The organism is Streptomyces sp. NPDC020747 (genome assembly GCF_044334695.1).
Lineage (GTDB): Bacteria > Actinomycetota > Actinomycetes > Streptomycetales > Streptomycetaceae > Streptomyces.
Map to the genome: position 1 here is coordinate 343203 of NZ_JBIRTJ010000002.1, position 115343 is coordinate 458545.

103 protein-coding genes and 1 pseudogene (2 of these 104 cut by a window edge) are annotated in these 115343 nt (G+C 69.8%); 58 read left to right on the forward strand and 46 right to left on the reverse strand.

Annotation, left to right across the window (positions count from 1 at the left end; all coding sequences use genetic code 11):
* Positions 1–2118, forward strand: the 3' portion of a protein-coding gene (locus ACH4YP_RS06600) for a S8 family peptidase (protein ID WP_398490022.1). It extends 1146 nt beyond the left edge of the window; the window shows 2118 of its 3264 coding nt (coding positions 1147–3264); the start codon falls outside the window, past its left edge; the stop codon is at positions 2116–2118.
* Between the two features lie 138 nt (positions 2119–2256).
* Positions 2257–3027 carry a group II truncated hemoglobin gene (locus ACH4YP_RS06605; protein WP_398489660.1) on the forward strand — a complete coding sequence of 257 codons (771 nt, stop codon included), beginning with the start codon at positions 2257–2259 and terminating at the stop codon, positions 3025–3027.
* A 125-nt stretch (positions 3028–3152) separates the two neighbouring features.
* Here ACH4YP_RS06605 and ACH4YP_RS06610 read toward each other — a convergent pair whose 3' ends face one another.
* Complete coding sequence (locus tag ACH4YP_RS06610) at positions 3153–4091, reverse strand: helix-turn-helix domain-containing protein (protein WP_398489661.1); 939 nt, start codon at positions 4089–4091, stop codon at positions 3153–3155.
* Positions 4092–4265: 174 nt separating this feature from the next.
* Here ACH4YP_RS06610 and ACH4YP_RS06615 point away from each other — a divergent pair, with 174 nt between their 5' ends.
* Entirely contained in the window at positions 4266–5306 is a 1041-nt protein-coding gene (locus tag ACH4YP_RS06615; protein WP_361071965.1) for an NAD(P)-dependent alcohol dehydrogenase, read from the forward strand.
* Positions 5307–5423: 117 nt separating this feature from the next.
* Here ACH4YP_RS06615 and ACH4YP_RS06620 read toward each other — a convergent pair whose 3' ends face one another.
* From ACH4YP_RS06620 to ACH4YP_RS06630, 3 genes are all read right to left on the reverse strand, one after another.
* Positions 5424–6536: a FecCD family ABC transporter permease gene (locus ACH4YP_RS06620; RefSeq protein ID WP_398489663.1), complete on the reverse strand. Its 1113-nt coding sequence runs from the start codon at positions 6534–6536 to the stop codon at positions 5424–5426.
* Complete coding sequence (locus ACH4YP_RS06625) at positions 6533–7501, reverse strand: iron ABC transporter permease (RefSeq protein ID WP_361071992.1); 969 nt, start codon at positions 7499–7501, stop codon at positions 6533–6535. The genes ACH4YP_RS06620 and ACH4YP_RS06625 overlap by 4 nt, the downstream gene beginning before the upstream one ends.
* 90 nt (positions 7502–7591) lie before the next feature.
* A complete protein-coding gene (locus ACH4YP_RS06630; RefSeq protein ID WP_398490024.1) occupies positions 7592–8590 on the reverse strand; it encodes an ABC transporter substrate-binding protein in 999 nt (332 codons plus the stop codon).
* Between the two features lie 178 nt (positions 8591–8768).
* On the opposite strand from ACH4YP_RS06630, the gene ACH4YP_RS06635 reads away from it, so the two are divergent.
* Positions 8769–8939, forward strand: coding sequence for a hypothetical protein (locus ACH4YP_RS06635; RefSeq protein ID WP_398489664.1), 171 nt, complete (start codon positions 8769–8771; stop codon positions 8937–8939).
* Here the strand turns inward: ACH4YP_RS06635 and ACH4YP_RS06640 are convergent.
* The gene (locus ACH4YP_RS06640; RefSeq protein ID WP_398489665.1) at positions 8936–10534 is read right to left on the reverse strand and encodes a protein kinase; all 1599 of its coding nucleotides are present in this window, start codon (positions 10532–10534) and stop codon (positions 8936–8938) included. The genes ACH4YP_RS06635 and ACH4YP_RS06640 overlap by 4 nt on opposite strands.
* Positions 10535–11072: 538 nt before the next feature.
* Here ACH4YP_RS06640 and ACH4YP_RS06645 point away from each other — a divergent pair.
* A complete protein-coding gene (locus ACH4YP_RS06645) occupies positions 11073–12260 on the forward strand; it encodes an FAD-dependent monooxygenase (protein WP_398489666.1) in 1188 nt (395 codons plus the stop codon).
* Between the two features lie 53 nt (positions 12261–12313).
* Here the strand turns inward: ACH4YP_RS06645 and ACH4YP_RS06650 are convergent, their stop codons facing one another.
* Together ACH4YP_RS06650 and ACH4YP_RS06655 are read right to left on the reverse strand one after the other, a co-directional pair.
* On the reverse strand, positions 12314–13303 hold the full coding sequence (locus tag ACH4YP_RS06650; RefSeq protein ID WP_398489667.1) for an LLM class flavin-dependent oxidoreductase: 990 nt from the start codon (positions 13301–13303) through the stop codon (positions 12314–12316).
* 166 nt (positions 13304–13469) lie between these two features.
* Positions 13470–14405, reverse strand: coding sequence for an SDR family oxidoreductase (locus tag ACH4YP_RS06655; protein WP_398489668.1), 936 nt, complete (start codon positions 14403–14405; stop codon positions 13470–13472).
* 201 nt (positions 14406–14606) lie between these two features.
* On the opposite strand from ACH4YP_RS06655, the gene ACH4YP_RS06660 reads away from it, so the two are divergent.
* Positions 14607–15173 carry a TetR/AcrR family transcriptional regulator gene (locus ACH4YP_RS06660; RefSeq protein ID WP_398489669.1) on the forward strand — a complete coding sequence of 189 codons (567 nt, stop codon included), beginning with the start codon at positions 14607–14609 and terminating at the stop codon, positions 15171–15173.
* Between the two features lie 130 nt (positions 15174–15303).
* Here ACH4YP_RS06660 and ACH4YP_RS06665 read toward each other — a convergent pair whose 3' ends face one another.
* The 3 genes from ACH4YP_RS06665 to ACH4YP_RS06675 form a co-directional block, all read right to left on the reverse strand.
* Positions 15304–16227, reverse strand: coding sequence for a DUF5829 family protein (locus ACH4YP_RS06665; RefSeq protein WP_361068661.1), 924 nt, complete (start codon positions 16225–16227; stop codon positions 15304–15306).
* Positions 16228–16444: 217 nt separating this feature from the next.
* The gene (locus tag ACH4YP_RS06670) at positions 16445–17017 is read right to left on the reverse strand and encodes a DUF4291 domain-containing protein (RefSeq protein WP_398489670.1); all 573 of its coding nucleotides are present in this window, start codon (positions 17015–17017) and stop codon (positions 16445–16447) included.
* Entirely contained in the window at positions 16989–17630 is a 642-nt protein-coding gene (locus tag ACH4YP_RS06675) for a hypothetical protein (RefSeq protein WP_398489671.1), read from the reverse strand. Before ACH4YP_RS06675 ends, ACH4YP_RS06670 begins: the two co-directional genes overlap by 29 nt.
* Before the next feature lie 66 nt (positions 17631–17696).
* Here ACH4YP_RS06675 and ACH4YP_RS06680 point away from each other — a divergent pair, with 66 nt between their 5' ends.
* The 3 genes from ACH4YP_RS06680 (at position 17697) to ACH4YP_RS06690 (ending at position 19806) form a co-directional block, all read left to right on the forward strand.
* A complete protein-coding gene (locus ACH4YP_RS06680; RefSeq protein ID WP_398489672.1) occupies positions 17697–18371 on the forward strand; it encodes a hypothetical protein in 675 nt (224 codons plus the stop codon).
* A 114-nt stretch (positions 18372–18485) separates the two neighbouring features.
* Positions 18486–18872: a hypothetical protein gene (locus ACH4YP_RS06685; protein ID WP_398489673.1), complete on the forward strand. Its 387-nt coding sequence runs from the start codon at positions 18486–18488 to the stop codon at positions 18870–18872.
* Between the two features lie 310 nt (positions 18873–19182).
* Positions 19183–19806 (forward strand): hypothetical protein, encoded by a 624-nt coding sequence (locus ACH4YP_RS06690; RefSeq protein ID WP_398490054.1) that lies wholly within the window; start codon positions 19183–19185, stop codon positions 19804–19806.
* Between the two features lie 59 nt (positions 19807–19865).
* On the opposite strand, the pseudogene ACH4YP_RS06695 reads toward ACH4YP_RS06690, so the two are convergent.
* A pseudogene (locus ACH4YP_RS06695) lies at positions 19866–20012 on the reverse strand (DUF4291 family protein); the annotation flags it as partial.
* Positions 20013–20920: 908 nt separating this feature from the next.
* Here ACH4YP_RS06695 and msrA point away from each other — a divergent pair.
* Positions 20921–21433 (forward strand): peptide-methionine (S)-S-oxide reductase MsrA, encoded by a 513-nt coding sequence (gene msrA / locus ACH4YP_RS06700; RefSeq protein WP_361068611.1) that lies wholly within the window; start codon positions 20921–20923, stop codon positions 21431–21433.
* Positions 21434–21527: 94 nt separating this feature from the next.
* On the opposite strand, the gene ACH4YP_RS06705 is transcribed toward msrA, so the two are convergent.
* Positions 21528–22649, reverse strand: coding sequence for a hypothetical protein (locus ACH4YP_RS06705; RefSeq protein ID WP_361068614.1), 1122 nt, complete (start codon positions 22647–22649; stop codon positions 21528–21530).
* Positions 22650–22855: 206 nt separating this feature from the next.
* On the opposite strand from ACH4YP_RS06705, the gene ACH4YP_RS06710 reads away from it, so the two are divergent.
* Positions 22856–24010 (forward strand): cystathionine gamma-synthase, encoded by a 1155-nt coding sequence (locus ACH4YP_RS06710; protein WP_361068617.1) that lies wholly within the window; start codon positions 22856–22858, stop codon positions 24008–24010.
* A 12-nt stretch (positions 24011–24022) separates the two neighbouring features.
* Here the strand turns inward: ACH4YP_RS06710 and ACH4YP_RS06715 are convergent, their stop codons facing one another.
* The 3 genes from ACH4YP_RS06715 to ACH4YP_RS06725 all read right to left on the reverse strand — a co-directional run bounded on the left by ACH4YP_RS06715 (position 24023) and on the right by ACH4YP_RS06725 (position 25421).
* Positions 24023–24274 carry a hypothetical protein gene (locus tag ACH4YP_RS06715; RefSeq protein WP_398489675.1) on the reverse strand — a complete coding sequence of 84 codons (252 nt, stop codon included), beginning with the start codon at positions 24272–24274 and terminating at the stop codon, positions 24023–24025.
* Positions 24271–24780, reverse strand: coding sequence for a sigma factor-like helix-turn-helix DNA-binding protein (locus tag ACH4YP_RS06720; RefSeq protein ID WP_361068620.1), 510 nt, complete (start codon positions 24778–24780; stop codon positions 24271–24273). The genes ACH4YP_RS06715 and ACH4YP_RS06720 overlap by 4 nt, the downstream gene beginning before the upstream one ends.
* A gap of 140 nt (positions 24781–24920) precedes the next feature.
* Entirely contained in the window at positions 24921–25421 is a 501-nt protein-coding gene (locus tag ACH4YP_RS06725) for a MarR family winged helix-turn-helix transcriptional regulator (RefSeq protein ID WP_398490026.1), read from the reverse strand.
* 162 nt (positions 25422–25583) lie between these two features.
* On the opposite strand from ACH4YP_RS06725, the gene ilvA reads away from it, so the two are divergent.
* From ilvA to ACH4YP_RS06740, 3 genes are all read left to right on the forward strand, one after another.
* The gene (gene ilvA / locus ACH4YP_RS06730; RefSeq protein ID WP_361068623.1) at positions 25584–26813 is read left to right on the forward strand and encodes a threonine ammonia-lyase; all 1230 of its coding nucleotides are present in this window, start codon (positions 25584–25586) and stop codon (positions 26811–26813) included.
* A 175-nt stretch (positions 26814–26988) separates the two neighbouring features.
* The gene (locus ACH4YP_RS06735; protein ID WP_361068630.1) at positions 26989–28017 is read left to right on the forward strand and encodes an ATP-binding cassette domain-containing protein; all 1029 of its coding nucleotides are present in this window, start codon (positions 26989–26991) and stop codon (positions 28015–28017) included.
* Positions 28014–28871: an ABC transporter permease gene (locus ACH4YP_RS06740; protein WP_143636790.1), complete on the forward strand. Its 858-nt coding sequence runs from the start codon at positions 28014–28016 to the stop codon at positions 28869–28871. The genes ACH4YP_RS06735 and ACH4YP_RS06740 overlap by 4 nt, the downstream gene beginning before the upstream one ends.
* A 117-nt stretch (positions 28872–28988) precedes the next feature.
* Here ACH4YP_RS06740 and greA read toward each other — a convergent pair whose 3' ends face one another.
* Positions 28989–29486, reverse strand: a complete 498-nt coding sequence (greA, locus tag ACH4YP_RS06745) for a transcription elongation factor GreA (protein ID WP_361068634.1) — start codon at positions 29484–29486, stop codon at positions 28989–28991.
* Between the two features lie 190 nt (positions 29487–29676).
* Complete coding sequence (locus ACH4YP_RS06750) at positions 29677–30069, reverse strand: DUF4307 domain-containing protein (RefSeq protein WP_361068636.1); 393 nt, start codon at positions 30067–30069, stop codon at positions 29677–29679.
* 125 nt (positions 30070–30194) lie between these two features.
* Between ACH4YP_RS06750 and mca the strand changes: the two genes are divergently transcribed.
* Positions 30195–31076, forward strand: coding sequence for a mycothiol conjugate amidase Mca (gene mca, locus ACH4YP_RS06755; RefSeq protein WP_398489676.1), 882 nt, complete (start codon positions 30195–30197; stop codon positions 31074–31076).
* Positions 31069–31335, forward strand: a complete 267-nt coding sequence (locus tag ACH4YP_RS06760; RefSeq protein WP_361068643.1) for a hypothetical protein — start codon at positions 31069–31071, stop codon at positions 31333–31335. The genes mca and ACH4YP_RS06760 overlap by 8 nt, the downstream gene beginning before the upstream one ends.
* 143 nt (positions 31336–31478) lie before the next feature.
* Here ACH4YP_RS06760 and ACH4YP_RS06765 read toward each other — a convergent pair whose 3' ends face one another.
* Complete coding sequence (locus ACH4YP_RS06765) at positions 31479–34682, reverse strand: tetratricopeptide repeat protein (protein ID WP_398489677.1); 3204 nt, start codon at positions 34680–34682, stop codon at positions 31479–31481.
* 183 nt (positions 34683–34865) lie between these two features.
* On the opposite strand from ACH4YP_RS06765, the gene ACH4YP_RS06770 reads away from it, so the two are divergent.
* The 5 genes from ACH4YP_RS06770 (at position 34866) to ACH4YP_RS06790 (ending at position 43843) form a co-directional block, all read left to right on the forward strand.
* Positions 34866–36896, forward strand: coding sequence for a thioredoxin domain-containing protein (locus ACH4YP_RS06770; protein ID WP_398489678.1), 2031 nt, complete (start codon positions 34866–34868; stop codon positions 36894–36896).
* Between the two features lie 197 nt (positions 36897–37093).
* Positions 37094–38419: a glycosyltransferase gene (locus ACH4YP_RS06775; protein WP_361068652.1), complete on the forward strand. Its 1326-nt coding sequence runs from the start codon at positions 37094–37096 to the stop codon at positions 38417–38419.
* Positions 38416–40125, forward strand: coding sequence for an ArnT family glycosyltransferase (locus tag ACH4YP_RS06780; protein WP_398489679.1), 1710 nt, complete (start codon positions 38416–38418; stop codon positions 40123–40125). Before ACH4YP_RS06775 ends, ACH4YP_RS06780 begins: the two co-directional genes overlap by 4 nt.
* Complete coding sequence (locus ACH4YP_RS06785; RefSeq protein ID WP_398489680.1) at positions 40122–41357, forward strand: glycosyltransferase; 1236 nt, start codon at positions 40122–40124, stop codon at positions 41355–41357. The genes ACH4YP_RS06780 and ACH4YP_RS06785 overlap by 4 nt, the downstream gene beginning before the upstream one ends.
* Complete coding sequence (locus ACH4YP_RS06790) at positions 41357–43843, forward strand: galactose oxidase-like domain-containing protein (protein ID WP_398489681.1); 2487 nt, start codon at positions 41357–41359, stop codon at positions 43841–43843. Before ACH4YP_RS06785 ends, ACH4YP_RS06790 begins: the two co-directional genes overlap by 1 nt.
* 131 nt (positions 43844–43974) lie before the next feature.
* Here the strand turns inward: ACH4YP_RS06790 and ACH4YP_RS06795 are convergent, their stop codons facing one another.
* The 3 genes from ACH4YP_RS06795 to ACH4YP_RS06805 form a co-directional block, all read right to left on the reverse strand.
* Entirely contained in the window at positions 43975–44613 is a 639-nt protein-coding gene (locus ACH4YP_RS06795) for a TetR/AcrR family transcriptional regulator (protein ID WP_398489682.1), read from the reverse strand.
* The gene (locus ACH4YP_RS06800) at positions 44610–46223 is read right to left on the reverse strand and encodes a DHA2 family efflux MFS transporter permease subunit (RefSeq protein ID WP_398489683.1); all 1614 of its coding nucleotides are present in this window, start codon (positions 46221–46223) and stop codon (positions 44610–44612) included. The genes ACH4YP_RS06795 and ACH4YP_RS06800 overlap by 4 nt, the downstream gene beginning before the upstream one ends.
* 125 nt (positions 46224–46348) lie before the next feature.
* Positions 46349–47062, reverse strand: coding sequence for a hemolysin III family protein (locus ACH4YP_RS06805; protein WP_359729480.1), 714 nt, complete (start codon positions 47060–47062; stop codon positions 46349–46351).
* A gap of 337 nt (positions 47063–47399) precedes the next feature.
* Here ACH4YP_RS06805 and ACH4YP_RS06810 point away from each other — a divergent pair, with 337 nt between their 5' ends.
* The 5 genes from ACH4YP_RS06810 to ACH4YP_RS06830 all read left to right on the forward strand — a co-directional run bounded on the left by ACH4YP_RS06810 (position 47400) and on the right by ACH4YP_RS06830 (position 52408).
* On the forward strand, positions 47400–49244 hold the full coding sequence (locus ACH4YP_RS06810) for a phosphoenolpyruvate carboxykinase (GTP) (protein ID WP_361073058.1): 1845 nt from the start codon (positions 47400–47402) through the stop codon (positions 49242–49244).
* A gap of 339 nt (positions 49245–49583) precedes the next feature.
* Positions 49584–50066: a hypothetical protein gene (locus tag ACH4YP_RS06815; protein WP_398489685.1), complete on the forward strand. Its 483-nt coding sequence runs from the start codon at positions 49584–49586 to the stop codon at positions 50064–50066.
* Between the two features lie 238 nt (positions 50067–50304).
* A complete protein-coding gene (locus ACH4YP_RS06820; protein WP_398489686.1) occupies positions 50305–51009 on the forward strand; it encodes a SigE family RNA polymerase sigma factor in 705 nt (234 codons plus the stop codon).
* Positions 51010–51079: 70 nt separating this feature from the next.
* On the forward strand, positions 51080–51457 hold the full coding sequence (locus ACH4YP_RS06825) for a hypothetical protein (protein ID WP_361069446.1): 378 nt from the start codon (positions 51080–51082) through the stop codon (positions 51455–51457).
* Between the two features lie 78 nt (positions 51458–51535).
* A complete protein-coding gene (locus tag ACH4YP_RS06830; protein WP_398489687.1) occupies positions 51536–52408 on the forward strand; it encodes a lysostaphin resistance A-like protein in 873 nt (290 codons plus the stop codon).
* Between the two features lie 404 nt (positions 52409–52812).
* Here ACH4YP_RS06830 and ACH4YP_RS06835 read toward each other — a convergent pair whose 3' ends face one another.
* The 3 genes from ACH4YP_RS06835 to ACH4YP_RS06845 form a co-directional block, all read right to left on the reverse strand.
* Positions 52813–53856 (reverse strand): CU044_5270 family protein, encoded by a 1044-nt coding sequence (locus ACH4YP_RS06835; protein WP_398489688.1) that lies wholly within the window; start codon positions 53854–53856, stop codon positions 52813–52815.
* Positions 53853–54626 (reverse strand): RNA polymerase sigma factor, encoded by a 774-nt coding sequence (locus ACH4YP_RS06840; RefSeq protein WP_398489689.1) that lies wholly within the window; start codon positions 54624–54626, stop codon positions 53853–53855. Before ACH4YP_RS06840 ends, ACH4YP_RS06835 begins: the two co-directional genes overlap by 4 nt.
* A gap of 380 nt (positions 54627–55006) precedes the next feature.
* Positions 55007–55219, reverse strand: coding sequence for a hypothetical protein (locus ACH4YP_RS06845; RefSeq protein ID WP_398489690.1), 213 nt, complete (start codon positions 55217–55219; stop codon positions 55007–55009).
* An 836-nt stretch (positions 55220–56055) separates the two neighbouring features.
* On the opposite strand from ACH4YP_RS06845, the gene ACH4YP_RS06850 reads away from it, so the two are divergent.
* A complete protein-coding gene (locus ACH4YP_RS06850) occupies positions 56056–56448 on the forward strand; it encodes a hypothetical protein (protein ID WP_398489691.1) in 393 nt (130 codons plus the stop codon).
* Positions 56449–56575: 127 nt separating this feature from the next.
* On the forward strand, positions 56576–57016 hold the full coding sequence (locus ACH4YP_RS06855; RefSeq protein WP_398489692.1) for a Fic family protein: 441 nt from the start codon (positions 56576–56578) through the stop codon (positions 57014–57016).
* 42 nt (positions 57017–57058) lie between these two features.
* Here ACH4YP_RS06855 and ACH4YP_RS06860 read toward each other — a convergent pair whose 3' ends face one another.
* The 6 genes from ACH4YP_RS06860 to ACH4YP_RS06885 all read right to left on the reverse strand — a co-directional run bounded on the left by ACH4YP_RS06860 (position 57059) and on the right by ACH4YP_RS06885 (position 63512).
* On the reverse strand, positions 57059–57670 hold the full coding sequence (locus ACH4YP_RS06860) for a hypothetical protein (RefSeq protein WP_398489693.1): 612 nt from the start codon (positions 57668–57670) through the stop codon (positions 57059–57061).
* A complete protein-coding gene (locus ACH4YP_RS06865) occupies positions 57657–59228 on the reverse strand; it encodes a substrate-binding domain-containing protein (protein WP_398489695.1) in 1572 nt (523 codons plus the stop codon). The genes ACH4YP_RS06860 and ACH4YP_RS06865 overlap by 14 nt, the downstream gene beginning before the upstream one ends.
* Positions 59225–60412 carry a toxic anion resistance protein gene (locus ACH4YP_RS06870; protein WP_361069474.1) on the reverse strand — a complete coding sequence of 396 codons (1188 nt, stop codon included), beginning with the start codon at positions 60410–60412 and terminating at the stop codon, positions 59225–59227. Before ACH4YP_RS06870 ends, ACH4YP_RS06865 begins: the two co-directional genes overlap by 4 nt.
* A gap of 12 nt (positions 60413–60424) precedes the next feature.
* Positions 60425–61501 (reverse strand): hypothetical protein, encoded by a 1077-nt coding sequence (locus tag ACH4YP_RS06875; RefSeq protein ID WP_398489697.1) that lies wholly within the window; start codon positions 61499–61501, stop codon positions 60425–60427.
* Positions 61502–61758: 257 nt separating this feature from the next.
* The gene (locus ACH4YP_RS06880; RefSeq protein ID WP_361069480.1) at positions 61759–62187 is read right to left on the reverse strand and encodes a hypothetical protein; all 429 of its coding nucleotides are present in this window, start codon (positions 62185–62187) and stop codon (positions 61759–61761) included.
* A gap of 113 nt (positions 62188–62300) precedes the next feature.
* On the reverse strand, positions 62301–63512 hold the full coding sequence (locus tag ACH4YP_RS06885) for a pyridoxal phosphate-dependent aminotransferase (protein WP_361069483.1): 1212 nt from the start codon (positions 63510–63512) through the stop codon (positions 62301–62303).
* 522 nt (positions 63513–64034) lie between these two features.
* Between ACH4YP_RS06885 and ACH4YP_RS06890 the strand changes: the two genes are divergently transcribed.
* Positions 64035–64946 (forward strand): serine protease, encoded by a 912-nt coding sequence (locus ACH4YP_RS06890; RefSeq protein WP_361069486.1) that lies wholly within the window; start codon positions 64035–64037, stop codon positions 64944–64946.
* 15 nt (positions 64947–64961) lie between these two features.
* Here ACH4YP_RS06890 and ACH4YP_RS06895 read toward each other — a convergent pair whose 3' ends face one another.
* Positions 64962–66587 (reverse strand): amidohydrolase family protein, encoded by a 1626-nt coding sequence (locus ACH4YP_RS06895; protein WP_398489698.1) that lies wholly within the window; start codon positions 66585–66587, stop codon positions 64962–64964.
* Between the two features lie 9 nt (positions 66588–66596).
* Positions 66597–67886 (reverse strand): amino acid deaminase, encoded by a 1290-nt coding sequence (locus tag ACH4YP_RS06900; protein WP_398489699.1) that lies wholly within the window; start codon positions 67884–67886, stop codon positions 66597–66599.
* Positions 67887–68100: 214 nt separating this feature from the next.
* Here ACH4YP_RS06900 and ACH4YP_RS06905 point away from each other — a divergent pair, with 214 nt between their 5' ends.
* From ACH4YP_RS06905 to ACH4YP_RS06925, 5 genes are all read left to right on the forward strand, one after another.
* Positions 68101–69369: a PfkB family carbohydrate kinase gene (locus ACH4YP_RS06905; protein WP_398490028.1), complete on the forward strand. Its 1269-nt coding sequence runs from the start codon at positions 68101–68103 to the stop codon at positions 69367–69369.
* Positions 69366–70130, forward strand: coding sequence for an IclR family transcriptional regulator (locus ACH4YP_RS06910; protein WP_055618584.1), 765 nt, complete (start codon positions 69366–69368; stop codon positions 70128–70130). Before ACH4YP_RS06905 ends, ACH4YP_RS06910 begins: the two co-directional genes overlap by 4 nt.
* Positions 70127–70537, forward strand: coding sequence for a RidA family protein (locus tag ACH4YP_RS06915; RefSeq protein WP_361069495.1), 411 nt, complete (start codon positions 70127–70129; stop codon positions 70535–70537). Before ACH4YP_RS06910 ends, ACH4YP_RS06915 begins: the two co-directional genes overlap by 4 nt.
* Positions 70538–70687: 150 nt before the next feature.
* The gene (locus ACH4YP_RS06920; protein ID WP_398489702.1) at positions 70688–72280 is read left to right on the forward strand and encodes a GntP family permease; all 1593 of its coding nucleotides are present in this window, start codon (positions 70688–70690) and stop codon (positions 72278–72280) included.
* A 58-nt stretch (positions 72281–72338) separates the two neighbouring features.
* Positions 72339–72995 carry a hypothetical protein gene (locus ACH4YP_RS06925; RefSeq protein ID WP_398489703.1) on the forward strand — a complete coding sequence of 219 codons (657 nt, stop codon included), beginning with the start codon at positions 72339–72341 and terminating at the stop codon, positions 72993–72995.
* A 69-nt stretch (positions 72996–73064) separates the two neighbouring features.
* On the opposite strand, the gene ACH4YP_RS06930 is transcribed toward ACH4YP_RS06925, so the two are convergent.
* Positions 73065–74450: a M14 family metallopeptidase gene (locus ACH4YP_RS06930; protein WP_361066457.1), complete on the reverse strand. Its 1386-nt coding sequence runs from the start codon at positions 74448–74450 to the stop codon at positions 73065–73067.
* A 355-nt stretch (positions 74451–74805) separates the two neighbouring features.
* Here ACH4YP_RS06930 and ACH4YP_RS06935 point away from each other — a divergent pair, with 355 nt between their 5' ends.
* A complete protein-coding gene (locus ACH4YP_RS06935) occupies positions 74806–76239 on the forward strand; it encodes an Nramp family divalent metal transporter (protein WP_398489705.1) in 1434 nt (477 codons plus the stop codon).
* A gap of 49 nt (positions 76240–76288) precedes the next feature.
* Here the strand turns inward: ACH4YP_RS06935 and ACH4YP_RS06940 are convergent, their stop codons facing one another.
* Positions 76289–77977: a chitinase gene (locus tag ACH4YP_RS06940; protein ID WP_398489706.1), complete on the reverse strand. Its 1689-nt coding sequence runs from the start codon at positions 77975–77977 to the stop codon at positions 76289–76291.
* A 386-nt stretch (positions 77978–78363) separates the two neighbouring features.
* On the opposite strand from ACH4YP_RS06940, the gene ACH4YP_RS06945 reads away from it, so the two are divergent.
* The 13 genes from ACH4YP_RS06945 to ACH4YP_RS07005 all read left to right on the forward strand — a co-directional run bounded on the left by ACH4YP_RS06945 (position 78364) and on the right by ACH4YP_RS07005 (position 89957).
* Positions 78364–79239, forward strand: a complete 876-nt coding sequence (locus tag ACH4YP_RS06945) for a hypothetical protein (protein WP_398489707.1) — start codon at positions 78364–78366, stop codon at positions 79237–79239.
* 225 nt (positions 79240–79464) lie between these two features.
* A complete protein-coding gene (gene cpaB, locus ACH4YP_RS06950) occupies positions 79465–80178 on the forward strand; it encodes a Flp pilus assembly protein CpaB (RefSeq protein ID WP_398489709.1) in 714 nt (237 codons plus the stop codon).
* A gap of 77 nt (positions 80179–80255) precedes the next feature.
* Positions 80256–81875, forward strand: a complete 1620-nt coding sequence (locus ACH4YP_RS06955; protein WP_398489711.1) for a CpaE family protein — start codon at positions 80256–80258, stop codon at positions 81873–81875.
* A 44-nt stretch (positions 81876–81919) separates the two neighbouring features.
* Positions 81920–82270, forward strand: a complete 351-nt coding sequence (locus ACH4YP_RS06960) for a TadE/TadG family type IV pilus assembly protein (RefSeq protein WP_398489713.1) — start codon at positions 81920–81922, stop codon at positions 82268–82270.
* Between the two features lie 42 nt (positions 82271–82312).
* Positions 82313–83653, forward strand: coding sequence for a CpaF family protein (locus tag ACH4YP_RS06965; protein ID WP_359847235.1), 1341 nt, complete (start codon positions 82313–82315; stop codon positions 83651–83653).
* Positions 83654–83720: 67 nt separating this feature from the next.
* Positions 83721–84662, forward strand: coding sequence for a type II secretion system F family protein (locus tag ACH4YP_RS06970; RefSeq protein WP_361066477.1), 942 nt, complete (start codon positions 83721–83723; stop codon positions 84660–84662).
* 16 nt (positions 84663–84678) lie between these two features.
* Positions 84679–85569: a DUF5936 domain-containing protein gene (locus tag ACH4YP_RS06975; protein ID WP_398489714.1), complete on the forward strand. Its 891-nt coding sequence runs from the start codon at positions 84679–84681 to the stop codon at positions 85567–85569.
* Positions 85570–85572: 3 nt separating this feature from the next.
* Positions 85573–87015 (forward strand): sensor histidine kinase, encoded by a 1443-nt coding sequence (locus tag ACH4YP_RS06980; RefSeq protein WP_398489715.1) that lies wholly within the window; start codon positions 85573–85575, stop codon positions 87013–87015.
* Positions 87008–87769 carry a response regulator gene (locus tag ACH4YP_RS06985; protein ID WP_398489716.1) on the forward strand — a complete coding sequence of 254 codons (762 nt, stop codon included), beginning with the start codon at positions 87008–87010 and terminating at the stop codon, positions 87767–87769. Before ACH4YP_RS06980 ends, ACH4YP_RS06985 begins: the two co-directional genes overlap by 8 nt.
* Before the next feature lie 135 nt (positions 87770–87904).
* On the forward strand, positions 87905–88114 hold the full coding sequence (locus tag ACH4YP_RS06990; protein WP_398489717.1) for a hypothetical protein: 210 nt from the start codon (positions 87905–87907) through the stop codon (positions 88112–88114).
* Positions 88115–88155: 41 nt separating this feature from the next.
* Positions 88156–88719, forward strand: coding sequence for a pilus assembly protein TadG-related protein (locus tag ACH4YP_RS06995; RefSeq protein ID WP_398490030.1), 564 nt, complete (start codon positions 88156–88158; stop codon positions 88717–88719).
* A gap of 15 nt (positions 88720–88734) precedes the next feature.
* A complete protein-coding gene (locus ACH4YP_RS07000; protein ID WP_398489719.1) occupies positions 88735–89331 on the forward strand; it encodes a hypothetical protein in 597 nt (198 codons plus the stop codon).
* A 2-nt stretch (positions 89332–89333) separates the two neighbouring features.
* Positions 89334–89957 (forward strand): OmpA family protein, encoded by a 624-nt coding sequence (locus ACH4YP_RS07005; protein ID WP_361066492.1) that lies wholly within the window; start codon positions 89334–89336, stop codon positions 89955–89957.
* Here the strand turns inward: ACH4YP_RS07005 and ACH4YP_RS07010 are convergent.
* On the reverse strand, positions 89954–90343 hold the full coding sequence (locus tag ACH4YP_RS07010; RefSeq protein WP_398489721.1) for a hypothetical protein: 390 nt from the start codon (positions 90341–90343) through the stop codon (positions 89954–89956). The genes ACH4YP_RS07005 and ACH4YP_RS07010 overlap by 4 nt on opposite strands.
* On the opposite strand from ACH4YP_RS07010, the gene ACH4YP_RS07015 reads away from it, so the two are divergent.
* The gene (locus ACH4YP_RS07015; RefSeq protein ID WP_398489723.1) at positions 90308–91132 is read left to right on the forward strand and encodes a Scr1 family TA system antitoxin-like transcriptional regulator; all 825 of its coding nucleotides are present in this window, start codon (positions 90308–90310) and stop codon (positions 91130–91132) included. The two genes, ACH4YP_RS07010 and ACH4YP_RS07015, sit on opposite strands and share 36 nt — an antisense overlap.
* Before the next feature lie 11 nt (positions 91133–91143).
* Entirely contained in the window at positions 91144–91335 is a 192-nt protein-coding gene (locus ACH4YP_RS07020) for a hypothetical protein (protein ID WP_361066497.1), read from the forward strand.
* Here ACH4YP_RS07020 and ACH4YP_RS07025 read toward each other — a convergent pair.
* A complete protein-coding gene (locus ACH4YP_RS07025) occupies positions 91304–92116 on the reverse strand; it encodes a hypothetical protein (RefSeq protein WP_398489725.1) in 813 nt (270 codons plus the stop codon). The genes ACH4YP_RS07020 and ACH4YP_RS07025 overlap by 32 nt on opposite strands.
* A gap of 412 nt (positions 92117–92528) precedes the next feature.
* Here ACH4YP_RS07025 and ACH4YP_RS07030 point away from each other — a divergent pair, with 412 nt between their 5' ends.
* The 7 genes from ACH4YP_RS07030 (at position 92529) to ACH4YP_RS07060 (ending at position 101111) form a co-directional block, all read left to right on the forward strand.
* Complete coding sequence (locus ACH4YP_RS07030) at positions 92529–93401, forward strand: LLM class flavin-dependent oxidoreductase (RefSeq protein WP_398489726.1); 873 nt, start codon at positions 92529–92531, stop codon at positions 93399–93401.
* 281 nt (positions 93402–93682) lie between these two features.
* A complete protein-coding gene (locus ACH4YP_RS07035) occupies positions 93683–94489 on the forward strand; it encodes a class I SAM-dependent methyltransferase (RefSeq protein WP_398489728.1) in 807 nt (268 codons plus the stop codon).
* A gap of 218 nt (positions 94490–94707) precedes the next feature.
* Positions 94708–95130 carry a winged helix-turn-helix transcriptional regulator gene (locus ACH4YP_RS07040; protein WP_398489730.1) on the forward strand — a complete coding sequence of 141 codons (423 nt, stop codon included), beginning with the start codon at positions 94708–94710 and terminating at the stop codon, positions 95128–95130.
* A gap of 812 nt (positions 95131–95942) precedes the next feature.
* On the forward strand, positions 95943–96716 hold the full coding sequence (locus tag ACH4YP_RS07045; protein WP_361066535.1) for an isoprenyl transferase: 774 nt from the start codon (positions 95943–95945) through the stop codon (positions 96714–96716).
* A gap of 379 nt (positions 96717–97095) precedes the next feature.
* The gene (locus ACH4YP_RS07050) at positions 97096–98421 is read left to right on the forward strand and encodes a PhoH family protein (RefSeq protein WP_361066511.1); all 1326 of its coding nucleotides are present in this window, start codon (positions 97096–97098) and stop codon (positions 98419–98421) included.
* Positions 98422–98840: 419 nt separating this feature from the next.
* Positions 98841–99557, forward strand: a complete 717-nt coding sequence (locus ACH4YP_RS07055; RefSeq protein WP_361066514.1) for a transglycosylase SLT domain-containing protein — start codon at positions 98841–98843, stop codon at positions 99555–99557.
* Positions 99558–99692: 135 nt separating this feature from the next.
* Complete coding sequence (locus tag ACH4YP_RS07060) at positions 99693–101111, forward strand: AI-2E family transporter (RefSeq protein ID WP_361066517.1); 1419 nt, start codon at positions 99693–99695, stop codon at positions 101109–101111.
* Positions 101112–101272: 161 nt separating this feature from the next.
* On the opposite strand, the gene ACH4YP_RS07065 is transcribed toward ACH4YP_RS07060, so the two are convergent.
* The 6 genes from ACH4YP_RS07065 to ACH4YP_RS07090 all read right to left on the reverse strand — a co-directional run bounded on the left by ACH4YP_RS07065 (position 101273) and on the right by ACH4YP_RS07090 (position 107152).
* Positions 101273–101806, reverse strand: coding sequence for an alkyl hydroperoxide reductase (locus tag ACH4YP_RS07065; protein ID WP_361066520.1), 534 nt, complete (start codon positions 101804–101806; stop codon positions 101273–101275).
* A gap of 302 nt (positions 101807–102108) precedes the next feature.
* Complete coding sequence (locus ACH4YP_RS07070) at positions 102109–104442, reverse strand: ABC transporter permease (protein WP_398489732.1); 2334 nt, start codon at positions 104440–104442, stop codon at positions 102109–102111.
* Complete coding sequence (locus ACH4YP_RS07075) at positions 104439–105125, reverse strand: ABC transporter ATP-binding protein (RefSeq protein ID WP_398489734.1); 687 nt, start codon at positions 105123–105125, stop codon at positions 104439–104441. The genes ACH4YP_RS07070 and ACH4YP_RS07075 overlap by 4 nt, the downstream gene beginning before the upstream one ends.
* Positions 105122–105646, reverse strand: a complete 525-nt coding sequence (locus tag ACH4YP_RS07080; RefSeq protein ID WP_398489736.1) for a PadR family transcriptional regulator — start codon at positions 105644–105646, stop codon at positions 105122–105124. The genes ACH4YP_RS07075 and ACH4YP_RS07080 overlap by 4 nt, the downstream gene beginning before the upstream one ends.
* 310 nt (positions 105647–105956) lie before the next feature.
* Positions 105957–106217, reverse strand: a complete 261-nt coding sequence (locus ACH4YP_RS07085; protein ID WP_398489737.1) for a hypothetical protein — start codon at positions 106215–106217, stop codon at positions 105957–105959.
* Positions 106214–107152: an SPFH domain-containing protein gene (locus ACH4YP_RS07090; protein WP_398489739.1), complete on the reverse strand. Its 939-nt coding sequence runs from the start codon at positions 107150–107152 to the stop codon at positions 106214–106216. Before ACH4YP_RS07090 ends, ACH4YP_RS07085 begins: the two co-directional genes overlap by 4 nt.
* A 271-nt stretch (positions 107153–107423) precedes the next feature.
* Between ACH4YP_RS07090 and ACH4YP_RS07095 the strand changes: the two genes are divergently transcribed.
* Positions 107424–109778 carry a transglycosylase domain-containing protein gene (locus ACH4YP_RS07095; RefSeq protein ID WP_398489740.1) on the forward strand — a complete coding sequence of 785 codons (2355 nt, stop codon included), beginning with the start codon at positions 107424–107426 and terminating at the stop codon, positions 109776–109778.
* A 127-nt stretch (positions 109779–109905) separates the two neighbouring features.
* Here the strand turns inward: ACH4YP_RS07095 and ACH4YP_RS07100 are convergent, their stop codons facing one another.
* The 4 genes from ACH4YP_RS07100 to ACH4YP_RS07115 form a co-directional block, all read right to left on the reverse strand.
* Positions 109906–111369, reverse strand: coding sequence for a catalase (locus ACH4YP_RS07100; RefSeq protein WP_361072936.1), 1464 nt, complete (start codon positions 111367–111369; stop codon positions 109906–109908).
* Positions 111370–111563: 194 nt separating this feature from the next.
* Positions 111564–113786 carry a SpoIIE family protein phosphatase gene (locus ACH4YP_RS07105; protein WP_361072933.1) on the reverse strand — a complete coding sequence of 741 codons (2223 nt, stop codon included), beginning with the start codon at positions 113784–113786 and terminating at the stop codon, positions 111564–111566.
* A 366-nt stretch (positions 113787–114152) separates the two neighbouring features.
* Positions 114153–114845, reverse strand: a complete 693-nt coding sequence (locus ACH4YP_RS07110) for a DUF402 domain-containing protein (protein ID WP_361072930.1) — start codon at positions 114843–114845, stop codon at positions 114153–114155.
* Positions 114846–114918: 73 nt separating this feature from the next.
* On the reverse strand, positions 114919–115343 hold the 3' portion of the coding sequence (locus tag ACH4YP_RS07115; RefSeq protein ID WP_398489742.1) for a class II fumarate hydratase. The gene runs 961 nt beyond the window's last position; only the last 425 of its 1386 coding nucleotides appear in the window; the start codon falls outside the window, past its right edge; the stop codon is at positions 114919–114921.

Genomic DNA, 115343 nt, shown 5'->3' on the forward strand with positions numbered 1-115343 from the left:
AAGCCCGACGTGACCGCACCCGGCGTGGACACCACCGCCGCCTCGGCCAAGGGCAGCCTCATCGCCCAGGAGGTCGGCGAGAAGCCCGCCGGCTACGTCACCATCTCGGGTACGTCGATGGCGACCCCGCATGTCGCGGGCGCCGCCGCGATCCTCAAGCAGCAGCACCCGGACTGGACGTACACCGAGCTCAAGGCCGCGCTGACCGGCTCCACCAAGGGCGGCAAGTACACGCCGTTCCAGCAGGGTTCGGGCCGCATCCAGGTCGACAAGGCCATCAAGCAGACCGTGATCGCCGACCCGTCGTCCGTGAGCTTCGGCATCCAGCAGTGGCCGCACACCGATGACACCCCGGTCACCGACAAGGTCACGTACAAGAACCTCGGGACGACCGACGTCACGCTGAGTCTCGCGGTGACGGCCACCGACCCGAAGGGCCAGGCCGCTCCGGCCGGCTTCTTCACCCTCGGCGCCAAGACGCTGACCGTCCCGGCGGGCGGCACGGCCTCCGCCGACCTCACGGTCAACACCAAGCTGGGCGGCACGCTCGACGGCGGCTACTCCGCGTACGTGACCGCGACCGGCGGCGGCCAGAGCGTCCGCACGGCGGCGGCGGTGCAGCGGGAGGTCGAGTCGTACGACGTCACGCTCAAGTTCATCGACCGTGACGGCAACCCGGCCAAGTACTACGACACCAGCCTGACCGGTGTCTCCGGTCTGGCCACGGACAAGAGGTACTCGCCCTACGACGAGTCCGGCACCGTCAAGGTCCGTGCCCCCAAGGGTGGTTACATCCTCGACTCGTCGCTCTACGTCGACCCGGAGGACTCCACCAAGGGCATCGACTGGGTGGCCCAGCCGAAGCTGAACATCACCAAGAACACCACGATCACGGTGGACGCGCGGACCGCGAAGCCGGTGGACATCACCGTGCCCGACACGGCCGTCAAGTCGGAGTTCGCGATGCCGGACTACATGGTGGAAGTGGGCAACAACGCCTACGGGTACGTCTGGTGGCTGGACTCGTACGCCAACTTCCGTACCGCGCACGCCGGTCCGGAGATCACCGACGGTTCGCTGTTCCAGCAGTGGGGCGGTCACTGGGCCAAGCCCGGTGAGGAGTACAACACCGTCGCGGGCGGCAAGGTGAAGAAGCTCGCCACCGGCTACACCAAGCACTACAAGGCGAGCGAACTGGCCACCCTGAAGGTCGGCCTGGGCGCCTCGACGAGCGGCAAGAAGGGCGCGGTCAACACCACCGGCTGGCTGCCCGGAAGCTTCAGCGCCTCCTCGATCGGTGTCCCGCAGAACCTGCCCAGCACGCGGAAGATCCACGTGTCCACCGCGAACGGCGTGAAGTGGGAACAGGACTTCCAGCAGGAGGGCGGGCTCGACCCGGACGGCTTCCCGATCATCGAGGCCTATTACACGCTCGGCAGCGCCCAGACCTTCAAGGCGGGCAAGAGCTACGAGAAGATCTACAACACGGCGGTCTTCGGTCCGCGCGTCGGCTCCGGTTACGGCATCCAGCGCGAGGGCAACGAGATCTACGGCTACGTGCCGCTGTTCGCCGACGGCAAGACCCACGCCGGCTCCTCGCTCTTCTCATCGGTCACCACGACGCTCTACCGCAACGGCACCAAGGTCGGCTCGAACGCGGACCCGCTGTTCGGCGAGGGAGTCTTCAAGGTCCCGGCCGGCGACGCCTCGTACAAGCTGACCACCTCGGTCAAGCGGAGCGTCAAGGTCGCGGCGGCCTCCACCCGTATCGACGCGAGCTGGACCTTCCGCTCCAAGAAGGTCACCAGCGCCGCGCTGCCCACCTCCTCCGTCCGCTTCAACGCGGCCGTCGGACTGGACAGCAAGGTCCCGGCCGGCAAGAAGGTCTCCGTCCCGGTGACCGTCCAGGGCTCGGCCGCCGGCAAGAACCTCAAGTCGCTGTCGGTGTACGTGTCGTACGACTACGGCAAGACCTGGAAGAAGGTCACCGTCAAGAACGGCAAGATCGGCGTGACGAACCCGGCCAAGGGCAAGGGCATCTCGTTCCACGCGAAGATCACCGACAAGAAGAACAACAAGTCGACGATCTCGATCTACAACGCGTACTACGGGAAGTGAGCCGGCGGGGTCGGCCTCCGGGCCGATCCGCTGGGTTGATCCTCATGGGGTCGGTCCTGTGGTTCGCTGAACGCTGACTGATGCGGACGGCCCGACGGAAGCGCAGCTTCCGCGGGCCGTCCGTGTTTGTGTGGGGGCATGACAGCGCACACCGTTGAGTACATCCGGTACCGCATTCCCGAGCAGCAGTCGGCGGGGTTCCTCGCCGCCTACACCCGGGCCGCCGCCCAGCTCGCCGCGGCCCCGCAGTGCGTCGACTACGAACTGGCGCGCTGCGAGGAGGACTTCGAGCACTTCGTGCTCCGCGTCACCTGGACCTCCACCGAGGACCACGTCGAGGGCTTCCGCGAGTCCGAGCTCTTCGACGACTTCCTCGCCGAGATCCGGCCCTACATCAGCTCCATCGAGGAGATGCGGCACTACAAACCGACGACGGTACGGGGTACGGGGGCGTCCGTGCCGACGCTGTACGTCTGGGCGGGGGGCGCCGAGGCCTTCGACCGGCTCACCGAGGTCTTCTACGACAAGGTCCTCAAGGACGACGTCCTGGCGCCGGTCTTCGAGGGCCTCGCTCCCGAGCACGCGTCCCATGTCGCGCTGTGGCTCGGGGAGGTGTTCGGGGGGCCGGCCGGGTACTCCGAGACGCAGGGCGGGCACGGGCACATGGTCGCGAAGCATCTCGGGAAGGGGATCACCGAGGTGCAGCGGCGGCGGTGGGTGAACCTTCTCCAGGACGCGGCGGACGACGCGGGGCTTCCTTCCGACGCCGAGTTCCGCTCCGCGTTCGTGGCGTACGCGGAGTGGGGGACTCGGCTTGCCGTCCACTTCTCCGGCCCCGACGCGGTGCCTCCGGCGGAGCAGCCGGTTCCGAAGTGGACGTGGGGATCGGCTCCGCCGTATCAGGGGTGACGTCGCCTGGGCCGGGAGTTCCTCGCCCCCGCCGCCCCTACCCGTCTCGGGGGCCAGCCCCCGAACCCCCGCTCCTCAAACGCCGGAGGGGCTGAATTTCAGTGGGTGTCGGCCCTCCAGGGGGACTACGCCCGCGGCGTCGACGCGCCCGCGCGGGTTGCGTCCGTGCCCCAGCTGGCCAGGAGGCGTAGGGCCTCGGCGGAGGGGGAACCCGGCTCGGCGTGATACGTGGCCAGCGACTGTTCGTCGTCGTCGATGAGCCGGAAGGACTCGAAGGAGAGGGTCAGCTCGCCGACGAGCGGATGGTGCAGCCGCTTGACGCCATGGCTCTTCTCCTTGACGTCGTGCGTCGCCCAGAGCCGACGGAACTCCTCGCTCTTCACGGAGAGCTCGCCCACCAGCGCGGACAGACGCGGATCGTCAGGGTGGCAGCCCGCGTCCATCCGCAGAAAGCTCACCATGTCGGACGCCTTCTGCTCCCAATCCACGAACAGCTCGCGGTACTCGGGCCTGAGAAACACCATCCGCGCCCAGTTCCGCTCCTGCGGCGGCACCTCCGACCAGTCGCCGAAGACGGCCGCGGCCATCCGGTTCCAGACGAGGATCTCCGACCGCCGCCCCACGACATACGCGGGCACACTGTCGAACGTGTCGATCAGCTCCCGCAGAGCGACCCGCACCTGCTGCGGCCGGACCGACGGCTTCCTCTTGTGCTGCTTCGGCTTCGCGAGATGTGTGAGATGCGCGTGCTCGGCCCCCGTCAGCCGCAGAGCGCGCGCGATCGAGTCGAGCACCTCCGCGGACACGTTCCGCCCGTTGCCCTGCTCAAGGCGGGTGTAGTACGCCACGGACACCCCGGCCAGCTGCGCCAGCTCCTCGCGGCGCAGCCCGGGCACCCGGCGATGCCGCCCGAAGTCCGGCAGCCCCACGTCCTCGGGCTTCAGCCGGGCCCTGCGCGTGCGCAGGAACTCGCTGAGCTCGGCACGCCGGTCCAGCGGCCGGCTAGGCTCTCGCGCCGCCTGTCCCGACCGCCCCGCGGACTCCTGAGAGGGCTGTTCATCCATACGTCCAGTATTCACGGTCGTACGCATACGAGCCTGCCCCCGTCAGTAGTAGGACCAGTGGACGTACGCAAAGCCGTGGTCTGGGTGACTGCGGGGGAGGAGGAGCAGACTGGGGGCTGCGCCCGGCCGGAAGGCAGGCCGGGCGCAGCCCCCCTCCTGAGGAGAACCCCCGGCATGACCACTGTCGCCGCATACGCCGCTCCCGCCGCCAAGGCTCCGCTGGAGCGCACGACCATCGAGCGTCGCCCGGTCGGCGAGCACGACGTTCTGATCGAGATCAAGTTCGCCGGCATCTGTCACTCCGACATCCACCAGGCCCGTGAGGGCTGGGGAGAGGCCATCTTCCCGATGGTCCCCGGCCACGAGATCGCCGGCATCGTCACCGAGGTCGGCTCCGGCGTCGCCAAGTTCGCGGTCGGCGACCGCGTGGGCGTGGGCTGCATGGTCGACTCCTGCCGTGAGTGCGAGAACTGCGAGGCGGGCCTGGAGCAGTACTGCACCCAGGGCAACGTCGGCACGTACAACGCCGTCGGCAAGGACGGCGAGGTCACCTACGGCGGCTACTCGACCCACATCGTGGTCGACGAGGCCTTCACCGTCCGTATCCCCGAGGGCCTGGCCCTCGACGAGGCCGCGCCGCTGCTGTGTGCCGGCATCACCACGTACTCCCCGCTCAAGCACTGGAACGCCGGTCCCGGCAAGAAGGTCGCCGTCCTCGGTATGGGCGGTCTCGGCCACATGGGCGTCAAGATCGCGCACGCGCTCGGTGCCGAGGTGACCGTTCTCTCGCAGTCGCTGCGCAAGAAGGACGACGGGCTGAAGCTGGGCGCCGACCACTACTACGCGACCAGCGACCCGGAGACCTTCAAGGAACTTCGCGGTTCCTTCGACCTGATCCTTTCGACGGTGTCCGCCCCGCTGAACCTCGACACCTTCCTGTCCCTCCTCAAGACGGACGGCGCCTTCGTGAACGTGGGCGCGCCCGAGGAGCCGGTCTCCCTCAACCTCTTCTCGGTGATCGGCGGCCGCAAGACCCTTGCCGGATCCGGGATCGGTGGCATCCAGGAGACCCAGGAAATGCTGGACTTCTGCGCCGAGCACGGGTTCGGCGCGGAGATCGAGCTGATCAGCGCGGGCGAGATCAACGAGGCGTACGAGCGGGTGCTGAACAGCGATGTGCGGTACCGGTTCGTGATCGACACCGCGACGATCTAGCTCCGCTGGGGTGCGCGTACTTGGTGCGGGTTCGCTGTAGCTGGACGCGCCCACGCGGCGTAGCCGCACAATGTCGCAGCCCCGCGCCCCTAAAGGACGGGGCTGCGCCCCTGTCTCCTAGAGCGCACGGTTGCGGCCCTTTCCGCCGGCCAGCAGCCATAGCAAGTACGGGCCGCCCACCAAGGCCGTGAGTGCCCCCACTGGGATTTCCAGTGGGGGCATCAGCGTGCGGGCCGCCAGGTCGGCTGTGACGAGTACGACCGCTCCTGTCAACGCCGAGGTCGCCAGCGGTAGTTGGGGTGTGCGGGTCAGGCGGCGGGCCAGTTGGGGGGCCGTGAGGGCGACGAAGCCGATCGGGCCCGCCGCTCCCGTGGCGGTCGCCGCGAGGATCACGCCCAGGACGGTCAGGGCGAGCTGGGTCCGGTGTACGCGGACGCCCAGCGCGGCGGCCGTGTCCGGGTCCAGGCCGAGCGGCCGCAGGGCCCTGTTCGCCCACACCAGGGCGGGCAGGGAGAGGAGAAGCACCCAGGCGAGGGGGCCCGCCTGTTCCCAGCCGCGCCCGTTGAGGCTGCCGGTCAGCCACAGCTTGACCTGCTCGGCCGCGCCCAGCTCGCTCTCCGTGAGATACAGCTGGACGACCGCGGAGAGGGCCACCCCGATACCGACCCCGGTCAGCACGAACCGGCTGGGCTGCATGCCGTGCCGCCAGGCCAGTACGTACACGAGGGCCGCGGCCCCCAGGCCGCCCGCGACGGAGACCACCGGGAGCGCGCCGGGGGAGGCGACCGTACCCGTGGTGAGTGCCAGGACGGTGGCGGCGGCCGCCCCGTGGCCGACGCCGATGACGTCCGGGCTGGCCAGCGGATTGCGCGTCACAGTCTGCACGAGTGCCCCGGAGACCCCGTACGCGGCGCCGACCAGCGCGCCGAGCACGATCCGCGGGACCCGCAGCTCCCCGACGATCAGGTCGTACGGGCCGCTGTGGCCGCGCAGGACCCGCCAGACCTCGCCCGGCGACACGTACGCCTGCCCGACGCACGCCGAGAGCACCATGACGCCGGCCAGGAGCAGCAGCAGTACGGCGACCACCACCGCCGAGCGACGGTGCAGGAGCAGGGAGAAGGAGCGGCGGCGGAGTACGGAGAGGCCTGCCGAGTGGGGATAGGCGGGGCCGAGGGATTGCACTGGGGGTGTCGCCCGCTCGGACGGGCGCGGGGATGCCGTCGTCACGAGGCCGCTCCCTTTCTGCGTACGAGCACGACCAGTACCGGCACGCCCACGAGTGCCGTCATCACCCCGGCCGGTACCTCCGCGGGAGCGCGGGCCACCCGTCCCGCGACGTCCGCCGCGAGCAGCAGGGCCGCGCCGAGCAGGGCGGAGAGCGGCAGGGTCCAGCGGTGGCCGCCCGCGACGAGGCGGCGGGCCAGGTGCGGTACGGCGAGCCCGATGAAGGCGATCGGTCCGGCGGCGGCCACCGCGGCGGCGGTCAGGACGGTCGCGCCGAGCGCCGCGCAGACCCGTACGAGCTGGACCTTGTGCCCCAGCGCACGCGCGGTGTCGTCGCCGAGGGCGAGCGCGTCCAGGCCGCGTGCGCAGCCGAGCACCAGCAGCGCGCCCACCACGAGGAAGGGCAGCAGCTGCCCGACCGTCCCCGCGTCGCGCCCGCTGAGCGCGCCCACCTGCCAGAACCTGAACTGGTCCAGCGTCGCCGAACTCGACGTCAGGACCACGGTGGTGGCCCCGCCGACCATCGCGGACAGCGCGGTCCCGGCGAGCGCGAGTTTGACCGGCGAGGCGCCGCCCCGGCCGCGCGAGGCGACGGCGTACACCAGGCAGGCGGCGACGACGGCGCCCACGAAGGCGAACCAGACGTAGCCGCCGAAGCCGTTCGCCAGTCCGCCCGTGATCGCGAACACGACCCCCGCCGCGGCACCCTGGCTCAGCCCGAGGATTCCGGGGTCGGCCAGCGGATTGCGGGTGACGGCCTGCAGCGCCGCCCCCGCGACGCCGAGCGCGGCCCCCGCGGTGAGCCCGACGGCGGTCCGGGGCAGCCGCAGCGACCGTACGGCCAGCGCGTCCCGTGAGCCGCCGCCGTGCAGCAGCGCGTCGAGCACGGCGGACAGCGGCACCTGCCGGGTGCCGACGGCGAGGCTGAGGGCCACCGCGACGAGGGTGAGGAGGAGGGCGACCAGCAGCCAGGAGGCGCGTACGGAGGTCCGGGAGGTGCGTACGGAGGTGCCGGAGGTGCGTGCGGTCGCGGTGCGGGTGGTCACGTGCTCGTGGACCTACTCGGCGAGTGAATCGGTGAGCTGCTTCACGACCAACTGCGCTGCCGTGGGGCCCGCGTTGAGGTACCAGGGGTCGTCGTCGACCTTGACGGCGTGCCCGGCCCCGACGGCCTTCATCGACTTCCAGAGGGGCCCGGCGAGGACGCTCCCGGCGTCGGTCCTGTCCTGCGCGCCCTGCACGGAGTAGAAGATCCAGTCGCCGTCCGCCACATCGATGCTCTCGGCGCCGATGTCCTCCGAAATGGCGTTGAACTGCTGGGACTTGGGCCGTCCGAGCCCCATGTCGACGGCGATCGAACCGGTGAAGGAGGAGACGCCGAACATCCGAGTCCGGTCGGGCGTGAACCGCAGCATGGACACGGCGGTGTTCTTCCCGTCGACCTTCGTGCCCGCCGCGGCGGCGTCGTCCGCGTGCTCGTCGAGGACCTTCTTCGCCTGGTCACCCTTGCCGACGGCGTCGCCGACGAGCAGCAGGTCCCGCTTCCAGTTGATGCCGTTGCCCGCGGTGATCACGGTCGGGGCGATCTTCGACAGCTTGGGGTAGAGGTCACCGAGCGAGTCGTTGGCGAGGATGAGGTCGGGCTTGGCGGTGGCCAGCGTTTCGAGGTTGGGCGCGGCCCGGGTCCCCGCGTCGGTCATCTTCGCGAGCTGCTTCTTGTACCGGGGGAAGGCGTCGGCGAGGTAGCCAGGTACGAGTCCGGCGTTGTCGGCGCGGGTGGTCGCGGCCGGTACGACTCCCAGGGTGAGCAGGTCGTCCAGCTGCCCGGTGCTGAGCACGGCCATCCGCTTCGGCGCGGCCCCGATCTCCGTCCTGCCCTTGAAGTGGCCGACGGTACGGGGGAACTCGCCGTCGGCCGCCTTCGTACCCATGCCGTCGGCGAGGGCGCTGGGGGCGGCGGAGGGGCCCTTGGAGGCGCCGGCGACGAGGTTGCGGTCGCTCTTGCCGCCGCCGCTCTCGCTGCTCCCGCCGCCCTCCGACGACGCGCATCCGGCCATCAGTCCGCCGACCACGGACACGGCCAGGACGGCTCTCAACCCCGATGTGCGCACGACTCGCTCCGATTTTTCGATCTATAAGGCAAGGCTTACCTTATCCCGCTTTCCGGAGTGGCTTCTTCCGGGGCTGCGCACGCGTCACGGGGGCGCCTGGCGTGGAAGGGAGGGGGTGCGCACGATGACCGTCGAGCTGAACCGCACGATCGTCGCCGCCGTAGGTGACATCGGCGGCGGCTCGGCCGGCCCGGTCGGCTGTTGGTCAGCGACTGTTGGCCAATGGCTGTTGGCCAATGACTGTTGGCCAACGGGCGTTGACTATCGGCTGCAACGGCCGTTGACGGTCGGCTAGTGGACGGTTTTCGCCGCCCACAGCACCGCGTCGCCGGACTTGATCACGACGTTGCCGTCGGCCTGGATGACCATGACCGCGCCCGGGTGGCCGAACGTCTGCGAGGCCCACACGGGTTCCCCGGCGCTGTTGAGGACGACCAGATTGCCGTCGTCCTGGAAGCGGGCGGTGTTGCCGGCGCCGGACGTCATGGCGGCCCAGAGCGGGCGGTCCTTCGCATCGGTGATCACGAGGTTGCCGTCCTGCTGCATGACGAGTTTCGTCCTGGTGGTCCGCACGGACTCTCCGACGCCCAGGTCGTACACGGCTTCCAGCACCTTGCGTACCGGGTTCACCGGCTTCACCGGCTTCGTGGCCCCGGCCGACGCCGAGGGCCGTGTCTTCGCGCCCGCCGAGGAGCCGTCCGACGCATCGGAACCGGAACCGGAGCCGCTCATACCGGCGTACGCGGCGACCGAGACGGCGGCCACGGCGACGGCGGCAACCGCGGCGACGGCGACGACCAGCCAGAGGGGGCGCCGGCGTCTTTCGGGCGTGCCGGGGACGGCCAGGACGGTGCTGTCCTGCGTCTGCCCGGCGACCGGGTGCCCGGGACCGGGACCGGGAGCCATGAAGGGCTGGGTCTGCTGGTCGTGCCGGGGGAGGGGATGTGAGCCGGGCCGCAGGTCGGGCGGGAGATCGGGCCGCGGGTCGACGAGGGTGTGCGTCGGCTGCTCGTGCGCCGTCAGTTCCGCGGCGAGGGCTGGAGGGCGGACGTCCGGCCAGTGGCCGGTACGGGCGCCGATCGCCTCCAGCCGTTTGCCCAGCTCCGCCGCGGTCGGGCGGTCGCCCGGGGCCTTGGCCAGGCACGAGGCGAGTACGGGGACCAGGGTCGGCGGAACGCCCTGGAGGTCGGGCGCCTCGTGGACGGCCCGGTAGACCAGGGCGGCCATGGCCACGTTCTCCTGCGGGCGCGCGAACGGGCCGTGGCCGGTGGCGGCGTACACCAGGACCGCGGCCAGCGAGAACACGTCGGCGGGCTCGGCCGGCACGCCACCGACGGCCTGGTCCGGCGCGAGAAAGCCGGGCGAACCGAGAACTCCGCCCACCTGGGTGTGCCGGGGGTCGTCGGCGGCCCGCGCGATACCGAAGTCGATCAGCCGCGGTCGGTCGCGTGCCAGCAGGACGTTGCCCGGCTTGACGTCCCGGTGCGTGAGGTCGGCCTGGTGCACCGACTGGAGCGCGCCGCACAGTTCGGCGGCGAGCGAGAGGACCGCGGCCTCCGGCAGCGGGCCGTGCCGCGCGACCCATTCGTCGAGCGACGGCGCCGGTACGTACTCGGTGGCCAGCCACTGCGGACGCTGACCCGCGGCGCTGTAGTCGACGACGGTCACGGTCCACGGCGAGCGCACCCGGTCGCTGTTGCGTATCTCGCGCGCGAACCGCTCCTCGAACCCCGGATCACTGCTGAGATCCTCACGGATCGTCTTCAGCGCCAGCAGACGCCCGGACGGCGTACGGGACAGGAACACCTGCCCCATGCCTCCCGCTCCGAGCCGGCTCAACAGCGGGTAGCCGCCGATGGACGACGGATCCGAAGGCTGAAGGTTCTTCATGAAAGCTGCACTCCGGGGATCGGCCTCGCCGCTCCAACAACGCGTCGCGGCCTGGTAGTTGAATCGAGCAGCAGCGTAGTTGGCGGCGCGCGCGGAGGTGGACCGAGTGCGCGTGTCGGGCCGGGTCTGTGCCGCGTTTGTGCCGAGCCTGTGGCGTGGCGTGGCGTGGCGGGTCGGGGCTGGCGTCCGGCACGGCCTGGGCTGGGGGCGGCCCACGATGCCCACGACCGGTGCGGAAAGGTGGAGCACCTCCGCGGCGAGGGCCAGTTCGGCACGGGCGGGCTCGGTGAAGGGGGCCGTGGCGATCGTGGCCCGCATATCCAGCGCGGCCACCGCCTGTCTGATCCGCTCCGGTACCGCGGTTCCTGTCACAGGCGTCGAGCGCAGGGGCCTCAACATGGGCCGAAATGCCCCGTACAGCCGTGGAGTTGTGTTCGATAGCCTGCGCGGGCCGACGGCCGGGCGCTTTGGATGCCTGGGTGCGTGATCGTGCCGATGTGAGGTCGTGGCGGTTGAGCGGTCGTCATGGGGGCGTGGCATGCGTGCGGTCGTCGTGGGAGCGGGTATCGGGGGACTGGCGGCGACCTTGAGCCTGCGCCGGGCCGGTCATGAGGTCACGCTGGTCGAGCAGGCGGCGCGGTTCACCGAGATCGGTGCCGGGATCCAGCTCGCGCCCAACGCCACGCGTCTGCTGCGCCGGCTGGACCTCCTCGACGCGGTCGCCGCACAGGCCGCCCACCCCTCCCACATGAGCTTCCGCACCTGGTCCGACGGGGCCGAGATCTGCCGTTACGCGCTGGGGCGTACGGCCGAGGACGCGTTCGGGGCGCCCTACCTGCTGCTCCACCGGGCCGATCTGCACCAGGCGTTGGCCGGCGCGGTGCCGCCCTCGTCGGTGCGCCTGAACACCGTTGTCGTGGGCATCGACCAGGACGACGAGTCGGCCTCCGTGACGACGGCGAACGGCGAGCGCCTGCGGGCGGACCTGGTCGTGGCCGCGGACGGGATACGGTCGGCCGCCCGTCAGTGGCTCTTCGGCGCGGACGAGGCGGTCTTCTCCGGGACCGCCGCCTACCGGGCGCTGCTCCCGGCCGACGAGGTGGCCGATCTGGACCTGCCCGACCTCGGCATCTGGCTCGGTCCGGGCCGGCACTTCGTCCACTACTGGGTGCGTCGCGGGGAACTGCTCAACGTCGTGGCCGTCGTCACGGCGGACACGGCCACGGACGAGGCGATGGAGTCGTGGACCGCCCGGGCGGAACCGGGCGAGCAGCTGCGCGAGTTCGACGGCTGGGACTCCCGGGTGCTCGACGTCCTCGAACGCGCGGGGCAGATGCTCCGCTACGGCATCCATACGCGGGTGCCGCTCGCGCGGTGGAACATCGGCCGGGTGACACTGCTGGGCGACAGCGCCCACGCGATGGTCCCGTTCCAGGCGCAGGGCGCGGCACAGGCGATCATGGACGCGGCCGTACTCGGCGACGCCCTCACGGGCGCGACGCCGGCCGAGGTACCCGACGCGCTCGACCGTTACGTACGCCGGCGCCTGGCCACCGCCACGACCATGCAGGCCGACTCCGCCCGGACGGGCGACGACTTCCACCTGCCGGACGGCCCCGAGGCCCAGGAACGGAACGCCCGCATGTCGGCGTACGCGACCGAGCACGTCTTCCTGCCCCAGGCGACGGGGTGGGCGGTGGACGTCCTTGAGGACCGGAGCCCTTGAGGACCGGCGCCGCTGACGACCGACGCCCTTGACGAGCGGGCGTCGTCGTCGGGTCAGGCCGTCGGCGTCGGCGTCATGACGTGCTGTTTGACGAGTTCGTACGACCGCAGCCGGTCGGCCAGGGAGTAGACGGGTGTTACGAGCATGAGTTCGTCCGCGCCTGTCAGGTCCACCAGGTTCGTCAGCCGCTTCGCGACCGTCTCGGGTGACCCCTGTGCCTGGTGGGCGCCGAAGCCTGCCAGGGCCCGCGTCTCCTCCTCGGTGAACGAGTGGGCCGCGGCCTCCTCGGGAGTGGGGAAGGGGATGCCTCCCTGTCCCTTGAGAAGTCCGACCTTGATGATGTCCATCGGGCCGACGAGCCGGGCCGCCTCCTCGTCCGTCTCCGCGCACACCGTTTCCACGCAGACCAGCACGCGCGGGCTCTGGCACCAGCGGGACGGGGAGAAGTGCTCGCGGTAGTGGGCGAGCGCGGCCAGGGTGTTGTCGGGGCGGATGTGATGGGCGAAGGCGATCGGCAGTCCGAGTTCCGCGGCGAGCGCGGCACCGGCCGTGCTTGAGGACAGCAGCCATGGCTCCGGGAGCGGGTCCAGCCCGACCTCGTCCACCAGGAGACGCAGTGTCGACGACACGTCGTCGCGGTACTCGTCGTCCGTCGTCGGACCGGCCCCGCGGCGCAGGGCCCGCGCCGTCGAATCGTCGAACGTTCCCGGGCCCCGGCCGATGCCCAGGTCGATCCGGCCCCCGTGCAGCGCGGCCAGCGTGCCGAACTGCTCGGCCAGCATGATCGGGGCGTGGTTCGGAGCGAGAACACCCCCGGAGCCGAGACGGACGGACGCCGTCAACGCGGCCGCGTGGGCGGTCAGTACGACGGGCGGGAACGCTCCGATGGCCGGGGAGTGGTGATGCTCGGCGTACCAGAGCCGCAGATAACCGAGGTCCTCGACGCGGCGGGCGAACTCGGTGGTGTCTCGCAACGTGTCCTCGGCCGGAGTGCCCGTCTGGACCATGGCCACTTCGAGCGCACTGAGCGGAACGGTGATCATTCGGTCAGTATAGAAATCGTCGTGGAGATCGTCCGCTGCCTCCAACTCCCCCTGTACGTACGGTGGATCGGCCGCCGGAGCCGACTGTCGGCGGGGCCGGCCGGTGCCGGCGGTCGGACGTGCCCTCGGGGTCGTACGGTGCCCGCGGGTCGTACGGTGCCCGCGGTCAGACGGGCGGGGCGGCGAAGTAGTGGCCCTTGTCGAGGTCGTCGAGGAGCCCGGGCCCGGTCGGCTGCCACCCCAGCAGTTCGCGGGTGTGAGTGCTGGAGACGGGGCTGTCCATGGCGAGGAAGGCGGCCAGCCAGGTGAAGTGCCCGGCCGCGTCGTCCGGGGAGACCGAGGCCACGGGCAGACCGAGGTGCCGTCCGATCACCTCGGCGACGGCACGTATCGGCACGCCCTGCTCCGCGGTCGCGTGCAGCGTGGAACCGGCCGGGGCGCTCTCCAGAGCCAGGCGGAAGAGGTGCGCGGCGTCGGACCGGTGCACGGCGGGCCAGCGGTTGGCGCCGTCGCCGATGTAGCCCGAGACGCCCTTCTCGCGGGCGACGGCCACCACTGTGGCCATGAAGCCGTGGTCCCCGTCGCCGTGCACGGTCGGAGGAAGCCGTACGACGGACGAGCGGACGCCGCGGTCCGCGAGGGCGGCCGTGGCGTGTGCGTTGGCCAGCCGCTTGAGCGGGCCGGCGGCCCAGTGGCCGCCTGTCGGGGCGGACGTCCGACCGTCCTGCTCGGTGGCTACCTGCCCCGGCGCCAGCCCGAGCGTCCCGGACGCGATGAGGAAGGGGCGGTCGGAGCCGGCGAGCGTCTCGCCGAACGTGTCGATGGCACGCCGGTCCGCGTCGGCGGCGGCCTCGAAGCCGCCGCTGAACGCGATGTCGTGCTTGAAGGCGAGGTGGACCACGCCGTCGGACTCGGCTGCCGCGTCGCGCAGGGTGTCGAGATCGTCGATCGTGCCGCGGCGCACCTCGGCGCCGGCCTCGGCGAGAGCGGCGGCCGAGGCGTCCGAGCGGGCGAGCCCGACGACCTGGTGGCCGGCGCCGATGAGCTCCGGAACAACGGCTGAACCGATCCAGCCGGACGCGCCGGTGACGAACACACGCATGAGGAGAACCTCCGGGTTGGTCGACCGTCCTGGCCACGGGCGCCCGAGTTACGGGCACACGGGGCGCACGCAATACGCGCATTGCACGCATTGCACGCAATACATGCAATGCCCGGCCGTGCGGCGAACGAGTCGATGACAGTGACTGACATCAACCGTAGCATCTGATGTCAGTCACTGTCATCGAGTACGATCTGCGATATGAGTCGATGGGAGCCGGACGCGCGCGGGCGGCTTGAGAAGGCGGCGCTGGACCTCTACAGCGAGCGCGGGTACGAGCAGACGACCGCCGCGCAGATCGCCGAGCGCGCGGGGCTGACCGAGCGGACGTTCTTCCGGCACTACGCCGACAAGCGCGAGGTGCTGTTCGGGGGTTCGCAGGCGCTGGAGCAGGCCTTCGTGGACACGCTCGCCGACACCCCGCACACGGCGGCGCCGATCGACGCGATGGCCACGACACTGGAGAGCGTCGCCGCCTTCTTCCTGGAGCGCCACGAGCACTCCCGACAGCGCCAGGCCGTGATCGCGGCCAACGCGGAGCTCCGCGAGCGCGAGCTGATCAAGCTCGCCTCCCTGTCCGCGGCCCTCACCGCCACACTCCACCGACGCGGCCTCAAGGACCCGGCCGCGACCCTCACCGCGGAGGCTGGCATAACCGTCTTCAAGGTCGGCTTCGACCGCTGGGTCGGCGGCAACGGGGACCGCCCCCTGGCAGACTTCCTGCGCGAGTCACTCAAGGAACTCAAGACGGTGGCGGCGGGCGGGTGACCGCTGGCGTGGCTGGACGAGTCAGGCCCGCCGGGGCGGGTCGCTCTCGTCCGAAGCGGCCCGCGCCACGTTCCAGATGTGAGTGGGCGTGCCCTCGTCGAGGGCACGCCCACTGAGTACCGCTCTCCGCCTACTTGGTGCCGTTGGCGGCGAACGTCCATACGGCGCGGCTGCCCGGGCCGACGACGAGGGTCGAGTGGCCGATCCGCTCCACGTGCCGGTCCTTCACGGGCCGGTTGAGCGACAGTTCGATCCGCTGCAGGCCCGCCTGCTCGCGCGGGACGGCGTCGAACCGAATCGTGGTGCCGCCACGCTCCGCGACGACGCCACCGTCGCCCACGGTCCGGACGGCGAACCCGCCGGCCCGCAACAGCGGCACGTTGTCGGCGAGGTCGCCTTCGGTGACCGCGAGGCGGACAGAGGTCACGTCACGCATCAGATGGGTGCGGTAGTCGTCGGACAGGTAGCGTTCCCGGCCGACGTCACCGGGGAAGCTCGCCGGCTCGGTGTTGCCGCGCGGGTCGGCGAAGTACTCCGGCCGGTACTCCATCGCCCAGGCCCCGAAGGCGTCGTACTCGAGGGTGGTGAGGATGGCGTCGAACCACGGCACCGGGACACCGTCACCGAAGTCACGCGTCTGGAGGAACTCGACGGGGTCGGCGACTCCCTCGTCCCTCAGCCGCTCGGTGACCGTCGCCAGGTCCCCCGCCCGCTCGGTCGAGAGGCCGAGCCCGGCGGAGCCGAGGGTGCCGTCCTGGCCGGCGATGTCACCGACGCCGAACAGTTCGAGGTAGGTCTCACGGCCCATCAGATAGCGGCCGGTCCAGGTCTGTCCGCCGGTACCGGTCGTCGTACGGACCTGGAAGTTGGCGAAGTCCCGCAGGTAGTCGGAGTGCTCGATGGCGTCGGCGGTCTCCCGGTCGAGGACACCGTAGGAGTGGTTGTAGAACAGCAACTGCCGATCGTGCGACGACCGGCCGCTCCCCTCGGCCTGCGCGATCCCCACACCACCCCCGACCGCACCGGCGAGGGCCGCAGCGAGCACGATGATCATCCGTAATGTCCGGCGAATCAGCATGCGAGGGATCGTAGGACGGGGAACACACGAACGCCGTTCATTTCGAACGAGGCCGAATTGACCGAAACGTGATGTCGGGCGAGCCGCTGCTTCCCTGGCCTCGGGGCCATGGCACCGATGTCGATCCGGTACCGGCGAGCCTGTGCTGCCATGTGATCCACGGTCGGCAGCCGGCCGCGTGGTGAGCGCCTGCTCACGGACGCAGGTCGGCCAGTAGTTCGTCAGCGGCAGGGTAGGGGCGCTCCTCGGGCAGCAGCCGGGCTGCGGAGACCAGGTCGCCGCCGCTGACGAGCGTGTGGACCTCGTGGGCAAGTGGAGTCACGTCGCTGATGCCGACCGTCCACTCGTCCGCGTAACGCCTCACGGCCTCACCGCAGAGCCCGAGTTGGAGCGAGCGGTACGTCAGGGGGCGCAGGCGCAGATCACGCTCGGGGTCCCACTGGACGCGGGCCGGGGCCTGCTTGACCTGCCGCTGCCAGGTGGCACGGTCGGGGTGCACTCCGCGCACGTAACTCGACAGAACCGCGTGCCGCAGCGCCCACTCGAAGCCTTCGCGAGTGATCTCGACGGCCAGGACGGTTTCCTGCCCCGCCTTCGCGCCCCAGCCGCAGCGGTACATCATCCAGAGGAAGGACGGCTTGATCCACGTCAAGCCGCGCTCACAGACCTTTTGGCTCGTGTGGTTGCGGGCCCACGTCGCGGGCTGGTCGGCTCTGAGGGCCGCTGAAGTTGCTGTGCTAGAGGCGGCGGGTCCACAGAGATACATCACTGCTTGTCGCGACGGCAATGGTCTCTCCGGAGGGAGAGAAGCCGAAGGCTCGAAGTTCCGAGTATGTGGAGTGGAAGATGTGCCACCACTGTTCTTCGTAGGGGCCTGAGTGGGGAAGTCCGCCGTCGACCGATAGCAGCACACGATCGTTGGGCCATGCCGGGGTGATTGCCTCCAGTGTCCAGCCGTCCTCGGTCGTGGTGTGCAACCCTCCGCCGAAGAGCCCTGCGATGCGTACGCGGCTGTCGGCGATCGGCCCCAGCCCGGGGCACGTCAGGTCGGCGACCGAATCGGGGGTGCTGTCCTCGGGATCGGGTTCGCGCTCCCTGGCGATCTTCTCCCCGGTGACGGCGTCGAATAGGCCGTGGCCGTCGCTGGAGACGACCATCACCAGGTCATGACCGCTGTCGGGATGCGACGCGAAGCCGATCCCGAGCAGTCCGCCGACAGGGATGCCGTACTCATACTCGAAGACGGGCCGCCAGGGTTCAGGTGCGGGTACCACAGGGGCGGCGAGGAGGCGATCCCGCAGGGCCTGTTGGTACGGGGAAAGTCCCTGTTCGGGAACGACTTGCTCCACCGGGTCCGCCCTATTGAGCCGCTTCGTCACCTCGTTATGATCTCGCGTCGGTGACTGCCCCGCACAACCGGGCAGGGCAGTTGAGAAGATCACGACATGACGGCTTCCGATGAACATCCCCCCGATGGCTGGGCCTTTCTTGGGATCGGCGACCCGCTCCTGGTCGCCCACGACGAGCGGCGCGGCCTTCTGGCGGTGGCCGGCACGCATGTGCACGGCAGAACCGCGCCGGTCGCGGTCTACGACAGCCGCTCCTTCGTCCGCAGAGCGCTCATCCGCTCACGCTTCCCCGTACACGCGATTGCCTTCCACCCCCGGCGTCCGCTGCTCGCGGTAGGCACCGGCAGGTACGACGGTGGCTACTTCTTCGAGGGCGAGCTACTGCTTCTGCACCTCAAGACGGGCGAGGTCACCTCTCTCATCGAGCACGAACTCGGTCGGCAGATTCTGGGCCTGGAGTGGCTCGATGAACAGTCACTCCGTGTCCTCATGGCACCGCCCGACGACTGGCGGGACGAAGCAGCGCACGAGGGCGGAAACGTCGCCGTGGTGGGCCGGACCGACTGGACCGCCATCCCTGCGCGGTCGCTCAACGGTCGGGACCTGGCCGGCCCCCGGGTCCCGGCCCCGCGGCCGGACCTCCGCGAGGCAGCGCAGCGAGCAACGGCCGAATTGCGCTCCCTGTGGCAAGCCCAACGAGCCGTTCCTTCGGAGAATCTTGTGAGGGGGCATGTGCACCAGGGGGATGACACGCAGCATTTCGGTCAATGACGGAGTCCGTGAACGCGCGCATCCGCGGTCGGTGGAGCGCGCTGCTCCCGAGCGATGACCGGCAATCTTGGCAGGCAGGCATCGTGAGGGTTCGACGCTTAAGGAGTGACGCCCATGAGACTGGTCTCAGACCCCGAGTACGGCGAAGTAGATCTCTCCGCCTCGGCGGAGGAGCTGACTGGGTTGGCGAGCGCGGTGGCTCAAGGCGAGGGGCTGCTCAGCTCCGCCTATCCGTCGGACGGCAACACCTTGGCCGGGATCGAGGTCCGAGGTACTTCCGGCCCGGGCGTTCTCATCCACCGGGACCCCGAGCGGCAGATCCTCGTGATCAGCGGTGACTCCGCGAGCAGGACAGTACTCGCGGAGAATCTGCAGGCCATGGCCACTGCCGAGGACGGCGGTCACCTCCACGTCGACTACTTCCCTGGGCACTTCTACCTCGCCGAAGGGTCACTGCCCTTGGTGGTCAACAGCCCGCATGGAGGCATGCCAACCCGGTGAGAGAGCAGTTGGCCGCTGCGACCCGCGACCTCTCGCCGTGAACGCGGTGTGACGATCCAGGTCAAGCCTGCTCGTAAAGCATTTGCCGGACTGGGCCGGTTCCAGACAGGCCTGCGTGTCCAGAGAGACAGGTCGCTGCTCGCAACGGCAATGGTCTGACCGGAGGGAGAGAAACTGGCGGCTCGGAACTCGGAGTAGCTGGCGTGGAGAGACTGCATCCTGCCCTCTACGGGGCACTGGCCACCTCCACTACTGACCTACCGGCAAACTCGGGTGCCTGCCCATGTAGGCGCTGTTACGGTGCCGCCTCGTGAGTACGGACATCCATGGCGGTATCGAGTTTCGTCACCCCGGCGTTGACACCGACTACTACGACGGCGAGCCGTGGGTAGCTGCCATGGATCTTTGGCCGTTGTATGACCAGACCGACTACGCGGCCTTCGGCTGCCTCTTCGGAGTGCGCAACTACGCGGGCTTCCAACCGCTGGCACCAGACCGCGGTCTGCCCGTCGATCTGTCGAGCGGGATGTGTTCGCAGTTGGGGTCCTGGGGTGCGGCGGGCGACCTTCACAGCGCCAGCTGGGTCAGCTGGGCGGAGATCGCTTCGATGGATCTCGTGACCGCTTCTGATCAGTTCATGGGCCGGCTGACCTGGCACACGAAATCGCTGCCATCGACACTGCACCAACAACTCGTTTCCGATCCCTGGCCGCCGGAGACTCTGTCCGCGGTTGGCGTGCCGCCCGCGAACCTGCGCAGCGTGACGGAACGCGTGGAGTGGACCACTGACGATGTGATGTGCACGTACGAACCGCTGACCGTCGGTGCTGTCCTGGGCCCCGAAACGCACTGGCCACATGTCTTCGCTGTGATGAAGGCTCTGGCAGGCCGCTTCGGTGATGACGGCGTTCGCTTGGTCGTGGCGTTCGACTGAGCCGACCTTCCCCGGCGGGCTGCTGTGAGCATGGATGGGGTCTGTGAACGCCGCTTGGTGACCCACGTCATCCGTTCCCGTTTCCACTCCGGAGGGAAACGCCCCTCCCGGGCGGCGGGTTGGCCGATGTGCGGGGAGTACGCCTGGTACACGGTGACTGTGGATGCCGTGTGGGCCGCCCGGATGCCGCGGTGAGGTTCTTCCATGGTCTACAGCGTGGGGTCGGCCAGTGCGGTCGGCCACTGGTTTTCGACTGGTGGTCCTCTTGGGGGAGAGCCGGTCGCAGCGTGGTGTGAGTTGTTGGTGCCGCGACCGGGCTCTTGAGGTGCGGGGCGGATCGCCTGCTTGAGGGGTGTTGCCGGGGTTCAGTGACGTGGGAGTACGAGCCGGGCCGCCAGTCTGCTCTTGCCCACGGCCCGACAGCGCGCATGGGCTGAGCAGTTGATGCCCAGGAGGAGAGTCCGGTCGAAGCGGGACCAGGTTCGGCCGCCGTCGGTTGTGACGTCGCTTCCGTCAGGGCCGGCGGCGATCGCGGTGCTCCTGCGGCCGGGTATCCAAGTGACGCCGTTCTTGAACCCGGTCGGAGTGCCACCGAGCGCCCACGAGGTGCCGCCATCGGACGTACGGGCGATCTCACCCAGGTCGATGTTGCTGCTGGGGTCGAAATCGCCGCCCGCGGCCAGGCCGTCCCCTGCGGTTCCGGAAGGACAGTGAGGCGATGTTCGTCGCCGTACCGGGTAGAGGATTTTCGGACACCGTCCAGGTCCTGCCTCCGTCGCGGCTGTGGAACACCTGCGGATCGCGGCCGCCACCGCTGACGCCGGTCGTCCCGAACCGGGCGTCAAGCGCTGCTCCCATCCCAGGGGCGCCAGCCGTCGAAGGACGGGAGGAACATGCGCAAGAAGTACTGTTCCCGCCGACCGGGCAGGGTGCACCGGTCCCGCCTGGTCCGGGATGCCGTGTTCCCGCTCCGGCGGTAACGGCCGGTTGGGCGGGTACGGAATCGCCCGGAACCCTCGCGCGTTGAGGACAGTGGGTAAGGGATGCCGGTGGTGTGCGAGCCGATGACCCCGAGTGACCGAGCTGACGGATACAGACATTGGAAGGGGCCGTAATGGCTGCGCAGACGCAGAGGGCCGTACTGGCGGGCGGATGCTTCTGGGGGATGGAGGAGCTGATCCGCCGACTCCCGGGTGTGACGGGGACCCGGGTGGGCTACACCGGAGGTGACGTGCCGAACGCGACGTACCGCAACCACGGCACGCACGCGGAGGCCATCGAGATCCTCTTCGACCCCGAGAAGACCGACTACCGCGCGCTCCTGGAGTTCTTCTTCCAGATCCACGACCCGAGCACCAAGAACCGCCAGGGCAACGACATCGGCCTCAGCTACCGCTCGGCGATCTACTACGTGGACGACGAGCAGAAGCGGATCGCCGAGGACACGATCGCGGACGTGGACGCCTCCGGACTGTGGCCGGACAAGGTCGTCACCGAGGTGGAGCCGGTCGGCCCCTTCTGGGAGGCCGAGCCCGAGCACCAGGACTACCTGCAGCGTTACCCGGACGGCTACACCTGCCACTTCCCGCGCCCGGGATGGCGGCTCCCCGCCCGCACGGAGGGCTGACCACGAGACGGCCCGGCGAAGGCGGAGGCTCTGCCGGGCCGAGACTCCGCAGCCGGGCCGTGCTTGTCCTTGTGCGCCCGGAAACCGTCTCCGCTCAGTGCGGCAGCGTCGCCGGGCTCCCCCCGTTCGCCTCGTAGCCGCCCACCGCCAGTGCGCGGTACACCGCGTAGTCCGCCGCCGGGTCGGATGTCAGGGTCCAGGGCAGGGCTCCTACGTGGCCGTCGACGTGGATCAGCTGGGTCATCGCCTCCGACCAGCGTTCGCCGCGGACCAGGAAGCAGACCAGCAGGTGGCGGACGTGGGCGAGCATCGGGTCGTCGGGGCGGGCCGAGTGGACCGCGTAGAGGGCGCCGTGGACCGCCTTGGTCACGACCTCGCTCTGGTAGAAGCCGCTGACCAGGTTCACCTCGGGGAGGTGCTCGAAGACGGCGAAGAGGGGCATGGCCGCCAGGAGGGAACCCTGGGGCGCCCGGGCCGCCGCCGCCTCCGCGAAGGAGTACGCCTCCTCGCGCGAGCCGTGCCACTTCTCGCACCAGTAGTGCAGCGCCGCCAGATGCGCCCCCATGTGCGCGGGCGCGCGGTCCAGGATCTTCAGCCAGACCTTCTCGAACTCGGCCTGGGGATAGGCGAGTCCACGGCCCACGGAGAGCTCGATGACGTACGGGATCGGGTCGCCCGGAGACAGCAGCGCGGCATCGCCGCAGGCCGCCCTCGCCTCCTCCATGATGATCCGGAACTCGTCCGTCCCCGGCGACGACGTACGCCACGCCTGCTGCACCAGGAACTCCGCGTGCACGGCGGCGCCGCCCGCGTCCTTGGGCTGCTCGGCCCGCCACACCCGCAGCCACTGCCCGCCGGGGGAGTCGCTCACCCCGCCGGGGCGCTGCTGCAGCTCCAGCGACGCGGCGCCCGCGAAGGCCTGCACGCGCTGCCAGCGCCGCTCGCCCTCGATCTCGGTGCCGGCCAGGAGCTGCGACGCCGCCCGGTGGTCCTGGGTGCGCTGCACGAGGTCCAGGACCTCCAGCAGGTCCTGGTCGGGTCCGGGCATGCGGATGTCCAGCTCCTCCTGGCGCAGGAAGCCGTAGTTCGCCGGGTCGGCCGCGTCGGGGTCGCCCGGGGCGACCTGCTGGATACCACCGGCACGCCTGCGCAGAAGGAACGGCCAGAGGATGAGGCTCACCATGAGCATCGCCATCAGGACCCAGAGAATCTCCATGCCTCAAGCGAACCAGACTGGCCCGACAAATGACGAACCCGGTCGCCGCTCCTGTGGAAACTGCTCGGCGGTTCCTGTGGAAAACCGCCGAACGCACCCGAAAACCGCCGCACGCCCCCCGGAAACCGCAGGACGTGCCCTGGTCCCAGGCCCCTCCCACGCCCCGTGCCGTCACTTTCCCCGCGAGCGCATTACCCTCGGTGCCCATGAGCGACAGGCACATCAGCCAGCACTTCGAAACCGTGGCGATCCACGCGGGCAACACCGCCGATCCCCTCACCGGCGCGGTCGTCCCGCCGATCTACCAGGTTTCGACCTACAAGCAGGACGGCGTCGGCGGTCTGCGCGGCGGCTACGAGTACAGCCGCAGCGCCAACCCCACCAGGACCGCCCTGGAGGAGAACCTCGCCGCCCTGGAGGGCGGCCGCCGCGGGCTCGCGTTCGCGTCCGGACTGGCGGCCGAGGACTGCCTGTTGCGTACGCTGCTCAGCCCGGGCGACCACGTGGTCATCCCCAATGACGCGTACGGCGGTACGTTCCGCCTCTTCGCGAAGGTCGTCTCCCGGTGGGGCGTGGAGTGGTCGGTCGCCGACACCAGCGACCCCGCGGCCGTGCGAGCGGCCCTCACCCCGAAGACGAAGGCCGTCTGGGTGGAGACCCCCTCCAACCCCCTCCTCGGCATCACCGACATCGCGGCGCTCTCGCAGATCGCGCGCGAGGCCGGCGCGAAGCTGGTCGTCGACAACACCTTCGCCAGCCCCTACCTCCAGCAGCCGCTCGCGCTCGGCGCGGACGTCGTCGTGCACTCGCTGACCAAGTACATGGGCGGCCACTCGGACGTCGTCGGCGGCGCGCTCGTGGTCGCCGACCAGGCGCTGGGCGAGGAGCTCGCCTACCACCAGAACGCGATGGGCGCGGTCGCCGGTCCCATGGACGCCTGGCTGGTGCTGCGCGGCATCAAGACGCTCGCCGTCCGCATGGACCGGCACAGCGAGAACGCCACCCAGGTGGCGGAGATGCTCACCCGGCACGCGCGCGTGACACGCGTTCTGTACCCGGGCCTCCCGGAGCACCCCGGTCACGAGATCGCCGCCAAGCAGATGAAGTCGTTCGGCGGCATGGTCTCCTTCCAGGTCGAGGGCGGCGAGGAGGCGGCTGTCGAGGTCTGCAACCGCGCCAAGGTGTTCACGCTGGGCGAGTCCCTGGGCGGCGTCGAGTCCCTGATCGAGCACCCCGGGCGCATGACGCACGCGTCCGTGGCCGGGTCCCTCCTGGAGGTCCCCGCCGACCTCGTACGCCTCTCCGTAGGCATCGAGAACATCGACGACCTCCTCCAGGACCTCAAGCAGGCCCTGAACTAGTCATCGACGGGCTCACCACCCGGTCAGCGGTGGAGTCGTCTCCGACGGCGGCTCCACCCACGGCTGGGCCAGCGACGCCCACACCACGAAGGCCACGACCGCCGCGAACAGCACCAGCCAGAACAACCGCCTCGCCGCTCTCCGGCGGCGCAGCATCCGCCCGCCCCGGCGCAGCGCCTCCCCGTACAGATCGGGCGGTACGGGCCGCTGCGGCTCCTCCAGAATCCGGCGGACGTCCGCCTCCCTGCGGCTCATCGAGCTCATGACGGGGCCACCTTCGCGATCACCGGAGCGGCCTCCCGCGGCGGATGCAGCAGCGTCGCCATGGCACGCGCGCAGATCGCCCGTACGCGCTCCGTGGGCAGCCCCAGCAGCGCCGCGGCCTGCTCCTCGGCGACGCCCTCGTACATGCGCAGCACGAGGATCAGCCGTTCCTGGGGCGTGAGGCAGTACAGGACGCTGTCGGATTTCGGGCGGCTCCGGGGGTGTGCCCGGCCCAGGCCGCCGTACTGATGCCACGCCCCGCGCGCGAAGCGCACGGCAAGCTGCTGCCGGGTCCGGTCGTACGGGTCCTCGCCGTGCAGCCGGTCCCAGGTGGCGTACGTATGGGCGAGGGATGCCGTGAGCAGGCGCCGCGCGCGTGGGTTGTCGTCCGGGGGCTCCGCCGTGAGCAGCGTGGCGGCATGCAGCAGCCGCCCTGCCGCGCCCGCGACGAACGCCTCGAACTCCCGGGCCCGGCGGGCGTTCTGGGACGCCTGCCGCTCTCGCACCGCGCCTCCCGGCTGAGGGAAACCGGGCCCTTGGGACGTACGCCGAGGACAGCCGCGTACGACAGGACCCGGTCTCATATGAGGCCAGGCGTGGGTCTCCGGTCAAGAGGCCGGGGCCGATGCGGTGCGCGCGGGGTGTTTCAGGAAGGCTCCGGTGCCTCCGCGGAGGGCGACGCGGCCATGCGGGCGGAGAGCGCGAGGTTGAACCGGGTGAGCAGCGTGCAGAAGGCCTCGCGCTCCTCGGGGTCCCACTCCTGGGTCAGCTCCGCCATCAACTGGCGCCTTGAGGACCGCACTTCCTCCAGGCGGGAGAGCCCGCGCGGGGACAGCTGGAGTACCACGGCACGTCCGTCCTCCGGGTGGGAGGTGCGCTTGACGAGTCCGGTGTCGACGAGCGGGGCGACCTGACGGGTGACCGTCGACGAGTCGATGCCCATGCTCGCGGCGAGGGCCTTGACGCCCATCGGCCCCTCCTTGTCGAGGCGGTTGAGCAGCAGGTACGCGGCACGGTCCATGGAGTTGCGCACCTGGCCGACCCCGCCGAGCCGGGTCTGTTCGGCACGGCGCGCGAACACCGCCACCTCGTGCTGCAGCGCTTCGAGAAGACCGGGGTCACCGACGGTCGTCATGTCCATCGACATTTCAGGTGTTGTGGGCATGGCCGGAGGCTCTATTCATGCGTGGGGCTGGGTTGGGGGACAGAGTACGCGGACGGGGGGCGGGCCGTACCTGCGCTGAGCAAACCGGTCTCGGACGTTGGTCACAGCCGGTGTGGCGCCGTGTGAACTGCGAGACTGGTGGTCATGAGCTACCGCACGGCTGACTCCTTGCCGCTGGTGACCCTCGACGATGTACGCGGCGCCCAGAAGATGCTCGCGGGCGTGGCGCGGATGACCGCCATGGAGGGCAGCAGGTACCTGTCCCGGCTGGTGGGCGCGCCGGTCCACTTCAAGTGCGAGAACCTCCAGCGGACGGGTTCGTTCAAGCTGCGCGGCGCGTACGTGCGGATCGCCGGGCTGCTCCCCGAGGAGCGGGCCGCGGGCGTGGTCGCGGCGAGCGCGGGGAACCACGCGCAGGGCGTCGCCCTCGCCTCCTCCCTGCTGGGAGTGCGCTCCACGGTGTTCATGCCCAAGGGCGCCCCGCTGCCGAAGGTCGCGGCGACCCGGCACTACGGCGCCGAGGTGCGCGCGCACGGCACGGTGGTGGACGAGACGCTGGCCGCCGCGCAGGAGTACGCGGCCGAGACGGGCGCCGTCTTCATCCACCCCTTCGACCATCCCGACATCATCGCCGGGCAGGGCACGGTCGGCCTGGAGATCCTGGAGCAGTGCCCCGAGGTGCGCACGATCGTCGTCGGGATCGGCGGCGGCGGTCTCGCCGCGGGCATCGCGGTCGCCGTGAAGGCGCTGCGGCCCGACGTGCGGATCGTGGGGGTGCAGGCGGCGGGCGCGGCCGCGTACCCGCCCTCGCTGGCGGCCGGGCGTCCGCTGTCCATCGAGAACCCCGCGACGATGGCCGACGGCATCAAGGTCGGGCGGCCCGGTGACGTGCCGTTCGGGATCATCGGCGACCTGGTGGACGAGATCCGTACGGTCTCCGAGAACGATCTGTCCAGCGCGTTGCTGCTCTGCCTGGAGCGGGCCAAGCTGGTCGTCGAGCCGGCCGGTGCGAGTCCCGTCGCCGCGCTGCTGAGCGAGCCGGAGGCCTTCGAGGGCCCGGTCGTGGCGCTGCTGTCCGGCGGGAACGTGGACCCGCTGCTGATACAGCGCATCCTGCGCCACGGCATGGCCGCGGGCGGCCGCTACCTCGCGGTCACGCTGCGGCTGACGGACCGCCCCGGCGCCCTGGCCACGCTCCTCGGGGTGTTGTCAGTGGTGGACGCTAACGTCCTCGATGTGAGCCACGTACGGACCGACCCACGGCTCGGGCTCACGGAGGTGGAGGTCGAGCTGCATCTGGAGACCAAGGGACCGGAGCACTGTGCCGAGGTGAACTCCGCGCTGCGGAAGGCGGGTTACACGATCATCGACTGAGGTCGGATCGGCTGTCGCCCCGGTTGGAATAATCCGTTGAGAAACGCGATACATCGCGTTATGGTGTGTCTCTGGTCACAGGTCCGCCTCGTCGTCGACCCGCTCGTCGGACGGGGCAAACCTGAGAAAACTAGCCTCTTTTCGTAGGATCACCAACCACTTTTCGGAGACTCATATGCCAGGCGCCATCTACGCCGAAGGCCTGGTGAAGACCTTCGGCGACGTAAGGGCTCTGGACGGCGTCGATCTCGATGTCCCGGAGGGCACCGTCCTCGGCCTGCTCGGGCCGAACGGCGCGGGAAAGACCACCACGGTCCGCTGCCTCACCACCCTGCTCCGGCCCGACAGCGGCAAGGCCGTCGTCGCGGGCATCGACGTGCTGAAACAGCCGAACGAGGTGCGGCGCTCGATCGGCCTGTCCGGCCAGTTCGCCGCGGTCGACGAGTACCTGACGGGCCGCGAGAACCTCCACATGGTCGGCCAGCTCTACCAGATGCGGGCGAAGCAGGCCAAGGTCCGTGCGGTCGAGCTGCTTGAGCAGTTCCACCTCACCGACGCCGCCGACCGCCCCGCCAAGACGTACTCCGGCGGTATGCGCCGCCGGCTCGACCTCGCGGCGGCGCTCGTCGTCTCGCCACCGGTCATGTTCATGGACGAGCCGACGACCGGCCTCGACCCACGCAACCGCCAGCAGCTGTGGGAGGTCATCAAGGACCTGGTCTCGGGCGGCACGACACTGCTGCTCACCACCCAGTACCTCGAAGAGGCAGACCACCTGGCGCACGAGATCGCCGTGGTCGACCAGGGCCGCGTCATCGCCCGGGGAACCGCCGACCAGCTCAAGGCCCGCACCGGCGGCGAGCGCGTCGAGGTCGTCGTGCACGAACGCGAGCACATCGAGACGGCGTCCGAGGTGCTGCGCGGCTTCGGCAAGGGCGACACCACCGTCGAGCAGCACACCCGCAAGCTGACCGTCCCCGTCACCGGTGGCGCGAAGCTCCTCGCGGAGGTCATCCGCGAGCTGGACACCCGCGGCATCGAGATCGACGACATCGGTCTGCGCCGCCCCACCCTCGACGACGTCTTCCTCTCGCTGACGGGCCACCACGCCGAGGCGGAGGACCAGGAGAACGGCACGGACGAGGACGCCAAGGGCGGCAAGGGCAAGAAGGACGACAAGGACGACAAGGAGGCCGTCAAGTGAGCGCCGTCACCGACGCCGTACGGACCGCCGCCCCGGGAGGCTCGTTCGGCCAGTCCGTCCGGGACTCGCTGGTCGTGGCAAAGCGGAACCTAATTCGGATGACCAGAATTCCCGAAATGATCCTGTTCGGGCTGATCCAGCCAGTGATGTTCGTGGTGCTGTTCACGTACGTCTTCGGCGGCTCGATGCAGATCGGGGACACCACCAACCCGGACGTCTACAAGAACTTCCTGATGGCCGGCATCTTCGCCCAGACCGTCACCTTCGCCACCGCGGGCGCCGGGGCGGGCATCGCGGACGACATGCACAAGGGCCTCATCGACCGGTTCCGCTCGCTGCCCATGGCGCGTGGCGCGGTACTGACCGGCCGCACCGTCGCGGATCTCGTCCAGACGGCCCTGACACTGCTCGTCCTCGCGATGGTCGCGCTGCTCGTGGGCTGGCGTCCCGGCTCCATGGAGCCGACCAACTTCGGGAAGATCATGGGCGGCTTCGGCCTGCTCCTGCTGCTCGGGTACGCGTTCACCTGGATCGGCGCGCTGATCGGACTGTCCGTGCGCACCCCGGAGGCGGCGACCTCGGGCGGTCTGATCTGGCTCTTTCCGGTGACGTTCCTGTCCAACGCCTTCGTGGACTCCAGCAAGATGACGCCCTGGCTGCGTCACATCGCCGACTGGAACCCGTTCAGCGCGACCGTTCAGGCGTGCCGCAAGCTCTTCGGCGACCCGGGCCTGTCGACGTCCGGCGCCTGGCCCATGCAGCACCCGGTCTGGGCCTCGCTGATCTACTCGGTCCTGATCGTCGTCATCTTCCGGACGCTGGCGGTGCGGAAGTACCGCTCGGCGGCGGCCTGAGGCGCGGCGGTCTCCCGGACATGGTGAAGCCCCCGGAGCATGGGCACCGGGGGCTCACCAGGGGCGACGCGTTGGACGGGTCGCGAGGCGCATGGATTGCGCGACGCGACGCGAGAACTACGCGGCGTACGGCCTGGCCTCCAGGATCGTCACCGAGGCCAGCTTGCCGTTCGGCAGCTCGTACTCGGCGTCCTGGCCGATCTTCTTGCCGTTCACGCCGGAGCCCAGCGGGGACTGCGGCGAGTACGTCTCGATGTTCGAGCTCGCGTACTCACGCGAGGCGAGCAGGAACGTGAGCGTGTCGTCCTTGTCGCCGTCGAAGGCGATGGTCACGACCATGCCGGGCGCGACCGCGCCGCCGGCCGCCGGGGCCTCGCCCACCTTGGCGTTCTCCAGGAGCTGGGTCAGCTGGCGCACACGGAGCTCCTGCTTGCCCTGCTCCTCCTTGGCCGCGTGGTACCCGCCGTTCTCGCGCAGATCGCCTTCCTCGCGCGCAGCCGCGATCTTGGCGGCGATCTCCGTGCGCGCAGGACCAGACAGGTGATCCAGCTCGGCCTTGAGCTGGTTGTACGCCTCCTGGGTCAGCCAGGTGACGTTCTCGCTGGTCTGGGTCACAGGTGCTCCTCGTAGGTACTGGGAATACAAAGCATCGCCCTACCCAGAAGAATGTTCCTTCACGGGTGGGCGAAACCACGAGCCTAACAATTCACGGCCCAAAGGGGGAGGACATAAGCCGTCAGAAATACGTCGGCGCAGGTCAACGGCCAGTTGTCCAGGGCGACATCCGTCAGCGGCGGGACGGGACTCAGTCCGCGTGGCAGCCGAGGAGTTCCGCGGTCGTGCCGGGGGCCGTCGTCCGCAGAGTGACGGCCTTGTCGATGCGGGTGGAGTCCTGGTCGAAGCGGAAGTCCGCGCGGCCCACCTCGGCGCCGCTCTCGGCCTGCGAGCGGATCGTGCAGTAGCCGCTCGCGTCGGCGTCCTTGCGGACCTCCAGATGCACCTTCACCGAGGTGTCCGAGAGGTCGTAGGTGATGATCTCGGCGCTGATCTTGTTGCCGCCGACGTAGTAGTAGGCGAAGTAGCCGACCAGGGCGAGCAGGGCCGCCCCCAGCACCGCACCGACGATCCTGAGCCTGCGGTCGGCGTGCCCGTCCGTGGAGCGGCCGTACCGGCCCTCGGGCAGCTGCACCGTACTCATGATCGTCCTCTCCGGCGTGAGCGCGCGGGGATCGGGGCCCGGAATTATTGGCCCGCCGATTCGGTCACTATAGAAGCGCCGATCGCGCCGTTTTACACCGGGCGCCGACTTACGAGGATTGAGTCTTGACTGACCAGCTGCGACTGATGGCCGTCCACGCCCACCCCGACGACGAGTCGTCGAAGGGCGCGGCCACCATGGCGAAGTACGTGTCCGAGGGGGTGGACGTGCTGGTCGTGACCTGCACGGGCGGGGAGCGCGGCTCCATCCTCAATCCGAAGCTTCAGGGGGACAAGTACGTCGAGGAGCACATCCACGAGGTACGCAAGAAGGAGATGGACGAGGCCCGCGAGATCCTCGGCGTCAAGCAGGAGTGGCTCGGCTTCGTGGACTCGGGCCTGCCCGAGGGCGACCCGCTGCCGCCGCTGCCCGAGGGCTGCTTCGCCTTGGAGGACGTCGACAAGGCGGCCGGTGAGCTGGTCCGCAAGATCCGCGCCTTCTGCCCGCAGGTGATCACCACCTACGACGAGAACGGCGGGTATCCGCACCCGGACCACATCATGACCCACAAGATCTCGATGGTGGCGTTCGAGGGCGCGGCGGACACCGAGAAGTACCCGGAGTCGGAGTTCGGCCCGGCCTTCCAGCCGCGGAAGCTCTACTACAACCAGGGCTTCAACCGCCCGCGCACCGAGGCGCTGCACAACGCGATGCTGGAGCGCGGCCTGGAGTCGCCGTACGGGGACTGGCTGAAGCGCTGGGACGAGTTCGAGCGCACCGAGCGGATCCTGACCACGCACGTCCCGTGCGCCGACTTCTACGAGATCCGCGACAAGGCCCTCATCGCCCACGCCACGCAGATCGACCCCGACGGCGGCTGGTTCCGGGTCCCGATGGACCTCCAGCGGAAGGTCTGGCCGACCGAGGAGTACGAGCTGGCGAAGTCCCTCGTCGATACGTCCCTCCCCGAGGACGACCTCTTCGCGGGCATCCGCGACAATGCCTGACATGAGCGCAAGCCTGGCACTGACACATCTCGTCCCCCTCGCCAAGGAGGTCGACGAGAACAAGGTCACCCCCGGTGTCCTCGGCTTCATCGTCTTCGCGGTGATGGCCCTGGCCGTGTGGGGGCTGATGAAGTCCATGAACCGGCAGCTGGGAAGGGTCGACTTCACCGAGGAGGCCGACCCGAAGGCGGCCCCCTCCGAGCCGGAACCGGCCGGTCCGGCCGGCTCCGGAGGGAAGACCTCGCCCGCCAAGGGCTGAGCCCGGCGGGGCCCGATCGGGCGGCCGAGGCCCTGATGCGGTGACATGCCACAGGCGTCACCGCGTCAGGATCCGCGTGCGCCTGAGCGCCTCACGCCCTGCCCGGGTGCCTCGACCCGACACGGGCCCGGGGCCCGGGTGCCTCACACCCGACGGGCCGACACCGCCACCCCCATGACCTCCCGCGCATGCCGGTTCGGCACCATGCCGAGTCGCCATGCCTGCCAGCCGGCCTCCAGGTCGGCTCCCCGTTCCAGGAGCAGCTGGTACGCCTCGATGTAGTCGTCCAGCTTTCCGTCGCGGGTCGGGTGGCCGGTGCGGGAGAGCTGGGTCAGCTCCTCCTGGGCCACCGCCGTGCCGACCTCCACACCGCCCGGGGAGGCGTACGGCAACAGCGTGCAGCGCAGGAAGCGGGACCAGTCCTCGCCGCGGCGGTCGCCGTAGGAGGCGAAGAGGGACGCGGCCTCGTCGCAGAGACCGAGGGCCGGCTGGGTACGGGCGTTGCCGGCGTCGACCACCGCCAGTTCCAGGCAGGTCCAGGCCTCGCCGTGGGCGACGCCGATCCGCTGGAAGTCGGCCCGCGCGTCCACCAGGAGCTGGCGGGCGAAGCCCGAGTTCCGCAGTGAGCCGGTCTGGGCGGCACGCTGGTCGCGGGTCACCCGGGCCGAGTGGTGGCGGGCGCACGCCAGGCCGTACACGTCGCGGATGCGGGAGAACATCGTCCGCGAGCGTTCCAGTTCACGGACCGCCTGGTCGAGGTTGCCGGTCTCCTCCAGAGCCTGGCCGAGGTAGTACACCGTCCACGCCTCGCCCCGCGAGTCCTCGTTGTCGCGGTGGCGGGAGGCCGCCTGGCGCAGGCCGTCCACCGCGGAGGACGGGTCGCCGTCGACCAGCCGGGCCCGGGCGAGCTGGGTGAGGGCCCAGGCCTCGCCGCGGGCGTCGCGCGTGCGGCCGTACAGATCGAGGGCCTCGCGCAGCTCGGACTCGGCGCGCGGTACGTCGCCCATGCGCAGCCCCAGCTGGCCGAGCTGGAAGTGGGCCCACGCCTCGCCGTGCACGGACTCGCCCTCGCGGTGCAGGACCAGGGCCTGGGTCAGGAGGTCGAGCGCCTCGCGCAGTCTCGCGCGGTCCCGCTCCACCGCCGCCAGCGCGTGCATCGTCCAGGCGCGGTCCGCCGAGAGCTCGGGGGAGGCCTGGAGATCCATGGCCTCCTGGAGCTTCGCCGCCGCCTCCGTGAGATTGCCCTGGTGGTGGAGGGTGATCCCGAGCGAGCAGAGCGCCCGCGCCGCGCCCGCGTCGTGGTGCGCCTCGAAGTAGAGGTCCACCACGGAGGCCAGTTGGGTACGCGCCTTGTCGAGCTCGCCGAGCTGGCGGGCCGCGATGCCCGTACGCCACTGGACCGAGCGCACCAGCAGCCCCTGGTCGACGGCCTGCGTCAACTCGCTGATCTCGCCCAGGCGGTAGAGGTCGCCGCGCAGCAGGCAGTAGTCGCACAGCGCGCCCAGGAGGTTGAGCACCGTCGCCTGGTTGACGCCCTCCGCGTGCCGCAGGGCCGCCGTGATGAAGCTCGACTCGTCGTCCAGCCAGCGCAGGGCCGCGTCCAGCGAGGTGAAGCCGTGCGGGCCGAACTGGTCGGCGCGGGTGGACGTCTTGCCGTCGACCAGGCGGATCACCGAGTCCGCGAGCTCCGCGTAGTTCGCGATGAGACGTTCCTGCGCGGCCGTGCGCTCGGACGGCTCCTCCTCGTCGAGGAGGCGGGCCTGCGCGAAGGCGCGTACGAGATCGTGCAGGCGGTAACGGCTGCCGCGGACATGGTCGATGAGGCCCGCGCGGGAGAGTGCCTCCAGGTGGCGGGTCGCCTCCGGCTCGTCCGTCGCGAGCAGGGCGGCCGCAGCCGCCGCGCCCAGCGAGGCGCGGCCCGCCAGCGCGAGCCGTCGCAGCAGCCGCCTGGCCGTGTCCGACTGGTCCGTGTAGCGCAGCCACAGCACCCGCTCCACCGGCTCGACCGGGCCGTACGCCGCCAGGTCGGCGGCGAGCCGGCTCGGTGTGCGCGGGCCGAGCGACGAGCCCGCGATGCGCAGCGCCAGCGGCAGGCCGCCGCACAACTCCCTTACCCGGTCGGTGGATTCGGCGTCGTACGGGGAGGAGTCGTCCTGTGCCGCCGCCTTCAGGAGTTCCTCGGCGCCGGGCGCGGTCAGCGGCTCCACCGCCAACTGGTGCACCCAGGCGGGGAGATCGGCGGGCAGGTCGAGGGGTTTGCGGGCGGTGACCACGACGAGGCTGTCGGAGCGCTCGGGCACGAGCGTGCGCACCTGCTCCACATCGCTCGCGTCGTTGAGCACGATCGTCACCGGGAGGCCGGTCAGATGCTTGTGGTAGAGCTCGGCGAGCCGCCTGACCTGCTGGTCCTGCGAGGAACGCTCACGGAACAGCAACTGCTCGCGGGGCGCGCCGAGTCGGTTGAGCAGGTGCAGCAGCGCGTCGCGGGTCGTCAGCGGCGACTCCTCCGGGCTGTCGCCGCGCAGGTCCACCACGCACGCGCCGCGGAACTGGTCCTTCAGCTCGTGTGCCGCCCGGACCGCGAGGGTGCTGCGGCCGGAGCCGGGCGTGCCGTGCAGCACGACCACCGTCGGCCTGGTCTCCGTGCTGGCACGGGCCGCGTGCACCCACTGCGCGACCCGCAGCAGCTCCTGCCGACGGCCCGCGAACGGACCGACCGGCTCGGGAAGCTGGCCGAACGACTGCTCCAGGACACTCCGTCTGCGGGCCGCCGCGCTCTTGTCCGTACGCCGCAGCTGGGGCGCCCCCTTCTTCGCGCCGGTGGACGCGATGAGGACGCGCTGCTGGTCGAAGAACGGCCGGATGCCGCGAACCTCCAGGGCGGTCAGCCACGTCAGGCGCAGCTGTTCCGGGCCGCCGGGCTGCCCGAGGGCCCCCGCCCGGCGGCTCGCGGCAGGCAGATGAGAGGCCGTCACCTTCGCCACCGTGGCCGCGGCGCCCGCGACGCCGACGACCACGCCGGCGGCCACCGCCGTGCCCGTGCCGATGCCGAGAGCCAGGTCCGCGACGACGGCCGCGAGTGCGGCAACTGCGGCCACCAGCAGGGGAGTTCCGGCGCCCTCGCGGGCGTACCGCTGGCCGAAGGTGAGCCGGCCCGCCTCCGCCTCGTCCAGCGCCGAGGCGAACGCCTCGTACTCCTCCGCGGCGGTCTGGGCCATCGTGTCCAGAGAGGCCCGGGCCCGCGACAGGAGCGCGCCCCCGTCGGCCCGCCCGCCCGAGCGCCGGACCTCCTCCTCCACGGCCCGCACCAACAGCCGTTCGGCCTCCGCCCGATGGCTGTCCCGCATATCGCGTCCCCCTCCGCCAGTAACGGCTTTCTTGGTCAAGTGTCCTGCGGATGGGCGGGGAAGGCGAGAGAGTCAGCCTCTGTCATGACCACGCCCAACCGGATTGCGTCGGACCCATCACCTACCCCCGGCGCGCACAGGTGATCCGCATTGCCCACCGGGTACTGCGGCAGGATGGACCCCATGCCGAACCGACTGGCCCACGAGACGTCCCCCTACCTCCTCCAGCACGCCGACAACCCCGTCGACTGGTGGCCCTGGTCGGCCGAGGCCTTCGAGGAGGCGCGCAAGAGCGGCAAACCGGTTCTGCTGAGCGTCGGGTATTCAAGCTGCCACTGGTGTCACGTCATGGCGCACGAGTCGTTCGAGGACCAGGAGACCGCCGACTACCTCAACGCGCACTTCGTCAACATCAAGGTCGACCGCGAGGAGCGCCCCGACGTCGACGCCGTCTACATGGAGGCCGTGCAGGCGGCGACCGGGCAGGGTGGCTGGCCCATGACGGTCTTCCTCACGCCCGACGCCGAGCCGTTCTACTTCGGTACCTACTTCCCGCCCGTGCCCCGGCAGGGGAGTCCCTCGTTCCGGCAGGTTCTCGAAGGCGTGCACAGCGCGTGGACCGACCGGCGGGACGAGGTCGCGGAGGTCGCCGAGAAGATCGTGCGGGACCTGGCGGGCCGGGAGATCGCGTTCGGCGACACCCAGGTGCCCGGCGAGGAGGATCTCGCGGGGGCGCTGCTCGGCCTCACCCGGGACTACGACGCCGGGAACGGCGGCTTCGGCGGGGCGCCCAAGTTCCCGCCGTCGATGGCGATCGAGTTCTTGCTGCGGCACCACGCCCGCACCGGCTCGGAGGGCGCGCTGCAGATGGCCGCCGACACGTGCGAGCGGATGGCGCGCGGGGGAATCTACGACCAGCTCGGCGGTGGCTTCGCCCGCTACTCCGTCGATCGCGAGTGGGTCGTGCCCCACTTCGAGAAGATGCTGTACGACAACGCCCTGCTGTGCCGGGTGTACGCGCACCTGTGGCGGGCCACCGGGTCCGACCTCGCCCGCCGTGTCGCCCTGGAGACGGCCGACTTCATGGTCCGTGAACTCCGTACGAACGAGGGCGGGTTCGCCTCCGCGCTCGACGCCGACAGCGATGACGGGAACGGCAGGCACGTCGAGGGCGCGTACTACGTCTGGACACCCGCGCAGCTCCGTGAGGTGCTCGGGGAGCGGGACGCCGGACTCGCCGCCGACTACTTCGGCGTGACCGAGGAGGGCACCTTCGAGGAGGGGGCCTCCGTCCTCCAGCTCCCGCAGCGCGAGGGCGTGTTCGACGCGGAGCGGATCGCCTCCGTCCGGGCGCGGCTCCTCGAAGCGCGCGGCGGACGACCCGCCCCCGGCCGGGACGACAAGGTCGTCGCCGCCTGGAACGGTCTCGCGATCGCCGCCCTCGCCGAGACCGGCGCGTACTTCGACCGCCCCGACCTGATCGAGGCGGCACTCGGTGCCGCCGACCTCCTCGTCCGGCTCCACCTGGACGAGCACGCCCGGCTGGCCCGTACCAGCAGGGACGGTCGCGTCGGCGCCAACGCGGGTGTGCTGGAGGACTACGCGGACGTCTCGGAGGGCTTCCTCGCGCTCGCCTCGGTGACCGGTGAGGGCGTCTGGCTGGAATTCGCCGGTTTCCTGCTCGACCACGTCCTCGTGCAGTTCACCGACGAGGAGTCAGGCACGCTGTACGACACGGCCGCTGACGCCGAGAAGCTCATCCGCCGCCCGCAGGATCCGACCGACAACGCCACGCCCTCGGGCTGGAGCGCGGCCGCCGGCGCGCTGCTGAGCTACGCCGCCCAGACCGGCGCCGAGCCCCACCGGGCGGCCGCGGAGCGGGCGTTGGGCGTCGTCAAGGCGCTCGGCCCGCGCGCCCCGCGCTTCATCGGCTGGGGTCTCGCCACCGCCGAGGCGTTGCTCGACGGGCCGCGCGAGGTGGCCGTGGTCGGGCCGGTCGACGATCCGGCGACCAAGGAGCTCCACCGGGCCGCGCTCCTCGCCACCGCGCCCGGCGCGGTCGTCGCCGTGGGCGCTCCTGACAGTGACGAACTCCCTTTGCTCGTGGAACGATCGCTCGTGCACGGTGAACCAACCGCGTATGTCTGCCGTAACTTCACTTGTGACGCTCCGACGACCGAAGTCGACCGTCTCCGGGAGGCGTTGGGGCGCTGAGCGGCTAAAAGCCCTGCTCGTGGGGGCTGATGTGCGCATGTGTTCGGATACGCCCGACAAGTCGACTGACCATTCTGAAACACGTTATTTATCAGAACAGTTCCCGGACTTCACAGAACCCCCTTAGTCTCTCCACCGGGACGCGACAGGAGTGACTTGCTGTCGCGACAGGGGGTTTGGGGATCTGGGGGGATCTGTTGCTTACGTCTTTGCTCATTGCTGTCGTTTCGCTTGCCCTTTTTGGGATGGCTGCCTTCACCTTGTGGTGGCAGATGCACGCGTGGCGTACGCCCGAAGTGCTCGCCTCCACGCGGTTCAGAAGTCCTGACGGAGGTGAGCACCTGTCGTTCTCGCTGCTGTTGCCGGCGAGACACGAGCAGGCCGTGCTCGACCACACCATCCAGCGACTGCTGGAATCCAGCCACACCGACTTCGAGATCATCGTGATCGTCGGCCACGACGACCCGGGCACCACCGAGGTGGCCCGGAAGGCCGAGGCGCGCGACCCGCGCGTACGCGTCGTCGTCGACACCCACGAGACGAAGAACAAACCGAAGGCCATGAACACGGCGTTGCCGCACTGTCGCGGTGATGTCGTCGGAGTCTTCGACGCCGAGGACCAGGTCCACCCGGAGCTGCTCGCGCACGTCGACCACGCCTTCCGGTCGACCGACGCCGACGTCGTCCAGGGCGGCGTCCAGCTCATCAACTTCAACTCCAGCTGGTACAGCCTGCGCAACTGCCTGGAGTACTTCTTCTGGTTCCGCTCGCGGCTTCACCTGCACGCGCAGAAAGGTTTCATTCCTCTCGGCGGCAACACCGTCTTCGTCCGCACGGACGTCCTGCGGGCCGCCGACGGCTGGGACCCCGAGTGCCTCGCCGAGGACTGCGACCTGGGCGTGCGGCTCTCCAGCATCGGCAAGAAGGTCGTCGTCGCGTACGACTCCGACATGGTGACCAAAGAGGAGACGCCCGGCAGCCTGATGTCGCTGCTCAAGCAGCGCACCCGCTGGAACCAGGGCTTCCTTCAGGTCTACCGGAAGAAGGACTGGAAGCAGCTGCCCGGCTTCGGCCAGCGGCTGCTCGCCCGCTACACGCTGATGACGCCGTATCTCCAGGCGATCTCCGGCGTGATCATCCCGCTCAACGTGGCCGTCGCGCTCTTCCTCGACGTCCCGGTCGGCATCGCCTTCATCACCTTCCTGCCGGCCGTCACCGCCCTGGTCACCTTCGTCTTCGAGCTGGTCGGGCTGCACGACTTCGGCAAGCAGTACGGGCTTCGCGTCCGGTTCGTCCACTATCTCAAGCTCATCGTCGGCGGCCCCTTCTACCAGGTGCTCCTCGCCGGAGCGGCCGTCCGTGCCGTGTGGCGTGAGCAACGGGGGCGGAACGACTGGGAGCTGACCAGTCATGTCGGCGCACATCTCAGCGAGGTCGAGGCCGCCAGCGCCCTCGAAGCCACCGAAGCCACCGAAGCCGCGGCCGTAGCTTCCCGCGGGTCCCGAGAGGACGTTCCTGCGTGACCTCCACCCTTCCCGCGGTGACCACCTCCAAGGTCCCCGCGCAGCGGACACCTGCCCCGAAGACCGGTTCGACCCCTCGAACGACCCCGCTCCCGTCGCGTCTGCGCACCTCACGTGCCGATCTGGTCCTGTGCGGCGTACTCCTCGTGGTTGTCATGACCGTGCAGGGCTGGAACATCGCCGACTATCCGGCGCTCAGCGACGACGAGGGCACCTACCTCGCCCAGGCCTGGTCCGTGCAGCAGGGCACGGGGCTCGCCCACTACACCTACTGGTACGACCACCCGCCGCTCGGCTGGATACAGATAGCCCTGCTGACCTGGATACCGTCCCTGATCAGCCCCGAGTCGATGACGGTCGGCTCGATGCGGATCGTGATGCTCCTGGTCAGCGCCATCAGCGCGGTCCTCGTCTACGTACTGGCCCGCCGCCTGTGGCTGCCCCGCTGGGCGGCCGGGCTCGCGATGCTGCTCTTCGGGCTCTCACCGCTGTCGGTGGTCCTCCAGCGGGAGATCTTCCTCGACAACATCGCGGTGATGTGGACGCTGGTGGCGTTCTGCCTCGCCGCCTCCCCGAGCCGCCACCTCTGGCACCACTTCGGGGCGGGCCTCGCCGCCGCCGCGGCCGTTCTCACCAAAGAGACGATGATCTTCGTCCTGCCCGCGGTGATGATCACGATGTGGCGCCACAGCCACCGGGACACCCGCAAGTTCGCGCTCACCGGAGCCATCACGGCCTGCGTGCTGATCGGCCTGTCGTACCCGCTCTTCGCCCTCCTCAAGGGCGAGCTCTTCCCCGGCGGCGGACACGTCTCGCTGTGGGACGGCCTCGAATACCAGCTGACCAGGCCCGGTTCGGGATTCATCCTGGACCAGGGCTCCGGCTCGTACGGAGTCCTGCAGTCCTGGCTCTACTACGACCGCGTGCTGCCGCTCGGCGGCCTCGCGGGCGCGCTGCTCCTGCTGGTCACCTGGCGCTGGTCGGTGACCGCACGGGCCCTGGCCGGACCCGCGTTCACCGTCGCCATCCTCGCGCTGGTGGCCCTGCGCCCGACCGGCTACCTGCCCGCGATGTACGTCATCCAGGCCCTGCCGTTCCTCGCGCTCGTCCTCGCCGGAGGCGCCGCGAGCGTCGCACACGGGGTGCTGCGCAGGTGGCGGAGCACCGACGAGAAGGCGTTCGTCACCCGCGCCCGGTACGCGGTCGCGGCGCTGCTCGTCGCGGCCTCGGCGGCGTACGTCGTGCCGCGCTGGTACGAGGGCGACCGCACCGCCGTCACCGCCGACGCCAACGCCCCCTACCGGGCGGCCTCCAAGTGGCTGGCCACCGAGGTCGACCACCCCGAGGACACCCGCGTCCTCGTCGACGACGCGCTCTGGCTCGACCTCGTACACGCCGGGTACGAGCCGGGACTCGGCGTCATCTGGTTCTACAAGGCCGACCTCGACCCCGCGGTGACCAAGACGATGCCGCGCGGCTGGCGCGACATCGACTACGTCGTCGCCTCCCCGACCGTGCGGCGCGACGCGGCCGACCTGCCCAACGTCAAGCAGGCGATGAGGCACTCGACCCCCGTCGCCACCTTCGGCAAGGGCCCGGACCGCATCGAGATCCGGCAGGTCGGGGGCGGCGGCACGGCAAGCACGACGGGCGCCACGGGCAAGGCCGACACCGCCGACGCGGCGAGCACCGGAGGCGACCGATGACGTACGAGTCCATCGTCCCGGGGGAGTTGCACGACCCGGCCCTGCGCGCGGCCTCCACCGTTCCCGAACCCGGCGCCGTCACCATCGTCGTGCCGACCTTCAACGAGTCCGCGAACATCCGGGAGTTGCTGCACAGGATCACCGAGTCGGTGCCCTCGCGGCTGCCCTGCGAGGTCGTGTTCGTGGACGACTCCACCGACGACACACCCGAGGTGATCCGGGACGCCGCGCGGGACTGCCCGTACCCGGTGACCGTGCTGCACCGCGACACACCGGCCGGCGGGCTCGGTGGCGCGGTCGTCGAGGGCATCCGGGCCGCGTCCTCCGACTGGATCGTCGTCATGGACGGCGACCTCCAGCATCCGCCGTCCCTGGTACCGGAGTTGGTGGCCGCGGGCGAGCGCGAGCACGCCGGACTCGTCGTCGCCTCCCGCTACATCAAGGGCGGCAGCCGGGCGGGCCTCGCGGGCGGCTACCGCATCGCCGTCTCACGCGCCGCGACCCTGCTGACGAAGACGCTGTTCCCGCGGCGGCTGCGCGGCATCAGCGACCCGATGAGCGGCTTCTTCGCGATCCGCCGCAGCGCGGTCACCGCGGACGTCCTCAAGCCGCTCGGCTACAAGATCCTCCTCGAAATGGCCGTACGCGCCCGCCCGCGCCAGGTCACCGAGGTGCCGTTCGTCTTCCAGGACCGGTTCGCGGGCGAGTCCAAGTCGACCGCGCAGGAGGGCATCCGCTTCCTGCGGCACCTCGCCGGGCTGCGCACCGCCTCGCCCGTCGCCCGCATGGTGATGTTCGGGCTGATCGGCGCGACCGGGTTCCTGCCGAACCTCGCCGGGCTCTGGGCCCTGACGGCCGCCGGGATGCACTACCTGCCCGCCGAGATCGTCGCCAACCAGTTCGGCGTCGCCTGGAACTTCCTGCTCATCGAGCACCTCTGCTTCCGGGACCGCCGCGGGCACCGGCGCTGGTGGGACCGCGTGGGCCGGTTCGCGCTGCTGGCCAACGCCGACCTGGTGCTGCGCATCCCGCTCATCGCGCTGTTCGTGGGCCAGTTCGGGATGTCAGTGCTCGGCGCCACCGCGCTCGCCCTGGTGACCACCTTCGTCCTGCGGTTCGCGGGCACGGAGGCCCTGGTCTATCTGCCGAGGAAGGGAGGGCGCGCAGGAAACACGACGGCTGTCGAGACCGGCCGTCACGCAGGGAGCCGCACAGCAAGGAGAACCAGCTGATGTTCAGTAGACCCGCTCCGAAGTCCAGTAGACCCGCGCTGAAGTTCAGACGACCCGGACGGCCCGTTCGCCCCGTCCGCCCCAGACGCCGTACCGCGCTGCTCGCCGTGGGAGCCCTCACCTCGGGGCTGCTCCTCATCGCCCCGCAGCCCGCCTCCGCCGCCAACCTCGTGAAGAACCCCGGCTTCGAGACCGCCGGTACGGACGACATGCCGTACTGCTGGGAGAAGTCCGGCTGGGGCGACAACGACTTCACCTTCTCCACGGTCGGCGGCGCCCACTCCGGCTCCAAGGCCATGAAGGTCGAGCTGACCCGCCGCACCGAGGGCGACCGCAAGGCGCTGATCACCGAGTCCGCCGAGTGCGCGCCGGTCGTCAGCGTCGGCAAGCAGTACGACCTCGGGCTCTGGTACAAGTCGACGACCCCGGACACCTCGCTCACCCTCTTCCGGCACGACACGACCGCCGGCTGGCAGTACTGGACCGACCTCAAGACCCTGCCGATCAGCGGCAGTTGGGCCGAGGCCACGGTCCGTACGCCCGAGGTCCCCGCGGGCACCGACCGCATCACCTGGGGCGTCTCCGTCTACGGCACCGGCTCCGTGACCACCGACGACTACACGATGGACCAGGTCGCCGACGCGATCCCCGACCCCGTGTGCACCGGCACGGCCGAGGAGTGCGCCAACGGCAAGTGGGACGTGCTGCCCACGCAGAACCCGGTCCGCTCCATGCACTCCGTCGTCCTCAACAACGGCAAGGTGCTGCTGATCGCGGGCTCCGGCAACAGCGAGGAGATGTTCAACGCGGGCACGTTCACCAGCGCGGTCTACGACCCGGTGAACGGCACGTACAAGCAGATCCCCACGCCCAAGGACATGTTCTGCTCCGGGCACGTGCAGTTGCAGGACGGCCGGGTCCTCGTGATGAGCGGCAACAAGGGCTACCCGTCCGCCGACGGCACGATCGGCTACCAGGGCTACAAGGACTCGTACATCTTCGACCCGGTCACCGAGACGTACAGCAAGACCAACGACATGAACGACGGTCACTGGTATCCGTCGGCGACGATCCTCGGCAACGGTGACGTGATCTCCTTCGGCGGGCTGAAGGAGGACTCCACGGGGTCCGTGACGGCCGAGCGCTGGTCGGCCGCCGAGAACAAGTGGCTGCCGCTGTGGCAGGTCAACCAGACCTGGTCGTACTGGGGTCTGTACCCGTCGATGGTCCTGATGCAGGACGGCCGCCTCTTCTACACGGGCAGCCACACCTTCGGCAACAACATCCCCGGCACGGGTTCGGCGATCTACGACTACGACGCCAACACCACCACCGAGGTGCCCGGACTGCAGCGCAAGGACGAGCGCGACCAGTCGGCGAGCGTGCTGCTGCCTCCCGCCCAGGACCAGAAGGTCCTCACCATCGGCGGCGGCAACATCGACTCGAACCCCGACGCGAACCGGCTCACCGACATCATCGACCTGAAGTCCGCCAACCCCGCGTACGTCGCCGGGCCGCCGCTCCCGCAGGGCACCGTCGACCTGGGCAACGGCAAGATCCCGCAGACCGGCGCCCAGGGCAAGATGTACGTCTCCGCCGTGCTGCTGCCCGACGGGAAGGTCCTGGAGACGGGCGGCGCCCTGCACAACCGCGCCAACCCGGTCTACGAGTCGTCGATCTTCGACCCGGCGTCGGAGACCTTCGACCCGGTGGCCGCCGACCCCGAGGCCCGCGGCTACCACTCCTCCGCGTTCCTGCTCCCCGACGGCCGTGTGATGGCGACCGGCGACAACCCGGGCAACGGCTCCTGGAACCACAACGTGTCGATCTACACCCCGCCGTACCTCCTCAAGGGCGCCCGCCCGACGATCACTTCGGTGATCGACAACGAGTGGACGTACGGAGACACGCAGCGCATCACGGTCGACCGGCCCATCGCCAAGGCGGAGCTGATCCGTCCGGCCGCGGTGACGCACTCGTCCGACCCGAACCAGCGCTTCGTGGACCTGCCGCTCTCCGTCGACGGCAACAACGTCGACCTGAACGTGACGAGCAACCCCAACCTGGCCCCGCCCGGCTGGTACATGCTCTTCGCGGTCGACGCCAACGGCGTGCCGTCGGTGGCGAAGTGGGTCCACCTCCAGGGCCCGTCCGCCATGGCGGCGGCTGCCGAGGACGCCCCCTCGGCGCACGAGCACTCCTTCGCGGACTCGCTCGAAGGCAAGGTCAAGAAGCCCGGCAAGAAGCGCGCCTCGGCCAAGGTCAGCACGACCGTCGCCGGCTGCGACCGCCACTACGGCTCCGTCAACGTCTGCGTCCCGACGGTCTTCCCCGACGAGGTCAAGAAGACGACGGCGGCCCGCTGCGCCTGGCTGAAGGAGAACGACTACGGCCGCCTCAAGATCAACGGCAAGGACGACCCCCTGCGCCTGGACCGCGACAAGGACGGGTTGGCGTGCGGAAAGGGCGACGTGACGAGGCGCTGAGTACGCCTTCATGACGGCCCCCCTCACTGCGAGGGCAAGTGGGGTCTGAGTCCCAGCGACACGCCGTGCATGCGGCGTGTCGCTGGGACTGAGCAGACACTTAAGCCTTGCAGCACCCGCACCCGCACCCGCTACTCGGGCCGCGGCGCGAGTCCGTGCTCCAGGACGTTCAGGGCGCGGTCGACGAGGTCGGCGAAGTCGTCCTCGTGGTGGTGCTCGGCCCAGTAGAGGGACACCTCCATCAGGCCGCCGACGAGGGACATCGCGAAGACGCGTACCTCGAAGCTGCCGGGGTCCCGGTCGGTGCGCTCGCCGATGACCTGGCAGAGCAGGTGGCCCGTGACCGACATGCTCTCCATCATCCGCGAGCGCACGGCGGGCACCTCGGCCATCAGCCTGGTCCGTACCCGGGTGACCTCGGGGTCGTCGGCCATCCCGACGGACACGGCCTTCTTCAGCACGTACCTCAGGGAGTCCATCGGCGGCTCGTCCGTCGGCCGGGCCCGCAGCTCCGACTCCAGCAGCGGGTCGTACTCGTCCGTGAGGACGATGTCCTCCTTGGTCGGGAAGTAACGGAAGACCGTGGACGGCGACACCTCGGCGAGCTCGGCGATCTGCTCGATCGTCGTGGCGTCGTACCCCTGCTCCTCGATCAGCCGGTAGGTCGCGTCACGGATCGCCGTCCGTGTCTTGATCTTCTTCCGCTCACGAAGTCCCAGCTGGGGGCGGTCGGCGGGGATGGAGGTACGTGCGGCCATCATGGGGGTCATTGTCGGCCATCGGCCGGGGCGGGGGCCATGTCCGGGGCGGGCTTGCCCGCCACGGGCCCCGGGACGTCCCGCGATCCGGTGTTCGACCCGGTGCTCGATTCGGTGTTCGACTCGGTGTTCGGCAGGAACGCCCCCGCCAGCAGCGCCGCCACGAGCGAGGCGATCCCGCACACCAGCAGGACGAGGCCCATGCCGTGCACGTACGCCGTGTTCGCGGAGGTGACCAGGTCGGCGGCGCCCGCGCGGTCTCCGACGAGGTGGGCCGCGACCACGGACTCCCGGGCGGTGTCCGCCGCCCGCTCGGGCAGCCCGGTCACGTCGAGCCGGTCCCGGAACGTGCTCGCCAGCAGACTGCCGAGCAGCGCGATACCGATCGCCCCGCCGACCTGGCGCAGCGTCATGAGCAGCCCGGAACCGCTGCCGGCCCGGTCGGCGGGGAGCGCGGCGAGCGCCCCGTCCATCGCGGGGACGACGGCGAAGCCGAAGCCGAGGCCCGCGATCGACAGCCACAGCGCGGTGAAGCCGTACCCGGACTCGACCGTCGTACGACTGCCGAGGAGCGCGGCGAAGGCCAGCACCACCAGACCGGCGCTCACCACGCCACGCGATCCGAACCGCTCGACGACCGGCTGGGCCGCCTTCGCCGCGACCATCAGCCCGCCCATCATCGGCAGCATGCGTACGCCCGTACCGAGGGCGTCGTTGCCGAGGACGGCCTGCAGATACGGCGGGAGCACGAACATCAGGCCGGACAGGACGAACATCACGAGCGTCGCCGCGACCGCGTTGAGCAGGAAGCCGCGGTGGCCGAGCAGCGACATGTCGAGCATGGGGCGTACGGACCGGCGCTCGCGCACCACGAGCGCGGTCAGCAGGGCGAAGGACCCGGCGATCAGGGCGAGCACGAGCGGGTCGCCCCAGCCGCGGTTCGGGGCCTCGATGATCGCGTAGATCAGCGCGCCGAGCCCGGCCGCGGTGAGCGCGGTGGAGACGGCGTCGACCCTGGGGGAGGCCGGGTCCCGTGTCTCCGGCAGCAGGAAGAGGCAGGCGGTGATGCCGATCGCGGCCATCGGGACGTTGATCAGGAAGACCGAGCCCCACCAGAAGTGGTCGAGGAGCCAGCCGCCGATGATCGGGCCGAGCGGCATGCCGAGCGCGGAGGCGGCCGAGATGATGCCGACCGCCTTGGTGCGCTCGGTGGGCGGGAAGAGCGAGGGCAGGACGGACAGGGCGAGCGGCATCACCAGCGCGGCGCCCACGCCCATCACCGCACGAGCGACGACGACCCAGGTCACATCGCCCGCCAGGGCGCCGACCAGCGAACCGGCGAGGAAGACGCCGAGCCCGGCCATCAGCATCCGGCGCCGCCCGAACCGGTCGCCGAGCAGTCCGGCCGGGAGCATCAGCGCCGCGAAGACGACGATGTACGAGTCCGCCATCCACTGCTGCTGACCGGTGCTCGCGCCGAGCTGCCCGGCCATCGTCGGCAGCGCCACGTTGAGGATCGTCATGTCGAAGCCGAGTACGAGCATGCTCGCGACCAGGGCGCCGAGGGCCCACCAGCGACGGGGGTCGAGGTGTGTCTCGGGGTGTGGAGTGACAGTAGCCATGAAATGAGAGTAGCTCTCAAAAGATGGTTACTGTCAATGGGTGGGAGCGGATGTACTGGGCCGGGCACGCCGAAGGGCCCCACCGCGCGATGCGGTGGGGCCCTTCCGGTAAGGCTCGTCGGTGGCTATCCGTGCTGGTAGGCCACCATCGAGATGCCGATGTAGTGCGTGGCGAACGCCGCGAGCGTGAGGGAGTGGAAGACCTCGTGGAAGCCGAACCAGCGCGGTGACGGGTCGGGGCGCTTGAGGGCGTAGATCACGCCGCCCGCGCTGTAGAGCAGCCCGCCCACGATCACGAGGACCAGTACGGCGATCCCGCCCGCCCGCATGAAGTCGGGCAGGAAGAAGACGGCCGCCCAGCCCATCGCGATGTAGCACGGGGTGTAGAGCCAGCGCGGGGCGCCGATCCAGAACACCCGGAAGGCGATGCCCGCGACGGCCGCGCCCCAGATGCCCCACAGCAGCCACTGCCCCTTGGCCTCGGGCAGCAGCAGCATCGTCAGCGGTGTGTACGAGCCCGCGATGATCAGGAAGATGTTCGCGTGGTCGAGTCTGCGCAGCACGCCGTCCATGCGTGGCGTCCAGGTGCCCCGGTGGTAGATCGCGCTGACGCCGAACAGCAGGCAGGCCGTGAGCGCGAAGATCGCGCAGGCGATACGGGCGCGGGTCGAGTCGGCGAGTGCGGTCAGGACGAGGCCGGAGACGAGTACGGCCGGGAACATCCCGGCGTGCAGCCATCCGCGAAGCTTCGGCTTGACCGGATGCGGCAGGGAGAGCGCTTCGGCGACGCGGTCTACGACCGGCGTGTCCGAGGGCGCGTCGGGGACGGACGCAGTCATGCAGGGCATCGTACCTACGGAACCGTAAGTTACGCATCAGTCCGACCGTATGAAGGGCCCCAAGTGGGCATGGTCTCACCGGTGTACGGGGTGAGCGGCTGGTGGGCGGAAAGTGGCCCGGGTAAATGGCCGGCAATAAGTGGCGATGCTCACGATGCTCAGCTGTGAGGCCCTCTGGACATATGCGCGGACCCGTCGGATGATCAAATGAGTGCGGTCGGCACCGGATGAGCGCCAGAAAGATCGATTACGTGTCGGAAAGATCGGTTACGTGAAGCATCCGGGTCGCGGCCCCCACGGGGCACAAAAAAACCAAAACCCTCATCTAGGAGCAATCGTGGCGCGCGACATCGCGGCTCCCTCAACCGTTCCCACCAATCACCAGGAACTGATCTCGTGGGTCAACGAGATCACCGAACTGACGCAGCCGGACAGCGTGGTCTGGTGTGACGGCTCAGAGGCCGAATACGAGCGACTGAGCGAGGAGCTCGTCCGCAGGGGCACCTTCAAGAAACTCGACCCGATCAAGCGCCCCAACTCCTACTACGCCGCCTCTGACCCGACCGATGTCGCGCGGGTCGAGGACCGGACGTTCATCTGCTCCGAGAAGGAGCAGGACGCGGGCCCGACGAACCACTGGAAGGCCCCCGGCGAGATGCGGGAGATCTTCCAGGGCACGGGCACCGGCGCGGACGGCGAGGGCGGTGTCTTCCGCGGCTCGATGAAGGGCCGGACGATGTACGTCGTCCCGTTCTGCATGGGCCCGCTCGGCTCCGACCTCTCCGCGATCGGCGTCGAGATCACCGACTCGGCGTACGTCGCCGTGTCCATGCGCACCATGACCCGCATGGGTCAGCCCGTGCTGGACGAGCTCGGCTCCGACGGATTCTTCGTGCGTGCTGTGCACACGCTCGGGGCGCCGCTGGAGGCGGGCGAGGCGGACGTGCCGTGGCCGTGCAACTCCACGAAGTACATCTCGCACTTCCCGGAGACCCGCGAGATCTGGTCGTACGGCTCCGGCTACGGCGGCAACGCGCTGCTCGGCAAGAAGTGCTACGCCCTGCGCATCGCGTCCGTGATGGCGCGGGACGAGGGCTGGCTCGCCGAGCACATGCTGATCCTCAAACTGACGCCTCCGCAGGGCGAGTCGAAGTACGTGGCGGCGGCCTTCCCGTCGGCCTGCGGCAAGACCAACCTCGCGATGCTGGAGCCGACGGTCGGCGGCTGGACCGTCGAGACGATCGGCGACGACATCGCGTGGATGCGGTTCGGCGAGGACGGCCGGCTGTACGCCATCAACCCGGAAGCCGGTTTCTTCGGTGTCGCGCCCGGCACCGGTGAGCACACCAACGCCAACGCGATGAAGACGCTGTGGGGCAACTCCGTCTTCACGAACGTCGCGCTGACCGACGACAACGACATCTGGTGGGAGGGCATGACGGAGGAGACTCCGGCCCACCTGACGGACTGGAAGGGCAACGACTGGACGCCGGAGTCGGGGACCCCGGCGGCCCACCCCAACGCCCGCTTCACCGTCCCCGCCTCCCAGTGCCCGATCATCGCGCCCGAGTGGGAGGACCCCAAGGGCGTACCGATCTCGGCGATCCTGTTCGGCGGCCGTCGTGCCACGGCGGTCCCGCTGGTGACGGAGTCCTTCGACTGGAACCACGGCGTCTTCCTCGGTGCGAACGTGGCGTCGGAGAAGACGGCGGCGGCCGAGGGCAAGGTCGGCGAGCTGCGCCGCGACCCCTTCGCGATGCTGCCCTTCTGCGGCTACAACATGGGCGACTACATGGGCCACTGGGTGGATGTCGCCAAGGACAAGGACCAGTCCAAACTCCCGAAGATCTACTACGTCAACTGGTTCCGCAAGAACGACGAGGGCAAGTTCGTCTGGCCCGGCTTCGGTGAGAACAGCCGCGTCCTGAAGTGGATCGTCGACCGCCTCGACGGCAGGGCGGAGGGCGTCGAGACCCCGATCGGCATCCTGCCGACCAAGGAGGCCCTGGACACGAAGGGCCTCGAACTCTCCGAGTCCGACCTGGACTTCCTCCTCACGGTCGACAAGGAGGTCTGGCGCGAGGAGGCCGCCCTGGTCCCCGAGCACCTCAACACCTTCGGCGACCACACACCGACGGAACTGTGGGACGAGTACCGGGCCCTGGTGAAGCGCCTGGGCTGAGGCCCGCCGCTGCGTGAACTCCGCCGTATGAACTCGGCTGTATGAACTCCGTATGGGCGGGGCCCCACGATGTCGTGGGGCCCCGCCCATACGAGGTTAGGGACCGTTCGCCGAACTCGGACGGCGAACTCGTACGGGCAGTTGACTCGTGGACCGACCCGGTCCTGGTGACGCAGATCACTCGATGGCTCCCGTGTTCGTCTCGTCCGACCCGCAACCCCCAGGGGCATCGGACGTCTGTCGGTGTGGATGCGCCTCCAGCACGGGGCCGCCGCACGGGAAACCACCCGTGGCGGACGGCCGGCCGACAGACAGACACCGATGATTCGAGGACCGACAATGTCAGCACGTCACTCCGCCGTCCGCAGCTTCCGTCCAGGCCGGGTCCGCATTGTTCTGGGCACGTCCGTCGTGGGCGCCACGCTGGCTCTCGGCGGGGCCGTCACAGCCAACGCCGCGACCGGTCAGGCGGGCGCCTCCACCGACGCACAAGAGCCGGCCTCGGTCTCCTCGGTGGCGTCCACCGCCACCGGGAAGCACGCCAAGCCCTACGTGTCCGGGTCGGAGACGCCGGCCGCCAAGCCCTCGGCGAAGCCCGCCACCGCAGCGAAGCACGCCAGCCCTGTGCCGACCCCGGTCGGTCAGGCGAACCCCGCTCCGGCTCCGGTCGGACAGGATTACCCCGCGCCGACCCCGGTCGGTCAGGATTACCCCGCGCCGACCCCGGTCGGTCAGGGTTACCCCGCGCCGACCCCGGTGGGACAGGGCTACCCCGCCCCGACCCCGGTGGGACAGGGTTCCGCCCCGACCCCGTACGGATAGCCGTACCCCGCTCCGGTTCCGGTCCGGTAGGGATCTCCGGAGTTCGATGGTGTCCCGCCACGTGCAACGCCCTTGCACGGCAGGGGACTTGGCCCGGAGTTTCTGCCCGCTGATCGATTGACGGTCGTTCGGCGGCACCACGTGAACGCGTGCTGCACGGCTCAGGGCCCGGCAGTACGGTCCGGTCCGCCCGGGGCCCCGGGCGGACCGGACCGGTACCACGACGTCCAGGAGACATGTGAGAACAGCGACGATCCCAGCAGCCGTGCCGTCGGCCGCCTGGCGGCGGATCACGTACAGCCAGGTGCACGCCTTGGTTCGCGGCGCCATGGATCTGCTGCGCCGAGCACAGGACCGGCTCGCGCTGCGCTCACCGACAAACCGGCAGACCACCGGGAGAGTTCCGTTCGCGGCGGTGCCTCGCGCCCCCGGCGCTGCCTCGGCCGCCGCCGGCGACGAGCACGGCTTCAACGAGCTCTACCGCCATCGCCGACTGGCCCTGGTGCGGCTGGCCCTGCTCCTGGTGGATGACCTCCCGACGGCGGAGGACGTGGTGCAGGACGCCTTCACGGCGTTCCTCCGCCGCCACGGCGGCCGGCTCGTGGAGGTGGACGACCCCGAGGCGTATCTGCGGACCAGCGTGGTCAACGCGGCCCGCTCGGTCCTGCGGCGGCGTCGCACGTCACGCGCCCACGTACCCGAGCGCCAACGCCACGTCCCGCCGGCCGACAAGGCCGTGCTGCTCGCCGAGACCCATCAGGAAGTGATCGACGCGTTGAGCCGTCTCACCCGTCGGCAGCGCGAGGTCCTGGTCCTGCGCTACTGGTCGGACCTCACCGAGGCCCAGATCGCCGACACTCTCGGGGTCTCCCGCGGGACGGTCAAGTCAACCGCCAGCCGAGCACTGGACGCTCTCGGCAGACAACTGGAGATCCCCCGATGACCGAGTACCTCTCCCAGCCATACTCCCGTCCTTCCCACTGCCGGCGGTGCGTGAGAGCGGAGACCCGCCGATGAGCCGCGGTCAGCTCCACGACGAGGCGGTCGAACAACGACTGCGCGACGCCCTGGAGGCCCGGGCCAACTCCGTCGACCTGGAAAGCCTGCGGCCGGGCGTTCCGCCCACCAAGTCCAGCCGGTCTTTCCTCCCGTCCCGCCGGACCGTCGTCGTCCTGCTCGGCCTGGCCGCAGCCGTTGCCTCCGTACTGCTCGCCGTCCACGAACGGGATTCGAACACCCCGGTCAGGCCCGCTGACACGCCCTCAATCTCACCAAGCCCCTCCACGCGCCAGCCGGGCCCGACTCCCTCCGCCGTCGTGAGTCCAGCTCCCGGGGCGGTCACCACCTCGAACACACCGGACTCTGTCCCCACCACCTTCATCGAACCATGACAATTCCGCCCGCACTTTCGGGAATCAATCAGAAATTCCTCCACGTGGCACGCACCTGGCACGATTGAAAGGTAAAGCGTGAATAGCGCGACCCCTCTTCACCATAAAAGCAGCCTCGTCATTTTCGGGGCTGTCACGTTCGCGTCGAGCTGGGGTTTCTGGCTCATCGCGATCGCACTCGGTGGATCGGTGAAGGATTCCCCCAGCGTCGTTCCCTATGTACTCGGCGGCTTCGGCCCGGTGTTCGGCGCGATCGTGGTCCGGGTGCGCCGCTCCCGCCGCCGTGAAGCCCCTCCTGCCCGCGCGGTGGGGCTCCGGACCGGCATGCGGCTGCACTGGGTGCTGCCCCTGCTGGTGATGGCGTCGGCAACGGTGCTGGCGGCCGCGCTGCTCTCCGACCTCCTGGGTGGGCCCGCGATGAGCTTCGCGGAGGGGCGGAGCATGATGTCGGACGCCGGCGGAGCCGTGCCGTTCTTCGTCAGCATGCTGATCGCCGGCCCGTTGTCCGAGGAGCCCGGTTGGCGTGGCACGGCACATCCACGCCTACGTGCGTCGTTCGGCCGCTTTCAGGCCGGCCTTCTTCTGGGTGTCGTCTGGGCGATATGGCATTTGCCGCTGTTCTTCGTCTCGGGGACCCTCCAGGAAGAATTCGGCCTGATCAGCTGGAGCGGCCCGCTGTTCGCGCTCAGCGTCATTCCGATGGCATTCCTGACCGCTTACGCATACGATCGTGCCGGGGTTGTGGCGTCGATTGCGGTTCACTTCGGCGTCAACGCGACAATCGCGATGCTGACCGTGAAATCGCCCGTGACGCCGGCATGCATCGTGGCGGTGCAGACCATTGTCGCGATCATCCTGCTCACCTCACAGCGCGACCGCCGGGCGGACCTGCCGGTCCATGCGGATACCCACCCACGCCAGACGGTCACGGGCACCACCGAAGCCGTGTGACGAGCCGTGACTGTTGCCGGTCTCCGTCTCTGTCCCCGTCTCGTTCATCGGCAGTGACGTGTTCACCGTCATGAACACCCGCCCCGCGAACGCGCGTTGGCCACGGCCACGCTCACTTCGCCTCCCCACCACTCCTCAGCGCCTCCGAACGCCCCTCCCGCTGAGGCCGGTTGGAGTCGCCTTGGTGGAGATGCCGAACGGTTCTGGCGCAGATCTCGGGGAGCGGTCGCGGAGCCTCACTGAAGCAGGATCATCTTGCGGAGCACGTCGAATCCGGCACGACCGTACAGCCGTCTCTTGATCTTCTTGATGCGGTTCACAGCACCATCGGCACCGCCGGAACTCCAGCAGGGCGTCCACCGGAGCGGACGCCCTGCCGGCTGCGCGGCGGCAGCGAGGCTGACTCAGGACGAGCTGACCGGCACCTCACCCGTTTCGTCCGCGACACCGACTTCGAGGAGTGCGGCGTCGGTTGTTCCGAGGTAGACGAGACTCGACGAGTCGAAGACCCAGGCGTAGCCCTTCGGGGCGCCCTTGAACGTAAGGCCGACACCCTCCCGCCCCGAGGCGTCCTTGACGTGGTCCACGACGCGCACACCCGGGAGCTTGGCCATGGCACGGTAGATCGCGGCACTGAGGTCGGGCAGCAGGGTGGCCTCGTCGATGATGGCTCCGAGGTTCTCGACGACCACCTCCGTGCCGCGGCTCGCTTGCACGTTCTTGGCGTCGCCGGAGAGCTTCTTCAGCAGCGCGTCGGGATCGGTGGGCAGAGTCCGAAGCTGCTCGAAGGTCAGATAGCCGGTGCCGATCATGGTCATTTCGTTCTTGTGGGACGGGTCGGGCTCGCCGGTCGAGGACAGCCCGACGGATTTCCTCAGACCGTTTTGCGTGCCGTCCACCGAATCCCACTGCTCCTGTCGGACGGTCCCCTTGTACGCGGCCGGGGCCGGGGTGAACCCCTTCGGGGGCGTCGCGGTCCGGCCCAGCTCCGCCGACCCCTGCAGCTTGGTGTAGATGAACTGGCCCTCGCCCACCGTGACCGCCGGGCGGTCGGCTGCCACCAGGGCGATCCGGTCCAGCAACTGCGTGGCCTTCTGCTGGTCGCCCCCGGTGACACCTGCGGCAGGCGTGTCGCGCTTGCCGTCCTGTGCGCCGTCGACCGCCACCACGCCCAGGGCCACCACGGCGGCCAGTGCCAGCGGGGCGGCGACGAGAACGAGGCGCCGCCCGGGGCGCCGGCGTGCGGGGGGCACGGGTGAGGTGTTCGGGGAGGTGTTCGTCGCACCCGACTGCTCGCGGGTGGACTCGTGGGTGATGTGCTCCATCAGATGTTCCCTCAGTACGCGGTGGCGGTCCTGCGCGAGCACCGGACGGCCCGGCGCGGGCAGCAACTCGGCCAGATCCTGGTAGTCGACCGGCTGATCGCGTCGTCGCGGGTTGGTGTTCATCGCTTCTTCTCCTGCGTGGACCGAGCCGCCTGATGGCGGCTACCCGTTGACTGTCCGACTGCGGCCGGGCGTTGCACTCCGCTGTGCCCGATGCCGCCTTCCGTGCCGGGGTTGCCGCCCGTGGCGTTCACACTGCCTCCGCCGTTCGTGCTGCCCGTGCTGCCCGTGCTGCCCGTGCTGCCCGTGCTGCCCGTGCTGCCCGTGCTGCCCGTGCTGCCCGTGCTGCCCTTGAGTTCGAGTTCGGTGAGCTTGCGCAGGCGTTTTCTCGCGCGTGAGAGCCGGGCCCGTACGGTGCCGACGGCCACGCCCAGGGCCTCGGCCGCCGTGGCGGCGTCCAGGCCCTCCCACACGCAGAGTGTGAACACCTCGCGTTCCCCGCGGCGCATCGTGCTCAACGCCTTCTGCGCGGCGGCCAGTTCCTCGGTGTCGGCCAGGCGCTGCGTCACCTCGTCGGCGAAGTCCGGCACGGGATCGGGGGGAGGGACTCTGATGAGCGCGGCCTGGTGTCTTCGCGCCGCCCGCGCGGTGTTGCGCGTGACGTTCGTCGCGATCCCCAGCAGCCACGGGCGCAGGCTGTCGTCACCCGGAAGCACCCGCTCACGCAGGCGCCATGCCTCCAGGAAGGTCAGCGACACGATGTCGTCGGCCATGACCCAGTTGCCGGTCATCCGCACGGCGTGCCGGTGGACCACCGAAGCGTGCTCGTCGAAGAGTTGCCTGAACGCATCCGGATCCCCGGCTCGCACGCGGGCCCGCAGTGAAATCTCCACACTCCTCCCTGTCCTCTGCGAGGTCCGCGCTGCGGTGATCCGCGTCACACCATGGCCGGACCAACCCCGCAGTGCACATCACCGGACCGCTGCAACCATTCCGGCTTCTCGGACCGTTCGCCAGTGCGAGCCCGGGGCCCTTGCCGGGCAGACTCCGCCACGTCACCGAGGGCACGGCCGCCCTCGCCCCGGGCTGTCGACGGATGGAGGCCACGCCTGGGGGCTTGCGGTCGGAGCATGGACATGCCCTGTGGGGCGAGGCCGCGACGGCGCCACACCTTGGGGAGCGGTCGCGGAAGGTCACTGAAGCAGGAACATCTTGCGGAGCAGGTCGAATCCGGCACGACCGTACAGCTGTCTCTTGATCTTCTTGACGCGGTTCACAGCACCTTCGGTGCCCCGGAGCTGATCCGGTCCGGCAGGTCAGCACCCGTGCGCCGGGCGAGTGTCTGCGCGAAGTCGCGGACGAGTTCGTGAGTTCGCTCCAGCTCTGGGCAGGCGTCGAGCACCGCCTTGAGCTGCTTGCCTTCGTCCTTGGTGAGCGTGTCGGGGTGACGGGTGATCCAGCCGACGACGGTGCGGACGGACGGCACCGCGGCAGCCGGCGTGGGTGCGTCAGGCCACTGAAGGCGGCTGCGGGCCCAGTCGCGCAGGCCGCTGCAGGGCACCGGATGGCCGCGGTGATCACGGTGGCGTACGAGTGCCCGCGCCGGGTGGCGAAATCGTCCACCCCGAGCACGCGAGGCGTGGTGACCTGCGGGTCCGGCAGCGCCATGATCCGGCGCAGTAGTGTCATTCGCCCGGCGCCGAGACATAGCCGGCCGGGCGCCGGCCCGTCCGGCCAGTGCGAGCCCGATGCGCTCCAGCGTGTGGTTGAGCCTGGTAGTGAACCGCGCGTATGGGGTGGTCAGCTGCGGGAACGACTCAGCGAAGGTACGGCGCGGACAGGTCGTGGCGTCGCAGATGAAGCGCCGGACCCACAGCAGGATCACAACGCATCTGTGCCAGAACCTGCCGAACGCCGCCCAGGCCATCATGTACGTCTCACAGCTGTGCCCTCCTGGTCGGAGATCGCTTCGTGATGTCGAGGCGCCGCGGTTTCGGTAACGGGTTGGAGTTCGAACGGCCGCGCACGGCACAGTGGCGTGGTGAGTGAACTGTGGGCACACACCCTGACTTGGGCAGAAGTGGATCCAGTGCGGCATCCGTTCGAGTTGGACGAGGATGCGGCGAAGGTCTTGGCCGGTCTTGTGGCCCCCTGCTGCCCAGCCCTGAGGCCATCGAAGAGCACCGGTGGACCTCGTTGGACCCCGTCACCGAGTTCCTGGTGGACCGGTTCGGCCGGTGGGCCTGCGGCTGGAACTGGTCGGTTGGCGAAGGCGACACTGATGGCGGGATCGTCGGTACCTGGTGCTGTGCCGTACATACCGTGACGACTGCGGACGCGACCGCCCCGTTGGCCGTCGAGGCCCTGCTGGAGTGGCGTGACTGGATCGAGGATCTGGCGGATCGCTTCTCCTCCTTGGCGCCGCCGCAGCCGGCCGGGCCCTCATCCTCTGTGGATCCCTGGCATTGGGAACGGGCGTGCACGCGTCTGGTGACCGTGGTGGCCGACCGGACGCGGGCCGAGAGCGGCTGGTACGGGCACTGCGAGCAGGTCCTCGGGTGGTTCTTGGCCTACAACGGAATCGACGAGGAACGAGCCCGGGAGATCGCGGAGAGCGCGGTCGGCGGCCGGTTCGGCAGCTGGACCGCACCGGACGTCGTCGTGGTCGACACCGTGAGTTCACGGTTCGCCCGGACCGTGGACGGCACCCGATGACGTCCGCGCCCAGCCACCGCCAGGACTCCCTCACCGACTGGCTGCGCATCCGCACGCAGATCTCCTGACCGCTCTCGACCTGGCACTCGCCGACGCGAAAGAGGGCAAGCGGCTGACCTTCGCCCTCATGGCGAACTGGCAGCGGACAGTCCTGAACCGAGCCTCCGCCGACTTCCGCACGACGACGGCCTTCGCGAAGGGCGGACGGGAGCGCTACGGCCTGGCATCCGACACCCGGGCGCGGTTCGAGCGCTGCCTGTCCGAGAGTGTTCAGCCCGACCTGGCTCTCCCCTCTCGCGCCGCCCGGACCTACCTCGACGTCCTGTTCTTCCACCCGTTCGAGGACGGCAACGCCCGCGCGGCCATGCTGGCGTTGGCCTTCGTCCTCGCCCGCGAAACCACCCCACTGGATCAGGTTCACCCGCTGCAAGTCACCCGATGGGCCGACGACGCCGAGGGCGCCGCCGATCTGGCGGTGCTGCTCGGGATCCTGATCACCGCGGCGGAGCGCCGCCTGCCCGACAGGGAGCAGCCGAACCGGGCCACGAAGAACCGGCACAGGGAGTAGACCTCCCAGGAGCCGGTCCTGCCGCCCGCGACCGATGGTGTTTCAGTTGGAGCGGTCCTCCAGATAGCGGGTGAGTGACTCCTGGCGCTTGGCCTCGATGTCTCGCAGGCCCGCCGCCAACCCACCGAACTCGTCCTGTAGCACGGCGAGTTGGCGCTCCAGATGCCGTTCTGGAGGCTCCGCCCCCGGCGTCAGCCGCGTCCACCACCGGGTCCGTACGAACGTGTCGACCGCCTCCGGGATGTCCTGCCGTACGGCCCGGGACAGCGAGTGGACCCCCTCCGGGTCCTGGGCGAGGACCTCGGCGACCCAGCCGGGGTCCAGGAGTGCGGTCAGCAGGTCCGACAGTTCGGTGAGGTGTCCTGCCGCGGCGGGTGGCAGGTCGACGTCGGCGAGGTATGCGCGCAGCTTGCCGAAGTCGCCCCGGAGCTCGTCCAGTTGGGCGGACGGGTCCGGGAAGTCCGGTACCGGCGGCCGTTCCGGGGGCGCGACCAGCGCCCCCGCGCCGTACAGGCCCGCGACCACCACCGGCCAGTACGGGCCCGCCGCACCCGCGAACGTCAGCGCCAGGCCGACGATCCCGCAGGCGCTGCCGGTGAGGTTCTTGCGGGACTCCAAGTAACCCAGAAGCTTGTTGCTCTTATTGGTAGCCACGGATCTCCTCGAAGGCGCCGTCGAGCGAACCCTTCTGGGCGTCGAAGAGCCGGCCGCCGGTCAGCTCGGCGATGTGCTCCAGCTCGCCCCGGTCGGAGTCGCCGAAGAGGATCGGGAAGACGGGGATGTCCCGTTCGCCGCCCGACAGCCGGCTGTAGAAGCCGTCGAACGCCGCCGGGCTCGACCCCGCCGTGTTCTCGCCGTCCGTCATCAGCACGATCGACGTGAACGTGTCGTCGTCGGCGCCCAGATGTTCGTACGCCTTCTCCAGCGAGGTGTAGATCGCGGTGTCCCCGTCGGCGGTGAGCGCCTCGGTGTCGCGGCGGATCCCGTCGAGCCCCGAGCGCGGGTTCTCGGGCCGCACCACATGCGTGCGTACGCTCTTGACCGCCGAGCCGAACGGCATCAGCGTCACCTCCTCGCGGTCGCGGAAGTCGCCCGTCAGATCGGTGAGCGCCTTCTTCAGCCGGTCGAGCCGCCCGTCCTCCCGCATCGAGCCCGAGGTGTCGAGGACGTACACGGTCCGGGAAGGCCGGCGCAGTTTGTTCTCGTACGCGTCCAGGAGCCCGTCGGCTACGGAACGGCTGCCCGGGAAAGGGAGTTCGCGTCGGCGGGTGGTGTCCAGGCCCGTCGCGGGCGGGACCGAGGCGACCACCGGGCGGCGCAGCGTGCGGTCGGTGATCAGCCGCTGGGTCTCCGGCGCGCGCAGCGCCTCGGTGAGGCGGCGGACGTCGTCACGGACCTCCTGGCCCGTGGACGCGAGCGAGGAGAGCGGATAGTCGGCGGTGACCACGCCGTCGCGCGGCCGGATCACCGTGAGGTCCTTGCGCGCCTTCAGTACCGACTCGTAGTTGAGCAGCGCGTCCACGTCACCGCGCCGGTCGTACGCCTCCGCCAGCCAGCCCGACGAACCGGACGTCAGCTTCTGTCCCTTGAAGAACTCCGCCAGCCTGGGCGTCGCCTGCCGCACGTCCTTGTCCGTCAGCGCGGACTGGGCGTCGGAGAGGCCCGAGGCCACCGAAACGAGTGTGGAGAAGCCGGAGTTGGAGCGGGACGGGTCGGTCATGCCGTACGTCAGCTTGCCGTCCGCCACCGCCTCCTCGATGTCCGCCCAGGTGACGTTCTCCGGCTTCCAGCCCAGCTCTCGTACGGTGGCGTTCTTCACGCCGATGGCCACCGGGCTGGACATGACCGGGGTCTCCGACACGATCTGCCGCGCGGCGGTGGGGTTGAGGCGCAGATAGTCGTTGGAGGAGAGCCAGACCGCGTCGTACGTGTCCTTCGCCCTGTCCTTCGCCAGGAGGTTCACCGCGTCGAGGGTGCCCATGTAGGTGGGGCGGACCTTGATGCCGGTGTTCTGCTGGATCTGGTCCAACACGGTTTTCATGTCCGCGAGTTCGCTGGAGGCGAGGATGCGGAGGGTGCCGGGTTCCGGCTTGTTGGAGGGGCCCGGCTCTTCCGTTGCCGATGTGCATCCTGCCGTCACCAGTACCACTGCCAGTGCGATGGCGGCCGCGGCCCGGTGGGTGGGCACAGACCATGCGCCGTATCTCGTCACGCGAGCCCACCTTCCAGTGCGCCCCTCGACCTCGAACGGTCCAAGTACGCGCTCGCGTGCTGGAGTTCCGATGTCAGGGACTCGACCGTCGCCGCCATGGACTCGGTGGCCCGGGCCTTGTACGTGTCGATGGTGTCGAGGGTCTGGTAGATCTGCTGGAAGGCCGCGCGGAGGGTCTCCGCGCCGACGGCCGGGTCGGCGGCGATGCGCTGGATCTCGCCGGACTGCGTGGCGAGCATCTCCGCGTTGCCGCGGATGAGGTCCTCCGTCGTGCCGCGCAGGGCGTTGACCTGCTCGACGACCTTGCGCTGGTTGTCGAGGGCGGAGGCGAGCATCACGGAGATGCGCAGCGCGGACACGGTCGTGGTGGCCGCGCGGTCGACGCCCTTGATCAGCTCGTCGTTGTTGCGCCGGACCACGTCCATCGCCAGATAGCCCTGGGCGCACACCGCGAGCTGGGTGAGCAGGTCCTGGTGCTTCTGCCGGACGGGGAAGAGGACGTCGGCGCGCAGGGTGTCCGCCTGGGCGGGATCCTGAGACTCCACCGCCGCGATGTGGCCTTCGACCGCCGCGTCCAGGGCCTCCGTCAGGACCACGTACTCCTGGAGCTTGCCCATCGAGTCCCAGAGGCGGACGCGCTCGGTCTGCAACGCGGCGTTGTCGCGGCGCAGTTCGTCCTGGCCGCCGCGGAGCGAGCCGACGATCCTGTTCAACGTGCCCTGCGCGGAGGCGTACTTGGCGACGTGGTCGCGGAGCTTGTTGCCGCCGGGGAGCCGGGACAGCAGCTTGCGGGCCCTGCCGCCGGGCAGGTCGCGGGGGTCCAGGTCCTCGACCGTGCGCCGCAGTTCGACGAGCGAGGACGAGACGCGGGACTGGGCGTCCTCGCCGTTGGCGGGCAGGCTGCGGATCGTGCGATCCAGCATGCGGTTCGACTGGGCGGCGGCGCCGCGCAGCTCACCGGAGCCGAGGCCGACGATCTCCCCGATCTTCCCCGCGAACTCGGGGGAGCGGGCGTCGAGCGCGGCCAGCCCGTCGACGTACTCGGCGGCCTTGCGCGCCATGTCCGCGACGACGGACTCGTCGACCGGCACGAGTCCGCCGGCCTTCTCCTTCGGTACGGCCGCGACGGCCTGAGGAGGTGTCAGTACAAAGGTGTCTTCGGTGTTGCTCACTTGGTTGCTCACGTGCAGTTCCCCCTAGCCCCGCGCCCGGCGTGCCATCTCGTGCAGCACCTTGGAGGCGGGCACGGGCGACTGCCGGACACCGGTCAGCTTCTGGTTGAGATACGTGGTGTGGGCGGCGGTGGCCGCCGTGAACTCGGCGCTCGTGCCCTGCGGCCGGAACCCGTGCCGTACCGCGAGCTTCCGCAACTCCGGGTCCGTGCCGAGGAGTTCACCGAGCGCCCGGCCCTCGTCGGTGAGGGGGACGACGGTGTGGTCGCTGTTCGCGGTGGTGTCGGGGTAGAGGACGGTCAGGTCCCCGACGTCCTGGCCCTGCGCGAGCAGCGAGGCGACCTGCGACTCGTACACGAGGACCAGCGGATTGCCGACGCCGCTGACGAAGTCCCTGAACGCCGCGTCCGAACTGGTCTGTTGGGCGCCCTGGACGCTGATCAGCTTGCGCATCAGCGGTGCCGTGCGGTTGACCGCCGCGGTGCCGTCGGCGACCCGGCCGCCGTCGGCCACGTACGAGGCGGCGGCGAGGTAGAGCGCGCCCGAGTTCGAACTGGTCGGATCGGTGGTGGAGATGAAGAGCGTGCCGCTCAACTCCCCGTGCCGCTCTGCCCCCTTGAGCTGCTGCCAGGTCCGGTCGGCATCGGCGGCCTTGAGGTAGGGGGCCATCCTGAGCGTGCCGTTGCCCTTGGCCGGCAGAGTCGCGAGCCCGTTGTCGGCCAGCACCGCGGCGGCGCTCCGGTGCGCCAAGACCACGAGGGGCGAGTAGAAGGGGCGCGGCAGGGGCTGCCGTACGCCGTACTTTGCGGCCAGTTCGTCGGCGGGGGCCTGGCTGGACGGGAAGGCGAAGTCGTACCCCTTGAGGTCGAGTCCCTCCATGGCCCAGGACCCGGAGGTCTCCGTCTTCAGGGTGTAGCCCTTGGCAGCGAGGGCCTTCACCACGTCGGGGTCGGCGAAGAACTCGGCCTTCTCCGATCCGATCACTCCCAGCACGGTCTTCGTTGCCGTGCTCTTGTCCTGTTCTTCGCGGCCCGCGACGACGGCTGCTGCAACTCCGCCGATCAGGAACACCGCCAGGACGATGGCGACTATTCGTCTCACACCCGGAGCCTGCTCCCGGAACCCAACGTTCCCCACGGTTCCGGGTGAACGCGGGGTGACGACCCGATCCCAGTACGCAACCGGATCAGCCCGTTCCGTACCGGCACCGGCGGAGCGCAATGGCACCCGGTCCGCGCGTCGCTGCGGGTGCACGCGGACCGGGGCCGATCGGGGGAGCCGGAAGGCTCGGCCTGAGCCCGGAGGCTCAGCGGGAGACGTGAACCCGGAGGCTCAGCGGGAGGCGCGAGCCCGGAGGCTCAGTGGGCGGTGAGTGTGCGGCGGGCCTCGGTGGCCGCCGTGTGCGCGTCCATGCGCTCGGCGGCCAGGATCGCGGCCGCCGTGTCGGCGCGGGACGCCGCGACGACGAGGGCGCGGCCCGCGAGAGCGTGCGCCCGCTCGTGGAGCGCCGCGACCTGGGCGGACTCGGCGGTGGTACCGGCACCGGTGACCGAAGCGCGGACCGGCGGACGGCCCCCGCGAAGACGCGCGACCTGCCCGGTCAGCCGCTCGGCGGCGACATCGAGCTCGGCGGACGGTTCGATCCCGCGCAGCTCGTCGGTCACGGCCAGCAGTGCCGCGAGGTGGCCGGCGAGCTGGATGTCCAGCTCCTCTTCGCGCGACCGGTGGGGAAAGTCGGCGGTGCCGGCCATCGTGTGGACCGACTTGGTGCGGATCGGTTCGTACATGGGAGATGGCCTCCTGTGCTCTGACAGGAAACCATCCTAGCTTAGATTTCGTCTAAAGTTGAGCCGGTTCAGAAAAGGGGGCCGTGCGGCCACGGAGTGTGACCGAGTGGGCGTCAGGGCTGGCCGTACCCGTCCAGGAAGTTCCCGATCCGGGTCACGGCGTCCGTCAGGTCCCGGGCCGTGGGCAGGGTGACGACCCGGAAGTGATCGGGCTCCGGCCAGTTGAAGCCCGTGCCCTGCACGACCATGATCTTCTCGGTCCGCAGCAGGTCCAGGACCAGCTGCCGGTCGTCCTTGATCTTGAAGACCTTCGGATCGAGGCGCGGGAAGAGATAGAGCGCGCCCTTCGGCTTCACGCACGTCACGCCCGGAATCTGCGTCAGCAGCGCGTGCGCCACGTCCCGCTGCTCCCGCAGCCGCCCGCCGGGAAGTACGAGCTCGTTGATCGTCTGCCGCCCGCTCAGTGCGGCGACCACACCGTGCTGACCCGGCATGTTCGCGCACAGCCGCATGTTCGCGAGGATGGTCAGCCCCTCGATGTACGAGTCGGCGTGCGCCCGCGGCCCCGAGATCGACATCCACCCGACCCGGTAGCCGGCCACGCGGTACGCCTTCGACATCCCGTTGAAGGTGAGCGTCAGCAGGTCCGGGGCGACCTTGGCGGTCGGCGTGTGCGTGGCCTCGTCGTACAGGATCTTGTCGTAGATCTCGTCCGAGCAGATCAGCAGGTTGTGGCGGCGGGCGATGTCGGTCAGCCCGCGCAGCATCGCCTCGTCGTAGACCGCGCCCGTCGGGTTGTTCGGGTTGATGATCACGAGCGCCTTGGTGCGGTCGGTGACCTTCCGCTCCACGTCGGCCAGATCGGGCATCCAGTCGGACTGCTCGTCGCACCGGTAGTGCACGGCCGTACCGCCGGACAGCGACACGGCGGCCGTCCACAGGGGGTAGTCGGGCGCCGGTACGAGCACCTCGTCGCCGTCGTCCAGCAGCCCCTGCATCGCCATGACGATGAGCTCGGAGACGCCGTTGCCGATGAAGACGTGCTCGACGTCCGTCTCGATGCCGAGGGTCTGGTTGTGCATGACGACGGCCCGGCGTGCCGCCAGCAGGCCCTTCGCGTCGCCGTACCCGTGTGCCGACGAGACGTTGCGGAGGATGTCCTCCAGGATCTCGGGCGGGCACTCGAACCCGAACGCGGCCGGATTCCCCGTGTTCAGCTTGAGAATGCGATGCCCAGCCGCTTCGAGCCGCATCGCCTCCTCGAGCACCGGGCCCCGGATCTCGTAACAGACGTTGGCGAGCTTGGTCGACTGGATCACCTGCATGTCCGTGAGCTTACGGCCCGGTAACGCCCCTCGGGCCGTGTTTTCCACCACGTGAGACGCGCCGGTTTGGCCGGATATCGCCGACGGCAGCCCCACCGGCCCCTCCCGCCCCTTCTCGCCCCTGCGGTCCGCCGCCCTGCGGAGGCCACCCGAGCGCGAAAACGGGGCGTACGCCGCGAACAGCACGACCGGCACGGGCGCCGCACAAGACGTCCGGCGCGCACTGGCAAAACGGCGGACCCGTGACACCGCCGATCGTGTACCACTCGCGGAACGAGCCGGCCCCGGCGCCACCGAGACGGCAAGCGACCGCCGGACATGCGCCGGACCGAACCGGAGGTCGCCGAGCATGAACCGGACGACCGGCGGGCAAGCGCTCAAGTGGCAGCCGTCCTGGTCAGGTTGGCCGCGCCGGTGGCAACTCCTTGCCCACACCCCCCTCGCACTTCACAATGTGCATGACAGACCCGTGGGCGGCCGGAGATTCTCCGGCCGCCCCAGTCACAATGAGGGGACCCCCACATGAGAAAGCCTCTCGGCGCCGCGCTCTTCGCCCTGGTGATAGCCGGGGCGGGCGCGGCACCCGCGGTCGCGGCGCCCGAGCCCGCGGCCGTGGACACGGACACCGCCACGTCGGTGGTCAGAGACGCCGTCACCTCCACGACGGCGGCCGTGTCCAGGATCACCGCGCCGACCGTCCAGGCCGTCGACTTCGCCGGCACCGTCTCGCTCAGCAACTGCTCGGGCTCCGTCGTCCGCTTCCCGGGCTCGGAGGACAACGACCCGGCGATGGTCATGTCCAACGGCCACTGTCTGGAGACCGGATTCCCCGCGGCCGGTGAGGTCATCGTCGACCAGGCGTCCAGCCGCACCTTCGGCCTGCTCAACGCCGCGGGCAGCCGGGTCGCCACGCTGCGGGCCAGCAAGATCGCGTACGCGACGATGACCGACACGGACGTCTCGCTGTACCAGCTCACCACCACGTACGCGCAGATCAAGAGCTCGTACAACATCAACCCGCTGACGCTGAACGACACGCACCCGGTCGCCGGGACCGCCATCACGGTCGTCTCGGGCTACTGGAAGCGCACCTACGCCTGCAACGTCGACGGCTTCGCCTACCGGCTCAAGGAAGGCGCCTGGACCTGGAAGGACTCGGTCCGCTACACCTCGGCCTGCCAGACGATCGGCGGCACCTCGGGCTCGCCCGTCGTCGACAACGCCACCGGCAACGTCGTCGCCGTCAACAACACGGGCAACGAGGACGGCGGTCGCTGCACCGACAACAACCCCTGTGAGGTCGACGAGAGCGGCAACGTGACCGTCCGCGCGGGCATCAACTACGCCCAGGAGACCTACCAGATCCCGGCGTGCTTCGGCGTCGACAACAAGCTCGACCTGAGCGCGAGCGGGTGCACCCTGCCCAAGCCGTGATCCCGCGGCGGGCGGTCACGGAGCAGTTCCGCGCACCGCCCGCCCCGCGAGCACATCGGTCCGGCGCCCGTCCTCCACGACGAAACGCCCGTCGATCAGGACATGCGGGATGCCGGTCGGCAACGTACGCGGATTCTCGAAGGTCGACCCCGCCGCCACCGTGGCCGGATCGAACAGCACCAGATCCGCCCGGTACCCCTCACGGACCAGCCCCCGGTCGGGCAGTCGCAGCCGGGCCGCGGGCCGTGACGTCAGATGGGCGACGCACTCCTCCAGACCGAGCACGCCCAACTCCCGTACGTACCGGCCGAGATACTGCGGGAACGTGCCGTACGCGCGCGGGTGGGGCTTGTCGCCGCGCAGGATGCCGTCCGAGCCGCCGGTGTGGACGCGGTGCCGCATGATCGCCTGCACGTTCTCCTCGTGTCCGACGTGCTGAAGGATCGTGGAGCCGAGCCCGTCGTCGAGAAGCAGCCGCCGCGCGGTGGTCCAGGGGGCTTCGCCACGAGCGTCGGCCGACTCCTGCACGGTCCGGCCCACATACTCCGCGAGCGCCGCATCGGCGACCCCCGAGATCTCGATGGTGTCCCACTCGATGGGAACGCCGTGACAGCCGTCCGCGCCCACCACTTCCATGTGATGGCGGATCTTCTCCGAGGTCCCCTCCTCCCGCAGCCGGGCGAGAATCGCATCGGGACCGCCCTCACTCGCCCAACTGGGCAGCATGGCCACGAGAGTCGTACAGCCGGGCGTGTACGGATACGTGTCCAGGCTGATGTCGGCCCCACCGGCGAGCGCCTGATCGACGAGCGCAAGCAACTCGGGCCCTCTGCCCTTGTTCACACCGAAGTTCATGGTGGCGTGGGCCAGATGAAGGGAGCAGCCCGCCTCGCGCGTAAGGTCCACCATCTCCCGGTACGCGTCCAGGGCGCCGGCTCCGTACGACCGATGGTGCGGGCAGTAGTAACCGCCGTACTCGGCCACCACCCGGCACAACTCGGTGAGTTCGGCGTCCTTGGCGTACATGCCCGGGGTGTACGTGAGCCCCGACGACATCCCGACCGCACCCTCCCTCATCCCCTCGGCGACCAACTGCCGCATCCGGTCCAGCTCTTGGGGAGTCGCCGCCCGATCGTCCCAGCCGACGGCAAGCATCCGCACCGAGCCCTGGGGAATCAGATAGGCGGCATTGACGGCGATGCCCTCGCCGCCGAAACCATGGTCCAGCCGGTCCAGATACTCGCCCACGGACCGCCAGGTGAAGTCGATGTCGTCCCCGTTGCCGTTCCACCCGGTGATCGCCCTGCGCACCTCGGCGAGGGTCCGGTCGTCGACGGGGGCGTACGACAGCCCGTCCTGTCCGATGACCTCCAGCGTCACGCCCTGCGCGACCTTCGCGCTGTGGTCGGGGTCCCGGAGCAGGGCCAGATCGCTGTGGGCGTGCATGTCGATGAAGCCGGGGGAGAGGACGAGCCCCTCGGCGTCCAGAACACGGCGGGCCACGGGCCGCAGGCACCCGGCAGCAGCGGCCTCCTGGACGACGGCCGTGATCCTGCCGCCCTCGATGCCCACGTCGGCCCGGTAGGAGGGGCCTCCGCTCCCGTCGACAACCTCCACGTCACGCACTACGAGATCGATCATGGCGGGCTCCTAGAAGTAGGTGCGGATGTAGTCGACGACCGTGCCGTCCTGCTCCACCACCGGAATCAGCTCCCACTTGTCGAAGGACGTACAGGGATGGGAGAGCCCCATCCCCACCCAGTCACCGACACGAAGCTCGACCCCTTCGTCCGTACGGATCCAGGCATGCTGATCGGACAGACCGGTGACCGCGACACCGTCGGCGGACCGCTCCTCCTCATCCGAGCGCAGCACCTGCACCTCGGGCAGATCAAGGTCGTACGCGGCATCCCGCTTGCCCGCGTTGACGAAGGCCTGCTCGGCCGACGGACGGGAAACAACCTGGGCCCAGAGCCGGAACGCGGGCTGCAGGGCACCCTCTTCAGGAACCCGGTTGAACGGGGTGATCTTCCGGTAGTGCCCGTCGTCGTGCGAGACGTAGGCACCGGACCGCAACAACTTCAGTACGGGCAACGAGAGTTCGGGAATCCCGGCGAAGACGTCGGCCACAGCGTCGAACCAGGCGCTGCCGCCCGCACTCACCACCACCTCATCCAGTCCGTCGAAGCGCCCGTCCTTGTCGAAGTCGACAGCCAACGCGACAAGCCGCCGAAGCCAGCCACGCACCCGCTCCGAATCGGCGTCCGGCACTTCCCCCTCGTACCCGGCGACCCCCACCAGCCGCAAGGTGTCCACACCCGCCACGGCATCCGCGACGGCAGCGCACTCGGCCTCCGTCCGCACACCGGTCCGAGCACCCTCACCGGCCGCCAGCTCAACGACGACGTCCACGGACCGAACGGCACCCCGCAACGCGGAGTCCATCAACTCCACCCCACGCACGGAGTCGACGTAACAGACAAAACGAAACCCGGGATCGGCGTCGAGCTGCGAGGAAACCCACTTAAGAGCAGCGGCATCCACCACTTCATTCGCCAGGAAAACCCGCTGGACCCCGAACGCCCGCGCAACCCGCACCTGATGAGGGACCGCCAACGTGACCCCCCAAGCACCCCGCTCGATCTGCCGCTGAAAGAGCTGTGGGGCCATGGAGGTCTTGCCGTGCGGGGCGAAGGCGAGCCCGTGCCGGACCGAGTACGTCTCCATGAGCCGCAGATTGTGCTCAAGGCGCTCGGCGGACAGGGCGAGCACCGGAGTGGTGAACCCACCACTGAACAGGTTGCGGCGCTGAGCGGCCAGCTCACCAACCGTGAGCCCGTCGGCATCGGGCGGGAGTCCCTTGAACCGGTGGTCGACACGTTCGTCCGCGAGCGCGGCAAGACGCTCCGCACCGGTGCCGGAGACGGAATCGGCGGCCATGAAGCCTCCCAAATGTTCGCCGTTGCACTCCTTGCAACAGTCATTGCGTATCGCGCTTACTGCTGTCTAACATCTCGGCCAACGCCGGGTCAACGAAGCCGCCGAGACCCGTAAAGGCCAAGGAGCCCCAGCCATCGTGAGCCCCACCGGACCCGCCCCCACGGCCGCCGCGCACCCCGCGCCGGCCGTGGATGTCGTCGCCCTCGGCGAGTCCATGGTCACGTTCCTCCCCTCCCGCCCGGGCCGCCTCGCCGACGTGCCGTCCTTCGACCGGGCGATCGGCGGCGCGGAGTCCAACGTGGCCTGCGTACTGGCCGCCGCCGGTCACACCACGAGGTGGGTCAGCCGGGTCGGCGCCGACGGCTTCGGCGACCACCTGACCGAGGCGATCGGCGCGTACGGCGTCGACACCTCCGCCGTACAACGCGACCCCACCCGCCCCACGGGCATCTACTTCCGCACGGCGAGCGACCGTTCCACCGACGCCCACGAGGTGGCGTACTACCGCACGGGCTCCGCGGCCTCGGCGATGTCCAGGGCCACCGCCGACATGGCGGCCATCCACGCGGGCCGAATCCTCCACCTCTCCGGCATCACCGCGGCACTCTCCCCCGACTGCCGCTCCCTCCTGACAGCCCTGACGGCACCCGCCCCCGACCGCCCCCTGATCTCGTTCGACGTCAACTACCGAGCAGGCCTCTGGCCGACCCCGTCCAAAGCAGGAGCCATCCTCCTCACACTCGCCCGCGGAGCAGACCTCGTCTTCGTGGGCGAGGACGAGGCGGAGGCGGCCTGGGGCATCACTGGCGGCCCCACCGCGATCCGAGCCGCGCTCCCGGAGCCCCGCGTACTGGTGGTCAAGGACGGCAGCCGAGGCGCCACGGCCTTCGAGGCAGCACCACCCGCGAACCCGCACCCGCGTACGGAGGCGAGGGGGCGTGTCGGGGGGTGTCCGCCCGCAGCGGATGGCGTGTCGACCGGTAGCCCTTCTCAGGCGACCGATTCCACGCCAGACCGAGGACGGACACCCCCCGGCGCGCACCCGCCCCACCCCCAAAGCGAGGGCGAACGCACGACGGCACGGCACCCGTACACGCCACGCGAGAGTGAACCCACGACGACGCGGCACCCGCACACCCAACGCGAGAGCGATCAAACGACAGCGCGCCACCAGACCGACACGATCACCTTCGCCCCCGCCCTCAACGTGGACGTGGTCGCCCCCGTCGGCGCAGGCGACGCCTTCGCGGCCGGCTTCCTGTCGGCGACCCTCCGCGGACTCCCGCCACGAGCCCGCCTCCGCCACGGCCACCTCATGGCCGCCGCCGCGCTCACCGACCCCGGAGACCTCGGCGCACCACCCTCCCGCGACCACGCCGACCGCCTCGCCGCCCTGGACGACGACGCGTGGGGGACACTTCGACTCGGCCCCGGCTGGACGCGTACCGCAGACCGGGCCCAGGAGGAGGTACCCACCCCATGAGCCAGACCGTCGACAGAGCGCTGTCCATCCTGCCGCTCCTAGCCGAGGGCCCCGCCGACCTGGGCCAGGTCGCCGACCGCCTGGGCGTCCACAAGTCGACCGCCCTGCGCCTCCTGCGCACGCTCCACGAACACGGCCTCGTCTACCGCCAGTCCGACCAGCGCTACCGCCTCGGCGCCCGCCTCTTCGCCCTGGCCCAGGAGGCCGTCGAGAACCTCGACGTCCGCGAGATCGCCCACCCCCACCTCGTACGCCTCAACGAGCAGTGCGGCCACACCGTCCACCTCGCCGTGCACGAGGAGGGCGAGGTCCTCTACATCGACAAGGTCGAGAGCCGCTACCCGGTCCGCATGTACTCCCGCATCGGCAAACCGGTCGCCATCACGGTCGCCGCGGTAGCGAAACTGCTCCTCGCCGACCTCCCGGAACCCGAGCGCCACACGTTCGCCGACAAACTCGACTACCCGATGTACACATCCCGCTCGACGCCCAACGCCCCGGCGTTCCTCAGGGAGTTGGAGAAGGTACGCGACCAGGGCTGGGCCACGGACCTGGGCGGCCACGAGGAGTCCATCAACTGCGTGGCGGCCCCCATCCGCGGCACCGACGGCCGCGTGGTCGCAGCCATGTCCGTCTCCGCCCCGAACGTCGTCGTCACCGCCGACGAACTCCTCACACTGCTCCCACTGGTGCGCCGTACCGCGGCGGCGATCAGCGGCGAGTACTCCGGCAAGACCCCGACGAAGGAAACCAGCTCATGACCGACAAGATCGCCCTCACCCCCAAGACCCACACCACCCCGCCCGCCAAGTTCTCGCACGGCGTCAGGAAGGGGAACATCCTCCAGGTCGCGGGCCAGGTCGGTTTCCTGCCCGCGGTGGAGGGCGAGCCCCCCACACCCGCGGGCCCGACCCTGCGCGAGCAGACCCTCCAGACCCTCGCCAACGTCAAGGCCATCCTCGAAGAGGGCGGCGCCTCCTGGGACGACGCGATGATGATCCGCGTCTATCTCACGGACGTGGACCACTTCGCGGAGATGAACGCGATCTACAACGCCTACTTCGAGGAGCAGGGCCTCACCGCACCCCCCGCGGCCCGCACGACGGTGTACGTGGGCCTCCCGGCAGGCCTGCTGATCGAAATCGACACGCTGGCGGTACTGGGCTAACAGCCCCCACAAGGCGCCCCCACAACGCGCCCCCACCCCCCCCACAACACCCGCACCCCGTAAGTCATCACGGTGCGGCGCCCACCCCCAGGGCGCCGCACCGCGATCCGCCCTGCCCGAAAGCTCCATGCCCCTAAGAAGAGGCCCCCCATGTCGTCCCTGCTCGCAGCCACACCCACCCCAGAGGCCCCACCCCACACAGGCGGCCTGCTCCTCCTCATCGACGGCACCGCGGGCCTGCTGACGGTCGCGGCCCTCGGCATAGTCCTGCTGCTCGTCCTGATCATCAAGGTCAGACTGCAGCCGTTCGTCGCGCTGCTCGCGGTGTCCATAGCCGTCGGCCTCTCGGCCGGCCTCTCCGTCACCGAACTCTTCGGCACGGTCCAGCGGTCGACCTCCGTCTCGATGATCGAGTCGGGCATGGGCGGCATCCTCGGTCACGTCGCGATCATCATCGGCCTGGGCACGATGCTCGGCGCGATCCTGGAGGTGTCGGGCGGCGCGGAGGCGCTCTCGGCCCGCCTGCTCAACCTGTTCGGCGAGAAGCGCGCCCCGCTCGCCATGGGCCTGACCGGCCTCATCTTCGGCATCCCGGTCTTCTTCGACGTAGGCATCTTCGTCCTCGCGCCGATCGTGTACGCGGCCGCCAAGCGCTCCGGCAAGTCGATCCTGCTCTACGCCATGCCGCTGCTCGCGGGCCTGTCGATGACCCACGCGTTCCTGCCGCCGCACCCCGGCCCGGTCGCCGCAGCCGGTCTGTTCAAGGTGGACCTGGGCTGGGTCATCCTGATGGGCGTCATCGTCGGTATCCCCGCCGTGCTCGCCGCGTGGGCGTACGCCGCCTGGATCGGCAAGCGCCTCTTCGTCCCCGTACCGCAGGACATGGTCGAGGCCGCGGACGAGGCGAAGGCGGCGGTCGCCGCGGAGCGCGCGGCCCGCCGGGCGGCGGTCGGCGGACCCACCGACGGCGCAGGCACAGACGCAGGCACGGTCAAGAGCACAGGCACAGGCGCGGGCTCCGGTTCGGTCACCGTCGCAGTCGCCGAAGGCCCGGGCGGGGACCCCGCCGAGCAGCCGCCCGCCCTCTCCACCGTCTTCCTCATCATCGGTACGCCGCTGCTGCTGATCCTCGCCGCGACGTTCTCCTCCATCGCCCTGGACCCGTCGACGTTCCGCTCGGTCGTCGAGTTCTTCGGGCACCCCTTCGTGGCGCTGACGATCGCGCTGCTCATGGCGTACTACCTGCTGGGCATCCGGCGAGGCTGGTCCCGCAAGTCGCTGGAGACGGTGTCGACGGCGTCCCTCAAGCCGGTCGGCAACATCCTGCTGGTGGTCGGCGCGGGCGGTGTCTTCGGCGCCGTACTGAAGGGCTCGGGTATCGCGGACGCGCTGGCCGACACGTTCAACGACGTGGGCCTGCCCATCATCGTGCTGGCCTGGCTGATCTCCGTCGTGCTGCGGGTCGCCCAGGGTTCGGCGACGGTCGCCATCGTCACCACCGCCGGCATCGTCGTCCCGCTCGTCGAGGGACAGGACCTCTCCCAGGCCCATCTGGCGCTGATCATCATGGCGATCTCGGCCGGTTCGATCTTCGCCTCGCACGTCAACGACGGAGGCTTCTGGATCGTCGCCAAGTACTTCGGCATCTCCGAACGCGACACCCTCAAGTCCTGGACGGTTCTGGAAACGGTTCTGTCGGTGGCGGGCTTCGTGGTGGCGGCGTCGCTGAGCGTCTTCATATAGCGGGACGAAGCGGAGCCCGGCTGTTCCTGGCACAGGATCGTCGACCATACTGCCCGCTGTGGAGCAGCGCATAGGACCCAACATCCAGCCCCTGCAAGGCGCCGCGGTCGATCCGGCGTTCGTGCCCGGCATCACGGGCCCGCGCCCCGCCGAGCCCAAGGACGCCGAGTCGACGGAGGCCGTGGAGGAGGCCTCGCCTGCTGACGAGGCCGCCTCCAAGGAGACGGCCTCGAAGGAGGAGAAGCCTGCCGAGCGGACGAACCTCAAGAAGCAAGGCGCCAAGAAGGAAGCCGCGAAGGAGGACCCCTCCGACGACGAGCCCTCCGGCGAGGAACCCTCCAGCGACGAGCCGGAGGAGCCCGGGGAACCCGAGGAGGCTCCCGAGGGCGGCCCCGTCTTCGAGGCCTCCGACCGCCGCGCGAAGATCGTCGCCGACCACAGTGGCGTACGGCTGAGCCTGGACGACCAGGAGGCCGAGTTCCGCTGGGAGGAGATCGGCGCCGTCGAGACCGAGTCGCCGCGCTTCGGGAAGCGGTTCACCATCACGGTGCACACCCCCGACCGCCGCTGGTACCCGATCGAGATCGAGGCGACGGCCAGGTCCCGCTTCAAGGAGTGGGAGACCCAGCTGGACGAGGTCCTGGACACGTACTTCGAGGACGCGGAAGAAGCAGCGGCAGAGGTTGAGGCAGAGGTCGAGGAGAACGCCCCGTAAGGGGCGCGGGGAACTGCGCGACCAGCCACAACGGCCCCGCGGTTCCCCACGTACCTCGTACGAGGTGACTCAGCTGCAGTACTGCGCTTCCTTCCCGATGGACCGGTACATGCAGTCGGAGTTCTCCAACAGCTGCAGCACCGCGTCCCGGTTCCGCGCGGTCTCCCGCTCGATCACCTCGTCGGGCGGGTAGAAACCGCCCCCGCCGCTGGACCCCGGATACATCTCGAAGGTGTAGGCGAAGATCTTCTGACTGCCCCACAGGTAGTCGTCGATCGACCCGTCGGTGATGTAGAGGTCGCTGGACTGCTCGGGCGTGTAGCCGTTGCTGGCGGCCATCTTCTGCCCGACCGTGGCGAAGGCGTTGCGGTCGTCGACCGTCATCCCGGTCGTGGTGTCCGCGTTGGTGTAGCCGAAGGGCCAGAGCACCAGCTCGCTGTACGTGTGGAAGTCCACGCCCGCCCTGATCTGCTGCTTGCCGCCCACGACCCGGCTGCGTACGAAGTCGGCGACCACCTTCACCTCGGGCGCGGACTCGGCCGCGGTACCCCGGTAGGTCTCGGAGGACGTCGAGCCCGACGAGCCGCCGCAGCAGCCCCAGCGGTAGTTCCAGTTGCGGTTCAGGTCGGTGCCGACGTACGAACTGCCGCTGTTGGGCTGGCGGTTCTTGCGCCACGAGCGGTAGGCGCCGGAGGCGATGTCGTACTCGCCGCCGTCCGGGTTGAGGTCCGGGACGATCCAGATCTCGCGGTTGTTCACCATGTTCGTGACGCGGGAGTCGGAGCCGTACCCGGCGCCCAGCTCACGCAGCAGATAGAGCGCCATCTCCACGGTGAGGTGCTCGCGCGCGTGCTGATGGTGGGTGAACAGGACCTCGGGCTCGGACTCGTCGGTCGCGACGTTGTCGCTGATCTTGATGGCGACGATGTCCCGGCCCTGGTACGACTTCCCGATCACGCGCTTGCTCATGATGCTCGGGTACGCGGCCAGGCGCTGGTCGATCTCCGTGTTCATCTCGGCGTAGTTGTGATAGCGCGAGTCGGCGGAGGGGAAGTCGAGGATGCCCACGTCAGCGGCGCTCGACCGGTCGGGGGCTGAGCCGAGGGGCGTGACCTCGTAGCCGAGCTGCCGCAGCTTCTTCGCCTGGGCCGCGCGTCCCGAGACGACGACGGTCTCCGCGTCGGCCTCGTCGATCGACACACCGGTCCGGGCGATCGCCGTACGGGTGGCCGAGGTGCTGCCGTGGACGTGGACCTCGTACTGACGGATGTCGTCCGTGTCGGAGGCGGGAGCCGCGCCGGAGGCTCCGGTCGCGCCGTTCGCGCTGGTCGTGGCGGCGACGGGGGCCGCCAGAGCCAGGGCGAGCAGCGTGGCGAGGGCGGCGGTGCGCCGGCCGCGTCTGCCGGGTGAGGGGGGTGCGGCAGGTGTGCCGCCGCTTTTGATGCGAAGTCGCATTGATTCTCCTAGATTCTCCAGAAATTCCGGGATCACCGGAAGTGTGGGGAGTGGAGCGGGGGGTGGATCGGTGCGACGTGCCGGGGCTGTCCGCCGAATGCGCCGACAGGACCCCGTATGCGGGTGTGGCGCTCATCGTGGGGCTATGGCATGTTCGGGTCAAGACCAGACCGAAACCGGCCGCCGCGAACCAGCCGCCGCGAACCGGCCGAAGACGCCTCGGTGGCGCGTCCGGCCGCCGGGGCCCGCCCGAGCGTCTTCTCCCGGCCGCGCACGCTCCTCACCTGTGGACATCGGGTGGTGATCGCCGCACGCCCTCTTGTGCCCCCGTTCTCTTTACGCTTTCTTGATCCGCATGGCTGACACCTCTGGGAACGCGGACACCACTGGAAGCCCGGCCACGGGAGAGACGGGAGGCGCGGGGGAGTCCCCGGGTCCCGCCGTCCCCCGCAAGTCCAGTTGGAAGTACATCGGCCCCGGCATCGTGGTGGCCGCGACGGGCGTCGGCGCCGGCGACCTCGTCGCCACGCTCATCGCGGGCTCGAACTTCGGCTACACGCTCCTGTGGGCCGCCGTCATCGGCTGCCTCGTCAAGATCTCGCTGGCCGAGGCGGCGGGCCGCTGGCATCTGTCCACCGGCCGCACACTCTTCGACGGCTGGGCGAGCCTGGGCCGCTGGACGTCGTGGTTCTTCGTCGTGTATGTCGTGATCTGGGGCTTCGTCTACGGAGCCGCGGCCATGTCCTCGTCGGGCCTGCCGCTGCAGGCGCTCTTCCCGGACGTCATGGACCTCAAGTGGTGGGCCGTCCTGACCGGTCTGGTCGGCCTGGTCTTCGTCTGGTTCAACAAGTACGAGGTCTTCGAGAAGGTCATGACCGTCCTGGTGGGCGTGATGTTCGTCGTCACGGTCTACCTGGCGATCCGCGTCACCCCGAACCTCGGCGACGCCTTCGCGGGCCTGCTCCCGGTCCTCCCCGACGAGAAGGACTCGATCCTCAACACCCTCGGCCTGATCGGCGGTGTGGGCGGCACGATCACGCTCGCCGCGTACGGCTACTGGGTCAACGCGAAGGGCTGGACGAACACCGGCTGGATGAAGGTGATGCGGTTCGACAACCGCGTCGCGTACGCCACCACCGGCATCTTCGTCATCTCGATGCTCTTCGTCGGCGCGGAACTCCTCCACTCCGCCAACGTCGCCATCGCGAGCGGCGACAAGGGCCTCATCCAGCTCGGCGACATCCTGGAGGACGAGTACGGCACGGCGACCGCCAAGTTCTTCCTCATCGGCTTCTTCGCCACGTCCTTCACGTCCCTGATCGGCGTCTGGCACGGCGTGAGCCTGATGTTCGCGGACTTCGTGGAGCGCTACCACAAGGACAGGGCGGCCACGGCCGCGGCGAAGGCCGACGGGGGCGAGAGCCCGGCCTCGGCTTCGACGCCGGCTTCGACGCCGGCTTCGGCTTCGGGCTCGGGCGAGGAGGTGGCGTCCGGCACCCACGAGAAGTCCTGGCCCTTCCGCGCCTATCTCCTCTGGCTCACCTTCCCGCCCATCGTCCTGCTCTTCCAGGGCCAGCCCTTCCGCCTGATCATCCTGTACGGAGTCCTCGGCGCGGCCTTCCTTCCCTTCCTCGCCCTGACCCTGGTCTGGCTCCTCAACTCCTCCCGCACTCCCGCGGAATGGCGCAACGGAATCCTGAGCAACTCCATGCTGACGATCGCGGGCCTGCTCTTCATCGTCCTGTGCGTGAAGCAGGTCTGGGACCAGCCCTGGTCGGAATTCTTCTGACCCGGCCGAGGACTCGACCAGGGACCCGACCAGGGCCGGCCCGCCCGGACTACGGCAGCCCGTGCACGTGCGGTCCCACCGCGTTCGACCAGGCGTTGCCCGCCGTCGCGTCCCAGTTCGTCGACCAGGTCATCGCGCCGCGCAGGTCGGGGTAGGTCCTGGACGGTTTGAAGGAGCCGCAGTCGGTGCCCTTGGCGAGGCAGTCGAGGGCGTTGTTCACGATGCTCGGGGAGACGTAGCCGCTGCCCGCGCCCCGGGTGGAGGCCGGCAGGCCGAGGCCCACCTGGGACGGGGCGAGGCCGCCCTGGAGCTGGATGCAGGCGAGGGCGGTGAGGAAGTCCACCGAGCCCTGCGAGTACACCTTGCCGTCGCAGCCGAGCATCGAACCGCTGTTGTAGTACTGCATGTTGACGACCGTGAGGATGTCCTTGATGTTCAGGGCCGTCTGGAAGTAGGTGTTCGACGTCGACTGCATGTCGATCGTCTGCGGGGCCATCGTGATGATCAGCGAGGAGCCCGCCTTTGCGGACAGCGACCGCAGAGCCTGCGTCATGTACGTGGCGTTGAGGCCGTTCTCCAGGTCGATGTCGACGCCGTCGAAGCCGTACGTCTGCATCAGCGAGTACACGGAGTTGGCGAAGTTCGTCGCCGAGGCGGAGTCGTTCACGGCGACCGTGCCGCGCTCGCCGCCGATCGAGACGATGACCTTCTTGCCCGCGGCCTGCTTGGCCCGGACGTCCGCCTTGAACTGGTCGACGGTGTAGCCGCCGAGGCCCGCCGAGTCGAGGTTGAAGGCCACCGCCCCGGGCGTGGTCGTGGCGTCGGCGAAGGCCACCGCGATGATGTCGTACTGGGACTGGACGTCGGAGATCTTCTGGACGGCCGCGCCGTTGTTGAAGTTCTGCCAGTAGCCGGTCACCGCGTGCTTGGGCAGCGCGGTCCCGCCGCCCGAGTTCGCCCTGGTCGTCCCGGTGACCGCCGTCGACCTCACCGACTCACCTGCCGCGTTCGTCGCGGTGACCTGGAAGGAGTACGAGGTCGAGGCGGCGAGGCCGGTCACCGTGGCCGAAGTGCCGGTCACCGCGAGGACCTTCGTACCGGCGCGGTAGACGTTGTAGCCGGTCGCGCCCGACACCGTGTTCCAGGCGAGGGAGACCGAGGAGGAGGTCGTGGACGCCACGTTGAGACCGGCCGGCGTCGAGGGGACGACCGGATCGGGGTCGCCGCCTCCACCCCCGTCGGGACCGAACACGGACACGTCGTCGGCGAAGTAGGCCGCCTGTCCGTACCAGCCGTGCGTGTAGACCGTCACGGAGGTCGTGGACGAGCCCGTCGTGAAGGACGTCGTCAGCTGCTTCCAGGAAGAGGAGTCCGGGGTCCAGGTCGACACATCGGTCGTACCCGTGCCGCTCGCGCCGAGGTACGCGTACCCGCCCTGTACCCAAGCGCTCAGCGTGTACGTCGAGTTGGGCCTCACCGCCACGGTCTGGCTGCACCTGGCGTTGTCCTGCCCGGCGGGCGTGGCCTTGAGGGCGGACGCACCGCCGTGCACGGGAGAGGAGACGGCGGCACCGCTGCCCGCCGAGCAGGTCCAGCTGGAGAGCCCCGACTCGTAGCCGGCGTTCTTGGTGTTGTTGACGTCGGCGGCCGAGGCCTGGCCGGCTCCGGCGAGGGAGAGAACGGACGCGGCGAGTGCGGTGGCGAGGGCTGCCGCCCAGGTCCGTCTGCGTCTGGGCATGCCTGGTACGCGGTCCACTGGGGCCTCCGGTGGGGGAGTGGGAGTCAAAAGTGGGGGATGACTACGGTGGCCACCGCTGAAGGACCAAGTTGGTCCAGACCAATCCGGTTGTCAAGACCCCTGGCAGAGGTCGACGGAGGTCAACACCCTTGCCGTACTGTCGAGTTGAGGCATATGCGCCTCACTCTGTGTGGATCACCTACGCACCTTGTGTGAGGTGATCTCGCTGATCCGGTGTTGAGCGGCCCATACCGTGGATAAGGTGCAGTTGCGGAAGGGCGCACAGTGACGAATTCGCGTTCTTCCGTGAAAGTTCGATGGCGAAATCAGGGCGATCTGAGGCGGTGGTTGACCACCCCGCCGCAGTGAACGGGGTGGTGTGCAGCGTGCCGACCGCGATAGCCGTCACCAGTTCCGATCTGGTGCTCCCACCGCACGACCGGCAGACCCCGCCCGCCGCCGTACAGCCCCTCGAAAGCCTCGAAAGCTCCCTCACCGGGATGCACGCGCTCATCGAGCAGCACGGGTACGTGATCGCGCTGTACCCGGCCTCCACAACGGATGACGTCACCCGGCGGCTGCACGCCGTGCGCTCCGTCCTGGAGAGCGACCGCATCGCGCTGCTCGGCGTGGACCTGCCGCCGCTCGGACTCGCCCTGCTCGCCCAGCAGTTGCGCCAGCTCTCCGTCTGCGACTTCAGCCCCGGCGTGCTCGCCTCCTCCGCGCGGCTGCTCGCCCACTACATCTACGCGGGCGCCCTGCTCGGCTCGGTCGCCAAGCTGGACCGCATCCCCGTGTCCCTGAAGTCGCACGCCAAGTCATGGGTGCCGGGCGCCCAGTTCGCCGTACTGGCCAATCCGCGGCCCCAGCTGGTCCGCGTCGGCCAGGAGGAGCTCACCGGGCCCGAGTTCGGGACACGGATGCTCGTCGCGGCCGGACAGCTGCCCGCCGAGTGGCTCACCGGGACGCTCGCGCCCGCCTGGCGCGTCCAGGGCGTCACGACCGTGCCCCTGCCCGCCGAGTCCACCCGCTGGTGGGGCACGGGCAAGGTCGCCGAGTTCGCCACCGGGCTCTACGACGTGTCCGTGCTGTACCAACTCGTCTCGTCCGTGCGGCGCGAGGAGTGTCACTGGTGCGGCCTGGAGCTCATCGGCGACCGCTGCGGATTCTGTGCGGCGCCTTTGCCACCGCCCCAGGAGCTTCCGAGGGCCACGGTGCGGGCAGCTTCTTCGGTACGTGCCCTGCCCCGAGGGGCTTCGTAAACCACGTAAGTCATGTACGTACACCTGAATAACGGTGCACAACAGGCACGTTGAACGAAACGCCGGAACCCAGCACCAGGCACAACCGCTCGACCCCGCTGTCCCCCGCCCCCCGATCGAGGTTGTCCGCGTCATGCTGCATCACCCCGGGGGGCGACCCCCGGACCCCCAGCAGAACAGCAGGCCCGCTCAACCAACCGGTACCGCTCCACGAGGTGAGATTTAGTGAACTCACGCCAGCGCCGCGGCGTCATCCTGCTGGTTCTCTCGGCCCTGTGCGCCCTGGGCGCCTTCGCCGGAGTGCTCTCGGTGATCCGCGATGTGGACTCGAAGGTCGGCCCCGAGGTCGCGGCGTACCGCCTGAAGGACGATGTCGCGCCCTACCGGGAGCTGTCGTCCGACCAGTTCGAGAAGGTCTCGATGCCCAAGCGGTGGCTGTCGTCCACCGCCGTCACCGATCTCGCCCAGATCCGCGGCAAGATCGCGGTCACCCGGCTTGAGAAGGGCTCGCTGCTCCAGCGGGACATGATCGTGGACCGGCCCGAGCTGGAGGTCGGCCAGCAGGAGATCGCGATCATGATCGACGCGGCGACCGGTGTGGCGGGCAAGATCAACCCGGGCTCACGGGTCAACATCTACGCCACGTTCAAGGACGAGACCGACAACGGCAAGGACCAGTCGAAGGTCATCGTCGAGAACGCCCGCGTCATCGACGTCGGCAAGCTGACCGCCCTCGACCCGGGCCAGTCCAGCAACGACCGCCGTCGCACCGCGAACGAGGCGGTCCCGATCACCTTCGCCCTCGACACCGCCGACGCCCAACGCGTGGCGTACGCCGAGTCGTTCGCCGAACACGTCCGCCTGGCCCTGGTCGCGGGCGGCACCGACGCCACCGTCGCCCCCGGCGACCGCACGTACACCCTCGACGAGGACAAGTAGGAGGCCGTGATGCGCTCAGCCCCCACGTGGCCAGGCCGAGGGAACGGCGTGCCAGGCCGAGGCCGAAGGACCGGCCGATGACCATCCGCATCCTGCCCGCCGTCGGCGACATCGACTCGGCCCGCGCGCTCGGCACACTGCTGAGCCAGCTCGCCGACGCCGAACCCGCGCCGCCCGTCGCGGACAGCACGGCCCTGCTGGACACCCTGGCCCGCCTCGCCGCCGAGTCCCTGGACGAGCTGCCCGAGGTCGTCCTCGTCCACGAGCGGATCGGCCCGGTCCCGGCGCTCGACGTCATCCGCGACCTGGTGCTGAGCTTCCCGGCCGTCGGCGTCGTCCTGATCACCGCCGACACCAGCACCAACGTGCTCACCGCCGCCATGGACTCCGGCGCCCGCGGCATCATCGGCCTGCCCCTCGGCTACGACGCCCTCGCCGAACGCGTCCACGCCGCCGCCGCCTGGTCCATCGGCATGCGGCGCCATCTCGGCAGCGGCACACCCGAGTTGTACGCCGGACCGGGCGGCCGCGTCGTCACCGTCACCGGGGCGAAGGGCGGCGTCGGCGCGACCGTCGCCGCGGTCCAGCTCGCCCTGGCCGCCCAGGCGTCGGGCCGCTCCGTGGCCCTGCTCGACCTGGACCTCCAGTCGGGGGACGTGGCCTCGTACCTGGACGTGCAGTTCCGCCGCTCCATCGCCGACCTCGCCGGGATCAGCGACATCAACCCGCGCGTGCTCCAGGACGCCGTCTACACCCACGAGACCGGACTCGGCCTCCTCCTCGCCCCCGCCGAGGGCGAACGCGGCGAGGAGATCACCGACCGGGTGGCCCGCCAGGTCCTCGCCGCCCTGCGCTCCCGCTACGAGATCGTGGTCGTCGACTGCGGCGCCCAGCTGAACGCCGCGAACGCCGCGGCCGTCGAACTCGCCGACCAGGCCCTGCTGTTGGTGACCCCCGACGTCGTCGCCGTCCGCGCCGCCAAACGCATGGTCCGCATGTGGGACCGCCTCCAGATCCGCAAGGCCGAGGAGACCCTGACCGTCGTCAACCGCTTCTCCCGCGGTACGGAGATACAGCCCTCCCTCGTCGAACGCGTCACCGGCACGAAGGTCGCCCGTTCCACGGTGCCCGCCGCCTTCAAGGAGCTCCAGTCGGTGGTGGACGCCGGCCGCATGCAGGACCTGGACGCCCGCTCCACCGTCAAGCAGGCGCTGTGGGCCCTGGCGGGCGAGCTGGACCTGGTGGTCAAGCAGGAGGGCGGGGGCGGCGGCCGGCGTCGTAAGGCGTCGTCGGACCGCGGGGCGCTGGCCCTGCGCCGCAAGGGCGGCGACCGAGGGGCGGTCACCCTCGAATTCGCCGGGATGTTCCCCATCCTGCTGGTCGTGATGACGATCCTGTGGCAGTGCGTGCTGTACGGCTACACGTACTCCCTCGCGGGGAACGCGGCGGACGAGGCGGCGCGGGCCGCGACGGCGGCGAACTCGGTGACTCCGGGGGCGTACGGCGGTGCCTGTCAGGACGCGGGAAGCAAGAACCTCCCGGGAGCCTGGGACGGCACCACGATCGGCTGCGCCCCCGACGGGCCGGTCATGAAAGCCAGGGTCATAGCCCAAGTACCCCTGTTCTTCCCGGGCTTCGACGTGAACTGGACCGTCAACGCAGAGGCGGGGGCCGCGCTGGAAGGGGACGACGAATGAAGCGCCTCCCGGCACGCCGCCCGACCCGCCTCCTGAGGCGCCTCGTGAAACGTCTCCGGGACGACGACCGGGGCGTATCCATGCTGGAGTTCGCCGGTTTCCTCCCCATCCTTCTCCTCGTCGGCATGGCGACCATCCAGCTCGGCCTGATCGGCTACGGCATCAACCAGGCCGGTACGGGCGCGCGAGCGGCGGCGCGGGCGGCCTCGCAGGGCGAGGACGGAGCCGCGGCGGGCCAGGCCGCGGTGAGCGGGTGGTTCGACAACCTGACGGTGTCGCCGGCCGAGGGCCCGGACCTCACCACCGCGACGGTCACGCTCCAGGTGCCCGCCGTCATCCCCCTCCTGCCCGCCGTGACCGTGCAACGCGACGCCACCATGCCCACCGACGACTGACCGACCGACCGAGAAACCGAGAACCGAGAGGAGGCGACCCGCATGAGCCTGCGAGCCCGTATCGCCGCCCCCGAAGAGGGCGGATCAGGCCGCGAGGACGGCCACCTCGTCGCCGTCTACCGTGCCAAGCTGCTCGAAGAGATCGACCTCGCCGAGATGTCGAGCCTCGCGGCGGCCGAGCGGCGGATGCGTCTGGAGCGCGTGCTCGGGCACATCATCAGCCGCGAGGGCCCGGTCCTGTCGTCGGCCGAGCGCTCCCAGCTGATCAGAAGGGTCGTGGACGAGGCACTGGGCCTCGGCGTCCTCGAACCGCTCCTCGCCGACGCGTCGATCACCGAGATCATGGTCAACGGACCGGACTCGATCTTCGTGGAGCGGGCGGGCCGCGTGGAGCAGCTCCCGCTCCGGTTCGCCTCGAACGAGCAGCTGATGCAGACCATCGAGCGCATAGTCTCCACGGTCAACCGCCGCGTGGACGAGTCGAATCCGATGGTCGACGCCCGCCTGCCCACCGGCGAGCGCGTCAACGTCATCATCCCGCCGCTCGCCCTCACCGGCCCGACCCTCACGATCCGCCGCTTCCCCCGCGCGTACACACTCCCGGAGCTGATCGGCCTCGGTTCGCTCGACGAGCAGATGCTGATGCTGCTCGCCGCGTTCGTCCGCGCCCGTTTCAACGTCATCGTCAGCGGCGGTACGGGCTCCGGCAAGACCACGCTCCTCAACGCGCTCTCCGGCCTCGTCCCGTCCCACGAGCGCATCATCACCATCGAGGACTCCGCCGAACTCCAGCTCCAGCAGGAGCATGTGATCCGCCTCGAATCCCGCCCCCCGAACGTGGAGGGCAAGGGCCAGATCACCATCCGCGACCTGGTCCGCAACTCGCTGCGTATGCGCCCCGACCGCATCATCGTCGGTGAGGTCCGCGGCGGCGAGACCCTCGACATGCTCCAGGCCATGTCGACGGGCCACGACGGCTCCCTCGCGACCGTCCACTCCAACTCCGCCGAGGACGCCCTGATGAGGCTCCAGACCCTCGGCTCGATGTCCGAGGTGCAGATCCCCTTCGAGGCGCTCAAGGACCAGATCAACTCCGCGGTCGACGTCGTCGTCCAGCTCACCCGCCATGCCGACGGCTCCCGCAAGGTCACCGAGATCGCCCTGCTCGTCTCGCACGGCCGCGAACAGTTCCGCGTCGTCCCGGTCACCCGCTTCGTGCCCCGCCCGACGGGCCCCGACCGCGTCGTCCACGGCCACTTCGAGCATCTGCCGCTGCCCCGCTCGGTCGCCGAGAAGCTGTACGTCGCCAACGAGCCCCTGCCACCCGCCTTCGGGGTCGCCGAGGCCTTCGACGTCCTCAACACGAGGCAGGCCATCGGATGACCGCCCGGACGCATCGCCGGACTACCCGCACCACCGAGACCGACAAGACCGATGAGAGGAGCGAGCCGTGAACAACCAGGCCCTGCTCGCCCTCGGCGGCACCGTCCTGTGCGGCACACTCGCCGTCGCGGGCGTGCACACGTACGCGTCGGGCCGCGCCCAGCGCCAGGCCCTCGTCGACCGCCTCTCCGGCGGCGGCCCCCTGCGTACAGCCGCCGGCCGCGCCCGCCGCTTCGCCGCCGTCGACCGTCGGCTGCGCCGCACCCGCCTCGGCCGCACGATCCAGCTGCGCCTCTCGGCGACGGGACTCGACCTGACCGCGGGCGAGTTCTTCACGTACGTCGCCGCCGTGGTCGCCGGCCTCTGGCTGATCGCGGCTGCCGCCCTGGCCCCCTTCTTCGGCCCCATCGCGGGTCTGGCGGGCATCTGGAGCGCGGCGATCTTCCTCAACTGGCAGCGCCAGAAGCGCATCGAGGCCTTCATCAACCAACTCCCCGACGTGGCCCGCCTGCTGGCCAACGCGGCGGCGGCCGGCCTCGCCCTGCGCACGGCCCTGGCGATGGCGGCGGAGGAGCTGGAGGCCCCGGCGGGCGAGGAACTGGCCCGGGTGGCCGACCAGTTGGCCCTGGGCCGCTCGGTCGACGACGCCCTCGGTGAACTGGCCGAACGCCTCCCGTCCCGCGAACTGGTGGTCCTCGTCACGACCCTCGTGCTGTCCAACAAGGCGGGCGGCTCGGTCGTCAACTCCCTGCGGAACCTCACCCAGACCCTCGAGGACCGCAAGGAGACCCGCCGCGAGGTCCGCACCATGCTCTCCGAGGTCAACGCGACCGCCTTCACGGTCCCCCTCCTCGGCGTCGGCTCCCTGCTCCTCATCAACTCCTCGAACGAGGGCGCCCTGGCCAAGGTGACCGGCTCCCCGCTCGGCCAGACCCTGGTGCTCATCGCCATGGGCCTCTACACCATCGGCTTCTTCGCCATCCGCCGCCTCGGCAAGATCGAAGTATGAGGGGGAGGGGATTACGTTGCTGGCCTTGCTCCTTGCCGCACTGACCGGCCTCGCCGTCGGGGGCATGCTCCTCGGCATCCGTATGTACCGCGCGGAGGCCAAGCTCCCCGGCGACATGGCGCTCGCCCTGGAGGTCGGCGCCACCCGCGTCTCGAAGTCCGACTCGGCCGTCGACCGCCTCGGCATGCGGTTCGCCCCGCTCGTCCTGCGGCTGATGGGCCCCCGCCGCGTCGACGCCAAACGCCGCCGCATCGACATGGCGGGCAACCCCGGCGGCCTGACCCTGAACCGCTACGCGGCCCGCCGGGCGGTCTACGGGGTCTTCGGCGTCCTGCTCTGCCTGATCTTCCTCAGCAACGGCCAGCCCCTCTTCTCCCTGATGGCCCTGGCCTTCGGCCTGCTCGCCGCCGACGCCCTCATCTGGCAGGCCATCCGCGAACGCAAGGAGGTCATCGACCGCACCCTCCCGGACTTCCTGGACGTCCTGGCGGTCGTGGTGTCCGCGGGCCTCGGCTTCCGCCAGGCCCTGGACCGGGTCGCGGACCACTACGAGGGCCCGTGGGCGGACGAACTGCGCATCACGCTGCGCCAGATGGACATGGGCGTAAGCCGCCGCCAGGCCTTCGACGAACTGCGCAGGCGCAACTCCTCCGAACAGGTCGCCCAGTTCGTCTCGGCGCTCCAGCAGGGCGAGGAGCTGGGCTCCCCGATCGCGGACACCCTCATCCAGCTCGCCACGGACATGCGCCGCACCGACGCGCAGAACTCCCGCCGCCGAGCCGCCAAGACGATCCCCAAGGCCACCATGGTCACCCTGGTCTTCATGCTCCCGGCCACGATGATCCTCATCGCCACAGGCATGTTCCTGGGCTCGGGCTCCAACTTCGGCTCGATCCTGGGGCGCTGAGAGATGACGGGGACGTGGAGGCACCGCTGGGCAAGTCGCCCCTTCAAGGGGCGCCTTCAGGGGCGCGGGGAACTGCGCGCCCAGCCACGACGGACGCGGAGCCAACGACCAACCCTTCCCCCCGGCGGCTCAGCCAAGTGGAGGTGGGCCACAGGCTACTTCGCAGACGACGCGGCAGCGCCCGGCAGCGTCCGCCTCCAGCTCAACGCCCTCCAGGCCCTGTGCCGCCAGGCGTTCGCGGTCAGGCTCACCCTGATCGCGGTCGGCGCCCCCTTCGCGACGGCCAACGCGACGGACGGCCCGCCCCGCTACGGCGTCCTCGCCGCGGCGGTCCTCGGCGTCATGGGCTCGTACGCCATGCTCCGCGACTGGGACCGCTTCGCCCCCCGCCTCCTCGCCCACCCCACCCTCATGGCGGTGGACCTGGTCTTCGGCGCGATACTCCTGCTGACCGCGTCCCCCGCCTCCCCGCTCGCGTACGCGGCCGTCTGCACCCCGCTCCTGGCGGGCCTGCTGTACGGCTGGCGCGGCTCCGGAGTCTTCACGGGTCTCCAACTCGTCGTGCTGCTCACGGTGTTCAGAGCCTGGGACCACCGCCCGGGCGCCGGCGCCAGCACCCTCCTGGTCGCCGGCTTCTGCGTCGCGGCGGGCATCGTCGGGGTCACCCTGCGCAACCTGATGTTCCACTTCGGCACGGCCAGCCAGGCCCTCGCCGAGGCCAACTCCCGCCTGGCCGTCGCGGAGGCCGTCGAGTCCGAACGGGCCCGCCTGGCCCGCGAGATGCACGACTCCGTGGCGAAGACCCTGCACGGCCTGGCCCTGGCCGCCGAGGCCCTAGCGGTCGCCGCCGACCACGACACGGACCCCCGAGCCCTCAAGTCCCAGGCCACCGCGGTGGCGGGCGCGGCCCGTCGAGCGGCGGCGGAGTCCCGCGACCTGCTGACGGACCTCCGCCACCACACGGCGATGTCGACGCCACCGATGGACCTCGGGACGGAACTGAAGTCGAGGGCGGCGGACTTCACATCACGCACGGGCATCAGGGCGAGCGTCGACTACACGGCGCCCCCCGCGCTGGTACTCCCGCCCGAGGCGTCCCGCCACCTCCTGGCGATCGTCTCGGAAGCACTGGAGAACACGCACCGCCACGCGACCGACGCGACCCGGGTGGACGTGACCCTCGACGCCTCGCCCTCCGCCCTCCACCTGACCGTGCGGGACGACGGAACAGGCACGTCCGTATCCCTCGATGACGTACAACACCTGGCGAAATCCGGCCACTTCGGTCTGCTGGGCATGCTGGAGCGCGCGGCCTCGATGGGCGCGGGCCTCCAACTGCACCGAGCCGAGCAGGGCGGCACGGAGGTCAAGGTCGACCTTCCGCTGGTCACCGCCCTGCCGGTATCCCCCTCACACACTCCTCAAGAGGAGGCCGCACATGCCTGACCAGGCACTTCCCGGCCCGCCCCTACGAGTGCTCGTGGCCGACGACAACCCAGTCGTCCGGGCGGGGCTCGCGGCCCTGCTCGACGCCCACCCCGACATCCGGGTCACGGCCCGGGCGTCGAACGGCGCGGAGGCGCTCACGGCCGCGACCCGCCACCGCCCCGACGTGATCCTCCTCGACGTCCGCATGCCGGGCACGGACGGCCTCACGGCCCTGCCTTCGCTGGCCGGGCTGGCTCCCGTGATGATGCTGACGTACAGCCGTGAACCCGAGGTGGTGGCACGGGCGTTGCGCCTGGGAGCCGTCGGTTACCTCGTGCACGGCGAGTTCACCGCAGACGAACTGATCACCGCCGTCCGTGACTTGAGTGACGGAAGGGCCACTTTCTCGGCCTCCGCCGCCGAGGCCACCGCCGTGTCGGATTCGCTCGGTGTTTCATACGAACCGAACGGAATCTCTTCGCATTTGCAATCGATTGTGGCACAGTCGTCGAAGGCTCGACCCGCCTCCGCGGCGGGGCTCCACCGCCGCAGCCGCAACCCACTGGAATTCGGGCTGAGTTCACGAGAGGTGGAGGTCATGGATCTCATCGCGGCCGGCATGAACAACCGGCAGATCGCCGCCACGTGCTTCATCAGCGAGAAGACCGTGAAGAACCACATCAATCGCATCTTCGCAAAGCTGCACAGTTCAACCCGCAGCGAAGCGATCGCCCACTGGCTGGGCACGGCCCACGGGGGGTGGAACCGGTGACTCCGAACTCGACAAGTTGGGCCCCTGGACCCACCCGTAGTAGGCGGATTCTCACGTACGGTGCGCGGGAAGGTAGTGGTTTTGGGTGGGAGGGAAGGGATCACTGTGACCAAGAGCCTGCAGCCGGAGACGTCCATGAGGACGAAGCGAGCGGTTCGAGGGTGGGCCCGCACCGTGGCCTCCCGAACGCGGGGACGGGACCGGGACGCGGGAGCGGGCTTCGTGGAGTACGCGGGCCTGATGATCCTCATCGCGGGAATCTTCACGCTGATCGACGGGCTCGGGCTCGACGGCCTGATCTCGGGTGCGATCCTCGCGGCGGTCAACTCCGTGGTCGGAGGCTGATTCCCGCAGCTCTGCGAAGCGACCGAGGATCGACCCTCCCCATCTACATCTGGCTGACGGGGATCCTGCTCTTCGCCGCGTTCGCGTTCTTCGCGTTCGCTCAAGCGGCGTCCGCCCGGAACGGAGCTCAATCCGCGGCGGACGCCGCCGCGTTGGCTGCCGCACAGAGCGCTCGGGACGAACTGGTCAAGGGCCTGGGGGACGGCGTCGTCGGCGGGGACGCCGACTGGCTGGACTGGCTCGATCCCGAAGAGCTCGAAGGCGGCGAAGCCGCCGCCGCGGCCGCCGCGTTGGCCGCCGAGAACGACGCTGCCGTCACGGAGTTCGGGGGCGCGACCGTGGCCGGGTACCCCGGCTATGCGGTGGACATCCAGACGAACTTCACGGTCGGTGAGTCGATCATCCCGGGCACGGAGACCAAGCATGCCAACGCGCATGCCACGGCCGTCATCGAACCGCGGTGCGACGTCCCCGTGGACGCCGATCCCACGAAGCTCGTCACACTCGACTGCGACGGCGAACTCGTGGACATAGACCCCGAAGATTTCGATTTGGACGACCTTCCGGACGCGTCCGTGCTGTTCTCAGTGCAACTGGCCGAGTGAAAGGAAGCCGTACCAATGAACATTCGGCGCACCACGAAGGGCCGCACGGTAATGACCGCGGTGGCGATCACGACTGGGCTGGTCCTCACGGTGGCCGGCTGCGGCGGCGGGGGAGACGACGGCGGTTCGGACAAGAAGACGTCGTCCTCGTCGCCCGCTAAGAACGACGACGGGGACGACGACAAGCAGGAATCCCAAGCCCCGCCCGCCGAGCAGACGTTGGCGGAGGTCAAGGCCGGCGGTCTGACCCTGGCTGTCACGTCGGCCGTCCGCGACGACGGCGGCTTCGTCACCGTCGAGGGAACGGTGACGAACGCCAGCGGCAAGCCCTGGGTCGCCGCGGACTGGCGGGGCGACGAGAGTGAACTGGCCAAGAACGGCGGGTCGATCGCCGGCGCGAGCCTGGTCGACCAGTCGGGCAAGAAGAAGTACCTCGTCCTGCGCGACACGGAAGGGCGCTGCCTGTGCACCCGCTTCACCGGGGGTGTGCTGTCGGGTAAGACCGCGGACTGGTTCGCCCAGTTCCCCGCCCCACCCGAGGACACCACCAAGGTCTCCTTCCAGGTCGGCTCCATGCCCCCCGCCGCCGTCGAACTCTCCGAGGGCGAGTGACCATGCCCCTCACCCTCCGCACCACCGCGATCACCTTCACCGCCCTCACCACGCTCGTCTTCCTGACGCCCCTCACCCCGGCCCAGGCGGACGACGAGGACCCGAGTGCTCCGCCGGGCAGCGTGAGCAGTTCCCCACCCCCTGAAGTGGACGCGAACAGCCCGGGGTTGAAGCTCGCCGACGGCGCCACGCTCGCGCCCGCGCGGGTGCTGGACATCAAGTCGGTCGTCGAGGACCTCGGTGGCGAGGAACGCCGCGTGGACACCAACGAGGACGTGACGTTCGCACTCCAGGCGGAGGTCCTCTTCCCGAAGGACAGCTCGAAGCTCAACCCCGAGGCCCGTTCCCGCATCCAGGCGATCGCGGACGAGATCAAGGCCCAGAACGCCACGAACGTCCGCGTCTTCGGCTTCACCGACAACCTCGGCTCGTACGCCCACGGCCTGACCCTCTCCAAGAACCGCGCCGAAGTCGTCCACGAGGAACTCGCCTCCGCTCTCGGCAGCACGAACGTCACCTTCGCGGTACGCGGCTACAGCGAGGACTACCCGATCGCCGACAACACCTCGGAACAGGGCCGCCGCAAGAACCGCCGCGTGGAGGTGACGTTCCCGAAGGGCGACTAGCCCTTGAAGTGCTCCCCGGCTTCCATGACCGGCTCCGAGGCCTGGTGCCCCCAAGCCGAGGCCCCACCGCACGGCAACACCGCCCACATCCGCGTACCCCCTCCCGCCCCCTCCCGGCTCCCGTGCCTCACCGAATCCCCAGTCGCCCTCGCAGCCCCGCACGACACAGCCGAGCAGGCGCAACGACGCTCGGCGACCAGTTCGCCCACAGCCTGCTCGGCGGGGTCGACCAGCGCACCGAGCCCGTGCGCGACCAGCACGGTACGGGTCGCCACCCGGGCGATCGCCGGCGATCTGAGCGCGGCGGGCAGGGTGAGGCTGTAGGCGAGGGATTCGGGCGCGGGGGCGGAGTGGTCGCCCTGAACGGCGCAGAGGGAAATGGGCATGCGGAACTCCCGTGCGGTGAGTCGGAGTACGCCGCCGGGCTCCTCGGACTCGACCGGGCGAAGATCTCCAACATCGAGGCCGGGGTACGCACCATCACCCCGGAACGGCTGAGGACCCTCGCCTGCAACTACAACTGCCGCGACGAGGTGGACGTCGATGCCCTGGCCCATATGGCAGGCGATCGCACGCAAGGCTGGTGGGAGGTGTACCGCGGACAACTCTCCGCAGGCATCATCGACATCGCGGAACTGGAATGGCACGCACGAGCCATGCGCGCGGGCGTGACAGTGCACGTGCCCGGCCTCCTCCAGACCGACGCCTACGCTCGTACCCTCTTCGCCGCCGCGCTCCCGCCGTTGTCTGCGGCGGAGGTCGAGCTACGCGTGGCCCTCCGCATGCAGCGCCAGCAGGTCCTGCACCGCGACGACCCGATCACGTACGTCGGGTACGTGCACGAGGCCGCCCTGCACATCGAGTTCGGCGGGCCCAAGGTCATGCGGGCACAGCTCGACCACCTCTGTGACCTGTCCGAGCGCGACAACATCGAAGTACGCGTGACCCCGTTCAAGGCCGGAGCGCTCCCTGGCGCGGGACAGCCGGTCGTCTATGCCGCAGGCGTCGTGCCCCAGCTCGACACGGTGGAGCTCGACTCGGCCCATGGTCCGGAGTTCGCGCACGGACAAGCCCAACTCGACAAGTACCAGGCCCACTTGGACTGGATGGGAAGCGCCTCGCTCTCGCCCGCAGAGTCGCGCGACTTCATCCACACCACCGCCCGCCACCTCTGAAGGAAGCCACGATGACCGAGATCAAATGGGAAGAGCCCTTCTGCGCCGAGGGCGCCAACTGCTTCCGCATAGGCACCGACACCTCCGGCAACGCCTACATCGCCCTCGCCGGAGCAGAGGACACGTACCTCACCGACACCCGCGAAGCCCTCCGCACCCTCATCCAGGAGATCAAGGCAGGCAAGGCGGACCACCTCCTGTGACCCCCGCACCCCCTGCTGTCGCCCTCAATGCCCGCCGGATCGTGGCGATCATCGCCCCGGGAGTGTGGAACACCTCCTCCGCCGTGAACCGCAGCGCGAGCCGCACCTCGGCGCACTGCTGAAGGTCGTTGAAACGGGCGACATCGCGACGGTGGTCCTCGCGGCTGCCGTGATAGGCGTACCCCTCGATCTCGACGGCGACGCCCTGCGCCCGGAACAGGAAGTCGGGGCGCAGCACGCGTCCGGTGAAGGTGACGACCTCGGCCTGCGTCTCGGGGTGCAGGCCGGCGTCGTGTATCCGCAGCCGGGCCATCGTCTCCGCAGGTGAACCGCACGCCGGGTCGGCGAGTGCGAGCCACCCCCGGGCCCGGACGGCACCACGCCTCCGCGGCCCGAGTGCGGTGGCGACCGTGTCGAGACGGGTGAGCGGCGCACGCCGGATCCGCCGCTCGCGCTCGCGGTCACCCACGCCGACCGAGCGGCGGGCGAGCGCCGAGTCGACGGCCACCACCGCTTCGTCCCGCGGCCCCGACAGCAACAGGTCGGCCAGCGTGCGGTCGACGCTCGTGATCCGCAACCCGTCACGCTCGACCACGTCACCAGCGACCAGCGCACTGCGGTGCACCCGCACCCCCTTCCGCTTCCGTACCCCTTCGGAATCGGTGAACTCCGCTTCCACCCGCAGCAGTTCGATCCGCCAGAGCCAGGCTGCCGCCCGGTGACTGACGACGAACCCCGGAGCGGCGAACTGCACACCCCTGAGCCGCGTCCGGAGACCCACCCCCACTCCCGGCTCCGCCCACGCACCCTCCCCGAGCGCGGTCCACCCCTCCTCCTTCAGACACCGATAGAGCCCGGACCGAGACCACCCCTCGCCCAGGGCCCACGCCGTAACCAACACCCCACCCACAGCCACATCCCGCAACTCCCGCACCCCCCAACCTTCCCGCATCCCCCCTCCTCGGGCCCGACCCTGTGGATAACCCCGGGCAAGTCGGCGAAGAGGGGAAGTGAATGTCTTCCGAGTCCCAGACACCGACCGACACGAGGACCTCTGACCTGGGGTTACGAGAAAACGCAGACGACCCTCCTGGGACGGTGGGGCCAAATACTTCGCGCCCTCGTCCGGGGCACGCCGATCTGTGAGGCTTGAGGGCGTTGTGTGCCGTGTGGGTGGTGGGTAGGGAGACCTCATGACTGTCCTCGGTGCCGTGTTCCGGCCTCAGCTGCCCCCAGAACGTCTGCGCGCGATGGTCCGTACGGCGGAGGGTGCGGGGCTGGAGGAGTTGTGGTTGTGGGAGGACTGTTTTCTGGAAGGGGGGATCTCCGCGGCGGCGGCAGCGCTGGCCTGGACGGAGCGGCTGCGGGTGGGAGTGGGGCTGCTGCCCGTGCCGTTGCGGAACGTGGCCGTGACGGCGATGGAGACCGCCACCCTGCACCGGCTCTTCCCGGGGCGGGCGATCGTCGGCGTCGGGCACGGCGTACAGGGCTGGATGGGGCAGGTCGGGGCGCGGGCCGAGTCGCCCGTGACGCTGCTGCGTGAGTACCTCGTGGCGTTGCGCGCGCTGCTGCGGGGCGAGCGCGTGACCACGGACGGCCGGTACGTGAAGCTCGACGACGTCGCCCTCGACTGGCCCCCGCCAACACCGGTGAAGATCCTCGCGGGAGCCACCGGACCGCGTACGCTCCGGCTCTCGGGCGAGTTCGCGGACGGCACCATCCTCACCTCCGGGACGCCACCGGAGGGCGTACGCAAGGCGTGTCAACTCATCGGCGAGGGGCGGAAGTCGGGCTCCCGTGACGGCACGCACGAGACCGTCGTCTACCTCCTCACCGCCACCGGCCCAGGCGCCGCCGCCCGCCTTCGCGCCGAACTGGAGACGGAGGGCATGGCGTCGGTCCCGGACCTCGGGGTCGCCGGGGGCGCGAAAGCGGTCGCCGAGGCGGTCCGCCGTCTCACGGACGCCGGTGCCGACACCGTGATCCTCCAGCCGACCGCCGACGAACCGGACCCCGAGGGCTTCGTCCGCTTCACCGCCGAGGACGTACGCCCCCTCGTCCCGTAGCGGTCCCGAGCCGTCGTCGCTCATGCCGGGCCCAGTACCAGGGCTCAGTACCGGGGCCGACTCTCTCGGCATGAGCCACGGCACGTACAGCTGAGAGACGTGGCGGAAGCCGACCTGGAGGTGTTCTTCGAGCAGGAGCACGACCCGGAGTCGGCTCCCCGCTTCGTCGGTGGCCGATGACCCGCGAGCGGGACAGCGCCCGGCAGCCCCCGACCTCGCCCCCGCCCCCGCCCCGGAGAATTCACTCGCGGCACACGAGCCCCGCCTGCCACCATCGCCCGATGAACCCGACCAGCCCCTCCGGCTCGGCCTCCTCCTCCGCAGTGGCCTCCGCCCCCTCCTTCGCAGAGCTCGTCGCCGAGGCCGAAGCCGTCCCCACCGAGGGCTGGGACTTCTCGTGGTTCGAGGGGCGGGCCACCGAGGAGCGCCCCTCCTGGGGATACGCGCGGGCCATGGGGGAGCGCCTGGCCACGGCGGAGGCCGCCCTCGACATCCAGACCGGCGGCGGCGAAGTCCTGGCGTCGGCCCGGGAGTTGCCGCGCCTGACGGTCGCCACCGAGGGCTGGCCGCCGAACGTCGCCAAGGCCACCGCCCTGCTCCACCCGCGCGGCGCGGTGGTCGTCGCCTCGCCGGAGGACGCCCCGCTGCCGTTCGGCGACGCGGCGTTCGACCTCGTCGTGAGCAGGCACCCGGTGACGGCACACTGGACGGAGATCGCCCGCGTCCTCGCCCCCGGCGGCACCTACTTCGCCCAGCATGTGGGCCCCAGCAGCGCGTACGAACTCGTCGAGTACTTTCTCGGTCCGCAGCCGGAGGCCAACCGCAAGGCCCGCCACCCGGACCGCGAGCGGGCCGGAGCCGAGGCGGCCGGTCTTGAGATCGTCGATCTGCGCGCGGAGCGGCTGCGGATGGAGTTCCACGACATCGGGGCGGTCGTGCACTTCCTGCGGAAGGTGGTGTGGATGGTGCCCGGCTTCACCGTGGACCGGTACCGGACCCGGCTCCTGGACCTGCACGAGCGGATCGCGGACGAGGGCCCGTTCGTGGCCCACAGCTCCCGCCACCTCGTCGAGGCCCGCCGGCCGTAGAGCGCGTGGCGCGAACAAGTCCCCGAGGGCTGGGGGGAATTGACGTCCGCGGGTTACGCGTGCGGGGCCCGTCCTCGTCTTCCCGATCGCCAACTCCGGCCCCGGCCAAGGAACTTCACCGGCCCGCTTCATGTGATCCTCGATGTCATGGCGGCGACGGCGGGCCCGAACGGGGTCGGATCCTGGCCGCTGCCCCGGTCTCGGGAGGAGAGTCGACCATGTCGAAGGGCACGTCGAAGGGCACGTCGAAGAGCAAGGGGCCCTACAGCTGTGGCCTGGACGCGGCCGTGGACATCGTGGGCGGCAAGTGGAAGCCGATGATCCTTTGGGCGCTGCACGTGGGAGGGACCCTGCGTTTCGGGGAGCTGCGCCGGAACATGGGGGGCGGGCACTCCCCGGGAATCAGCGAGAAGGTGCTGAGCCGGCAGCTGCGCGAGCTGGAGGCCGACGGAGTGGTGCACCGGGAGGTGTACGGCGAGGTGCCGCCCCGTGTGGAGTACTCGCTCACCGAGCTGGGCAAGGCGCTGAACACCGCGCTCCTGCCGCTGGGCGAATGGGGTGATCTGCACATGAAGGAAATTGTCGCCCGTAAACACCCAGGGCAGAGCAAAGAGTCGACAGTCGCCGCGCAGTCCGGGTGAGAGCCCTCACGAAAATCCCGGAAACGCTCACAGAGTTTCCACATCGTTACCCCGGATGGTCCGTGGCACCTCTCCGGCTCACGTAAGTTCGAAGCCAGGTAATTCGCGCAAGCAAAGCTGCGCGGACGGTACCGCGCGGAGGAGGGGGCCGCGCGGTGCCCTGCCGACAGGGCCGGCGGCGGCGCCGACGACACCCGCCGGGGGGCGCGTTCGGGAGTCCGGTACGGGGTTCCGGTGCGGGCGGAGTCGCGAAGCGGCCCGGGGTCGCGAAGTCATCTTGGCGTCAAGTGGACGTTCCCGGGTGCGTCACCCTTGGGGCGTACGTCCGAGGCGGATGGCCCAGTGCCCCACAACCGCTCGCAAACCCCCTGGTTCCCTCCGGATTCGCCTCCACCGCCTTGGAATCCGCTGTGATTCGGCCATGTTCTGCCCGTGAATGAACGCTTCCGCACCCACTCGGGCGTTGTCGGGCGACTGCGGAGAGTAGTTGTGGCACGCCGATGCACGCAGCATCACTTACGAAGGGTTATGGTGGAAACCCCCCCTCGGGCCGGTCCGTCTCCCCCCCACGGACCGGCCCGTTTTTTGTGCTCTCGTACGCGCCCGGCGTACGCCCCTGAGGGGCCGTCGCCGGTGCCATGGCCGGTATCGCCATCCGCACCGGCACCGATGCCGTCGTCCCGGCACGGCCCGCCCTCGCCCCGTACCGCGGAGAGCAGAAGGCCTTGCACCCCAAGGGGGAGAGGCGCTCCAGCAGCGGTATGGTGTCGCGCTCGGGGGACCGTTATCTGCACGGAGAGGCTGACGAACACGTGAACCTGCGGGACAACCTGCGCCGCTTGCTGGTCAGGGTCTATGCGCGCAGGGTGGAAGGCCACCTTGACCACGACCAGGTGCCCAAGCACATCGGCGTCATCGTGGACGGCAACCGGCGCTGGGCGAAGGCGGCGGGCAACACCGCCGCCCAGGGACACCGGGCCGGGGCCGACAAGATCGAGGAGTTCCTCGGCTGGTGCTCCGAGACCGACGTCGAGGTCGTCACCCTCTGGCTGCTGTCCACGGACAACTTCGACCGCCCCGCGGAAGAACTCGTACCGCTGCTCGACATCATCGAGAACGTCGTGAAGTCGCTCGCCGCCGACGGCCGCTGGCGCGTGCACCACGTCGGCACGCCGGACATCCTGCCCGCACGGATGCAGACCGTCCTGAAGGAGGCCGAGGAGTCCACCGCGCACGTCGACGGAATACTCGTGAACTGCGCCATCGGCTACGGCGGCCGCCAGGAGATCGCCGACGCCGTGCGCTCCATGATCCTCGACCACGCCGAGAAGGGCACCTCGATGGAGGAGCTCGCCGACAGGGTCGACATCGACATGATCGGCAAGCACCTCTACACCAGCGCCCAGCCCGACCCCGACCTCGTGATCCGTACGAGCGGCGAGCAGCGGCTGTCCGGGTTCATGCTCTGGCAGACGGCCCACTCGGAGTACTACTTCTGTGAGGTCTTCTGGCCGGCCTTCCGCAAGGTTGACTTCCTCCGCGCCATGCGCGACTACGCGGCGCGGCACAGGCGCTACGGAGGCTGAGCTTCCCCCCCCCTTTTCACGGCTCGGTTCGCCTCCGGGGCGCCCCTTCGGCTCACTCGCCGGGCGCGCGCCCCGCACGCAGGGGGCGCCGGCAGGGACGTACGTCATCTGGTGTTAACGAACGCGCCGTCATCGCCTTTGGCATGGCATCGCGCGTTCGAGGGCATAAGCCTTGCAGGTCGACACCCGAACCACGGGTGTCGTATCTCAGCGGACGGCACGGGGCCGTCCGCCCGGGAGGCCCTTTGCACCAGCCCGACCGTGCGGTCAGTACGGACGAAGCGGAGAGGGCCGGTAGTCGGCCCGTGCATCGCGGCCGCACACCGGTCCAGCTCTCCTCCGTCGCTCCCCGACCTCATCCGAGGGGGTACGTCCTTCCGTGGTGACCAGCACAAAGCGCCGTATGCCAGACCGGCGCACCTATGTTCTCGACACCAGCGTCCTGCTGGCCGACCCGCACGCCATGAACCGCTTCGACGAGCACGAAGTAGTGCTGCCGATCGTCGTGGTCACGGAATTGGAGGCCAAGCGGCACCATCCCGAACTCGGCTACTTCGCCCGGCAGGCCCTGCGCCTGCTGGACGAGTTCCGGGTGAAATATGGCCGTCTCGATGCCCCCATCCCCACCGGGGAGCTGGGCGGGACGGTCCGTGTCGAGCTCAATCACTCGGACCCCAGTGTGCTGCCCAGCGGGTATCGCCTGGGGGACAACGACTCCCGCATCCTCGCGGTCGCCCGCAATCTGCAGGCCGAGGGGTTCGACGTCACAGTCGTGTCGAAGGACCTGCCGCTCAGGATCAAGGCCTCCTCGGTCGGGCTCCTCGCCGAGGAGTACCGCGCCGAGCTCGCCATCACGGGCTCCTCCGGCTGGACCGGAATGTCCGAACTGACGCTCTCCGGCGAGCAGGTGGACCTCCTCTTCGACCAGGAGACCCTGTACGTCCCCGAGGCGTCCGAGTTCCCCGTCCACACGGGTCTGATGATCCAGTCCGAGCGCGGCAAGGCCCTGGGACGCGTGACGTCCGAGGGCAACGTCCGGCTCGTACGGGGTGATCGGGAGGCCTTCGGCATCAAGGGCCGCAGCGCGGAGCAGCGCATCGCGCTCGATCTGCTGCTCGACCCGGACGTCGGGATCGTCTCGATGGGCGGCCGGGCCGGCACCGGAAAGTCGGCGCTCGCCCTGTGCGCGGGCCTGGAGGCCGTGCTCGAACGGCGCCAGCACCAGAAGGTGATGGTCTTCCGTCCGCTGTACGCGGTCGGCGGGCAGGAGCTCGGCTATCTGCCAGGCTCCGAGTCCGAGAAGATGGGCCCCTGGGCGCAGGCGGTCTTCGACACGCTCTCCGCGGTCACCAGCCGCGAGGTCATCGAAGAGGTCACCGCGCGAGGCATGCTGGAGGTCCTGCCGCTCACGCACATCCGAGGCCGCTCCCTCCATGACGCGTTCGTGATCGTGGACGAGGCCCAATCCCTGGAACGGAACGTCCTGTTGACCGTTCTGTCCCGAATCGGCGCGAACTCACGGGTGATCCTGACCCATGACGTGGCCCAGCGGGACAACCTCAGGGTCGGCCGGTACGACGGTGTCGTGGCCGTCGTGGAGAAGCTGAAGGGCCATCCGCTCTTCGCGCACGTCACACTCACAAGGTCCGAGCGATCCCAGATTGCGGCACTTGTGACCGAAATGCTGGAGGACGGGCACATCTGATCCCACCTGCCACCAGCTGGGGCATCTGTCCAACAGGTGGTGGCTACACGGTAGTTGACGCCGTCCGGCAAAGGCTGAAGAGCCTAGCCGGGCGGCGTCCTGGCGTGTGCTCGTTTCCGAAAAACTCCTGGGGCAAACGAGGTGTGAGCTTTCACACCCGGCACAGAATTGCCCTCCGGTGGCGGGGTGCGGCAGAGTCTCATTCCTGTCAGGCCCCGCATACGACACACCTGTGCCCCCAGCGGTACGGCACCACAGAAGTAACAGAACTCCATAAAGCCGTCGTATGCCGCCCGAGCACCACGCGGCGCTCCCGTCAAGGGAGTTGCCCATCGGGCCCGCGCCTCCCGTGACCCCGCAGTTGGGAGGCCAGCGCCAAGGGGCACGATTGCGTCCGCGAGGGTCACCTGTAGCGGGCGATGCTGGAAGGAAACCGTGTGAGCCGGATTTCGGTCCGGGGATTCGCAGTGGCCTCGGCCACCGCGGTCACCGCTGTCGGCGCTGTCACCGGTGTTGCCTCGGGCAACACCGCGTCCTCGAGCGACGACGCGGAGGCAACGGCAGCAGGCGCCACGCTCCTCGCGGACATACCCGCGGGCGCGCAGGCGCAGGTGCAGACCGCATCCCTGACTCAGCAGGCCGACTCGCAGGCCATCGCGGCCGACGCGACCGCCAAGAAGGACGCCGAGGAGTCCGCGCGCAAGCAGGCCGCCAAGGACGCCGTCGCCAAGCAGAAGGCCGCGGAGAAGGCCGAGCAGGAGGCGCAGGACCGGAAGGACGCCCTCAAGGCTGCCAGCCGTTCCTCCACGCGTGACGCCTCCAGCTTCCCGACGAAGTCCTCGTACAGCGTCGCGGAGATCCAGGCGATGGCGCGCGCGATCGTCCCGGCGGACCAGTTCCAGTGCTTCAGCACCATCGTGGACCACGAGTCCAGCTGGAACTACCAGGCGGACAACCCCACCTCGGACGCCTACGGTCTGATGCAGGCGCTGCCCGGTTCCAAGATGTCCTCCGCCGGCGCGGACTGGGCGACCAACCCGGCCACCCAGATCAAGTGGGGCCTCGGCTACATGAACGACCGGTACGGCAGCCCGTGCGGAGCCTGGGACTTCTGGCAGTCCAACAACTACTACTGAGCCGACAGCCACTCGGTCCTCTCAACCTTTTCAGAGCCCCTCACCGTCCTACGGTGAGGGGCTTCTGCCATGTACGGTCGATGCCGACGACTCCAGGGGGGAGTGGTGGGGCACGACGGGGAAAAGGGACGGATCATGTCGCGAGTGCCAGGGTGGCTCGACCGGCTCGGCGCCGGATTCACCGAACTCGGAGACCGGTTGAGCGCGCGCCGCGCGCAGGCCGAGGAGGACGACGACTTCCGCCAGGACGAGGAGTTCCGCCGGGACGGCGACTTCGGCCGAGCTGACGGCATCGACCGGGGCGGCCAGGCCGGGGCCGACGCCCCGGCCTCGTCCACCGGGACAGCCACACTCCCGTCTCCCGTCCCTCCCTCGGACGCTCGCGTGGCCTCCTCGCCCGCCTCCACCCGCCCCGATCCCGCCGCGGCCGTGCCCTGGGGCATGCGGGTCGCCGCCGAGGCCGGCTGGCGGCTGCTCGTACTCGCGGGCACCGTCTGGGTGTTGATGCGCGTCATCAGCGCCGTGCAGCTCGTCGTCCTCGCCTTCGTCGCCGCGCTGCTCATCACCGCGCTGCTCCAGCCCACCGTGGCGCGGCTGCGGCGGTACGGGGTGCCGCGCGGGCTCGCCACCGCGCTGACCGCGACCCTCGGCTTCGTGGTCATGGGGCTCGTCGGCTGGTTCGTGGTCTGGCAGGTCATGGAGAACATCGACAACCTCTCCACCCAGATCCAGGACGGCATCGACGAGTTGCAGCGCTGGCTGCTCAACAGCCCGTTCCACGTCACCGAGGAGCAGATCAAGAACATCGCCAAGAGCCTGCGCGAAGCCGTCGGCGCCAACACGGACGAGATCACGTCGGCGGGCCTGGAGGGCGTCACCGTCATCGTCGAGGCCCTCACCGGCATCCTCCTCACGATGTTCTCCACGCTCTTCCTCCTCTACGACGGCAAGCGCATCTGGCAGTGGACGCTCAAGCTGGTGCCGGCGGCGGCGCGGCCCGGGGTGGCCGGGGCGGGCCCGCGCGCCTGGCGCACGCTCACGGCCTATGTCCGCGGGACGGTGATAGTGGCGTTGATCGACGCCATCTTCATCGGCCTGGGCATCTTCTTCCTGGACGTCCCGATGGCTGTCCCGCTGGCCGTCTTCATCTTCCTGTTCGCGTTCATCCCGCTGGTCGGTGCCGTCGTCTCGGGCGCGCTGGCGGTCGTGGTGGCTCTCGTGACGCAGGGGGTCTTCACGGCGGTGATGGCGCTGATCGTCGTGCTCGCCGTCCAGCAGATCGAGGGCCACATCCTCCAGCCGTTCATCCTCGGCCGGGCCGTGCGGGTTCATCCGCTCGCCGTCGTTCTCTCCGTCGCGGCGGGCGGGGTGGTCGCGGGGATCGGCGGCGCGGTCGTTGCCGTCCCGCTCGTCGCCGTCACCAACACGGTGGTCGGCTACCTGCGTTCGTACTCCCAGGAGCCGGCGTTGCGCACGTCGCCCGTGCCGCGGGGGGCGACGGCCACGGGGGTGGCACCGGTGGAACACCGCCCGGCGGACGGGGCGTCGTCGTAGGGGACCTCTTTCGCCCCCGCCGCCCTTACCCATTCCCGTCCACTGGGGGCTGAGCTGAAACTCAGCCCCTCCGGCGTTTGAGGAGCGGGGGTTCGGGGGCTGCCCCCGAGACGGGACGGGTAAGGGCGGCGGGGGCGAAAAACTCAGGGAAACCGGCGGAGCTACTCCGCCAGGATCGCCTCCGCGTCGAGGGTGACCCCCACGGCCTGGACGACCGAAGCGATCTTGAACGCTTCCTGGATCGTCTCCCGGTCGACCCCCGCCCTGCGGAGCGCCTGCTCGTGGGAGTCGAGACACTGCCCGCACGCGTTGATCGCGGAGACGGCGAGCGACCACAGTTCGAAGTCGACCTTCTCCACACCAGGGTCGCCGATCACGTTCATCCGCAGACCGGCCCGCAGGTTTCCGTACTCCGGATCGGAGAGCAGATGCCGCGTGCGGTGGAAGACGTTGTTCATCGCCATGACCGCCGCGGCGGACTTGGCCGCCGTGTACGCCTCCGGCGAGAGCTTCGCGTTGGCCTCCTCCTCCAGCTCACGGAGCACACGAGGAGACCGCGAGGCGATGGCGCAGACGAGCACCGTCCCCCACAACTGCTGCTGCGGAAGCCCGGAGTCGCCGATCACCGAACCTAGGTTCAGCCGAAGGTCCTTGGCGTAGTCCGGGATCGCGGACTTCAGCGCGTCGAGGGACATGGGTCACCCACCGGCCGGTTCGAAGGCGGGCGGACTGTCACCTACGGTGAGCATGCGGGCTCCTCCTGGGCGACGGAAAGACCGATTCGCGGCCTTCCGTGCGGCTTGGACGCCGCCAAGACTGCCATGGAGCAACTGGCCGGTGGAGTAGGCCAAGTCGAGGCAAGCCGGGTGATGGCATCGGTGGCCCACTCGGAGCAGCCCGAGTGGACGCGGGCACGCCGTTGCCGGTACGGGGGTGTGGTGACCCGTACCGGCAACGGCTCGGCGCCCTCCCTCTCGGGGCGCGCCCGACAGGTGCGCTACTCCGTACGCAGCCCGTCCGGGCGCATCAGCCGCAGGAGCGGCGGCAGGCTGAGGGCCGTCACCACGAGGACGACCGCCGAGCCGATGCCCGTCATGGCCAGGACGCTCAGCCAGTCCACGGTCACCTTGGTGTCCGTCATCTTCAGCAGGACCGCGCCCAGGGTGAGGCCCACCACCGAGGCGAGGACCAGGCCGAGCGTGACCGGGATCGCGGTCTGCCACAGCACCGACAGGCTCAGCGTGCGGCGCCGGGTGCCGAAGGCGACGAGGACCGACAGGAGCTTCTTGCGCTCCCGCAGCTGCTCCAGCTGCGAGACGAGCAGACTCGCCCCGATCAGCGCGAGAACACAGGCCGCGCCGACGAACAGTCCGGTGCGGATGGAGCCGAAGGTCTGGGACTTCTCGCTCGACGTGTACGTCCAGGGGTTCGTGAGCGGATCCACCTTCGCCGCGGTATTGCGTACGAGTTCCTGCACGTCCGGGACCGTCATGTCGAGCTGCAGATAGATCTCCCCGTCGAGGGTCGAGGCCGCCGCGGTGGGCAGCGCGCTCGGGGTGAACAGGAAACCGCCCCGCTCCCAGCCCTTCGGGTCATTGCCCGGGGCGGCCTTCATGATGCCCCGCGGCACCGTCCAGGCGACCTCCTTGCCCTTCTCCTCCCCGCTGTAGGAGGGGTCGATGTAGAGCTTCTCGCCGGGTGCGGCGAGCTTCGGGGTGCCGGTGTCGTAATCGGCGCCGTGCACCGCGAAGACGTCACCCTCGCGGCACGAGGGCAGCTTCGCCACCTCGCGCAGGGTGGCGCAGTCGCCGACGGTCAGCTGCGTGGTCGTCTCGGGGTCCTTCCTGCCCGCGCCCAGCCAGCCGTCGGAGAGCGCCATGGCCTGGCGCACGCCGCTGGTCTCGGCGAAGGCCTGCCGGGCCTCGGCGAGTGGGGCGGTCCTCGGTACGGACATCTCCATCTGCGCGCGCGAGAGGTCGTTGCCGGTGGATTCCGTGTAGCTGCTCTGGACTCCGGAGAACAGCATCTGCAGGGCGATCGCGCCGGCCACCGCCACCGCGATGCCGTTCACCATGCGGGCCGCCGTACCGCTGCTCAACTGGAGCCTGCGGACCGCCAGTTGCCAGGAGACCGAGCCCGAGTTCAGCCGGGCCACGACGGCCTCCACGACCCACGGCAGCAGCGCGGTGATGCCGACGAGGAGCAGGATGACTCCACCGGCCACCATGTACTCGTTGAAGTTCCCGTTCTCGGTGCCCTTCCCGATCATCGGGACGAGCAGTCCGACACCGCCCAGCGGCAGCAGCAGCCGCCACCACAGGCGGCGTCGCGCGGGCCTGGCCGCGCGCACCACGCCGAGCGGCTCGATGACCACACCGCGCAGGGCGAGCAGCGTCACCGCGACCGCGGCCGCCGGGACCGCGACGGCGATCAGGACGGCGAGTACGGGCGTCGGGTTGAGGTAGCTCGGGAAGACGCTGAAGCCGAAGACCTCGACGGAGCCCGCGATCTGACGGCCGATCAGGAAGAAGCCGGTGCCGAAGAGCAGCCCGAGCACCGCGCCGGAGAGCGCCTCGCCCGCGGCGATCCGGCGGGTCATCCGGCTGTCGGCGCCGACCAGCCGCAGCGCCGCGAGCCTGCGGTCGCGCCGCTCGCCGCCGAAGCGTACGGCCGCGGCGATGAAGACGCCGACGGGCATCAGCAGCACCACGAAGACCGTGAGGACGAGCAGCAGCAGGACCGGGTCCATCTCCTCCGAGGGCGCCTCCTCCCCCTGGAAGGTGTTGATGCGCGTGATGCCGGGGGCGTCGCCGTACCGGGCCAGGTTTTCGGCACCCGAGTAGAAGGCGAGTTCGGCCGAACCGATGAGACCCGCCTCGCTGATCGTGCCGGTGATCCGGTCCGGCAGCCGCTCGCGCAGCAGCTTGGCGTCCTTGGACTTCAGCAGCTCCTTGAGCGCGGGCGACACGAACATCTCGCCCGGCGCGGGGAACTTCTTCAACCCCGGCGGCAGCGGCGCTCGCAGGCCCTCTGGTTCCAGCAGGCGGCCGCGGACGTCCCGGTCGCGGAAATCGGTGTCGACGTCCGCGACGAGCACCGTGTTGTCGGCCTTGGGCGCCTCGTCCACGCCGATCGTGATGTCCATGCGCGCGTACTCGCGGTCGGACCGGGCCTGCATCGCGTTCGGTATCGCTGTGACGAGCAGCAGCAGTGCCACGCCGAGACCGACTCCAACGCCCGTGAGCAGGACGCGGACCCAGCCCTCGCGGCCCCCGGTGAACGCGAACTTGGCGCCCATTGCCAGGTCCTTCGACCACTGGCGTGCGTTCATACGACGCGCTCCATGTCCCGGGACTTTCCGTCGCGTACGACGATCTCGCGGTCGGAGTAGGCGGCGACGCGGGCTTCGTGGGTGACGAGGACGACGGCGGCGTTGGAGGTGCGGGCTGCTTCGGTGAGCAGTTCCATGACGCGTTCGCCGTTGAGGGAGTCGAGGGCGCCGGTGGGCTCGTCGGCGAAGAGGACGCGGGGGTCGGTGACCAGGGCGCGGGCGACGGCGACGCGCTGGCCCTGGCCGCCGGAGACCTCGCCGGGCCGCTTGGCCTTGAGGTCGTCGACCTCCAGCTGCTCCATGCGGGCCAGGGCGGTGCGCTCGGCGTCCTTGCGGGAGGCGCCGTTCAGCCGCAGCGGCAGTGCCACGTTCTCGACGCAGGTCAGTTCGGGGACGAGCTGGCCGAACTGGAAGACGAAGCCGAACTGGGAGCGGCGCAGGGCGCTGCGCCCGGCATCGTTCATGGTGGCCATTTCCTGGCCGCTGTACATGATCGAGCCGGAGTCGGGGGTGACGATGCCGGCGAGGCAGTGCAGGAGGGTCGACTTGCCGGAGCCCGAGGGGCCCATCACGGCGACGACCTCGCCGGGGTGGATGGAGAACTCGGCGCCGTCCAGGGCGTTGGTGGGGCCGTAGGTCTTGCGCAGGTCGTGGGCCACGAGCAGGGAGCCTGCGGGGGTCATCGAGTCACCGCCTCTGCGAGTTTGCCGAGGCGCGCGGCGGTGAGTTCCAGCCAGCGCAGGTCGGCTTCGAGATGGAAGAGTGCGTGGTCGCAGATCAGCTGGTCGGCGAGATCGCCCTTGCGCTTGCGGTCGGTGAGCATCCGCATCATGCGCAGGTGCTCCGCGCGCTGGGTGTCGAGGATCCCGGACGCGTCGCGGTGGGTGAGGAGGGCGAGGACGACCTTCGTGTAGAGGGTCGACTGGAGGTAGGGCTCGGGCTTCTCGGGTGTGGCGAGCCACCGCCGGACGTCGGTGACGCCGGCCTCGGTGATCGCGTACCGCTTGCGCTCGGGGCCTTCGCCGGCCTCGATGCCGTCGACCTCCACGAGGCCGTTCTTCAGCAGCCGGGACATCGTGGAATAGACCTGGCCGTAGTGGAGCGGCCGGTCCTGACCGAACTTCTCGTCGAAGGCCCGCTTCAGGTCGTAACCGTGGCGGGGCCCGGACTCAAGGAGCCCTAGGAGCGTGTGACCGATGGACATGCGGAGCACTGTACACAGGGCGTATACACCGTGTGTATACGTACCGTGGATAGTCGCTTTCGCGGCGTACGGGTCCGCAGGTCAGGGTTGATTGTCACGGTTCTGCTACTGGAGTGGCGGGTGGGGCGTCGGCCGCCCTTTTTCGCCCCCGCCGCCCCTACCCAATCCCGTCCCTTTTCAGGGGCTCCGCCCCCGAACCCCCAAAAGACTGCACAGTTCCCCGCGCCCCTTAAAGGGGCGCGGGGAACTGTGCGACCAGCCACAGCGGACCCGCACCTGCATCTCAGCCGCGGCAGCCCCCAGTGAGCGTCTAGTCCTCGGGCTCCCCGGAAACGGGAGGCCGCCCCCGCCGGGGTATCGGGCCGGCCCCGCCCGGCAGGCGGCCCGTCTCCGCCAGGGCCCTGCGCAGCAGGAACTCGATCTGTGCGTTGGCGGAGCGGAGCTCGTCGCCGGCCCATCGGGCGAGCGCCTCGTACACGAGCGGGTCGAGCCGCAGCAGCACCTGCTTGCGCTGCTGCCGCGGCCGCCGCTTGGGGGAAGTCCCCTCGGGAGGTTCGGGAGGTGAGGTCACTGGTAGAGGGACCCGGTGTTGAGGACGGGCTGCGGGGCGCGGTCGCCGCACAGGACCACCAACAGGTTCGACACCATCGCCGCCTTCCGCTCGGAGTCCAGCTCGACGATGTCCCGCTCGGCGATCCGGGCGAGCGCGTCCTCGACCATGCCGACCGCACCGTCCACGATCTGCCGCCGCGCGGCGACGACCGCACTCGCCTGCTGCCGCTGGAGCATCGCCGAGGCGATCTCGGGAGCGTACGCGAGATGCGTGAAGCGGGACTCGATGATCTGCACACCCGCGGCCTCCACGCGCGCGTGCAGCTCGACGGCGAGCTTCTCGGTGATTTCCTCCGCGTTGCCCCGCAGCGACAGACCGGCCTCGTCATGGGCGTCGTACGGGTACTCGATGGCGATGTGCCGTACCGCCGCCTCGGTCTGGGTGGCGACGAACTCCAGGAAGTCGTCCACCTCGAAGCTCGCCTGCGCGGTGTCCTCGACCTTCCACACCACGACCGCGGCGAGCTCGATCGGGTTGCCGTAGGCGTCGTTGACCTTGAGGACGGCCGTCTCGTGATTGCGTACCCGCGTCGAGATCTTCGTACGGGACGTCAAGGGGTTCACCCAGCGCAGGCCGTCCTCGCGGATCGTCCCCCGGTAGCGGCCGAAGAGCTGGACGACGCGGGCCTCGCCCGGCGCCACCATGTTCAGACCGCACATGGCGATGAAGGCCGCGAGGCCGATCAGGATGCCGGAAACGATCAGCGCGGCCTTGCCGCCGGTGGAGCCCACCGCGGTGGCGCTGACGATCATTCCGGCGCCCGCCAGCAGTCCGACGAGCCCGAGCAGCAGCGCGAGCCCGCCGCCGATGCTGTGCGCGACGGACTCCCTCACGCGCGGTGCGGGCATCTCGGGTACGTCGGCGGTGTGTGGAGTGTTGTCGTGTGTGGACATGGGTGGTCCCCCGTTTCGCGATCGTGCCGCCCGATGTTCGGGCGCCCTAGCTTCGTTCTATCCAAGTGATATCACTTTAACCGTCACGGCAACCTTCTACGCATCCGAATCGTCGGTTCCATAGGGACAGGTCGGGACAGGTGCTGATTGTCACGTCCGCAAAAGACGGGATCGACCGGCCTATGTCCCCACGCGCGGTGTTAGTTTGCTGAGCTGACCTGAGCTGTGAACCTGTGAGACACGAGAGACGGAAGCGGAGCGGATCGGACCCATGGGACGAGCGGAAGAGAGACGAGCGCGCCAGCGCGGTGGCCACCGCGCCGCGCCGAAACGCTCGTCCAGAGCCGGCGCCAAGGGTGGCGCCAAGGCCGGTGCGAAGAGTGGCATACGTCGCCTCTTCACCTGGAAGAAGCTCCTCGGTACGTTCTTCGGCCTCTGTCTGCTCGGAATGGCGGCCTTCGTCGCTCTGTACCTGATGATCGACGTTCCCAAGGGCAACGCCGCCGCGGTCCAGCAGAGCAACATCTACAAGTACAGCAACGGCGATACGCTCGCCCGCGACGGCACCGTCAACCGCGAGCTCGTCGACCTGGACCAGGTCTCCAAGCCCGTCCGGATGACCTTCGTCGCCGCCGAGAACAAGTCCTTCTACCAGGACGCCGGCGTCGACTTCAAGGGCACCGCCCGCGGACTGCTCAACACCCTCTCCGGCAAGGGCAAGCAGGGTGGCTCGACGATCACCCAGCAGTACGTCAAGAACTTCTACCTCACCCAGGACCAGACCGTCACGCGCAAGCTGAAGGAACTGGTCATCTCCCTGAAGGTGGACCGCCAGGAGTCCAAGGACGAGATCCTCGCGGGTTACATCAACACCAGCTACTACGGCCGCAACGCGTGGGGCATCCAGGCCGCGGCGCAGGCCTACTACCGCGTCGACGCGGACGACCTCAACGTCCAGCAGGGCGCTTATCTCGCAGCGCTGCTCCAGGCACCGAGCCAGTACGACTGGGCGGTCGCGAGCGCCACCGGCAGGAAGCTGGTCACCGCCCGCTGGAACTACGTCCTGGACAACATGGTCGAGGAGGGCTGGCTGAGCGCCGCCAAGCGCGACGGCATGAAGTTCCCCGTGCCGAAGGACCCCAAGGGCGCGCCCGGTCTGCAGGGCCAGGCGGGCTACCTGGTGGAGGCCGCCGACAACTCGTTGAAGAGGCAGCTCGTCGCGGAGGGCGTGGCCGCCGACATCGAGGAGGCCGAGACCATGGTCAAGGCCGGCGGCTGGACCATCACGCTGAACATCGACAAGAAGAAGCAGGCCCAGCTGGAGAAGTCGGTCAAGAGCCAGCTGACCAGCAAGCTGGACGCCAAGGAGCGGAACATCGACGCCGACGTCCAGGCCGGTGCCGTGTCCGTCGACCCGAAGACCGGCAAGGTCGTCGCGATGTACGGCGGCGTGGACTACGTGAAGCACTTCACGAACAACGCGACGCGCCGCGACTACCAGTCCGCCTCCACCTTCAAGCCGCTGATCCTGGCCGCGGCCGTCGACAAGGACGCCGAGACGCAGGACGGCACGCCGATCACGGCGAAGACGATCTACGACGGCACCAGCAAGCGTCCCGTCCTCGACGACGGCAAGAAGGTCGGCTTCGCCCCGCCGAACGAGGACGACGTCGACTACGGAGACGTCACCGTCCAGACCGCGATGAACAAGTCCATCAACTCCGTGTTCGCGCAGCTGGGCGTCGACGTCGGCATGGACCAGGTCATGAAGACCGCGGGCGAGCTCGGCATGGACGTCGAGGGCGCCAAGTCGGTGCCCGCCCAGACCCTCGGCACGATGGGCGCGAGCCCCCTGGAGATGGCGGGCGTCTACGCGACGCTCGACAACCATGGCAGGAAGGTCACCCCGGCCATCGTGAAGTCGGTCGAGCACAAGGACCGCGCGGTCAAGTTCTCGAACCCGATCGGCGACCAGGTCATCAGCCGCGAGGCCGCCGACACGGTCACCTCGGTGCTGACCGGCGTGGTCGACGACGGTACGGCCAAGACGTCAGTACGGGACAACCCGGCCCGTGACGGCCAGCAGGTCGCGGGCAAGACCGGTACGTCCGACTGCAACAAGTCGGCCTGGTTCAGCGGTTACACGCCCAAGCTCGTCACCTCGGTGGGCGTCTTCGGAGAGGCGGCCAAGGCGGGCACCACCCGGTGCGGCAAGGACAAGCCGGTGAAGGTCAAGGCGTTCAGCCAGGTCACGCTGCAGGGCGCGGCCGGCGGCGGCCGGGTCAACGGCGGTGGCTTCCCGGCCCGGATCTGGGCGGCGTACACCTTCGGTGCGATGGGCAGCGTCTCCAAGTTCGACCTGGACACCGACCAGGGTGCGGCCGTCCAGCCGACGATCACGCCGACGCTCACTCAGTCGCCGACGACCCCGTCCGAGGAGCCGAGCAGCGAGGACCCGACGACGACGCCGCCGACGACCAGTTCGTCGGCGGAGACCAGTCCAGAGGACACCCCGACGGAGAGCGAGGATCCGCCGGATCCGACGATCAGCGCACCGACGTCATCGGGCGACCCGGGCGGCATAGAACTGCCGTCGGACCCGGACGACCCACAGTCGGATCCGTAAACCGGCGACCACGCGGACCCCGCGCCCCGGTGAGGGGCGCGGGGCTGTGACATTTGCGGCTCCGCCGCATGGGCGCGACCGCCCACGAACAGCCTGCGGTTCCCCACCGGCATCGCGGTGACGGTCCTCAGTCCCCGTTGACCGAGTGGGCGATCCGGTCGCCGATCTCCTTGTCGATGTTCCGCCAGTACTGCAGCGCACGCTCCAGCACCGGCCGGGACACATCGGCCCGCAGATGCCCGCTGACGTTCGACACCAGCCGCTCACGCTGGGCGTCGTCGAGGACGTGGCGGACCATCGTCCCGGCCTGCCCCCAGTCGTCGTCCTCCCGGTGGAGCTTGTACGCCTCGCGCACCAGCTCCCCGGCGGTCTGCCAGCTCGCCGGGTCGCCGAACCGCCCGTAGTCGGCCGCGGGTCCGCCGTAGGAGTTGGGCGCGTACGGGCGGGCCGTGTCGGACGCCTCGTACCGCATCGGGCCGTCCTTGGCGTACGAGTTGACCGGCGCGTGCGGCCGGTTGGGCGGCAGCTGCGCGTAGTTGGGGCCGATCCGGTACCGATGGGTGTCCGGGTACGAGAACAGCCGGCCGAGCAGCATCTTGTCCGGCGAGGGGCCGATGCCCGGCACCAGGTTGGACGGCTCGAAGGCGGCCTGCTCGATGTGGACGAAGTAGTCCTCGGGGTTCCTGTCGAGGGTCATCCGGCCGACGTCGATCAGCGGGTAGTCCCCGTGCGGCCAGACCTTCGTCAGGTCGAACGGGTTGAAGCGGTAGTCCGCCGCGTCCTCGAACGGCATGATCTGGACCTTGAGCGTCCAGCTCGGCGCGTTCCCGGACTCGATCGACTCGTACAGGTCCCGGCGGTGCTTGTCCGCGTCCGAACCGGCGAGTTCGTCGGCCTCGTCCTGCGTGAGGTAGTCGATGCCCTGGTCGGTCTTGAAGTGGTACTTCACCCAGAACCGCTCACCGGCGCCGTTGATCCACATGTAGGTGTGGGACGAGTAGCCGTTCATGTGGCGGTACGTCTTCGGGATGCCCCGGTCGCCCATCAGCCAGGTCACCTGGTGTGCCGACTCGGGCGAGAGCGTCCAGAAGTCCCACTGCATGTCGTTGCTGCGCAGCCCGGTCGCCGGGTGGCGCTTCTGCGAGCGGATGAAGTCCTGGAACTTGATCGTGTCACGGACGAAGAAGACCGGGGTGTTGTTGCCCACCAGGTCGTAATTGCCATGCTCGGTATAGAACTTGAGCGCGAAACCGCGGGGGTCGCGCCAGGTGTCGGGCGAGCCCTGCTCGCCGGCGACGGTCGAGAAGCGCGCCAGCATCTCCGTGCGTTTCCCGGGCTGGAACAGATCGGCCCTGGTGAACTGGCTGATGTCATTGGTGACTTCGAAGAATCCGTACGCGCCACTGCCCTTGGCGTGCACCACCCGCTCGGGGACCCGCTCCCGGTTGAACTGGGCCATCTTCTCGATGAGGTAGTGGTCCTGGAGCAGGATCGGGCCGTCGGGACCGACGGTGAGCGAGTGTTCGTCGCTCTCCACCGGAATTCCGACGTTGTTCGTGGTGTACGGAGCTTTCTGGGGTGCCTGCGTCACGAGCGTCCTCCCGTCAAGAAGAGAGTCGTCAGGTCGCTTCGGCCACCCCAGCAGTCAACTCCGCCGACGGGATGTCGGCAACATTTGGACGCGGTCCGATTCCGGTCACATTCCGGTTCGATCCTCATCCGGCTGCCGGGGGGCGTCCCTCGTGGGTACCCCTCGGCCGTGGTTCAACCCAGCCGTGATTCGACTCAGCCGTGGTTCAACTCGAACCAGACCACCTTGCCAGTGCTGAGCCGGGTCGCGCCCCACCGCCTGGCCAGCTTGTTCACCAGGTAGAGCCCCCGGCCGCCCTCGTCCGTGGCCCGCGCCTGCCGCAGCCGCGGCAACTGCGGCACGTCGTCACCGACCTCGCAGCGCAGCACGTCCGTACGGAGCAGACGCAGCGTGACCGGCCGTGACGTGTAGCGCACGGCGTTCGTCACGACCTCGCTGACGAGCAGCTCCAGGGAGTCCGTGAGCTCCTCCAGGCCCCAGCGGGAGAGCGCCTTGCGGGCCAGCCTGCGGGCCCGGCCGGGCGCCGCGTCCTCGGGGTCCAGATGCCAGAACGCGACGTCGCTCGGCGCGATCCCGTCGAAGCGGGCGGCGAGCAGCGCGATGTCGTCGTCCCGGTCGCCCGGGCCGAGCATGTCGAGCACCTCGTCGCACAGCGCCTCAAGGGGCGGCGGATGGTCGGGGCCGGTCAACGCCGCGGTGGCCGCGATCCGCTCACGCAGCTGCTCTATCCCGGTCCACACGTCACGCAGCCGCGACTCGACCAGACCGTCGGTGTAGAGCAGCAGGGTGGCACCGGCGGGCGCGTCCAGCTCGACCGCCTCGAAGTCCACCCCGCCCACACCGATCGGGGCGCCCGGCGGTACGCGCAGGACCTCGGCCCTGCCGCCCAGGTGCAGCAGGACGGGCGGGGGATGGCCCGCGTTGGCGATGGTGATGCGGTGCGCGACCGGGTCGTACACCGCGTACAGGCAGGTCGCCATGCGGTCGGTACCGAGCCGCTGGGCCTGCTCGTCCAGGTGGTGCAGGACCTCCTGCGGGGGCAGGTCGAGCCCGGCGAGGGTCTGCGCGGTCGTCCGCAGCTGGCCCATGATCGCGGCCGAGGTCATGGAGTGGCCCATGACGTCACCGACGACGAGGGCGACCCGGCTGCCGGGCAGCGGGATCGCGTCGTACCAGTCACCGCCGACCCGGGCCGTCTCCGCGGCCGGCAGATACCGGGACGCCAGTCGTACGCCGGTCGGCCGGGGCAGCGTCTCGGGCAGCATCGTGCGCTGCAGCTCGTCGGCGATGTACGCCTCGCGCCCGTACAGCACGGCCTTGTCGATGCCGAGCGCGCTGTGCGTGGCGAGCTGGGCCGCGACGAGCAGGTCGTCGGTCTCGAAGGCGGGCCGGTCCGGGCGGCGCAGGAACAGCGCGGCGCCGATCACGCGGCGACGGCCGCGCAGCGGGGCGAGGATCGCCCGCTGGCCGCCGGGCACGGTCAGGTCCTCGCCGATCAGCTCGGGCAGCGCGGCCCGTGCGGCGGGCGCGTCCGCGAAGACGGGCCGCACACCGCGCAGCACCTCGTTCAGCGCGCCACCGGGCCGTACGGTGCACAGCTCGGCGGTGATGCCGAGGTCGGGCTCGGGCTGGAGCGCGGGCAGCAGGAAGCCCTCGGTGTCCCGGTCCTCCGGGATCCGGTCCGTGCGCCGCAGCCGCAGCACGACGGGCCCGGTGGGCCGCTCGTCGCCGACGGGCAGCGGATCGCGCAGATAGACGAGGATCGCGTCCGAGAAGGTCGGCACGGTGGCCCGGCACAGGCCCATCACGATCTCGTCGAGGTCGATGCCGCGGGCGATCCGCCGGGTGGCGGCCCCCACGAAGCGCAGCCGGTCGCCGTCCCGGCGCATGGGCATCGGAGTGCCCGGCGCGGGCACCTGCCCCGTACGCCGCTCCTTGCCGCTCTGGACCACGGCCGCCTCGGCACCCGGCTGGGCGGCACCCGGCTGGGCCGGGACGGCCTCGGGCGCGGGCCGCGGGCGGTGCGGGTCCGGCTCGGTGACGGACGACTGGGAATGCTCGGCCCCCGAGCCGGCGGGAGCGCCGGTCGGGCCGTGACCGCCGGAGGGCGCCGGCGGGCCCTGGCTGCCTGCCGGGGTGTCGGACGCGGCGGGCGTGCCCGTGGCGGCGGCGAGGGCGTCCGAGGGCGTGGGGGAGCCGGTCGGGCACTGGCCGTCGGAAGCGGGCGCACCCGGGGTCCCGGGCGAGGTCGGGGCCTCGGCCGGCCGTCCCTGTGCGGGTAGACCGGTGGAGCCCTGCGTCGGCTCCGAGGTACGCAGAAGCGCCCCGCGGGGGTCCGCGGGGGCGGTGGGCCGGGCAGCGCTTGGCTGGCGGCGCTCGTGGGAGGTGGGGTGCTCCGTCACGCGTGTCGAATCCATCCGTCCGGTGCTGCGCGCCGTGCGTGCAGTTCGTCCCGCAGAAATCCCGATACCCGGAATGCGTGCCCCGGGAACGGAATCACCGCGTGGTCAGACAGCCTCTCAGAAGAGGGACCGTAGGGCACCGGCGGGAACAGCCCGTCCGGCCGTCTCCTGACCGTACCGCTGTGGCCCTCGTACCCCTCGCTCACGTCCTGCCGCCCCTCGGTGACGTTCGGTCAAGCCCAGCGTGTGCTCCGGGAGTTGTCGCCTCGCGCCCGCCCGCCACCCGACCACCACTCCTCAACGACGGTGCTGCGCACCGACCGTGACTGTTCGTTGCGGAGGACGATCCTACGGTTCTACCACGGGGGCACATCAAGGGTCTCATGTGGACACGTGCGCGGGCGTACGATCCCAGTCGTCCGGCAATGACGGTACGGACCAGGACGGATCCGGGCGCCAGTGCTGCCAGCCGTCCGACAACGGCGGGCCCCAGGCGCGGATCACCTCCACCGCGGCCCGGCCGGCCTCCCGCACCCGCGCGGCCAGTCGGTCGTCCATCAGGCCGTCCCGCTGGGCCTGCGCGAACTCGTCCTCGTCGCGCCAGTCCCAAGTCCGGTCCGGGTTCACCGAGATGTCGAGGAAGTGGTCCTCGGAGTCCACCCCGCCGGCCCATCTGGCCAGCGGTTCCTCCAAGTTGACGTACCAGTTCTTGAACTGCCAGCCCGGCTCCCAGAACAGCCACACCGACCACGGCTCACCGGGCCGCGCCAGCTTCAGCACACCGGTGCCGAACCAGTGGCCGCGCTGCACGGTCCTCGGCTTCGTGTAGCGGGACTCCAGCGGCTCCACGTGCACGGGCGTACCGTCGGCGAGGACGGGCTTCACACACTCCGTCCCCGGGGCCAGCCACACGGCGAGCAGCTCCTTGTCGTCCCGCACGACGGTCACGGGACGCACGATGTGGAAGCGTTCGCCGGCGTTCTCCCGGTAACGCCACAGGATCCGACTCCCGGGCTTCCAGTACGCCGCCGACCCGCCCGCTTCCACGTCTGCCACCGCTCCACCCTCTGCCATGAACAGATATTAGGTGCCCATGGCATACGACGCTGCGGCGCGCGTCACGGTTCGCGCGCCGGGCCGGATGACGTTACGGGCGCGTCATCCGCAGGACATCCAGGGCCTCGTCCAGCTGCTCCCGGGTGAGGTCGCCGCGCTCCACGTAGCCCGACTCCAGGACGACCTCACGGATGGTCTTCCGCTCGGCGAGCGCCTTCTTGGCGACCTTCGCGGCCTCCTCGTACCCGATGTACTTGTTCAGCGGCGTCACGACGGACGGCGACGACTCGGCGTACTCCCGGGCCCGCTCACGGTCGGCGGTGATCCCGTCCACGGTCCGGTCGGCGAGCAGCCGCGAGACGTTCGCGAGGAGCCGGATCGACTCCAGTACGTTCCTGGCGATGACCGGCAGCATCACGTTGAGCTCGAAGTTCCCGGAGGCTCCGGCGGTGGCGATCGTGGCGTCGTTCCCGGTCACCTGCGCGGCGACCATCAGTACGGCCTCGGGAATGACCG

Coding starts and splice junctions, on each gene's coding strand:
- ACH4YP_RS06605 (WP_398489660.1), top strand. CDS start 2,257: ATGACAGCGCACACCGTTGAGTACATCCGGTACCGCATTCCCGAGCAG.
- ACH4YP_RS06610 (WP_398489661.1), bottom strand. CDS start 4,091: ATGGATGAACAGCCCTCTCAGGAGTCCGCGGGGCGGTCGGGACAGGCG.
- ACH4YP_RS06615 (WP_361071965.1), top strand. CDS start 4,266: ATGACCACTGTCGCCGCATACGCCGCTCCCGCCGCCAAGGCTCCGCTG.
- ACH4YP_RS06630 (WP_398490024.1), bottom strand. CDS start 8,590: ATGGCCGGATGCGCGTCGTCGGAGGGCGGCGGGAGCAGCGAGAGCGGC.
- ACH4YP_RS06635 (WP_398489664.1), top strand. CDS start 8,769: ATGACCGTCGAGCTGAACCGCACGATCGTCGCCGCCGTAGGTGACATC.
- ACH4YP_RS06640 (WP_398489665.1), bottom strand. CDS start 10,534: ATGAAGAACCTTCAGCCTTCGGATCCGTCGTCCATCGGCGGCTACCCG.
- ACH4YP_RS06645 (WP_398489666.1), top strand. CDS start 11,073: ATGCGTGCGGTCGTCGTGGGAGCGGGTATCGGGGGACTGGCGGCGACC.
- ACH4YP_RS06650 (WP_398489667.1), bottom strand. CDS start 13,303: ATGATCACCGTTCCGCTCAGTGCGCTCGAAGTGGCCATGGTCCAGACG.
- ACH4YP_RS06655 (WP_398489668.1), bottom strand. CDS start 14,405: ATGCGTGTGTTCGTCACCGGCGCGTCCGGCTGGATCGGTTCAGCCGTT.
- ACH4YP_RS06660 (WP_398489669.1), top strand. CDS start 14,607: ATGAGTCGATGGGAGCCGGACGCGCGCGGGCGGCTTGAGAAGGCGGCG.
- ACH4YP_RS06665 (WP_361068661.1), bottom strand. CDS start 16,227: ATGATCATCGTGCTCGCTGCGGCCCTCGCCGGTGCGGTCGGGGGTGGT.
- ACH4YP_RS06670 (WP_398489670.1), bottom strand. CDS start 17,017: ATGTATCTCTGTGGACCCGCCGCCTCTAGCACAGCAACTTCAGCGGCC.
- ACH4YP_RS06680 (WP_398489672.1), top strand. CDS start 17,697: ATGACGGCTTCCGATGAACATCCCCCCGATGGCTGGGCCTTTCTTGGG.
- ACH4YP_RS06685 (WP_398489673.1), top strand. CDS start 18,486: ATGAGACTGGTCTCAGACCCCGAGTACGGCGAAGTAGATCTCTCCGCC.
- msrA (WP_361068611.1), top strand. CDS start 20,921: ATGGCTGCGCAGACGCAGAGGGCCGTACTGGCGGGCGGATGCTTCTGG.
- ACH4YP_RS06705 (WP_361068614.1), bottom strand. CDS start 22,649: ATGGAGATTCTCTGGGTCCTGATGGCGATGCTCATGGTGAGCCTCATC.
- ACH4YP_RS06710 (WP_361068617.1), top strand. CDS start 22,856: ATGAGCGACAGGCACATCAGCCAGCACTTCGAAACCGTGGCGATCCAC.
- ACH4YP_RS06715 (WP_398489675.1), bottom strand. CDS start 24,274: ATGAGCTCGATGAGCCGCAGGGAGGCGGACGTCCGCCGGATTCTGGAG.
- ACH4YP_RS06725 (WP_398490026.1), bottom strand. CDS start 25,421: ATGTCGATGGACATGACGACCGTCGGTGACCCCGGTCTTCTCGAAGCG.
- ilvA (WP_361068623.1), top strand. CDS start 25,584: ATGAGCTACCGCACGGCTGACTCCTTGCCGCTGGTGACCCTCGACGAT.
- ACH4YP_RS06735 (WP_361068630.1), top strand. CDS start 26,989: ATGCCAGGCGCCATCTACGCCGAAGGCCTGGTGAAGACCTTCGGCGAC.
- ACH4YP_RS06750 (WP_361068636.1), bottom strand. CDS start 30,069: ATGAGTACGGTGCAGCTGCCCGAGGGCCGGTACGGCCGCTCCACGGAC.
- ACH4YP_RS06760 (WP_361068643.1), top strand. CDS start 31,069: ATGCCTGACATGAGCGCAAGCCTGGCACTGACACATCTCGTCCCCCTC.
- ACH4YP_RS06765 (WP_398489677.1), bottom strand. CDS start 34,682: ATGCGGGACAGCCATCGGGCGGAGGCCGAACGGCTGTTGGTGCGGGCC.
- ACH4YP_RS06770 (WP_398489678.1), top strand. CDS start 34,866: ATGCCGAACCGACTGGCCCACGAGACGTCCCCCTACCTCCTCCAGCAC.
- ACH4YP_RS06785 (WP_398489680.1), top strand. CDS start 40,122: ATGACGTACGAGTCCATCGTCCCGGGGGAGTTGCACGACCCGGCCCTG.
- ACH4YP_RS06790 (WP_398489681.1), top strand. CDS start 41,357: ATGTTCAGTAGACCCGCTCCGAAGTCCAGTAGACCCGCGCTGAAGTTC.
- ACH4YP_RS06795 (WP_398489682.1), bottom strand. CDS start 44,613: ATGACCCCCATGATGGCCGCACGTACCTCCATCCCCGCCGACCGCCCC.
- ACH4YP_RS06800 (WP_398489683.1), bottom strand. CDS start 46,223: ATGGCTACTGTCACTCCACACCCCGAGACACACCTCGACCCCCGTCGC.
- ACH4YP_RS06805 (WP_359729480.1), bottom strand. CDS start 47,062: ATGACTGCGTCCGTCCCCGACGCGCCCTCGGACACGCCGGTCGTAGAC.
- ACH4YP_RS06815 (WP_398489685.1), top strand. CDS start 49,584: ATGTCAGCACGTCACTCCGCCGTCCGCAGCTTCCGTCCAGGCCGGGTC.
- ACH4YP_RS06825 (WP_361069446.1), top strand. CDS start 51,080: ATGAGCCGCGGTCAGCTCCACGACGAGGCGGTCGAACAACGACTGCGC.
- ACH4YP_RS06835 (WP_398489688.1), bottom strand. CDS start 53,856: ATGAACACCAACCCGCGACGACGCGATCAGCCGGTCGACTACCAGGAT.
- ACH4YP_RS06855 (WP_398489692.1), top strand. CDS start 56,576: ATGGCGAACTGGCAGCGGACAGTCCTGAACCGAGCCTCCGCCGACTTC.
- ACH4YP_RS06880 (WP_361069480.1), bottom strand. CDS start 62,187: ATGTACGAACCGATCCGCACCAAGTCGGTCCACACGATGGCCGGCACC.
- ACH4YP_RS06885 (WP_361069483.1), bottom strand. CDS start 63,512: ATGCAGGTGATCCAGTCGACCAAGCTCGCCAACGTCTGTTACGAGATC.
- ACH4YP_RS06890 (WP_361069486.1), top strand. CDS start 64,035: ATGAGAAAGCCTCTCGGCGCCGCGCTCTTCGCCCTGGTGATAGCCGGG.
- ACH4YP_RS06895 (WP_398489698.1), bottom strand. CDS start 66,587: ATGATCGATCTCGTAGTGCGTGACGTGGAGGTTGTCGACGGGAGCGGA.
- ACH4YP_RS06900 (WP_398489699.1), bottom strand. CDS start 67,886: ATGGCCGCCGATTCCGTCTCCGGCACCGGTGCGGAGCGTCTTGCCGCG.
- ACH4YP_RS06905 (WP_398490028.1), top strand. CDS start 68,101: ATGGTCACGTTCCTCCCCTCCCGCCCGGGCCGCCTCGCCGACGTGCCG.
- ACH4YP_RS06910 (WP_055618584.1), top strand. CDS start 69,366: ATGAGCCAGACCGTCGACAGAGCGCTGTCCATCCTGCCGCTCCTAGCC.
- ACH4YP_RS06915 (WP_361069495.1), top strand. CDS start 70,127: ATGACCGACAAGATCGCCCTCACCCCCAAGACCCACACCACCCCGCCC.
- ACH4YP_RS06920 (WP_398489702.1), top strand. CDS start 70,688: ATGTCGTCCCTGCTCGCAGCCACACCCACCCCAGAGGCCCCACCCCAC.
- ACH4YP_RS06930 (WP_361066457.1), bottom strand. CDS start 74,450: ATGCGACTTCGCATCAAAAGCGGCGGCACACCTGCCGCACCCCCCTCA.
- ACH4YP_RS06935 (WP_398489705.1), top strand. CDS start 74,806: ATGGCTGACACCTCTGGGAACGCGGACACCACTGGAAGCCCGGCCACG.
- ACH4YP_RS06940 (WP_398489706.1), bottom strand. CDS start 77,977: ATGCCCAGACGCAGACGGACCTGGGCGGCAGCCCTCGCCACCGCACTC.
- ACH4YP_RS06955 (WP_398489711.1), top strand. CDS start 80,256: ATGACCATCCGCATCCTGCCCGCCGTCGGCGACATCGACTCGGCCCGC.
- ACH4YP_RS06965 (WP_359847235.1), top strand. CDS start 82,313: ATGAGCCTGCGAGCCCGTATCGCCGCCCCCGAAGAGGGCGGATCAGGC.
- ACH4YP_RS06980 (WP_398489715.1), top strand. CDS start 85,573: ATGACGGGGACGTGGAGGCACCGCTGGGCAAGTCGCCCCTTCAAGGGG.
- ACH4YP_RS06985 (WP_398489716.1), top strand. CDS start 87,008: ATGCCTGACCAGGCACTTCCCGGCCCGCCCCTACGAGTGCTCGTGGCC.
- ACH4YP_RS06990 (WP_398489717.1), top strand. CDS start 87,905: ATGAGGACGAAGCGAGCGGTTCGAGGGTGGGCCCGCACCGTGGCCTCC.
- ACH4YP_RS07000 (WP_398489719.1), top strand. CDS start 88,735: ATGAACATTCGGCGCACCACGAAGGGCCGCACGGTAATGACCGCGGTG.
- ACH4YP_RS07005 (WP_361066492.1), top strand. CDS start 89,334: ATGCCCCTCACCCTCCGCACCACCGCGATCACCTTCACCGCCCTCACC.
- ACH4YP_RS07010 (WP_398489721.1), bottom strand. CDS start 90,343: ATGCCCATTTCCCTCTGCGCCGTTCAGGGCGACCACTCCGCCCCCGCG.
- ACH4YP_RS07020 (WP_361066497.1), top strand. CDS start 91,144: ATGACCGAGATCAAATGGGAAGAGCCCTTCTGCGCCGAGGGCGCCAAC.
- ACH4YP_RS07030 (WP_398489726.1), top strand. CDS start 92,529: ATGACTGTCCTCGGTGCCGTGTTCCGGCCTCAGCTGCCCCCAGAACGT.
- ACH4YP_RS07035 (WP_398489728.1), top strand. CDS start 93,683: ATGAACCCGACCAGCCCCTCCGGCTCGGCCTCCTCCTCCGCAGTGGCC.
- ACH4YP_RS07040 (WP_398489730.1), top strand. CDS start 94,708: ATGTCGAAGGGCACGTCGAAGGGCACGTCGAAGAGCAAGGGGCCCTAC.
- ACH4YP_RS07055 (WP_361066514.1), top strand. CDS start 98,841: ATGCTGGAAGGAAACCGTGTGAGCCGGATTTCGGTCCGGGGATTCGCA.
- ACH4YP_RS07060 (WP_361066517.1), top strand. CDS start 99,693: ATGTCGCGAGTGCCAGGGTGGCTCGACCGGCTCGGCGCCGGATTCACC.
- ACH4YP_RS07065 (WP_361066520.1), bottom strand. CDS start 101,806: ATGTCCCTCGACGCGCTGAAGTCCGCGATCCCGGACTACGCCAAGGAC.
- ACH4YP_RS07070 (WP_398489732.1), bottom strand. CDS start 104,442: ATGAACGCACGCCAGTGGTCGAAGGACCTGGCAATGGGCGCCAAGTTC.
- ACH4YP_RS07075 (WP_398489734.1), bottom strand. CDS start 105,125: ATGACCCCCGCAGGCTCCCTGCTCGTGGCCCACGACCTGCGCAAGACC.
- ACH4YP_RS07080 (WP_398489736.1), bottom strand. CDS start 105,646: ATGTCCATCGGTCACACGCTCCTAGGGCTCCTTGAGTCCGGGCCCCGC.
- ACH4YP_RS07090 (WP_398489739.1), bottom strand. CDS start 107,152: ATGTCCACACACGACAACACTCCACACACCGCCGACGTACCCGAGATG.
- ACH4YP_RS07095 (WP_398489740.1), top strand. CDS start 107,424: ATGGGACGAGCGGAAGAGAGACGAGCGCGCCAGCGCGGTGGCCACCGC.
- ACH4YP_RS07105 (WP_361072933.1), bottom strand. CDS start 113,786: ATGGATTCGACACGCGTGACGGAGCACCCCACCTCCCACGAGCGCCGC.
- ACH4YP_RS07110 (WP_361072930.1), bottom strand. CDS start 114,845: ATGGCAGAGGGTGGAGCGGTGGCAGACGTGGAAGCGGGCGGGTCGGCG.